The 114,348-nt window shown below is 72.0% G+C and carries 96 protein-coding genes, 3 rRNA genes and 2 riboswitches (2 of these 101 cut by a window edge); of the genes, 65 read left to right on the top strand and 34 right to left on the bottom strand.

Going from position 1 to position 114,348, the window contains the following annotated elements; genetic code table 11:
• The 4 genes from fmt to OHS17_RS05280 all read left to right on the top strand — a co-directional run.
• Positions 1–831: the 3' portion of a methionyl-tRNA formyltransferase gene (gene fmt, locus OHS17_RS05295; RefSeq protein ID WP_330311255.1), read on the top strand. Its footprint begins 102 nt before the window's first position; only the last 831 of its 933 coding nucleotides appear in the window; the start codon falls outside the window, past its left edge; it ends in the stop codon at positions 829–831.
• 65 nt (positions 832–896) lie between these two features.
• Entirely contained in the window at positions 897–2,330 is a 1,434-nt protein-coding gene (locus OHS17_RS05290; protein ID WP_330311254.1) for an RsmB/NOP family class I SAM-dependent RNA methyltransferase, read from the top strand.
• A gap of 114 nt (positions 2,331–2,444) precedes the next feature.
• On the top strand, positions 2,445–3,128 hold the full coding sequence (gene rpe, locus OHS17_RS05285) for a ribulose-phosphate 3-epimerase (RefSeq protein WP_330311253.1): 684 nt from the start codon (positions 2,445–2,447) through the stop codon (positions 3,126–3,128).
• A 147-nt stretch (positions 3,129–3,275) separates the two neighbouring features.
• Positions 3,276–4,292 (top strand): sugar-binding transcriptional regulator, encoded by a 1,017-nt coding sequence (locus OHS17_RS05280; protein ID WP_018103922.1) that lies wholly within the window; start codon positions 3,276–3,278, stop codon positions 4,290–4,292.
• A gap of 77 nt (positions 4,293–4,369) precedes the next feature.
• Here the strand turns inward: OHS17_RS05280 and OHS17_RS05275 are convergent, their stop codons facing one another.
• A complete protein-coding gene (locus OHS17_RS05275) occupies positions 4,370–5,392 on the bottom strand; it encodes a terpene synthase family protein (protein ID WP_330311252.1) in 1,023 nt (340 codons plus the stop codon).
• A 307-nt stretch (positions 5,393–5,699) separates the two neighbouring features.
• On the opposite strand from OHS17_RS05275, the gene OHS17_RS05270 reads away from it, so the two are divergent.
• The 4 genes from OHS17_RS05270 to OHS17_RS05255 all read left to right on the top strand — a co-directional run bounded on the left by OHS17_RS05270 (position 5,700) and on the right by OHS17_RS05255 (position 10,563).
• Positions 5,700–7,166 carry a GuaB1 family IMP dehydrogenase-related protein gene (locus OHS17_RS05270; RefSeq protein WP_018103924.1) on the top strand — a complete coding sequence of 489 codons (1,467 nt, stop codon included), beginning with the start codon at positions 5,700–5,702 and terminating at the stop codon, positions 7,164–7,166.
• Between the two features lie 131 nt (positions 7,167–7,297).
• Positions 7,298–7,753: an Lrp/AsnC family transcriptional regulator gene (locus OHS17_RS05265; protein WP_018103925.1), complete on the top strand. Its 456-nt coding sequence runs from the start codon at positions 7,298–7,300 to the stop codon at positions 7,751–7,753.
• A gap of 258 nt (positions 7,754–8,011) precedes the next feature.
• Positions 8,012–8,809 (top strand): carbon-nitrogen hydrolase family protein, encoded by a 798-nt coding sequence (locus tag OHS17_RS05260; RefSeq protein WP_018103926.1) that lies wholly within the window; start codon positions 8,012–8,014, stop codon positions 8,807–8,809.
• 53 nt (positions 8,810–8,862) lie between these two features.
• Positions 8,863–10,563, top strand: coding sequence for a flavin monoamine oxidase family protein (locus OHS17_RS05255; RefSeq protein ID WP_330311251.1), 1,701 nt, complete (start codon positions 8,863–8,865; stop codon positions 10,561–10,563).
• A 17-nt stretch (positions 10,564–10,580) separates the two neighbouring features.
• Here OHS17_RS05255 and OHS17_RS05250 read toward each other — a convergent pair whose 3' ends face one another.
• Together OHS17_RS05250 and OHS17_RS05245 are read right to left on the bottom strand one after the other, a co-directional pair.
• Positions 10,581–11,972: a uracil-xanthine permease family protein gene (locus OHS17_RS05250; RefSeq protein ID WP_330311250.1), complete on the bottom strand. Its 1,392-nt coding sequence runs from the start codon at positions 11,970–11,972 to the stop codon at positions 10,581–10,583.
• A 153-nt stretch (positions 11,973–12,125) separates the two neighbouring features.
• Positions 12,126–13,352 (bottom strand): MFS transporter, encoded by a 1,227-nt coding sequence (locus OHS17_RS05245; protein WP_330311249.1) that lies wholly within the window; start codon positions 13,350–13,352, stop codon positions 12,126–12,128.
• 122 nt (positions 13,353–13,474) lie between these two features.
• On the opposite strand from OHS17_RS05245, the gene OHS17_RS05240 reads away from it, so the two are divergent.
• Entirely contained in the window at positions 13,475–14,665 is a 1,191-nt protein-coding gene (locus OHS17_RS05240) for an ROK family transcriptional regulator (protein ID WP_330311248.1), read from the top strand.
• A 40-nt stretch (positions 14,666–14,705) separates the two neighbouring features.
• Here the strand turns inward: OHS17_RS05240 and OHS17_RS05235 are convergent, their stop codons facing one another.
• Positions 14,706–17,051, bottom strand: a complete 2,346-nt coding sequence (locus OHS17_RS05235) for a chitinase C-terminal domain-containing protein (RefSeq protein ID WP_330311247.1) — start codon at positions 17,049–17,051, stop codon at positions 14,706–14,708.
• A 277-nt stretch (positions 17,052–17,328) separates the two neighbouring features.
• Positions 17,329–17,459, top strand: a riboswitch (FMN riboswitch).
• 155 nt (positions 17,460–17,614) lie between these two features.
• Here OHS17_RS05235 and ribD point away from each other — a divergent pair.
• From ribD to OHS17_RS05185, 10 genes are all read left to right on the top strand, one after another.
• Positions 17,615–18,715 carry a bifunctional diaminohydroxyphosphoribosylaminopyrimidine deaminase/5-amino-6-(5-phosphoribosylamino)uracil reductase RibD gene (ribD, locus tag OHS17_RS05230; protein ID WP_330311246.1) on the top strand — a complete coding sequence of 367 codons (1,101 nt, stop codon included), beginning with the start codon at positions 17,615–17,617 and terminating at the stop codon, positions 18,713–18,715.
• On the top strand, positions 18,716–19,333 hold the full coding sequence (locus tag OHS17_RS05225; protein WP_161212274.1) for a riboflavin synthase: 618 nt from the start codon (positions 18,716–18,718) through the stop codon (positions 19,331–19,333).
• Complete coding sequence (locus OHS17_RS05220) at positions 19,330–19,974, top strand: nicotinamide mononucleotide transporter family protein (RefSeq protein ID WP_018103934.1); 645 nt, start codon at positions 19,330–19,332, stop codon at positions 19,972–19,974. The genes OHS17_RS05225 and OHS17_RS05220 overlap by 4 nt, the downstream gene beginning before the upstream one ends.
• Complete coding sequence (locus OHS17_RS05215; RefSeq protein ID WP_330311245.1) at positions 19,971–21,269, top strand: bifunctional 3,4-dihydroxy-2-butanone-4-phosphate synthase/GTP cyclohydrolase II; 1,299 nt, start codon at positions 19,971–19,973, stop codon at positions 21,267–21,269. Before OHS17_RS05220 ends, OHS17_RS05215 begins: the two co-directional genes overlap by 4 nt.
• Positions 21,270–21,298: 29 nt before the next feature.
• Positions 21,299–21,784 (top strand): 6,7-dimethyl-8-ribityllumazine synthase, encoded by a 486-nt coding sequence (ribH, locus tag OHS17_RS05210; protein ID WP_018524272.1) that lies wholly within the window; start codon positions 21,299–21,301, stop codon positions 21,782–21,784.
• 34 nt (positions 21,785–21,818) lie between these two features.
• Complete coding sequence (locus OHS17_RS05205; protein WP_018103937.1) at positions 21,819–22,091, top strand: phosphoribosyl-ATP diphosphatase; 273 nt, start codon at positions 21,819–21,821, stop codon at positions 22,089–22,091.
• A 63-nt stretch (positions 22,092–22,154) separates the two neighbouring features.
• The gene (gene hisG / locus OHS17_RS05200) at positions 22,155–23,003 is read left to right on the top strand and encodes an ATP phosphoribosyltransferase (RefSeq protein ID WP_073864302.1); all 849 of its coding nucleotides are present in this window, start codon (positions 22,155–22,157) and stop codon (positions 23,001–23,003) included.
• A gap of 25 nt (positions 23,004–23,028) precedes the next feature.
• A complete protein-coding gene (locus OHS17_RS05195) occupies positions 23,029–23,493 on the top strand; it encodes a PH domain-containing protein (RefSeq protein WP_330311244.1) in 465 nt (154 codons plus the stop codon).
• Positions 23,494–23,679: 186 nt separating this feature from the next.
• Complete coding sequence (locus OHS17_RS05190; RefSeq protein WP_073864298.1) at positions 23,680–25,041, top strand: hemolysin family protein; 1,362 nt, start codon at positions 23,680–23,682, stop codon at positions 25,039–25,041.
• Positions 25,038–26,135, top strand: a complete 1,098-nt coding sequence (locus OHS17_RS05185; RefSeq protein ID WP_161212270.1) for a hemolysin family protein — start codon at positions 25,038–25,040, stop codon at positions 26,133–26,135. The genes OHS17_RS05190 and OHS17_RS05185 overlap by 4 nt, the downstream gene beginning before the upstream one ends.
• Before the next feature lie 48 nt (positions 26,136–26,183).
• Here the strand turns inward: OHS17_RS05185 and OHS17_RS05180 are convergent, their stop codons facing one another.
• Both OHS17_RS05180 and OHS17_RS05175 read right to left on the bottom strand, forming a co-directional pair.
• A complete protein-coding gene (locus OHS17_RS05180) occupies positions 26,184–28,073 on the bottom strand; it encodes an AAA family ATPase (protein ID WP_330311243.1) in 1,890 nt (629 codons plus the stop codon).
• Between the two features lie 389 nt (positions 28,074–28,462).
• A complete protein-coding gene (locus tag OHS17_RS05175; RefSeq protein ID WP_330311242.1) occupies positions 28,463–29,047 on the bottom strand; it encodes a uridine kinase family protein in 585 nt (194 codons plus the stop codon).
• A 192-nt stretch (positions 29,048–29,239) separates the two neighbouring features.
• Here OHS17_RS05175 and OHS17_RS05170 point away from each other — a divergent pair, with 192 nt between their 5' ends.
• Both OHS17_RS05170 and OHS17_RS05165 read left to right on the top strand, forming a co-directional pair.
• Positions 29,240–30,589 carry a peptidase C39 family protein gene (locus OHS17_RS05170; RefSeq protein ID WP_330311241.1) on the top strand — a complete coding sequence of 450 codons (1,350 nt, stop codon included), beginning with the start codon at positions 29,240–29,242 and terminating at the stop codon, positions 30,587–30,589.
• A gap of 25 nt (positions 30,590–30,614) precedes the next feature.
• Positions 30,615–31,664 (top strand): glucose 1-dehydrogenase, encoded by a 1,050-nt coding sequence (locus OHS17_RS05165; protein WP_330311240.1) that lies wholly within the window; start codon positions 30,615–30,617, stop codon positions 31,662–31,664.
• A 40-nt stretch (positions 31,665–31,704) separates the two neighbouring features.
• On the opposite strand, the gene OHS17_RS05160 is transcribed toward OHS17_RS05165, so the two are convergent.
• A complete protein-coding gene (locus tag OHS17_RS05160; protein WP_330311239.1) occupies positions 31,705–32,355 on the bottom strand; it encodes a TetR/AcrR family transcriptional regulator C-terminal domain-containing protein in 651 nt (216 codons plus the stop codon).
• 72 nt (positions 32,356–32,427) lie between these two features.
• Between OHS17_RS05160 and OHS17_RS05155 the strand changes: the two genes are divergently transcribed.
• Positions 32,428–33,840 carry an FAD-dependent oxidoreductase gene (locus tag OHS17_RS05155; protein WP_330311238.1) on the top strand — a complete coding sequence of 471 codons (1,413 nt, stop codon included), beginning with the start codon at positions 32,428–32,430 and terminating at the stop codon, positions 33,838–33,840.
• A gap of 20 nt (positions 33,841–33,860) precedes the next feature.
• Here the strand turns inward: OHS17_RS05155 and OHS17_RS05150 are convergent, their stop codons facing one another.
• Positions 33,861–34,325: an MSMEG_6728 family protein gene (locus OHS17_RS05150; protein ID WP_330311237.1), complete on the bottom strand. Its 465-nt coding sequence runs from the start codon at positions 34,323–34,325 to the stop codon at positions 33,861–33,863.
• Between the two features lie 228 nt (positions 34,326–34,553).
• Here OHS17_RS05150 and OHS17_RS05145 point away from each other — a divergent pair, with 228 nt between their 5' ends.
• Entirely contained in the window at positions 34,554–34,703 is a 150-nt protein-coding gene (locus tag OHS17_RS05145) for an SCO1431 family membrane protein (protein ID WP_018103949.1), read from the top strand.
• Between the two features lie 64 nt (positions 34,704–34,767).
• Here the strand turns inward: OHS17_RS05145 and OHS17_RS05140 are convergent, their stop codons facing one another.
• Positions 34,768–36,042 (bottom strand): glycoside hydrolase family 18 protein, encoded by a 1,275-nt coding sequence (locus OHS17_RS05140; protein ID WP_330311236.1) that lies wholly within the window; start codon positions 36,040–36,042, stop codon positions 34,768–34,770.
• A 393-nt stretch (positions 36,043–36,435) separates the two neighbouring features.
• Between OHS17_RS05140 and OHS17_RS05135 the strand changes: the two genes are divergently transcribed.
• Positions 36,436–37,608 (top strand): acyl-CoA dehydrogenase family protein, encoded by a 1,173-nt coding sequence (locus OHS17_RS05135; protein WP_018103951.1) that lies wholly within the window; start codon positions 36,436–36,438, stop codon positions 37,606–37,608.
• A 397-nt stretch (positions 37,609–38,005) separates the two neighbouring features.
• On the opposite strand, the gene OHS17_RS05130 is transcribed toward OHS17_RS05135, so the two are convergent.
• Complete coding sequence (locus OHS17_RS05130; RefSeq protein ID WP_330311235.1) at positions 38,006–38,401, bottom strand: hypothetical protein; 396 nt, start codon at positions 38,399–38,401, stop codon at positions 38,006–38,008.
• A 202-nt stretch (positions 38,402–38,603) separates the two neighbouring features.
• Between OHS17_RS05130 and OHS17_RS05125 the strand changes: the two genes are divergently transcribed.
• The 4 genes from OHS17_RS05125 (at position 38,604) to fxsA (ending at position 42,672) form a co-directional block, all read left to right on the top strand.
• A complete protein-coding gene (locus OHS17_RS05125) occupies positions 38,604–39,044 on the top strand; it encodes an Lrp/AsnC family transcriptional regulator (RefSeq protein ID WP_018103953.1) in 441 nt (146 codons plus the stop codon).
• Positions 39,045–39,090: 46 nt separating this feature from the next.
• Positions 39,091–40,731, top strand: coding sequence for an amidohydrolase (locus tag OHS17_RS05120; RefSeq protein WP_330311234.1), 1,641 nt, complete (start codon positions 39,091–39,093; stop codon positions 40,729–40,731).
• A gap of 527 nt (positions 40,732–41,258) precedes the next feature.
• Positions 41,259–42,026 carry a polyprenol monophosphomannose synthase gene (locus tag OHS17_RS05115; RefSeq protein WP_018103955.1) on the top strand — a complete coding sequence of 256 codons (768 nt, stop codon included), beginning with the start codon at positions 41,259–41,261 and terminating at the stop codon, positions 42,024–42,026.
• 55 nt (positions 42,027–42,081) lie between these two features.
• Positions 42,082–42,672, top strand: coding sequence for an FxsA family membrane protein (gene fxsA / locus OHS17_RS05110; RefSeq protein ID WP_330311233.1), 591 nt, complete (start codon positions 42,082–42,084; stop codon positions 42,670–42,672).
• 55 nt (positions 42,673–42,727) lie between these two features.
• Here the strand turns inward: fxsA and OHS17_RS05105 are convergent, their stop codons facing one another.
• From OHS17_RS05105 to yczE, 4 genes are all read right to left on the bottom strand, one after another.
• The gene (locus OHS17_RS05105; RefSeq protein ID WP_003959706.1) at positions 42,728–43,102 is read right to left on the bottom strand and encodes an RNA polymerase-binding protein RbpA; all 375 of its coding nucleotides are present in this window, start codon (positions 43,100–43,102) and stop codon (positions 42,728–42,730) included.
• 274 nt (positions 43,103–43,376) lie between these two features.
• The gene (locus OHS17_RS05100; protein WP_330311232.1) at positions 43,377–44,753 is read right to left on the bottom strand and encodes an MFS transporter; all 1,377 of its coding nucleotides are present in this window, start codon (positions 44,751–44,753) and stop codon (positions 43,377–43,379) included.
• Between the two features lie 50 nt (positions 44,754–44,803).
• Positions 44,804–45,568 (bottom strand): glycerophosphodiester phosphodiesterase, encoded by a 765-nt coding sequence (locus tag OHS17_RS05095; RefSeq protein WP_018103958.1) that lies wholly within the window; start codon positions 45,566–45,568, stop codon positions 44,804–44,806.
• The gene (gene yczE / locus OHS17_RS05090; RefSeq protein ID WP_330311231.1) at positions 45,565–46,227 is read right to left on the bottom strand and encodes a membrane protein YczE; all 663 of its coding nucleotides are present in this window, start codon (positions 46,225–46,227) and stop codon (positions 45,565–45,567) included. Before yczE ends, OHS17_RS05095 begins: the two co-directional genes overlap by 4 nt.
• A gap of 102 nt (positions 46,228–46,329) precedes the next feature.
• On the opposite strand from yczE, the gene OHS17_RS05085 reads away from it, so the two are divergent.
• Positions 46,330–47,832, top strand: a complete 1,503-nt coding sequence (locus tag OHS17_RS05085) for an SCO1417 family MocR-like transcription factor (protein WP_330311230.1) — start codon at positions 46,330–46,332, stop codon at positions 47,830–47,832.
• Between the two features lie 51 nt (positions 47,833–47,883).
• Here the strand turns inward: OHS17_RS05085 and OHS17_RS05080 are convergent, their stop codons facing one another.
• Together OHS17_RS05080 and OHS17_RS05075 are read right to left on the bottom strand one after the other, a co-directional pair.
• Positions 47,884–49,473 (bottom strand): hypothetical protein, encoded by a 1,590-nt coding sequence (locus OHS17_RS05080; protein ID WP_330311229.1) that lies wholly within the window; start codon positions 49,471–49,473, stop codon positions 47,884–47,886.
• Positions 49,474–49,510: 37 nt separating this feature from the next.
• Entirely contained in the window at positions 49,511–49,705 is a 195-nt protein-coding gene (locus OHS17_RS05075; RefSeq protein ID WP_018103962.1) for a hypothetical protein, read from the bottom strand.
• A 242-nt stretch (positions 49,706–49,947) separates the two neighbouring features.
• On the opposite strand from OHS17_RS05075, the gene OHS17_RS05070 reads away from it, so the two are divergent.
• The 6 genes from OHS17_RS05070 to OHS17_RS05045 all read left to right on the top strand — a co-directional run bounded on the left by OHS17_RS05070 (position 49,948) and on the right by OHS17_RS05045 (position 63,252).
• The gene (locus OHS17_RS05070; RefSeq protein WP_330311228.1) at positions 49,948–50,340 is read left to right on the top strand and encodes an ankyrin repeat domain-containing protein; all 393 of its coding nucleotides are present in this window, start codon (positions 49,948–49,950) and stop codon (positions 50,338–50,340) included.
• Between the two features lie 399 nt (positions 50,341–50,739).
• Positions 50,740–52,161, top strand: a complete 1,422-nt coding sequence (locus OHS17_RS05065; protein WP_330311227.1) for a HEAT repeat domain-containing protein — start codon at positions 50,740–50,742, stop codon at positions 52,159–52,161.
• Positions 52,162–52,261: 100 nt separating this feature from the next.
• A complete protein-coding gene (locus tag OHS17_RS05060) occupies positions 52,262–55,891 on the top strand; it encodes a hydantoinase B/oxoprolinase family protein (protein WP_330311226.1) in 3,630 nt (1,209 codons plus the stop codon).
• Between the two features lie 70 nt (positions 55,892–55,961).
• Positions 55,962–57,488, top strand: coding sequence for a hypothetical protein (locus OHS17_RS05055; RefSeq protein ID WP_330311225.1), 1,527 nt, complete (start codon positions 55,962–55,964; stop codon positions 57,486–57,488).
• A gap of 58 nt (positions 57,489–57,546) precedes the next feature.
• The gene (locus OHS17_RS05050) at positions 57,547–58,467 is read left to right on the top strand and encodes a hypothetical protein (protein ID WP_018103967.1); all 921 of its coding nucleotides are present in this window, start codon (positions 57,547–57,549) and stop codon (positions 58,465–58,467) included.
• Between the two features lie 57 nt (positions 58,468–58,524).
• Complete coding sequence (locus OHS17_RS05045; RefSeq protein ID WP_330311224.1) at positions 58,525–63,252, top strand: hypothetical protein; 4,728 nt, start codon at positions 58,525–58,527, stop codon at positions 63,250–63,252.
• 15 nt (positions 63,253–63,267) lie between these two features.
• Here the strand turns inward: OHS17_RS05045 and OHS17_RS05040 are convergent, their stop codons facing one another.
• Positions 63,268–63,717, bottom strand: a complete 450-nt coding sequence (locus tag OHS17_RS05040) for a hypothetical protein (protein WP_383168185.1) — start codon at positions 63,715–63,717, stop codon at positions 63,268–63,270.
• Between the two features lie 399 nt (positions 63,718–64,116).
• On the opposite strand from OHS17_RS05040, the gene OHS17_RS05035 reads away from it, so the two are divergent.
• From OHS17_RS05035 to OHS17_RS05020, 4 genes are read left to right on the top strand one after another with little or no spacing between them, the layout of a single operon-like run.
• Positions 64,117–66,873: a sensor histidine kinase gene (locus tag OHS17_RS05035; protein ID WP_330311223.1), complete on the top strand. Its 2,757-nt coding sequence runs from the start codon at positions 64,117–64,119 to the stop codon at positions 66,871–66,873.
• Entirely contained in the window at positions 66,870–67,313 is a 444-nt protein-coding gene (locus tag OHS17_RS05030) for a roadblock/LC7 domain-containing protein (RefSeq protein ID WP_018103971.1), read from the top strand. The genes OHS17_RS05035 and OHS17_RS05030 overlap by 4 nt, the downstream gene beginning before the upstream one ends.
• A gap of 9 nt (positions 67,314–67,322) precedes the next feature.
• Complete coding sequence (locus OHS17_RS05025; RefSeq protein WP_073864252.1) at positions 67,323–67,745, top strand: DUF742 domain-containing protein; 423 nt, start codon at positions 67,323–67,325, stop codon at positions 67,743–67,745.
• Complete coding sequence (locus tag OHS17_RS05020; protein WP_073864250.1) at positions 67,726–68,331, top strand: GTP-binding protein; 606 nt, start codon at positions 67,726–67,728, stop codon at positions 68,329–68,331. Before OHS17_RS05025 ends, OHS17_RS05020 begins: the two co-directional genes overlap by 20 nt.
• Here the strand turns inward: OHS17_RS05020 and OHS17_RS05015 are convergent.
• Together OHS17_RS05015 and OHS17_RS05010 are read right to left on the bottom strand one after the other, a co-directional pair.
• The gene (locus OHS17_RS05015) at positions 68,328–68,681 is read right to left on the bottom strand and encodes a DUF962 domain-containing protein (RefSeq protein WP_330311222.1); all 354 of its coding nucleotides are present in this window, start codon (positions 68,679–68,681) and stop codon (positions 68,328–68,330) included. The genes OHS17_RS05020 and OHS17_RS05015 overlap by 4 nt on opposite strands.
• Before the next feature lie 117 nt (positions 68,682–68,798).
• The gene (locus OHS17_RS05010) at positions 68,799–69,605 is read right to left on the bottom strand and encodes a M15 family metallopeptidase (protein WP_330311221.1); all 807 of its coding nucleotides are present in this window, start codon (positions 69,603–69,605) and stop codon (positions 68,799–68,801) included.
• 56 nt (positions 69,606–69,661) lie between these two features.
• Between OHS17_RS05010 and OHS17_RS05005 the strand changes: the two genes are divergently transcribed.
• Positions 69,662–70,240: an NUDIX domain-containing protein gene (locus tag OHS17_RS05005; protein ID WP_330311220.1), complete on the top strand. Its 579-nt coding sequence runs from the start codon at positions 69,662–69,664 to the stop codon at positions 70,238–70,240.
• Here the strand turns inward: OHS17_RS05005 and OHS17_RS05000 are convergent.
• Positions 70,231–72,588, bottom strand: a complete 2,358-nt coding sequence (locus tag OHS17_RS05000; protein ID WP_330311219.1) for a glycoside hydrolase family 31 protein — start codon at positions 72,586–72,588, stop codon at positions 70,231–70,233. The genes OHS17_RS05005 and OHS17_RS05000 overlap by 10 nt on opposite strands.
• A 231-nt stretch (positions 72,589–72,819) precedes the next feature.
• Between OHS17_RS05000 and OHS17_RS04995 the strand changes: the two genes are divergently transcribed.
• Positions 72,820–74,796, top strand: coding sequence for an acetoacetate--CoA ligase (locus tag OHS17_RS04995; protein ID WP_330311218.1), 1,977 nt, complete (start codon positions 72,820–72,822; stop codon positions 74,794–74,796).
• A gap of 40 nt (positions 74,797–74,836) precedes the next feature.
• On the top strand, positions 74,837–75,784 hold the full coding sequence (locus OHS17_RS04990) for a hypothetical protein (RefSeq protein WP_330311217.1): 948 nt from the start codon (positions 74,837–74,839) through the stop codon (positions 75,782–75,784).
• Between the two features lie 68 nt (positions 75,785–75,852).
• Here OHS17_RS04990 and ptsP read toward each other — a convergent pair whose 3' ends face one another.
• Together ptsP and OHS17_RS04980 are read right to left on the bottom strand one after the other, a co-directional pair.
• Positions 75,853–77,523, bottom strand: coding sequence for a phosphoenolpyruvate--protein phosphotransferase (gene ptsP, locus OHS17_RS04985; RefSeq protein ID WP_330311216.1), 1,671 nt, complete (start codon positions 77,521–77,523; stop codon positions 75,853–75,855).
• Between the two features lie 79 nt (positions 77,524–77,602).
• Positions 77,603–78,052 carry a PTS sugar transporter subunit IIA gene (locus OHS17_RS04980; RefSeq protein ID WP_026171635.1) on the bottom strand — a complete coding sequence of 150 codons (450 nt, stop codon included), beginning with the start codon at positions 78,050–78,052 and terminating at the stop codon, positions 77,603–77,605.
• 684 nt (positions 78,053–78,736) lie between these two features.
• Between OHS17_RS04980 and OHS17_RS04975 the strand changes: the two genes are divergently transcribed.
• The 13 genes from OHS17_RS04975 to OHS17_RS04915 all read left to right on the top strand — a co-directional run bounded on the left by OHS17_RS04975 (position 78,737) and on the right by OHS17_RS04915 (position 93,980).
• Positions 78,737–80,262: ribosomal RNA gene (locus tag OHS17_RS04975) — 16S ribosomal RNA — on the top strand.
• Positions 80,263–80,567: 305 nt separating this feature from the next.
• Positions 80,568–83,693: ribosomal RNA gene (locus OHS17_RS04970) — 23S ribosomal RNA — on the top strand.
• A gap of 78 nt (positions 83,694–83,771) precedes the next feature.
• Positions 83,772–83,888 (top strand): 5S ribosomal RNA (gene rrf / locus OHS17_RS04965).
• The 16S, 23S and 5S rRNA genes sit together here, the layout of an rRNA operon.
• Positions 83,889–84,035: 147 nt before the next feature.
• A complete protein-coding gene (locus tag OHS17_RS04960; protein ID WP_018105069.1) occupies positions 84,036–84,644 on the top strand; it encodes a CDP-alcohol phosphatidyltransferase family protein in 609 nt (202 codons plus the stop codon).
• 112 nt (positions 84,645–84,756) lie between these two features.
• A complete protein-coding gene (locus OHS17_RS04955; protein WP_073865053.1) occupies positions 84,757–87,252 on the top strand; it encodes a mannose-1-phosphate guanyltransferase in 2,496 nt (831 codons plus the stop codon).
• A 105-nt stretch (positions 87,253–87,357) separates the two neighbouring features.
• Complete coding sequence (locus OHS17_RS04950) at positions 87,358–88,260, top strand: DUF881 domain-containing protein (protein ID WP_330311215.1); 903 nt, start codon at positions 87,358–87,360, stop codon at positions 88,258–88,260.
• Positions 88,257–88,589 (top strand): small basic family protein, encoded by a 333-nt coding sequence (locus OHS17_RS04945; protein WP_003970459.1) that lies wholly within the window; start codon positions 88,257–88,259, stop codon positions 88,587–88,589. Before OHS17_RS04950 ends, OHS17_RS04945 begins: the two co-directional genes overlap by 4 nt.
• 5 nt (positions 88,590–88,594) lie before the next feature.
• Positions 88,595–89,383: a DUF881 domain-containing protein gene (locus OHS17_RS04940; RefSeq protein WP_330311214.1), complete on the top strand. Its 789-nt coding sequence runs from the start codon at positions 88,595–88,597 to the stop codon at positions 89,381–89,383.
• Positions 89,384–89,465: 82 nt separating this feature from the next.
• On the top strand, positions 89,466–90,329 hold the full coding sequence (locus tag OHS17_RS04935; RefSeq protein ID WP_234011940.1) for an FHA domain-containing protein: 864 nt from the start codon (positions 89,466–89,468) through the stop codon (positions 90,327–90,329).
• A gap of 42 nt (positions 90,330–90,371) precedes the next feature.
• Positions 90,372–91,112 carry a transcriptional regulator FtsR gene (gene ftsR / locus OHS17_RS04930; RefSeq protein ID WP_330311213.1) on the top strand — a complete coding sequence of 247 codons (741 nt, stop codon included), beginning with the start codon at positions 90,372–90,374 and terminating at the stop codon, positions 91,110–91,112.
• A gap of 53 nt (positions 91,113–91,165) precedes the next feature.
• Positions 91,166–91,642: a bifunctional nuclease family protein gene (locus OHS17_RS04925; protein ID WP_026171779.1), complete on the top strand. Its 477-nt coding sequence runs from the start codon at positions 91,166–91,168 to the stop codon at positions 91,640–91,642.
• Between the two features lie 167 nt (positions 91,643–91,809).
• Positions 91,810–92,427 (top strand): MerR family transcriptional regulator, encoded by a 618-nt coding sequence (locus tag OHS17_RS04920; RefSeq protein ID WP_330311212.1) that lies wholly within the window; start codon positions 91,810–91,812, stop codon positions 92,425–92,427.
• Positions 92,428–92,519: 92 nt separating this feature from the next.
• Positions 92,520–93,980, top strand: coding sequence for a DNA polymerase IV (locus tag OHS17_RS04915; protein ID WP_330311211.1), 1,461 nt, complete (start codon positions 92,520–92,522; stop codon positions 93,978–93,980).
• Here the strand turns inward: OHS17_RS04915 and OHS17_RS04910 are convergent.
• On the bottom strand, positions 93,905–94,273 hold the full coding sequence (locus OHS17_RS04910) for a PRC-barrel domain-containing protein (RefSeq protein ID WP_018105078.1): 369 nt from the start codon (positions 94,271–94,273) through the stop codon (positions 93,905–93,907). The genes OHS17_RS04915 and OHS17_RS04910 overlap by 76 nt on opposite strands.
• A 116-nt stretch (positions 94,274–94,389) precedes the next feature.
• A riboswitch (glycine riboswitch) is annotated at positions 94,390–94,487 on the top strand.
• A gap of 193 nt (positions 94,488–94,680) precedes the next feature.
• On the opposite strand from OHS17_RS04910, the gene gcvP reads away from it, so the two are divergent.
• Entirely contained in the window at positions 94,681–97,566 is a 2,886-nt protein-coding gene (gene gcvP, locus OHS17_RS04905; RefSeq protein ID WP_330311210.1) for an aminomethyl-transferring glycine dehydrogenase, read from the top strand.
• 73 nt (positions 97,567–97,639) lie between these two features.
• On the opposite strand, the gene OHS17_RS04900 is transcribed toward gcvP, so the two are convergent.
• Positions 97,640–97,846, bottom strand: coding sequence for a DUF5999 family protein (locus OHS17_RS04900; RefSeq protein ID WP_026171781.1), 207 nt, complete (start codon positions 97,844–97,846; stop codon positions 97,640–97,642).
• A 321-nt stretch (positions 97,847–98,167) separates the two neighbouring features.
• A complete protein-coding gene (locus OHS17_RS04895) occupies positions 98,168–98,764 on the bottom strand; it encodes a hypothetical protein (protein ID WP_161212326.1) in 597 nt (198 codons plus the stop codon).
• A gap of 480 nt (positions 98,765–99,244) precedes the next feature.
• Here OHS17_RS04895 and OHS17_RS04890 point away from each other — a divergent pair, with 480 nt between their 5' ends.
• A complete protein-coding gene (locus OHS17_RS04890; protein WP_018105082.1) occupies positions 99,245–100,750 on the top strand; it encodes a glutamate-cysteine ligase family protein in 1,506 nt (501 codons plus the stop codon).
• A 67-nt stretch (positions 100,751–100,817) separates the two neighbouring features.
• Here the strand turns inward: OHS17_RS04890 and OHS17_RS04885 are convergent, their stop codons facing one another.
• Positions 100,818–102,602, bottom strand: a complete 1,785-nt coding sequence (locus OHS17_RS04885; protein WP_330311209.1) for a VWA domain-containing protein — start codon at positions 102,600–102,602, stop codon at positions 100,818–100,820.
• A 184-nt stretch (positions 102,603–102,786) separates the two neighbouring features.
• Between OHS17_RS04885 and OHS17_RS04880 the strand changes: the two genes are divergently transcribed.
• Positions 102,787–103,566: a CPBP family intramembrane glutamic endopeptidase gene (locus OHS17_RS04880; protein ID WP_330311208.1), complete on the top strand. Its 780-nt coding sequence runs from the start codon at positions 102,787–102,789 to the stop codon at positions 103,564–103,566.
• A gap of 24 nt (positions 103,567–103,590) precedes the next feature.
• Here OHS17_RS04880 and OHS17_RS04875 read toward each other — a convergent pair whose 3' ends face one another.
• Positions 103,591–104,409, bottom strand: a complete 819-nt coding sequence (locus OHS17_RS04875) for a PhzF family phenazine biosynthesis protein (protein WP_330311207.1) — start codon at positions 104,407–104,409, stop codon at positions 103,591–103,593.
• Positions 104,410–104,538: 129 nt separating this feature from the next.
• On the opposite strand from OHS17_RS04875, the gene OHS17_RS04870 reads away from it, so the two are divergent.
• Both OHS17_RS04870 and OHS17_RS04865 read left to right on the top strand, forming a co-directional pair.
• A complete protein-coding gene (locus tag OHS17_RS04870) occupies positions 104,539–105,207 on the top strand; it encodes a HEAT repeat domain-containing protein (protein ID WP_330311206.1) in 669 nt (222 codons plus the stop codon).
• 20 nt (positions 105,208–105,227) lie between these two features.
• Entirely contained in the window at positions 105,228–106,226 is a 999-nt protein-coding gene (locus OHS17_RS04865) for a HEAT repeat domain-containing protein (protein WP_330311205.1), read from the top strand.
• A 12-nt stretch (positions 106,227–106,238) separates the two neighbouring features.
• On the opposite strand, the gene OHS17_RS04860 is transcribed toward OHS17_RS04865, so the two are convergent.
• Complete coding sequence (locus OHS17_RS04860; RefSeq protein WP_330311204.1) at positions 106,239–106,664, bottom strand: nuclear transport factor 2 family protein; 426 nt, start codon at positions 106,662–106,664, stop codon at positions 106,239–106,241.
• Between the two features lie 84 nt (positions 106,665–106,748).
• On the opposite strand from OHS17_RS04860, the gene OHS17_RS04855 reads away from it, so the two are divergent.
• Complete coding sequence (locus OHS17_RS04855; RefSeq protein ID WP_330311203.1) at positions 106,749–107,318, top strand: TetR family transcriptional regulator; 570 nt, start codon at positions 106,749–106,751, stop codon at positions 107,316–107,318.
• Here OHS17_RS04855 and OHS17_RS04850 read toward each other — a convergent pair.
• Genes OHS17_RS04850 through OHS17_RS04840 form a run of 3 tightly spaced genes read right to left on the bottom strand, consistent with a single transcriptional unit; the run spans position 107,219 to position 108,843 of the window.
• A complete protein-coding gene (locus OHS17_RS04850; RefSeq protein ID WP_330311202.1) occupies positions 107,219–107,710 on the bottom strand; it encodes a hypothetical protein in 492 nt (163 codons plus the stop codon). The genes OHS17_RS04855 and OHS17_RS04850 overlap by 100 nt on opposite strands.
• Before the next feature lie 16 nt (positions 107,711–107,726).
• Positions 107,727–108,527: a phosphotransferase gene (locus OHS17_RS04845; protein ID WP_330311201.1), complete on the bottom strand. Its 801-nt coding sequence runs from the start codon at positions 108,525–108,527 to the stop codon at positions 107,727–107,729.
• Positions 108,528–108,576: 49 nt separating this feature from the next.
• Positions 108,577–108,843, bottom strand: a complete 267-nt coding sequence (locus OHS17_RS04840; protein ID WP_330311200.1) for a hypothetical protein — start codon at positions 108,841–108,843, stop codon at positions 108,577–108,579.
• Between the two features lie 131 nt (positions 108,844–108,974).
• Between OHS17_RS04840 and OHS17_RS04835 the strand changes: the two genes are divergently transcribed.
• Positions 108,975–109,589, top strand: coding sequence for a PadR family transcriptional regulator (locus OHS17_RS04835; RefSeq protein WP_026171785.1), 615 nt, complete (start codon positions 108,975–108,977; stop codon positions 109,587–109,589).
• A 29-nt stretch (positions 109,590–109,618) separates the two neighbouring features.
• On the opposite strand, the gene OHS17_RS04830 is transcribed toward OHS17_RS04835, so the two are convergent.
• Positions 109,619–109,807, bottom strand: a complete 189-nt coding sequence (locus OHS17_RS04830) for a hypothetical protein (RefSeq protein WP_330311199.1) — start codon at positions 109,805–109,807, stop codon at positions 109,619–109,621.
• A 148-nt stretch (positions 109,808–109,955) separates the two neighbouring features.
• On the opposite strand from OHS17_RS04830, the gene OHS17_RS04825 reads away from it, so the two are divergent.
• Positions 109,956–110,936 carry an EamA family transporter gene (locus tag OHS17_RS04825; protein ID WP_330311198.1) on the top strand — a complete coding sequence of 327 codons (981 nt, stop codon included), beginning with the start codon at positions 109,956–109,958 and terminating at the stop codon, positions 110,934–110,936.
• Here the strand turns inward: OHS17_RS04825 and OHS17_RS04820 are convergent.
• Positions 110,933–111,622, bottom strand: a complete 690-nt coding sequence (locus OHS17_RS04820) for a pyridoxamine 5'-phosphate oxidase family protein (protein ID WP_330311197.1) — start codon at positions 111,620–111,622, stop codon at positions 110,933–110,935. The two genes, OHS17_RS04825 and OHS17_RS04820, sit on opposite strands and share 4 nt — an antisense overlap.
• 35 nt (positions 111,623–111,657) lie before the next feature.
• On the opposite strand from OHS17_RS04820, the gene OHS17_RS04815 reads away from it, so the two are divergent.
• The gene (locus tag OHS17_RS04815) at positions 111,658–112,989 is read left to right on the top strand and encodes an aminotransferase class I/II-fold pyridoxal phosphate-dependent enzyme (protein WP_330311196.1); all 1,332 of its coding nucleotides are present in this window, start codon (positions 111,658–111,660) and stop codon (positions 112,987–112,989) included.
• Positions 112,990–113,040: 51 nt separating this feature from the next.
• On the opposite strand, the gene OHS17_RS04810 is transcribed toward OHS17_RS04815, so the two are convergent.
• Positions 113,041–114,012, bottom strand: coding sequence for a DMT family transporter (locus tag OHS17_RS04810; RefSeq protein WP_330311195.1), 972 nt, complete (start codon positions 114,010–114,012; stop codon positions 113,041–113,043).
• Between the two features lie 74 nt (positions 114,013–114,086).
• On the opposite strand from OHS17_RS04810, the gene OHS17_RS04805 reads away from it, so the two are divergent.
• On the top strand, positions 114,087–114,348 hold the beginning of the coding sequence (locus OHS17_RS04805; RefSeq protein WP_330311194.1) for a LysR family transcriptional regulator. The gene runs 662 nt beyond the window's last position; 262 of the gene's 924 nt are visible here — the first part of the coding sequence; its start codon is at positions 114,087–114,089; the stop codon falls past the right edge of the window.

Genomic DNA, 114,348 nt, shown 5'->3' with positions numbered 1-114,348 from the left:
GACGCGCCCGCGGGGCGTGGCCGGCGGCTGGTGGCCAGCCCGGTCGCCGAGCGCGCAGAGGAGGCCGGGATCGAGGTGCTGAAGCCCGCCAGGCCCCGGGACGAGGACTTCCTCGCGCGGCTGCGGGAGATCGCGCCGGACTGCTGCCCGGTCGTCGCGTACGGCGCGCTGCTGCCCAAGGCGGCGCTCGACATCCCGGCGAGGGGCTGGGTCAACCTGCACTTCTCGCTGCTGCCCGCCTGGCGCGGCGCGGCTCCCGTGCAGCACGCGGTGATGTCCGGCGACGAGGTCACCGGGGCGTCCACCTTCCTGATCGAGGAGGGGCTGGACTCCGGGCCGGTCTACGGCGTCCTGACCGAGGAGGTCCGCCCGACCGACACCAGCGGCGATCTGCTGACCCGGCTGGCGTTCGCCGGGTCCGGGCTGCTGGCCGCCACCATGGACGGCATCGAGGACGGCACCCTGCACGCCGTCCCGCAGCCCGCCGAGGGGGTCACCCTCGCGCCGAAGATCACCGTCGAGGACGCCCAGGTCCAGTGGTCCGCGCCCGCCCTCCGCGTCGACCGCGTCATCCGCGCCTGCACCCCCGCCCCCGGCGCCTGGACGCTGTTCCGGGGCGAGCGCCTGAAGCTCGTCCAGGCCACCCCCGCCGTGGACCGGTCCGAGCTGGCGCCCGGTGAGCTGTCGGTCGGTAAGAACAACGTGTTCGTCGGCACCGGGTCGCACGCGGTCGAGCTGCTGTGGGTGCAGCCGCAGGGCAAGAAGCCGATGCGCGCCGCCGACTGGGCGCGCGGGGTCCGCATCGCCGCCGGCGAGCTGGTCGGGAGCTGAGACCCGCGGGGCGGCACGTAGGCTGGGAGGGTTCGTCCTCTCACCTCCAGCGGAGCACCTTTCACGTGAACGACCAGCCGCGTCGCCGTCCCGCCAAGCCGCACCGCCGTCCCCAGAAGGACCCGGTCCGCTTCCTCGCCTTCGAGGTCCTGCGGGCCGTGGACGAGCGCGACGCGTACGCGAACCTCGTCCTGCCCCCGCTGCTGAAGAAGGCCCGGGCCAAGGGCGACTTCGACCACCGCGACGCCGCCCTTGCGACCGAGCTGGTCTACGGGACGCTGCGCCGCCAGGGGACGTACGACGCGATCGTCGCCGCCTGCATCGACCGGCCGCTGCGCGAGGTGGACCCGCCGGTCCTGGACGTGCTGAACATGGGCGTGCACCAGCTCCTCGGCACCCGTATCCCGACCCACGCGGCCGTCTCCGCGAGCGTGGAGCTGGCCCGGGTGGTGCTGGGGGAGGGGCGCGCCAAGTTCGTCAACGCCGTCCTGCGCAAAGTGTCCGCCGACGACCTCGACGGCTGGGTCGCGAAGGTGGCCCCCTCCTACGAGGACGACGCCGAGGACCACCTCGCGGTCGTCCACTCGCACCCGCGCTGGGTCGTCTCCGCGCTCTGGGACGCGCTCGGCGGCGGCCGCGCCGGGATCGAGGACCTGCTCGACGCCGACAACGAGCGCCCCGAGGTCACCCTCGTCGCCCGCCCCGGCCGCTCCACCACGGACGAGCTCATCGAGGAGCTGGGCGAGGACAACTCGCTCCCGGGCCGCTGGTCGCCCTACGCCGTGCGGATGGCCGAGGGAGGCGAGCCCGGCGCCCTGACCGCCGTGCGCGAGAGCCGGGCCGGGGTCCAGGACGAGGGCAGTCAGCTCGTCGCCGCCGCCCTGGCGGCCGCCCCGCTGGAGGGCAGCGACGCCCGCTGGCTCGACGGCTGCGCGGGCCCCGGCGGAAAGGCCGCCCTGCTGGCCGCCCTCGCCGCCGACCGCGGCGCCGCCCTGCTGGCCGCCGAGAAGCAGCCGCACCGCGCCCGCCTCGTGGAACGCGCGCTGGCCGGCAACCCCGGCCCGTACCAGGTGATCACCGCCGACGGCACCCGCCCGCCCTGGCGCCCCGGCAGCTTCGACCGGGTCCTGATGGACGTGCCGTGCTCCGGGCTCGGCGCGCTCCGCCGCCGCCCCGAGGCCCGCTGGCGCCGCCGCCCGGAGGACCTGGAGGGCTTCGCGCCCCTCCAGCGCGGGCTGCTGCGCGAGGCGCTGAAGGCCGTACGCGTCGGCGGTGTCGTCGGGTACGCGACCTGCTCGCCGCACCTCGCGGAGACCCGGGTCGTCGTGGAGGACGTGCTCAAGGGGCGCGGCGGGGCGCCCGTCGAGGCGGAGTGGATCGACGCCCGTCCGCTGCTGCCGGGCGTGCCCGCGCTGGGCGACGGACCCGACGTCCAGCTCTGGCCGCATCTGCACGGCACCGACGCGATGTATCTGGCGCTGCTCCGCCGTACCGCCTGACCGCGTGCCCCTCACCGGGGCGAAACGCCGGGAATGCGCGAACCGTAATGATCCCGTGAGCCTTTGGAGCGCACCGAGGCCGGGAAGTGACGCAGAACATGGCAGGCTTGGCCCATGGCCCAGATCAACCCGAGTATTCTCTCCGCCGATTTCGCGCGCCTCGCCGATGAGGCCAAGGCCGTCGAAGGTGCCGACTGGCTCCATGTCGATGTCATGGACAACCACTTCGTGCCCAATCTGACCCTCGGGGTTCCGATCGTGGAATCGCTCAGCAGGGCCACGGACACGCCGCTGGACTGCCATCTGATGATCGAGGACGCGGACCGCTGGGCACCGCAGTACGTCGAGGCGGGGGCCGGGTCGGTCACTTTCCACGTCGAGGCCGCCGCCGCCCCCGTGCGGCTGGCCCGCGAGATCCGCGCCAAGGGCGCCCGCGCCTCCATGGCGCTCAAGCCGGCGACGCCCATCGAGCCGTACGAGGACCTGCTCCCCGAGCTCGACATGCTGCTGATCATGACCGTGGAGCCGGGCTTCGGCGGCCAGGCGTTCCTGGACATCATGCTGCCGAAGATCCGCCGCACCCGTGAGCTGATCTCCAAGCACGGGCTCGATCTGTGGCTCCAGGTCGACGGAGGCGTCTCCGAGTCCACCATCGAGCGGTGTGCCGAGGCCGGCGCCGACGTCTTCGTCGCCGGTTCGGCGGTGTACGGGGCGGGCGACCCGGCCGCCGCGGTGCGGGCCCTGCGCGCCAAGGCCGACGGAGCGATCGGCGCGGCCGGCTGGGCCTGCGCGCACTGAGTCCGGGGCGGCCGGAGCGGGCGAGCGGCGCTCCGGCCAAGGGCAGATGAACGGGGTCCGACGGGACCGGTCAGGGATCGCCGTATCTGACAGGATGAACGGCGTATCAAGAGCGTGAACAGCAGTGAGGAGAACGCGGTGTCTGCAATGTCGGCGGGCCGGTCCGCCCTGCGGATGGGGCCCGCGGAGCTGGTGCAGGCGGCGGCCATGGCCCGCCGCTTCTACCTCGAGGGCAAGTCCAAGATTCAGATCGCCGAGGAGTTCGGCGTCAGCCGCTTCAAGGTCGCCCGGGTGCTGGAGACCGCCCTGGAGCGCGACCTCGTACGCATCGAGATCCGGGTCCCGGCCGAGCTGGACGCCGAGCGCTCCGACGCGCTCCGGGCCCGCTACGGGCTGCGCCACGCGGTCGTCGTGGAGTCCCCGGCGGAGGAGCAGGACGACGCGGCGGACCCGGAGAACCTGGGCGAGGTCGCGGCCGACCTCCTCGGCGAACTGGTGAACGAGGGCGATGTGCTCGGGCTCGCCTGGGGCCGCTCCACCATCCACATGGCCGCCGCCCTCGACCGGCTGCCCCCGTGCACGGTCGTGCAGCTCACCGGGGTGTACGACGCGGGCACCGCCGAGCGCGGTTCGGTGGAGGCCGTGCGGCGCGCCGCCCAGGTCTCCGGGGGCGAGGCGCACCCGATCTACGCGCCGATGCTGCTGCCCGACCCGGCGACGGCCGCCGCGCTGCGCCACCAGACGGGGATCGCCCGGGCCTTCGAGTACTTCGACAAGGTGACGGTCGCGGCCGTCTCCATCGGTTCCTGGGAGCCGGGCATCTCGACCGTGCACGACATGCTCTCCGACGAGGAGCGCCGGCACTACGCCTCGCTCGGCGTCGCCGCCGAGATGTCGGCCCACCTCTTCGACGCGGAGGGCCGCCGGGTCGGCCGGGACCTCGGCGAGCGGTGCATCACCGTCGAGGCGGACCGGCTGCGCCGGATCCCCGAGGTGGTGGCCATCGCGGGCGGGCAGCGCAAGGCCGCGGCGATCGGCGCGGTGCTGCGGTCCGGCCTGGTCACCAGCCTGGTGACGGACACGGCCGCCGCCGACTACCTCCTCACCGAGTCCGCCGCCCCGCGCCGCCCGGCCCTGGAGCGCGCGGACCCGGACGGCGACTGACACGGACGGGCACACGGTTACACGGGAGAGGGGCGAGCGGTCCGTGACCGCTCGCCCCTCTCCCGTGTTTCCGGTGCTCAGTCCTGGGAGACGCCCAGGACCGTGGACTCCAGATACTGCTCCGGCTGCTCGTACTGGCTGACGTCGGCCGGGTTGTAGCGGGGCGTCTGCCGGGACCAGTCGAGATTGCCGCGCATCCAGCTGCGCATGCCGTCGAGATACGGCTCCAGCATCGGAGTCAGCTGCGGATACGCCTCCAGCAGCTCGGTCTCGGCCGTCAGGAAGCGCTCCGTCTCGACGGCGATCTCCGCGCAGACGTGCTCCAGCGCCTCCTGCTTGCCGTAGCCGCGGTGGTGGCGGACCAGGTGGACGAGGTTGTGGATCTCGCCGAGCACCTGCTCCTTCTCGTACGAATACACGTCATTGGCCCAGCAGACGTGGTTGCAGGACGCTTCGAGCGCGGTGATGAACCGGGGGTCGTTGTGGATCGAGGAGGGTGCCTCGATGCCCGCGACGATCTCTATCAGGTCCATGCAGACGATGATCGCGCCGGTGTGGCGGCGCTTCTCTATGTACAGCTCCTCCGACGGCACCACGCCCGCCGCCCGGTTCCCGGCTTCCCAGGTGGTGGCGGTGGTGAGGTACTTCTTCAGGTGCCAGGCGAACCTGCGCCGCCAGTGCACCGCCGCGGTCGGCGTCGTACGTTGCCACAGGTCGATGAGGGCCACCACGGCGGCGGGCAGCTCCTCGTTCTCCAGCACACCGGTGCGGGTGCCCTCGACCACGGCCAGCATCAGGGCGACGACGTCCCGCACCCGCTCCGGGCTCCGGCCGAGATGGCCGTCGTCCAGCTGGTCGTCCACGAGGAAGAGCCAGACGAACCAGTCGGCGACCAGGTCCAGATTCTCACTGTCGGCGGTCGGGTAGACCATGCCGACGAACGCGCCGAAGTCCGCCTGCTCGAAGCGCTCTCTGGCTGAATCCCGGTGCACCAGACCGGTGTTGCGGGTCCAGGTGTCCAGATGCTCCCGTACGTGGCCGACGTGCGGGTTCGTCCGCTGGGGGAACGGGCAGTAGATGTCCGGCAGTTCGTTCTCCACGGGCGGGTCGTGATCCTCTCCGGTCGTACGGGTGACGGAAGTTGAGCACGATCCGTCCGTTCCTCCGGGGCGTTGTGGTGACCCACGGGACCTGCGGGTTTGAAGCTACCTGACCCCCTGTCACCAGGTCCAGGGCAGATGATCGGGAATGGTTGAAAGCTGTTCGGGTAAGGTCCGGGGGTAAGGCAGGTGGCACTTGCCCGGGACTCCCGCAGCGGTTCTTTCGTAGGAACATACGAGCGTGGGAGTCATTTGCTGTGTCTTCGTGGAAGCGACCTGCGCCATTTCGTATGAAAAAATGAGTGTTATGCGTTTTCTTGAGCCCGGCACCGGTCGCTATACAGAGTCCCCCTCGGTTCCGTACGACCTCACGTACGACGACGTCTTCATGGTCCCGGGCCGGTCGGCGGTCGGATCGCGCCAGGGTGTCGACCTGTCCTCGCCCGACGGCAGCGGCACCACCATCCCCCTCGTCGTCGCGAACATGACCGCGATCGCGGGCCGCCGGATGGCCGAGACCATCGCCCGCCGCGGCGGCCTCGTCGTCATCCCGCAGGACATCCCGATCGAGGTCGTCACCGAGGTCGTCGCCTGGGTGAAGACGCGCCACCTGGTGCTCGACACGCCCATCGAGCTGTCGCCCGGCCAGACCGTCGCGGACGCGCTGTCCCTGCTGCACAAGCGCGCGCACGGCGCCGGGGTCGTCGTGGACGCCGAACGCCGGCCCGTCGGCGTGGTCACCGACCACGACCTGTCCGGTGTGGACCGCTTCACCCAGCTCTCCGAGGTCATGTCCAAGGACCTGGTCGTCCTGGACGCGGACATCGACCCGCGCGACGCCTTCAACAAGCTGGACGGCGCCAACCGCAAGCTCGCCCCCGCCGTCGACGCGGACGGGCGCCTCGTCGGCATCCTCACCCGCAAGGGCGCCCTGCGCGCCACGCTCTACACCCCGGCCACCGACGCGGACGGCAAGCTGCGGATCGCCGCCGCCGTCGGCATCAACGGCGACGTGGCCGGCAAGGCGAAGCAGCTCCTCGACGCGGGTGTGGACACCCTCGTCGTGGACACCGCGCACGGTCACCAGGAGTCCATGATCAGCGCGGTGCGCGCGGTCCGGGCGCTGGACCCGCAGGTGCCGATCGTGGCGGGCAACATCGTCGCGGCCGAGGGCGTGCGCGACCTCATCGAGGCCGGCGCGGACATCATCAAGGTCGGCGTCGGACCCGGCGCCATGTGCACCACCCGCATGATGACCGGCGTGGGCCGCCCCCAGTTCTCGGCCGTGCTGGAGTGCGCCGCCGAGGCGAAGAAGTACGGCAAGCACGTCTGGGCCGACGGCGGGGTCCGCCACCCGCGCGACGTCGCCATGGCGCTCGCCGCGGGTGCGTCCAACGTGATGATCGGCTCCTGGTTCGCCGGGACCTACGAGTCCCCGGGCGACCTCCAGCAGAGTGCCGACGGCCGCTTCTACAAGGAGTCCTTCGGCATGGCGTCCGCGCGCGCCGTGAAGAACCGGACCTCCGACGAGTCCGCGTACGACCGCGCCCGCAAGGCGCTCTTCGAGGAGGGCATCTCCACCTCGCGGATGTTCCTGGACCCGGCGCGCCCCGGCGTCGAGGACCTGATCGACTCGATCATCGCGGGCGTCCGCTCCTCCTGCACGTACGCGGGCGCGGCCTCCCTCGCGGAGTTCGCCGAGAAGGCCGTCGTCGGGGTGCAGAGCGCCGCCGGCTACGCGGAGGGCAAGCCGCTGCACGCCAGCTGGAGCTAGGGCCCGTCCGGCCCGGATGCGCCGGGCCGGGTGTGCGCCGTGGTCTACTGCCGGGGGGTGGCATCTGCCGCTCCCCGGCACAGTCATGCCCGGCTCCGGCCGGGCCACCGCAGAGAAGTGACCCGTACGACGTGCGACTGAACGACCTCGACGAACGCATCGTCCACGCCCTGGCCGAGGACGCCCGCCGCTCCTACGCCGACATCGGCTCGATCATCGGCCTGTCCGCGCCCGCCGTGAAACGCCGGGTCGACCGGCTGCGCGCCGAGGGGGCCATCACCGGGTTCACCGTGCGCGTTGACCCGGCGGCGCTCGGCTGGGAGACCGAGGGGTACATCGAGATCTACTGCAGCCGCAACACGTCCCCGGAGTCCATCAAGCAGGGGCTCGCCCGCTATCCCGAGGTCGCCTCCGCGTCCACGGTCACCGGCGACGCGGATGCGCTGGTGCAGGTCTTCGCGGCGGACATGCGGCACTTTGAGCAGGTGCTCGAGCGGATTGCGGGGGAGCCGTACGTCGAACGGACGAAATCCGTGCTGGTGCTTTCGCCGTTGCTGCGGCGGTATTCGTCCGGGTCCCCGGGGTAGCGGCCCTCCGCTGGGTGGGCCGGGTCCTCCGGCGAGGGTTCCGTCCTCAAACGCCGGACGGGCCGAGGTGGGCGCGACGGGCGGGGGTGGCCGCGGCGGGCCGGGATGTCGCTGGTGTCGCGCAATAAATCTTCGCGTCCCGTGCGATCCGCGCAACGGATCGGTCGTCGGTGCGCAACGGTCGCGGCTTGTCCGTGCCGAACGGCTGAACGTACCGTTTCTACGTCCCCGCCCCGCCCGTATCGTCCGAGGTCAGCCATGCCGCCGTTGCGCACCGCCCTGCTCCAGAGCTCCGGGCGTCCCGGCTCGGTCGCCGGGTCCGTCGAGCTGCTGGCGGACGCCGCGCGCCGCGCCGCCGCCACCGGGGCCCGGCTCCTGGTCTGCCCCGAGCTGTACCTCACCGGGTACGCCATCGGCGACGACGTCCCCCGGCTGGCCGAGGCCGCCGACGGGCCCGCCGCCCGCGCCGTCGCCGAGATCGCCGTGCGGCACGGGATCGCCGTCCACTACGGCTACCCGGAGCGCGAGGGCGACACCCTGTACAACTCCGCGCAGCTCATCGGCCCCGACGGCATCACGCTCGCGAACTACCGCAAGACCCACCTCTTCGGGGACTTCGAGCAGCGCTGGTTCACCCCCGGCGGACAGCCCGTGGTCCAGGCCGAGCTGGACGGGGTCCGCATCGGCCTGCTGACCTGCTACGACGTCGAGTTCCCGGAGAACGTACGGGCGCACGCCCTGGCCGGTACCGATCTCCTGCTGGTCCCGACCGCGCTGATGCACCCCTTCTCGTTCGTCGCCGAATCCCTCGTCCCGGTCCGCGCCTTCGAGAGCCAGCTGTACCTCGCGTACGTCAACCGGACCGGCCCGGAAGGCGAGTTCGACTTCACCGGGCTGAGCTGCCTGGCCGGTCCGGACGGCACGGTCCGTGCCCGCGCGGGGCGCGGCGAGGAACTGGTCACCGGCGACGTCGACCTCGCCCTGCTGGCCGCCTCCCGCGCCGCCAACCCGTATCTGCGCGACCGCCGCCCCGGCCTGTACGGCTCCCTCGTCTGAGCCGGCCCGCCCCCCTTCACGTCTTCGCCCGTCCCGCAAGGAGCCCGTACCCCATGACCGCCGTGCCCCCCGCCGTCCAGCACACCGAGGAAGCGGCCCCGCCGATCACGATGTTCGGGCCGGACTTCCCGTACGCGTACGACGACTTCCTCGCCCACCCGGCGGGCCTCGGCCAGATACCGGCGACCGAGCACGGCACCGAGGTGGCCGTCATCGGCGGCGGGCTCTCCGGCATCATCACCGCGTACGAACTGATGAAGATGGGCCTCAAGCCGGTCGTCTACGAGGCCGACCGCATCGGCGGACGGCTGCGCACCGTCGAGTTCGAGGGCTGCGCCACCGACGGCGAACCGCTCACCGCCGAGATGGGCGCGATGCGCTTCCCGCCTTCTTCGACCGCCCTCCAGCACTACATCGACCTCGTCGGCCTGGAGACGAAGGCGTTCCCCAACCCGCTCTGCCCGGCCACCCCTTCGACCGTGGTCGACCTCAAGGGCGAGTCGCACTACGCCACGACCATCGATGAACTCCCGCAGGTCTACCGCGATGTGATGGACGCCTGGAACCGCTGTCTGGAGGAGGGCGCCGACTTCTCCGACATGAACCGGGCGATGCGCGAGCGCGACGTGCCCCGGATCAGGGAGATCTGGTCCCGGCTGGTCGAGAAGCTGGACAACCAGACCTTCTACGGCTTCCTCTGCGACTCCGACGCCTTCAAGTCCTTCCGGCACCGCGAGATCTTCGGCCAGGTCGGCTTCGGCACCGGCGGCTGGGACACCGACTTCCCCAACTCCATCCTGGAGATCCTGCGCGTCGTCTACACCGAGGCGGACGACCACCACCGCTCCATCGTCGGCGGCAGCCAGCAGCTCCCGCTGCGCCTGTGGGAACGCGAGCCGCAGAAGATCACGCACTGGCCGCTCGGCACCTCGCTGGCCTCGCTGCACGGCGGCGAGCCGCGCGGGGCCGTCACCCGGCTGAACCGTACGGCCGGCAACCGGATCACCGTGACCGACGCCTCCGGCGACATCCGCACCTTCCGGGCGGCCGTCTTCACCGGGCAGTCCTGGCTGCTGCTCTCCAAGATCGCCTGCGACGACGCGCTCTTCCCGATCGACCACTGGACGGCGATGGAGCGCACCCACTACATGGAGTCGTCCAAGCTGTTCGTGCCCGTGGACCGGCCGTTCTGGCTGGACAAGGACGAGACCACCGGCCGCGACACGATGTCGATGACGCTGACCGACCGGATGACCCGGGGCACGTACCTGCTGGACGACGGGCCGGACCGGCCGGCGAGCATCTGCCTCTCGTACACCTGGTGCGACGACAGCCTGAAGTGGCTGCCGCTCTCGGCGACCGAGCGGATGGACGTCATGCTGAAGTCCCTCGGCGAGATCTACCCGAACGTCGACATCCGCAGCCACATCACCGGCAACCCGGTCACCGTCTCCTGGGAGAACGAGCCCTGGTTCATGGGCGCGTTCAAGGCCAACCTGCCCGGCCACTACCGCTACCAGCGCCGCCTGTTCACCCACTTCATGCAGGACCGGCTGCCCGCCGACAAGCGGGGCCTGTTCCTGGCCGGTGACGACATCTCCTGGACCGCCGGGTGGGCCGAGGGGGCCGTGCAGACCGCGCTGAACGCCGTGTGGGGCGTGATGACCCACTTCGGCGGAGCGACCGACGCGACCAACCCCGGCCCCGGCGACCGCTTCGACGAGCTGGCCCCGGTGGAACTCCCGGAGGACTGAGGCCGTCGGGGCCCCGGTCAGGATTCCTTGGCCGGGGACTCCTCGTCGTACGCCGAGGTGCCCGAGTCGAGCAGCGGCTCCTGGGTCTTGAGGTGCGCCGGGGCGAAGGCGCGCAGCACGTGGTAGCCGGTGATCACGACGATGGTGCCGAGGGCGATCCCGCTCAGCTCGAAGTTGTCCGTGATCTTCAGGCTGACCCCGCCGACGCCGATGATGATGCCCGCCGCGGCCGGCACCAGGTTCAGCGGATTGCGCAGGTCCACCTTGGCGTTCAGCCAGATCTGGGCGCCGAGCAGGCCGATCATGCCGTACAGGATGACGGTGATGCCGCCGAGCACCCCGCCCGGGATCGCCGCCACGATCGCCCCGAACTTCGGGCAGAGGCCGAAGAGCAGGGCGAAGCAGGCGGCGGCCCAGTAGGCGGCGGTGGAGTACACCCGGGTCGCGGCCATCACGCCGATGTTCTCGGAGTACGTGGTGTTCGGCGGGCCGCCCACCGCCGTGGACAGCATCGAGGCGGCGCCGTCCGCCGCGATGGCCGTGCCCAGCTTGCCGTCCAGCGAGCGGCCGGTCATCTCGCCGACCGCCTTCACGTGTCCGGCGTTCTCCGCGATCAGGGCGATGACCACGGGCAGGGCGACCAGGATCGCCGACCACTCGAAGCTCGGCGCGTGGAAGGAGGGCAGCCCGATCCAGTCGGCCTTCCCGACGCCCGACAGGTCCAGCCGCCAGTGGTCCACCGACTCGGCGCCCCCGGCGGGGGAGTGGATCTTGCCGAAGACCAGGTCGAGCAGCCAGGACAGGACGTAACCGAAGACCAGCCCCAGGAAGATCGCGATCCGTGAGAAGAAGCCGCGCAGGCACACCACGGCCAGACCGGTGAACAGCATCACCAGGAGGGCCGTCCACTGGTCCTGCGGCCAGTACGTCGACGCCGTGACCGGCGCCAGGTTGAACCCGATGAGCATGACCACCGCGCCCGTCACCACCGGCGGCATCGCCGCGTGGATGATCCGCGCGCCGAACCGCTGCACCGCGAGACCGGCGAGGAAGAGCACCACGCCGACCACGAAGACCGCGCCGGTCACCACCGCGCTGTCGCCGCCGCTCGCCCGGATCGTCGCGGCGACCCCGACGAACGAGAGCGAACAGCCCAGATAGCTCGGCACCTGGCCGCGTGTGGCCAGCAGGAAGATGGCCGTCGCGACACCCGACATCATGATCGCGAGGTTCGGGTCGAGGCCCATCAGGACCGGCGACACGAACGAGGCGCCGAACATGGCGACCACGTGCTGCGCGCCGAGCCCGAAGGTGCGGGGCCAGGAGAGCCGCTCGTCGGGGCGGACCACCGCTCCCGGTGCGGGCGTCTTCCCGTCGCCGTGCAAGGTCCAGCGCACGCCGAGGCCCATGGTTGCTCCCTGTGTGTAGGTGCGTGAGCCCGTGCCGGCCGGGCATGGCGCTCATCGCGGAAAAGATCAGCGCCATGGTAGTGGTGCCCGGCCCGCGCGCCCCGGCCGGACCCACCCGTTCCGGTTTCCCGTTGTCGCGGGCCCTGGGAGGGGTCAGGCGCCGGGCTTCGCCGCAGCGTCCCGGACCGCCGCACCCTGCGACGCCGGCTTGCGGTCACCGGCCCGCAGCACCCCGGCCCCCAGGACCAGGCCGAACGCCAGCACCGACACCAGGCCGAACGACACGACCAGCGAGGTCGCCTCGGCCAGCGAACCGATCGCCGACGGGGCGATGAGGCCCGAGGTGTACGTGATCGTCGCGACGCCCGCGATGGCCTGGGCCGGCTTGGGCCCGCTGCGCCCGGCCGCCGCGAAGGCGAGCGGGACCACCACGGCGATGCCGAGCCCCATCAGCCCGAAGCCGCACATCGCGAGGGCCACGTGCGGGGCGGTGACCACCAGGACCCCGCCCAGCGTCGCCAGGACGCCCCCGGCCCGTACGGTGCGCACCGCGCCGAAGCGGTCGACCACCCGGTCCCCGGCGATCCGCGCGACCGCCATTGTCAGCGCGAACGCGGTGGTGGCCACGGCCGCGAGACCGGCCGAGCTGTCCAGCGTGTCGCGGAGGTAGACCGCCGACCAGTCGAGACTGGCCCCCTCGGCGAAGACCGCGCAGAAGCCCACCGCACCGATGATCAGGGCCGACTTCGGAGGCAGCGCGAAACGCGGCGGCGGCTCCTCGTCCGGCTCGCTGCGCAGGTCGAACACCCACTGACAGGCGGTCAGGCCGAGCAGGGTAAGCACCACGGCGGCTATCACGTGGTGCAGCCGGGCGTCCGTGCCCGAGTGGGCGGCCACCGTGCCCGCTGCCGAGCCCAGCAGGGCGCCCACGCTCCACATGCCGTGCAGCCCGGACATGATCGACTTGTCGAGGCGGTTCTCCACCTCGACCCCGAGCGCGTTCATCGCCACGTCGGACATGCCGGACGAGGCCCCGTACACGAACAGCGCCGCGCAGAGCGTGAGCAGGTTGGGCGCCAGGGCGGGCAGGATCAGCGCCAGCGTCCACAGCGACAGCAGCCCGCGCAGGGCGGTCCGCGCGCCGAAGCGGTGGCTCACCGCGCCGGCCAGCGGCATCGCGACCGAGGCACCGATCGCGGGGAAGGCCAGCGCGAGGCCCAGCTGGCCCGCGCTCACGCCCGCGTGGTCCTGGATCCAGGGGACCCGGGTGGCGAAACTGCCGGTCACCGCCCCGTGCACGGTGAAGACCGCCGCGATGGCGTACCTGGCCCGCCGCACCTCCTTGGTGCCGAAGACCGTAGCCGTGGATGTGGTTGTCATACCGCCGTGCCCTCCCCTGAAGTCCTGTGCCACGATGCGGGCGATAAACTATCAGGAACCCTGCCTGATAAATAGACCGCCCGTACGACTCCGGTCCGGCGGTGATCTGGAAGGATTCCGGCATGCCCGCATCACCGAGCACCGCCCGGGCCATCAACGACCGGCTCGCCCTGCGGCTCCTTCAGCAGGACGGCCCCCTGACGGCCACACAGCTGAAGACCCTGACCGGGCTCTCCCGGCCCACCGTCGCGGACCTGGTCGACCGCCTCCAGGGCGCGGGCCTCATCCATGTCGTCGGCGAGACCGGGGCCGACCGCCGGGGGCCCAACGCCCGGCTCTACGGCATCGTCGCGGACCGCGCTCTGCTGGCCGGGCTCGACGTGCGCACCGACAGCGTCGCCGTCGTCATCGCCGATCTGCTGGGCGCGACGCTGGCCGAGGCGACGCTGCCGGTCGGCGAGACGGAGGGCGACGACGCCGTGGAGCGGGCCGTCGCGCTGCTCGCGGCCACCGTCCGCAACGCGGGAAGCGCACCCCTGCACAGCGTCGGCATCGGCGCGCCCGGACTGATCGACCCGGTCACGGGCGAACTGCGGGACAGCAGCGGGCTGCCGGCCTGGCACCGCAGCCTGGTCCGGGCGCTCCAGGAGCGGCTGCCGGCGACGGTGCTGGTCGAGAACGAGACGAACCTCGCCGCCATCGCCGAGCACCGCGTCGGCGCGGCCCGCGACCACGACACGTTCGTCCTGCTCTGGCTGGGCCACGGGGTGGGGGCGGCGGTCATGCTCGACGGGAAGGTGCGCCGGGGGGCCTCCGGCGGCGCGGGCGAGCTCGGCTTCCTGCCGGTCCCCGGCACGGCGGGCACGCCCTCGGCCGTCAACTGCGACGGGGGCTTCCACTCACTGGTCGGCTCGGCGCCGCTCTGCGAACTGGCCGCGCGGTACGGGATCGCCGTGACGCAGAAGGGTCAGGAGCCCGGTGCGGCGGCGGCCGTCCGGGCGGCGCTCGCGGGGGAGGGCGACAGCGAGGGCTTCCTCGGCGCCCTGGCCGACCGGATCGCGGTGGGCGCCGCGGCGGTGGCCTCGGTCCTCGACCCCGGGCTCGTCCTGCTCTCCGGCGAGGTGGGCCACGCGGGGGGCGGCGCGCTGGCCGCCCGGGTGTCGGAGCGCCTGGAGTCGATGTCCCCCCTGCGGACGGAGGCCCGGGCGGGGCTGCTGGGCGGCACGGCGGTCCGCCGGGGGGCGCTGCTCGCGGCGCGCGATGCGGCGCAGGAGGCGATCTTCGCGCCGCGGTCAAGCCCGTCCGGCGTGTGAGGACGGAACCGGTTCGCCGGACGGGCTTGACGGGCGGGGTTCAGCAGGCGCCGAGGTCCTGCCAGACGCCCCATTCACCGGTGGAGCCGGGCTTCTCGCCCTTCGTCCACCACTTCGCCTTCCACTGGTGGCCGTCCTGGCTCACCGTCGTACCGGCGCCGTACTCCGCGCTCGCGCTCCACGCCGCCGCCGCGCAGGTGCCGCCCGACGGGTCGGGGCTCGGGCCGGTGGAGCCGGACGGGTCGGGCGTCGGGGTCGAGCCCGTGCCCGGCTGGACCACGGTCGTGCCCCGGGCCAGGTCCGCCGCCAGCGCGTAGGACTTCCCGCCGAAGGTCACCGTCCAGTTGGACGGCGTGGACGTCGGCAGGTAGTACACGAAGTCGACCTGGACCGACGCGCCGGGCGCCAGGCTCTGCCAGGACGGCAGCTTCAGCGAGACGCGGTTGTAGTCGCCCTTCAGCCCGCCGACGTTGTTCGCGGCGGTGTGGTCGCTGCGCACGATCGTCGTGCCGAAGCCCGACTGGTCCTTGGCGTTGGCGGGCGCCGAGGTGGAGTAGTCGAACTGGAACTCCGTACCGCCGGGCAGCGTCGCCTCGGTGTTGTTGGTGATCGTCAGCTTGGGGCTGATCGGGTAGTTGGAGTCGCCCAGCGGGAACTGGCCGAACGACACGTCGATGTCCAGCGCCTGGGTGGGCAGGTCGATCGTGGAGCGCTTCGCCCCGTACGGCGCCGCCGTCTTGAAGGTGTCGTACATGGTCGAGGTGAGCGTGGAGCCGGGCTCGTACTGCCCCTTGGCCGCGTTCCAGCCGTAGTCCCCGGCCAGCTCCCAGATCATCGTGCCGCCGATGCCCTTGTCGGCCACGTAGTCCGCCTTGGCCTGCACGGACTGCTCGTCCTCGGTGGAGAGGAAGACCTTCTTGTCGGCGTTCCACAGCCACGGCGCGACGAGCGTCGAGTCGTAGTTGCGGACATAGGCGCCGGTCAGCTTCGTGTCCGCGGGGAACCCGTAGTCCGTGACGTAGTCGCCGACGATGCCCTTCTCCAGGTTCTTCGCGTGCCACATCGGGTTGGACCCGGCCGGCGCCTCCTTGCCGTTGGTGTCCAGGTCGTGCCAGAGGTTGTCGATGCCGACGGCACCGTCACCGCACTTGGTCAGCCCCGCACCGGCCGGGCAGTCGGCCGAAGCCGCCTTGCCCCACAGGCCGTTGGTGCCGCCCTGCACGTTCTTGAAGCCGCGGGTGTAGTACGGCAGGCCGATGTTGATACGGCCGGACGGCATCGAACCGCGGAAGTAGTGGTACGCCCAGTCCGTGTTGAGGTAGCCGGTGCCGCCGTACTGCGAGGTCGAGTAGACGCTCGCCTGGGCGAGCTCCGCGTCCTTGCCGTCGTCGTAGAGCGCGGCGTTGGGGCCGACGTACTCGTTCCAGGCGCCGTGCAGGTCGTACGACATGATGTTGACGTAGTCCAGGTACTTCTGGACCTGGAACGTCTCCATGCCGCGCAGCAGGTAGCCCGACGAGGGGGCGGCGACGCTGAGCAGGTAGTGGTGACCGTCGGCGGCGGAGGCCCGGTCCAGCCTCTCGCGCAGGGTCTTCATCAGCGCGGCGTAGCCCTTGACCAGACCGGCGCGGCGGGCGTTGGACAGCGTCCAGTCCAGCGGGTTGCCCGCGTCCTTCATGGTCGTCGGGTACTCGTAGTCGATGTCGACGCCGTTGAAGCCGTACTTCCGGATGAAGTCGACCGCCGAGTCGGCGAAGGTGTTGATCCCGGCCTGGTTGACCGAGCCGTCGGCGTTGGTGGCCATGGAGTAGAAGCCGCCCGAGTTGACCCGCTCGCCGTCGTCGCCGAAGTAGCCGCCGGTCTCGGCCCAGCCGCCGACGGAGACCATCGTCTTCACGTTCGGGTACTGCTTCTTGAACTTGCTGAGCAGGTTGAAATGGCCCTTGTAGGGGAGGCCCGGGTCCATCTCGGCGCCCTTGACGCCCGGCCAGGTCATCCCGGTGGAGGCGTTTTCCGGCCCATCCGCGCCCACCGAGAGCTTGTTGGCCCCGTCGACGTGGGCGAAGGCGTAGTTGAGGTGGGTGACCTTGTCCCAGGGGATGTCGGAGGCCAGGTAGGCGGGCTTGCCGTCCTTGCCGGTCCGCCAGTTGGTGAAGTAGCCGATGACGCGCCGGGGGTGGTCGGCGCCCATCTTCTCGCGGCCCTCGGAGTCGTACACGGAGCAGTAGGGGACGGAGACGCCCGGCGTCTCGTAGAGCCCGTCGGGGCGACAGGACTCCTGGTCGGCGGCCTGTGAGGGCGTCGCGGCGAGCGAGCCGATCAGCAGCGCGGCGATGCCTGCGCCGGCGGCGAGGAGCGTGGCTCTCGCACGGGTGGGGGACAGCACGTTCGGTTCCTCCTGGGGAGGTCGGCAGAACACAACTGAACAAGGGGGGGTGGGTCGTGCCTGGTCCCGGGCGTGCGCACGCCGCGGAACCGCTCCTCGGAGGTGACGCAGAGATTAAGAGGACTAGACCAGTGCGTCAATAGGTCTGGACCAATCGCGATACATTCCTGTACGGATGTCCGAAAGAGTTCTTGTCACGTGCTGTCTGTGAGCCACTCCACAGCGTTCACCCGGTTGGCCCCTGCCGGGTCGTGGCACACTGATCGTGTACCAGCAGCAGCGCACTCCGGGGTCGGTGCAATTCCGAACCGGCGGTTACAGTCCGCGACCCGTCCGCATCCAGCGGCCGGTTGACCAGGTGAAATTCCTGGACCGACGGTTAAAGTCCGGATGGGAGGCAGTGCGCGGCGGGCCGTTTCGCGGGTACGCCGCCGTCGGCGGAGGTTCCGGATCACCGGATTCCTCCGTGTTTTCCGGCTTGAGGCGTCCCTGTCGTGCGTTCCGCTTCTTCTGTCGTCATCGACAGGCCCCGGAGTCCGTGCCCGAAGAGGCAGGAGGACCCGGTGGACACCGCAGCCGACATCACCGCCATGCGCCGAGCCATCACGCTCGCCGCCCGCGGCCTCGGCTCCACCAGCCCCAACCCGGTCGTGGGATGCGTCGTCCTCGACGCCGCCGGCGCGACCGCGGGCGAGGGCTTCCACCAGCGCGCCGGAGGCCCGCACGCCGAGATCCACGCCCTGCGCGCGGCCGGCGACCGGGCCCGGGGCGGCACCGCCTACGTCACCCTCGAACCGTGTAACCACACCGGCCGCACCGGCCCCTGCGCCCAGGCGCTCATCGAGGCCGGGATCGCCCGTGTCGTGTACGCGGTCGGCGACCCGAACCCGCAGGCCACCGGCGGCGCCGACACCCTCCGCGCCGCCGGAGTCCGGGCCGAGGCGGGCCTCCTCGCCGACGAGGCCGAGGCGGGCAACGCGGCCTGGCTCACCTCCGTCCGCCGCGGCCGCCCGCACGTCACCTGGAAGTACGCGGCGAGCCTGGACGGCCGGGTCGCCGCCGCCGACGGCACCAGCCGCTGGATCAGCTCCGCCGAGTCCCGCGCCGACGTGCACCGGCTGCGCGCCGAGGCCGACGCGGTCCTCGTCGGCTCCGGCACCGCCCGCGCCGACGACCCCCAGCTCGGGGCGCGCGGCGTCGAGGGCGCGGTCCAGCCCCTGCGCGTCGTCATGGACACCCGCGCCACCGCCGTACGGCCCGGCGCCCGGGTCCTCGACGCCACCGCGCCCACCCTGGTCGCGGTCGCCGAGGACGCGGAGACCGGCCACCTGCCCGACGAGGTGGTCCTGCGCCTGCCCCGCGCGGCCCAGGGGCCCGGACTCGACCCGGCCGCCCTGCTCGCCGCCCTCCACGAGCGCGGCGTCCGCTCCGTACTCCTCGAAGGCGGCCCGGTCCTGGCCGGTGCCTTCGTCGCCGCGGGACTCGTCGACAAGGTCGTCGGCTATCTCGCCCCCGTCCTCATCGGCGCGGGCCCCGCCGCCCTCGCCGACGCCGGAATCTCCACGCTCACCGAGGCGTTGCGCCTCGACGTGACGGAGACCGTCCGCATCGGCCCCGATCTGCGCGTCACCGCCGTCCCCGGCCCCGCCCGGAAGGAGAACTGAATGTTCACCGGAATCGTCGAAGAACTGGGCGAGGTCACCGCCGTCGAGCAACTGGACGACGCCTCCCGCTTCCGCCTGCGCGGACCCGTCGTCACCGAGGGCGCCAAGCACGGGGACTCCATCGCCGTGAACGGCGTCTGCCTGACCGTCGTGGACCTCGGCGAGCACGAGTTCACCGCCGACGTGATGGCCGAGACGCTGAACCGCTCCAGCCTCGGCGCCCTGACGACCGGCTCCCGCGTCAACCTCGAACGCCCCATGGCGCTCGGCGGGCGGCTCGGCGGCCACATCGTCCAGGGCCACGTCGACGGCACCGGCCGCATCCTGGAGCGCCGGCCCTCCGAGAACTGGGAGATCGTCAAGATCTCGCTCCCGGCCGCCCTCACCCGGTACGTGGTGGAGAAGGGCTCGATCACCGTCGACGGCGTCAGCCTGACCGTGGTGGACGCCGCACCCGACTACTTCACCATCAGCCTCATCCCCACCACCCTGGCGCTGACCACCCTCGGCATCAAGGGCCCCGGCGACCCGGTCAACCTCGAAGTGGACGTCATCGCGAAGTACGTCGAGCGGCTGCTCGGCCACGAGGCGCCGGAGACCGGGGAGGACGCGAAGTGAGCGCCCTGCACTGGCTGAACTCCGAGGCGTTCACCGTCCTCGACCAGCACATCATCTGGTCCGACATGATCGGCAACACCGTCGGCCTGATCGCCCTCGCGCTCGGCTGGCTGCGCTCGATCTGGACCTGGCCCGCCCAGCTCCTGTCCGGCGTCGTACTGGTCGCCGCCAACGTCTCCGTCCAGCAGGCGGGCAGCGTCGGCAAGCAGGTCATCGTCATCGCGGTCGCCGTCTGGGGCTGGCAGCAGTGGACCCGGGGCCGTCAGCAGGCCCAGGACGGTTCCATAGCGGTCCGGTTCGCCACCTGGCGCGAACGCGGCTACCTGGTCGGCGGCGCGGCCCTCGGCACCCTCGCGGTCGGCGGCCTGTTCACCGCCTTCCCCTCGCTCTCCTGGAGCCCCTGGGCGGACGCCTACATCTTCGCGGGCACGCTCGTCGCGATGCTCGCCCAGGCGCGCGGCATGGTCGAGTTCTGGTTCGCCTGGCTCCTGGTCGACCTCGTCGGCGTCCCGCTGAACTTCCACAGCGGGCTCGCCTTCTCCGGTCTCATCTACGTCGTCTACGGCGCCCTCGTCCTGTGGGGCATGCGCGACTGGTGGCTGCGTACGCGGACACCCGCTCTGGAAGGAGCCACGGCATGACTGCCCAGCCCACCTGGTTGCACCGGGAGTACGAAGTGCCCGTCGAGGACCTGGCCCTGGACCCCGTCGAGCAGGCGATCCGCGACATCGCGGCCGGCCGGCCCGTCGTGGTCGTGGACGACGAGGACCGCGAGAACGAGGGCGACCTCGTCATCGCCGCCGAGAAGGCCACGCCCGAGATCGTCGCCTTCATGATGAGCGAGTGCCGCGGACTGATCTGCGCGCCCATGGAGAGCGACGAGCTGGAACGGCTCGAACTGCCCCAGATGGTGGACCACAACACCGAGTCGATGAAGACCGCCTTCACCGTCTCCGTCGACGCCACGGCCGCCCACGGCGTGTCCACCGGCATCTCCGCCGCCGACCGCGCCGCCACGCTCCGGCTGCTCGCCGACGGGGTGGCCGGCCCCGGCGACTTCGTCCGCCCCGGCCACGTCTTCCCGCTGCGCGCCCGCTCCGGCGGGGTCCTCGTGCGCAACGGCCACACCGAGGCCGCCGTCGACCTGGCCCGGCTCGCCGGACTCCGGCCCGCCGGGGCGATCGTCGAGATCGCCGGCGAGGACGGCGTGATGCTGCGGCTGCCCCAGCTGGTGCCGTTCGCCCGCAAGCACGGCCTCACGATCATCTCCATCGAGGACCTGATCGCGTACCGCCGCAGCAACGAGCCCACCGTCCGCCGCGAGGCCGAGGTCCGGCTCCCCACCCGCTTCGGCGCGTTCACCGCGTACGGCTACCGCTCCACCGTGGACGGCGTCGAACACGTCGCGCTGGTCCACGGCGACATCGGGGACGGCGAGGACGTCCTGGTCCGGGTCCACTCCGAGTGCCTGACCGGTGACATCTTCGCCTCCGAGCGCTGCGACTGCGGCCCCCAGCTGCACGCCTCCATGGAGCGGATCACGGACGAGGGACGCGGTGTCGTCGTCTATCTCCGCGGCCACGAGGGCCGGGGCATCGGCCTGCTCTCCAAGCTCCGCGCGTACGAGCTCCAGGAGCGCGGCGTCGACACGCTCGACGCCAACCTGGAGCTCGGCCTGCCCGCCGACGCCCGGGACTACGCGGCGGGCGCCCAGATCCTCGCGGACCTCGGCGTGCGCAGCCTGCGCCTGATGACGAACAACCCGGACAAGACCGCCGCGCTCACCCGGCACGGCCTGACCGTCACCGGGCGCGAGCCGATGCCCGTCCAGGCCGGCGAGCACAACCTGCGGTACCTGCGCACCAAGCGCGACCGCATGGGACACGACCTGCCCTGGCTCGACGCGGTCCCCGCGTCCGCCTGCGGCAACCAGTAGCACACCCGTACAGAGAACCCAGGAGAGACATGAGCGGCAAGGGCGCACCCGAACTGTCCGTACGCAACTGCGGTGACCTGCGTGTGGCGGTCGTCGCCGCGCAGTGGCACGAGAAGGTCATGGACGGCCTGGTCGACGGCGCCCTGCGCGCCCTGCACGAGCTGGGCATCGACGAGCCCACCCTGCTGCGGGTCCCGGGCAGCTTCGAGCTCCCCGTCGTGGCGAAGGTGCTGGCCGGGCGCGGGTACGACGCGATCGTCGCCCTCGGCGTGATCATCCGCGGCGGCACCCCGCACTTCGAATACGTGTCCCACGGCGTCACCAACGGCCTGACCCAGGTCGCCGTGGACACCGGCGTCCCGGTCGGCTTCGGCGTACTCACGTGCGACACCGAGGAGCAGGCACTCGACCGCGCGGGCATCGAAGGGTCCAACGAGGACAAGGGGCACGAAGCGGTCACCGCCGCGGTCGCCACCGCCGCCACACTGCGCTCGGTCAGCGAACCCTGGCGCTGAGTGCGGGCGCGGCACCCCGTATTCTGAGCACATCATGGCGAACAAAACCTTCGAAGAGCTCTTCGCCGAGCTGCAGCTCAAGGCCGCCAACGGCGACCCCTCCACCTCCCGCACCGCCGAACTGGTGGAGAAGGGGGTCCATGCCATCGGCAAGAAGGTCGTCGAGGAGGCCGCCGAAGTCTGGATGGCCGCCGAGCACGAGAGCAAGGACGCCGCCGCCGAGGAGATCTCGCAGCTGCTGTACCACGTCCAGGTGATGATGGTCGCGCGCGGGATCTCCCTGGACGACGTCTACGCCCACCTCTGAGCCAGGCCCCGCACCCTCCCGTACGTCATCCCGCCACACCTTTCGCAAAGGAAACCCGACCTCATGCTGCGCATCGCCGTCCCCAACAAGGGTGCTATCTCCGGGCCTGCGATGGCGATGCTCCATGAGGCGGGCTACAAGCAGCGCAAGGAGTCGAAGGAACTCGTCCTGGTGGACCCGGCCAACGAGGTCGAGTTCTTCTACCTGCGCCCCCGCGACATCGCGATCTACGTCAGCTCGGGCCGCCTCGACATCGGCATCACCGGCCGTGACCTGCTGCTGGACTCCGGTGCCGAGGCCGAGGAGATCCTCCAGCTCGGCTTCGCCCGCTCCACCTTCCGCTACGCCACCAAGCCCGGGACCGTCGCGGGCCCCGAGGGCTTCGACGGCCTGACGATCGCCACCTCCTACGAGGGCATCGTCGCCAAGCACCTCGCCGAGGCCGGGGTCAACGCCTCCGTCGTCCACCTCGACGGCGCCGTCGAGACCGCGATCGAACTCGGCGTCGCCCAGGTCATCGCGGACGTCGTGGAGACCGGCACCAGCCTGCGCAACGCGGGCCTCGACGTCATCGGCGAGCCCATCATGACCTCCGAGGCCGTCGTCATCCGGCGCACCGGCGCCCCCGCCGACGAACCCAAGGTCCAGCAGTTCCTGCGCCGCCTCCAGGGCGTCCTGGTGGCCCGCAGCTACGTGATGATGGACTACGACTGCCGCGTCGAGCACCTGGAGCGCGCTGTCGCCCTCACCCCGGGCCTGGAGTCGCCGACCATCTCCCCGCTGCACCACGAGGGCTGGGTCGCCGTCCGCTCCATGGTCGCCGCCGCCGAGGCGCAGCGGATCATGGACGACCTGTACGACCTCGGCGCCCGCGCCATCCTCACCACCGCGATCCACGCCTGCCGTCTCTGACGGCGGGGGACGGAAGAAGAGCACGATGTCAGCCCCCACACCGCCGCCCGGCCCGCCGGCCCTGCCGGTCACCTTCCGGCCGACCCGCACCCGGGTGGTCCTGCTGACCGTCGGCGCGGTGATGTTCGCCGTCATCACCGTCGTCGCCTTCACCCTCGAACAGCTCAGCGGGGGGGAGCGGGTCAGCTTCGTCTTCACCGCGCTGCTCTTCTTCGGCGTCCTGGCGCTGCTGAGCCGCCCCAAGGTCGTCGCGGACGAGGAGGGCGTGACGGTGGTCAACCTCACGCGCAGCCGCCGTCTCTCCTGGGCCGAGATCGTCCGCGTCAACCTGCGGGTGGGCGACCCGTGGGTCTTCCTCGACCTCAGCGACGGCACCAGCATGCCCGCCCTCGGCATCCAGCCCGGCATCGCCAAACAGCGCGCCATCCAGGACGCCCGGGCCCTGCGCGCCCTCGCCGAGAACCACGGCATCGGCACGGACAACGGCTGAGCCCCTTGCCCCGTACGGCCTCCCGTTGATTACTCTGGAGGGCGGTGGCGCCCCGTGCGCGCCCCGCCCCGCCCGAAGGCCCCTGCGGCCGGCGGGGATTTTCCTGCGACCCGAGGAGTGACTCCCTCCAGCAATGGACGGATCGTCCGGTAGTACCTGCGCCGCCCCCTCCGCGGAGGCGGCGGCATGACAACCCCCCTCTTGCTGCTCAGCGCGGCATTCCTTCTCATCCTCGCCAACGGCTTCTTCGTGGCGGCCGAATTCGGTCTCGTCACCGTGGAACGCGCGGACGCCGAGCGCGCCGCCGCCGAGGGCGACCGGCGGGCCCGCACCGTCACCGACGCCCTGCGCGAGCTCTCCTTCCAGCTCTCCGGCACCCAGCTCGGCATCACCATCACCTCCCTGGTGGTCGGCATGCTCGCCGAACCGGCGCTCGCCCAGCTGCTGGACGGACCCTTCGCCCTGACCGGGCTGCCCGACGGCGCCGTGCCCACCGTCAGCGTGGTCACCGGCATGCTGCTCGCGGCGGCCGTCCAGATGGTCATCGGCGAGCTCGTCCCGAAGAACTGGGCGGTCTCCCGCCCGCTGACCGTCGCCCGGTTCGTCGCCGGACCGCAGGCCCGCTTCACCCGGCTCTTCCGGCCGGTCATCGGCGCCCTGAACACCGCGGCCAACCGTCTCGTACGCCTGCTCGGCGTCGAGCCCACCGAGGAACTGGCCTCCGCCCGCACCCCGGGCGAGCTGGTCTCCCTCGCCCGGCACTCCGCCGAGGCGGGCACCCTCGAACAGGACACCGCCGACCTCTTCGTCCGGACCCTGTCGCTCGCCGGGCTCACCGCCCAGCACGTCATGACCCCGCGCGTGAAGGTCAGCGCCCTGCAGACCTCCGCCACCGCGGAGGACGTCCTCAACCTCACCCGGGCCACCGGCCTGTCCCGCTTCCCTGTCTACCGGGAACGCATCGACGAGGTCGTCGGCATGATCCACCTCAAGGACGCCCTGGCCGTCCCGGCCCCCGACCGGCTGCGCACCACGGCCGGCCGGATCGCCGTGCCGCCGCTCCTGGTGCCCGAGACGCTGCCCGTCGAACAGCTCCTCCAGCGGCTCCGCAAGGAGCAGCCGATCGCCGTCGTGGTCGACGAGTACGGCGGCACCGCCGGGGTCGTCACCCTGGAGGACATCATCGAGGAGCTGGTCGGCGAGGTCCGCGACGAGCACGACGCGGAGGGCGCCGACCGGCCCGAGCTGGCCCCCGCCCCGCCCGAGGACGGCAGCCCCGCCTGGGACGCCGAGGGCAGCTGCCGGGTCCTCACCCTGCGCCGCATAGGACTCGACGTGCCCGACGGCCCGTACGAGACGGTCGCCGGGCTCGTCGCCGATCTGCTGGGCCGCATCCCCGCGCCCGGCGACCGGGCCGAGCTCCCCGGCTGGCGGATCGCGGTCCGCCAGGTCGGCCACTACCGGGCCGAGAAGGTCCGCTTCGTCCGGGTGGCGGCCGCCGCCGGTGCGGACGCCTCGGAGCCGGCGGTCCTGGAGGCGGCGCGATGAGCCTCGTCCAGCTGGTCTTCGCCGGACTCCTGGTCCTCGCGAACGGCTTCTTCGTCGGCGCGGAGTTCTCGCTCGTCTCCGTCCGCCGCAGCCAGATCGACCCCCTCGCCGCCGCCGGTTCCGGCCGCGCCCGCCAGGTGCTGTACGGCCTGGAGAACCTGCCGCAGATGATGGCGGCGGCCCAGTTCGGCATCACCGTCTGCTCCCTGACCCTCGGAGCCGTCGCCGAACCCACCGTCGCCCACCTCCTGGAGCCGGTGTTCGCCGCCGTGCACCTGCCCGAGGGGCTGATCCACCCGCTCGGTTACGTCCTCGCGCTCGTCCTCGTCGTCTTCCTCCACCTCGTCATCGGCGAGATGGTCCCGAAGAACCTGGCGATGGCCGCGCCCGAGAAGACCGCGCTCTGGCTGAGCCCCGGCCTCGTCGGCTTCGCCCGGCTCTGCCGCCCGGTCACCGCGGCGCTCGGCGCCTGCGCCCGGCTGGTGCTCCGCCTCTTCGGCGTCGAACCGAAGGACGAGGTGGAGGCCGTCTTCACGAGCGAGCAGCTCAACCGCCTCGTGGAGGACTCCGGGCAGGCCGGCCTCATCGAGCCCGAGGCGCAGGAACGCCTGGAGGACGCCCTGGAGCTGGGCAGCCGCCCCGTCACCGACGTCCTGCTGCGCCGGGCGTCCCTGGTGACCGTGGACCCCTCGGTCACCCCGCGCCGCATCGAGGAGCTGACGGTCCGCACGGGCTTCTCGCGCTTCCCGGTCTGCGCCGAGGGCGGCGGCCCCTTCATGGGCTACCTGCACGTCAAGGACGTCCTCGACCTGGAGGACGGCGACCGAGCGGTGCCGCAGCAGCTGTGGCGCCCGATGGCCACCGTCCGGGCCGAACTCCCGCTGGACGACGCCCTCACCGTGATGCGCCGCGCCGCCACGCACCTCGCCCAGGTCGCGGACGCCTCCGGCCGGGTGCTCGGCCTGGTCGCGATGGAGGACGTCCTGGAGACGCTGGTCGGCGAGGTCCGCGACCCGGCGCACCGGGTGGCGGAGCCGCGCCGCACGGAGGAGCGGACGACGGACCCGGACGGGGCGACGGCCCTGGTGGGCTGAGGCGGGCTCCGGCCGCCGGAGGTTTCCCGGCGGCCGGAGCGCCGTTCCTCACAGGCCCGGCGGCTCCTGCTGCCCCCGGCCCACCGGTCCGCGCCCCGACAGGACCTCGCCGTACGCCTGCATCAGGTCCGGCAGCCGCAGCGTGGCGAGGTCGTCCCGGGTGGGCAGGGTCGTACAGCCGGAGAGCCGGAGGTCGCGGTAGGCGCAGCTCTTCTCGTACAGCGTCCGCAGGAAGCGGCCGTTGCCCAGCTCGTCCAGCCAGCCCTGGTCCACCACGTGGCCGCTGATCGAGCGCAGTTCGTCCAGCGACTCCTCGTCCCACACGTCGCCGTTCTCGGCGGCCAGCACCTCGCCGATCGCGGTGAGTTCGAGGGGCCGGTAGCTGGGGAAGTCCACCCGGGTCGTGAAGCGCGAGGAGAGCCCGGGGTTGGTGGACAGCAGCCGGTCCATGCCCTCCGGATAGCCGGCCAGGATGACGACCAGGTGGTCCCGGTTGTCCTCCGCCCGCTTGAGCAGTACCTGAAGCGCCTCGTCGCCGTACGCGTCGCCCTTGCTGTACCCGGTGTTGGACAGGCTGTACGCCTCGTCCACGAACAGCACCCCGCCCAGCGCCGAATCGATCAGCTCGTTCGCCTTCACGGCGGTCTGGCCCAGGAACTCGCCGACCAGGTCCGCCCGTTGCGCCTCCACGAGGTGGTCGCCGCCGAGCAGGCCCAGCGCGTAGAAGACCCGGCCCAGGATGCGGGCCACGGTCGTCTTGCCGGTGCCGGACGGCCCGGAGAACACGAAGTGCCGCTTCGGCGGCTGTACGGGCAGCCCCTGGTTCGCCCGGAGGCGCGCCATGTTGAGCTGTGCCGAGAGGGCCTTGACCTGGCGCTTCACCGGTTCCAGACCGACCATCCGCTCCAGCTCGGCCAGCGCCTCGGCCAGCAGCGCCGGGTCGCTGGGCCCGGCCGGGAACGGCCGCGGCGCCCGGGACTTCGCCCGCACCCCGCCGGGCAGCGGGGCGCCCCCGGCACCGGGCACGTCCTGCGGCTCACCGCCGGGCGGCAGCTCCCGCCCGTCCGCCTGGTCGGCGCCCGGCGGCGGGGCGCCCTCCGCGTAGAACGCGTCCGCCTCCACGCCGGTCAGGGAGACGGACGCGAGCCCCGGCACGTCCTCGGAGCCGTCGAGTCCGTCGTAGTCCGCGATGGCCGCGAGGCGCGCGGAGGTGTCCATGAAGGCCGGGTCGATGCGGTGCACGGCGCGGTAGAGGGGGAGGGCGGCCGCGCTGCGGCCGGTGCCCTCGTGGGCGCGGGCCAGCCAGTAGCGCAGCTCCTTGCGCTGCGGCTGCTCGCTGCGGCAGCGCATCAGGGCCGTCGCGAGCATCGGTTCCGCCTGCCCGTACATCTCCAGGCGCACCCGGGCCATCCCGCCGAACAGCCCCGCCTCGATGCCCAGCAGGGGGTCCTCGATCAGCTGCTCGGTGTGGCGCACGAGCTGTTCCCAGTCCTTGACCAGGTAGGAGCGGCAGGCGTGCAGGAAGCGGACCTGGGGGTCGGTCTCCACCGGCGGCAGGGCGGCCAGCGCCCGGTCCAGCTCGGCGACATGGCGGCCGTCCAGCCAGTGCGAGGCGTGCGCGAGCAGCAGGTCGCGCGGGCTCTCCAGCACCGGCTGCACCCACCAGCCCAGCCAGTACCAGGAGTTGAGCGTGCGCCGGTAGCGGGTGCGCTGCTCGCCGAAGCGGTCGCGGTGGCGGTGCATGTGCAGCAGCGCCGACGCGGTGTCGACGCGCAGCGCGTGCAGTCCGAGCCAGGCGTCCGCCATGCCGGGGTCCTGGCCCACGGCCGCCCGGAACTCCTCCTCGGCCTGCGGATACGCGCCCATCGTGTAGGCGTCCACGCCCCGCAGCCAGGCGAGGTCGGCCGGGGCCTGCGCGCCCTGCGTACCGAAGTCCATCAGGTCCCCCACAAACGTGCCCCCAGGATGTCCCGCCCGAAAGCCCGCCGAGGCGCGCCGAATCGCTGTGCCGTGGACGGGAATTGACCGCACCGAGAGGCATCGTACCTGTGCGGTGCGTATCCGACGAAGGGCGCCGCAGGCCGAAGAGGAGCCGTGACCCAGGGTGAGGAAGAGGGCACCGGAAGGGTGCCGGGAGCGCAGAACGAAGCCCCCGGTCACGGGGGAACAACCGGGGGCTTCGTGTCTGTGGGGGCTCCGAAAAGCCGCACATTGAGAACGTAAGACCTGTACCGCCCCCGGGTCAAGCGGAGTTGAGGTACTTCCGAGCCGTTTTCCGGTGGCGCGAGAGGGCGGCGCGAGCCGGTCACACGGGGTGACGGAACGGTTCAGCGCCGCTGCCGCAAGGGTCCCTCCAGCCACGCGTACCCCTCGGGCGACTGCCGTACCAGAACGTCCGCCCAGGGGCGCGACGGGTCGGCCGCGAAGTGCGCGGTCTCGGCCGCCGTCCAGCCGTCCCAGAAGGAGCGCAGCGCCGGTCCGTCGCGCCGTCGGCCGCGCGCCCAGGACTCCCCGGCGGGCAGGTCCATCCACAACAGCCGCGCCAGCAGGGGCCGCAGGGCGCCGCGTCCCGCGCCGACGCCCTCGATCAGGACGACGGGCTCGGGCTCCAGGGTCCTGACCGGCCCGAAGGTCCGTGCCGTCCAGTCGTACGGCGCGTAGCGCGCGGGTTCGCCGCGCGACAGCGGCCCCGTCACCTGCTCGCGCAGCCGGCCGGTCCAGGCGAACAACTCCTGGTGCGTGGCCAGATCGTCCAGGTGCAGCACGGGTGCCCCGCCGAGCGCCGCCGCGAGCCGTCCGGCGAAGGTGCTCTTGCCCGATCCCGCGTGCCCGTCGACGGCGACCAGCCGCACCGGTCCGCAGGACGGCGGGAGGGCGGAGAGCCGCGCGGCGTGGTGCGCGAGATCGTTCATGCGCCCAGCCTACGAGCCGGGGCGGGCGGTAGCCCGTTCGGCCCAGCCGCAGGTCACGCCAGTGGTGCAGACCAATATTGGTTGATCGGCACGGGTCGAATCGCTGGCCGAACCGGGACGCGACCCGCGATAGTTGGCCCACTGTCGTGCACCGCAGCCCCATTCCGCAGACGACGACCGGGGGTCTCGCCCATGCCCAGTCCCACCTCACGCCGCACCGTGCTCGCCGCCGCCGTCGTGGCGGCCGCCGGGGCCGGAACGCTCTCGTCCGCCGCCGCGGCGGCGGCCCCGCGCCGCGCCCGGCCCGCTCCGCCCGCGGTGGACCACCACGCCTGGACCACGTACACCGACTGGCGCTGCGGCGACCGCGCCGGGACCCGCGCGGTCGCCGGCCGCCGTGCCGGTCTGGTCATCGCCCACCCGCTGGGCAGCACGGACTACACCGACCCGCACACCGGGACCACCGCCGCCTGGGAGTACGCGACCTGGACCTCGCCCGTCCACCGCTCCCGCGTGCCCGCGACCGAGGTGATCGCCTCCTGGAACGTACAGACCCCGGCCGGCACCTGGATCCAGGTCGAGCTGTGCGGCCGCTACTCGGACGGCACCGAGACCCCGTGGTACGTGATGGGCCGCTGGGCCGCCGGTGACGCGGACATCCGCCGCACCTCGGTGGACGACCAGAGCGACGGCAAGAGCTCCATCTGGACGGACACCTTCTCGGTGGACGACGCGGCGAGCGGGCTGCGCCTGCTCACGTACCGCCTCCGGCTGACCCTGTACCGCACCCCGGGCAGCCGCCTCACGCCGACGGTGTGGCGGGTGGGCGCGATGGCCTCGGACATCCCGGACCGCTTCACGGTGCCCGCGAGTACCCCGGGCCTGGTCCGCGAGCTGCCGGTGCCGCGCTACTCGCAGAACGTCCACGTCGGCCAGTATCCGGAGTACGACAACGGCGGCGAGGCGTGGTGCAGCCCCACTTCCTCGCAGATGATCATCGAGTACTGGGGCCGCAAGCCCTCCGCCGCCGACCTGGCCTGGGTGGAGCCCGGCATACAGGATCCCTCGGTCTGCCACGCCGCCCGCTTCACGTACGACAACCAGTACGAGGGCTGCGGCAACTGGCCGTTCAACGCCGCCTACGCGGCCACGTACCCCGACATGAGCTCCGCCGTGACCCGGCTCGGCTCCCTCAACGACGTGGAGACGCTGGTCCGCGCGGGCATCCCCGTCATCACCTCCCAGTCCTTCCTCAAGGAGGAGCTGACCGGCGCGGGCTACGGCACCTCGGGCCACCTGATGACGGTCATCGGCTTCACCGCCGACGGCGACGTCATCGCCAACGACCCCGCGTCCCCGAATGACGACGCGGTCCGCCACGTCTACAAGCGCCACGAGTGGGAGACCATCTGGCTGCGCACCAAGCGGTACGACGCGAGCGGCAACGTCAAGAGCGGGACGGGCGGGGTCTGTTACGTCTACTGGCCGGCCCACCCGACCCCGGCGCAGCGGTGGGCGCTGCGGTCGTTCGGGCTGATCTGAGCCCGGCGCTCCGGGAAGGGGACCCATGCGTGCCGTGACCGTCCGGCCCTCCGCCGGCAACAGCCTCGCCGTCCGCGAGGTCCCCGACCCGGTGCCGGGCGCGGGGGAGCTCCTGGTCGACGGGATCTCCGTCGGGGTCTGCGGCACGGACCGGGAGATCCTGGCCGGAGGGCTCGGGCGCGCGCCGCGGGGCGAGGACCGGCTGATCCTCGGCCATGAGTCGCTGGGCCGGGTGCGGCAGGCGCCCGCGGGGAGCGGCTTCGCCGCCGGGGACCTGGTCGTGGGCGTCGTGCGGCGCCCCGATCCGGAACCGTGCGGCGCCTGCGCCCGGGGCGAGTTCGACATGTGCCGCAACGGGCGCTACACGGAGCGCGGGATCAGGGAACGGCACGGGTACGCCAGCCGGTTCTGGACCGTCGAGAGCGATTACGCGGTCCGGCTCGACCCGTCCCTGGAGCGCGTCGGCGTCCTGCTCGAACCGGCCACCGTGCTCGCCAAGGCGTGGGAGCAGGTCGAACGCATCGGCGCGCGCTCCTGGTTCGCGCCGGAGCGGGTACTGGTCACCGGCGCCGGGCCGATCGGCCTGCTCGCCGCGCTGCTGGGCGCGCAGCGCGGGCTCGACGTCCACGTCCTCGACCGGGTGACCTCGGGGCCGAAGCCCGGTCTGGTGGCCGCCCTGGGCGCCACGTACCACAGCGGCTCCATCGAGGACGTCGCCTCCGCCCTCCGGCCCGACCTCGTGATCGAGGGGACGGGCGCCGGAGACGTGGTCCTGGGCGCGATGCGGGGGACCGCGAGCTACGGGATCGTCTGCCTGATCGGTGTGTCGCCCGAGGCCCAGCGGCTGCCGGTGGCGGCGGGCGCGCTCAACAACGAGCTGGTGCGGGGAAACATCGCGGTGGTGGGCTCCGTCAACGCCAATCTGCGCCACTACCACGCGGGCGCCGAGGCCCTCCGCCGCGCCGATCCGGCCTGGCTGGAGCGGATGATCACCCGGCGGGTGCCGCTGCGGGACGCCGCCGACGCGTTCACGCCGCAGGAGGGCGACATCAAGGTCGTCATCGATCTCGACTGACGCCCAGGGCGCCTGGAGCGCCGGGGCGCCGTGCCCGCCGTCAGTCCACGCCGTAGGCCGCCGCGACGCCCGCGATCACCAGGTCGAGCGCTTCCTCGTAGTGCCGCTCGTAGTCCGCGAAGATCTCCGCGCCCGCCGCGGCGGTCAGCGGATAGGCGGCCAGCATCCGCGCGCGCTCGGCCACGTCGAAGCCCTCCCGGCGCAGGCCCGGCAGGGGCTCGACGCCCTGCTGCTCGATGACGAAGCCGAGCGTGAACATGTACGTCGTCGTGGCCGCCCGCACCGCCTGGGCCAGGGTGAACCCGGCGGCGGTGAGCAGCCGCAGGCTCTCCTCCATCTGTTCGGCGTGCACCGCGCCCGTGAAGCGCGAACCGCTGAACACCCTGGCGCCGTCCCGGTAGCCGAGCAGCGACGTCCGCAGCGCGTGGTTGGTCTTCCGCAGCCGCTCCCGCCAGGTGTCGTCCGGGTCGAGCGGGGTCCCGGCGACCATGCGCCGGTACATCTCCGTCGCCATCTCGTCCAGCAGCGCCTGCTTGTCCTTGAAGTGCCAGTACAGGGCGGGCGCCTTGACGTCCAGCTCCTTCGCGATGGCGCGCAGGGTCAGCCCGTCCAGGCCCACCTCGTTCAGCAGGCTCAACGCCGTGTCCGCGACCCGTCGGCGGTCGAGGGGGGCGCGTCGGTCGGTACTCACGCTTGACAGCTTAACGCCGTTAAGGACATCCTCGGAACCAACGAGCACTTAACAGCGTTAAGGAGAATCGTCATGGACGCGGATGTCGTGATCGTCGGCGCGGGCCCCACCGGTCTCGCCCTCGGAGTGGACCTGGCCCGGCGCGGCGTGCACGCGCGCGTCCTGGAGCGCGCGGACGAGCTGTTTCCCGGCTCCCGGGGCAAGGGCCTCCAGCCCCGGACCATGGAGGTCTTCGACGACCTCGGGGTCATCGACGCGATCCACGCGGCGGGCGGTACCTACCCGGTCGGCATGGTCTGGCGCGACGGGGAGCGGGTCGGCGAGCACCACCTGTTCGACCCGGTCGAGCCGACCGAGGACTCTCCGTACAACAGGCCGTGGATGGTGCCGCAGTGGCGCACCCAGGAGATCCTGGCCGCGCGGCTCGCGGAACTGGGCGGCGAGGTCGCCTTCGGCCGGGAGGCGGCCGGCCTCACGCAGGACGCGGAGGGCGTCACCCTGCGGCTCTCCGGTGGCGGTACGGTGCGCGGCCGCTATCTGGTCGCCGCCGACGGTGGCCGGTCGGCGGTGCGCCGCGCGCTGGGCATCGGGATGACGGGGGAGACCGTCGACCCGAACCCGATGCTGGTCGCGGACGTCCGGATCACCGGCCTGGACCGCGACAACTGGCACATCTTCCCGCCCCGCGACGGCGACGACCACCTCGCGATCTGGCCGCTGGCCGGCACGGAGGACTTCCAGGTGACCGCCCGGTTCGCGGAGGGCACCGGCGTCGACCTCACCCCGGACGGCATCCGCAAGGTCGTCGCCGAGCGCTCGCACCTCCCCGCCGAGGCCGTGACCGAGGTGCGCTGGGCCTCGGACTTCCGCCCCCGCGCCGCCCTGGCCGACCGCTTCCGGGCGGGCCGGGTCTTCCTCGCCGGGGACGCCGCGCACGTGCACTCCCCGGCGGGCGGCCAGGGCCTGAACACCAGCGTCCAGGACGCCTACAACCTGGGCTGGAAGCTGGGCGCGGTCCTGACGGGCGGCGCCCCGGCCGCGCTCCTGGACAGCTACGAGGAGGAGCGGCGCCCGGTCGCCGCCCAGATGCTCGACCTGTCCACCGGCGTCCACCGCGGCGAGGTCCGCCGAGGCGGTGCCACCCGCCAACTGGGCCTCGGATACCGCGAGTCGCCGCTCACCGAGGAGACGCGAGAGGCGGTCCCGGAGGGCGCGCTCCGGGCCGGCGACCGCGCCCCCGACGCGACCGTGGACGGCGTCAGGCTCTTCGACGCCTTCCGGGGTCCGCACTGGACGCTGCTCGCGCTCGGGACCGACGCACCCGGCGCTCCTGGCGGACCGGTCGCCCGGGTGGTGAGCGGGAGTGCGCCCGGCGCGTACGGCACCGGGCTCTTCCTCGTACGGCCGGACGGGTACATCGGCTGGACCGGCACCACACCGGACGGCCTCGACGCCTACCTGCGGCGGTTCGGCCCGACCGGCTGAGGCTGCTGACGTCCTGGGCCCTAAGCCCGGTCCGACGACGGCCATACGTACGGCAGGTCGTCCGGCACGCCGGGGAAGCGGCCCCGGTAGTGCTCCGGGTCCTTGCGGACCAGCGCCGACTGATGGCTCCGGTGGAAATCCGGGTCGCCCAGCCACGGTGGAAGCTCCCTCTCCGCCGCCAGCTCGGACTGGGGGCGGACCGGCGCGCCGTCCGTGTGGGCCCGGTAGTCGTCGACGAGGGTGCCCGCGCAGGTGTCGGCGCGCCCCTCGGCCGTCCAGACCGCGCAGACGTCGAGCCCGTACCGGACGAGCGCCTCCTCGTACCCGGCCCACATCCGCACCGCCGGATGCCTGCGCCACCCGTATCCCGGCACGGTCAGGCCGCGGAACACCTGAAGAGCCTCCACCCGCTGCTTGCCGAGCCGCCTGGCGTCCAGGACGGCGGCCGACTCCGTGAAGCCGGAATAGGGGAGGAAGGTCTGCATACGCCCTGTCTACCCGCGCGCTGTGGTCTGCGGCACATGCCTCGCCGCCCGGGCCTCCCCGTTCGTACGGTTTGCGCACGTCGCGGGGGTGGCGGCCGGGGTGGCACGCGGGGACGCCCCGGGGGCAGTGACGGACGTCTCTACCCCCGGACCCGCCGGGCTGGCACTGTGGTCGGGTCCCGGCCGGGTGCTGGGTACACCTTCTGCCGGCCGACCGAACGAGATGCCATGAGCGCGACTGCCGCCACCCTCACCGCCGCCCGCCGCCGCGCCCGCACCGGCGGCCCCGACGACGGCCCCCAGCTGCTGGAGCACATCGTGGGCTGGACCCTCGTGGTCGTGGTCGCCATGCTCGTCACGCAGCTCGGCCTGCTCTAGTACGAGCGTCGGGGGCGGGGAGTCCGAAAGGCTCCCCGCCCCCGACGTTCACCGCGCTACCGGGTCAGTTGATCGCCTTGATCAGCTCGCCGTCGGTGGTGTCACCGCTCAGCTCCCAGAAGAAGGTGCCACCCAGGCCCTGCTGGTTCTTGTACGCCATCTTGGTGCCGATGGTCTCCGGGGTGTCGTAGCTCCACCAGTTGCTGCCGCAGTGCGCGTACGCCGTGCCCGCGACGGTGCCCGTGGCGGGGCACGTGTTCTTGAGGACCTTGTAGTCCTCGATGCCCGCCTCGTACGTGCCCGCGGCCGCGCCGGTTGCCGTTCCGCCCGGCTCGTCCTGCGTGACGCCGGTCCAGCCGCGCCCGTAGAAGCCGATGCCGAGCAGCAGCTTCGAGGCCGGGACGCCCTGCGCCTTCAGCTTCTCGATGGCCGCCTCGCTGTTGAAGCCGTCCTTCGGGATGCCCTCGTAGGAGGTCAGCGGGGAGTGCGGGGCCGTCGGGCCCTTCGCGTCCCAGGCGCCGAAGAAGTCGTACGTCATCGGGTTGTACCAGTCGACGTACTGCGCCGCGCCCCCGTAGTCGGCGGCGTCCAGCTTGCCGCCCTCCGAACCGTCCGCGCTGATCGCCGAGGTGACCAGGTTGTCGCCGCCGAACTTCGTACGCAGCGCCGACAGCAGGTTGCCGTAGGCCTCCCGGCCGCTGGTGTCACAGGTCAGGCCGCAGTCGTTGGGGTACTCCCAGTCGATGTCGATGCCGTCGAACACATCGGCCCAGCGCGGGTCCTCGACCAGGTTGTAGCAGGAGTCGGCGAACGCGGCCGGGTTCTGCGCGGCCTCACCGAAGCCGCCGGACCAGGTCCAGCCGCCGAACGACCAGAGCACCTTCAGGTCCGGGTGCAGCTTCTTCAGCTTGCGCAGCTGGTTGAAGTTGCCCCGCAGCTCCTGGTCCCAGGTGTCCGCGACGCCGTCGACGGACTGGTCGGCGGTGTACGCCTTCTCGTAGTCCGCGTACGAGTCACCGACCGTGCACTTGCCTCCCTGGACGTTGCCGAAGGCGTAGTTGATGTGCGTGAGCTTGTCGGCCGAGCCCGAGGTCTCGATGTTCTTGACATGGTAATTGCGGTCGTAGACACCCCATTCGGTGAAGTATCCGACCACCTTGTCACCGGCCGCTGTGGGGGCGGCGGGTGCTGCTGCCGGTGCGGCGGCCCGGGGCGCGGCGGGGGCCGCGCCGGCGGAACCGGTGCCGGCGACGCCGAGCAGGGCTGCGCCCAGAGCTGCGGTACACGCGGCAGCGGCGAGGGCCCGCAGACGGGCTCCCGGGCGATGCAGTCCGGTCATGGTTGCTCCTCGTGGGGGAGGGGACGTGCCAATGGACTACCGGCTTCCGGCGCTCAGATTTGGCATGAACGCGGAAAGCCGGTTCGCCGGGAACGGTAGAAGGACTAGACCAGTTGGGTCAATGGTTCGGACCAATATCGATGATCTCCGGGCGCCCGGAGCCGGGTTCCGGACACCCGGTCATCCACATGTTCGGTCAACCGGTGACGGATGCCATCCGATCGGGCATACTCGTCCCGCCACAGCCGCCTGCCTGCGCCTCTCGTAATCCGGGAGGGCAACATCGGCTGGGCAGCAGTGATTTCGGGCATCGCCCGGAGATCCCCCCGGCGGCGCCGCTCACACCCCGCGCGTGCGACCGCCGCAACGCCCGACAGGGAGGAGAGCGCCGTCATGTCCGACCGTGCCCCGCAGTGGGTCGAACGCCGTCTGCCCACCGAGGAATCCAGCCAGCTGATCGACCTCGTACGGGACATCGCCCAGCGGGAGATCGTCCCGGGGGCGGCCGAGGAGGAGGAAGCGGGCCGCTTCCCCCGCGAGGTCTTCACCCTGCTCTCCGAGTCCGGCCTGCTCGGCCTGCCCTACGACTCCGAACACGGCGGCGGCGACCAGCCGTACGAGGTCTACCTCCAGGTCCTCGAAGAGCTCAGCGCCGCCCGGCTCACCGTCGGCCTCGGCGTCAGCGTGCACTCCCTCGCCTGCCACGGACTCGCCGGCTACGGCACCAAGGAGCAGCGCGCCGAACACCTCCCGTCGATGCTCTCCGGTGGCCTGCTCGGCGCCTACTGCCTCTCCGAACCGGCCTCCGGCTCCGACGCCGCCTCGCTGCGCACCAAGGCCGTACGGGACGGCGACGACTGGGTGATCACCGGCACCAAGGCCTGGATCACGCACGGCGGCATCGCCGACTTCTACACCGTGCTGGCCCGCACCGGCGCCGAGGGCGCCCGGGGCATCACCGCCTTCCTCGTCCCCGGTGACGCCGCCGGGCTGAGCGCGGCCGTCCCCGAGAAGAAGATGGGCATGAAGGGCTCGCCCACCGCCCAGCTCCACTTCGACGGCGTCCGCATCCCCGACGCCCGCCGGATCGGCGAGGAGGGCCAGGGCTTCGCGATCGCCCTGTCCGCCCTCGACTCCGGCCGCCTCGGCATCGCCGCCTGCGCCATCGGCGTCGCCCAGGCCGCGCTGGGCGCGGCCCTCGACTACGCCACCGGCCGCAAGCAGTTCGGCCGCCCCATCGCGGACTTCCAGGGCCTGCGCTTCATGCTCGCCGACATGGCGACCCGCATCGAGGCCGGCCGCGCGCTCTACCTGGAGGCCGCCCGGCTGAGGGACGCGGGCCGCCCCTTCTCGCGCCAGGCCGCCATGGCCAAGCTCTTCTGCACGGACGCCGCGATGCAGGTGACCATCGACGCCGTCCAGGTGCTCGGCGGCTACGGCTACACGCAGGACTTCCCCGTCGAACGCCTCATGCGCGAGGCCAAGGTGCTCCAGATCGTGGAGGGCACCAACCAGATTCAGCGGATGGTCATCGCGCGCCACCTCGCGGGCCCTGAGTCCCGCTGACCCGCAGCGGCCGCTCGGACCACACGGGCGTCGTCATGATCCGGTTCCAGTCCTGGTCATGACGGCCCGGCAGGGTCCGGCCCGTGCTCTCCCAGTGCCGCAGCAGCGCCCGGTAGATCGGCGGATCGCTCGAATGGGGCACCGCGCGCGGCGCGGACCGGGGCGGTTCGGACCGGGACGCCGGTACGGAACCGGACTGCGGAACCGATTCTTCGGAGGGGGGAGCGGCGAGACGGCGTCGCCCGGGGCCGGCCGTGGAATGCAGCGGGGTCATACCGGGGCAACGCCGTGGGGCGCGGCGGGGTCACTGGCTGTTCGATTCGGGCGAATGTTCACCCGGTTCCCCCCGGCTGCCGGGTTGCTCCCGCACCCCGGCCGCGCGTTCGGGAAGGGAAGCTCAGGCGGCCTCGCGCCGGACCGGGGAGGTCACCCGGATCGGGCGGGAACCGGCACCGCCGGCGTGTGAGAAGGGCTGCGTCCGCCAGTCCAGCCCCTGCGGGAGCGTCAGCAGCAGCGCCGTCTCCTGCTCCTGCACCCCGTCCGCCTCGGCCGGCGGGTCCCCGGCGGCACGGCCCGTACCGGGGCAGACGGTGAGCACGAACGGGTTCCACGGGGACGGGCACAGCGCGTGCTCCGGGAGCACGTCCTCGTCCGCCAGGAGCGCGATGGGCTGCGCGCAGTCCGGGCACATGACCCGGTACATCTCGAAGGTGTCGTACGCGTCGGGAGCGGAGTCCTCGAACGGATCAACGGGCTCCGGTTCGGTACGTCCGGTGAGCTTCAGGTGTGGCATGGGAAATCCCCCCTCGGATGGGCCGGCATGACGCTGTGGCCTCGGCCACAGCAAGCACTTCCCGCCACCGATCGGCCGTAACCGTTCCGTGTCCCCCTACTGTCGCGTAAACATGTGGCGTTGGTCACATGCCCGGCGCAGGTGCCGTCCCAAGGGCTGGGCAGCTGTGCCGGGAACGACTCATGGCCATAGATTGATCCATATGGAGGAGCTGGACCGTCACATCGTGGAGTTGCTCGTCAAGGACGGGCGGATGAGCTACACCGACCTGGGCAAGGCCACCGGCCTGTCCACCTCGGCGGTTCATCAGCGCGTCCGCAGGCTGGAGCAGCGCGGGGTGATCCGCGGCTACGCCGCGGTCGTGGACCCGGAGGCGGTCGGCCTGCCGCTGACCGCGTTCATCTCCGTCAAGCCGTTCGACCCCAGCGCCCCGGACGACATCGCCGAACGGCTCGCCGGCGTCCCGGAGCTGGAGGCGTGCCACAGCGTCGCCGGCGACGAGAACTACATCCTCAAGGTCCGCGTGGCGACCCCGCTGGAGCTGGAGAACCTGCTCACCCGCATCCGCTCGCTCGCCGGCGTCTCCACCCGCACCACGGTCGTCCTGTCCACCCCGTACGAGGCGCGCCCGCCGCAGATCTGAGGGGGCGCGCACGGGGTGCGCGCGCCCAGGCGGGAGACTGGTGCTCATGACCGAGAGCACCGCCCCCCAGAGCGAACACCGCACCGTGCTGCTGCGCGGTGGAGACGTCCACAGCCCCGCCGACCCCTTCGCCACCGCCATGGTGGTCGAACGGGGCCATGTCGCCTGGGTGGGCTCCGAAGGCGCCGCCGACGCCTTCGCGAGCGGCGTCGACGAGGTGATCGACCTCGAAGGGGCCCTGGTCACCCCCGCGTTCACCGACGCCCACGTCCACACCACCTCGACCGGTCTGGCCCTCACCGGACTCGACCTCTCCGGCGCCCGCACCCTCGGCGACGCCCTCGCCCGCGTCCGCGCCCACGTCACCGCCCACCCCGCCGACCGGGTCGTCCTCGGACACGGCTGGGACGCCACCCGCTGGCCCGAGCAGCGCCCGCCCTCCCGCGCCGAGCTGGACGAGGCGGCGGCCGGCCGGCCCGTCTACCTGCCCCGGGTCGACGTGCACTCCGCGGTCGTGAGCACCGCCCTGCTCGACCTCGTCCCCGGCGTCACCACGATGCCCGGATACGACCCCGAGGGACCGCTGACCGCCGCCGCCCACCACGCCGTGCGCGCGGCCGCCCACGACGCCGTCACGCCCGCCCAGCGCGCCGAGGCGCAGCGTGCCGCGCTGCGCCACGCCGCCTCCCTCGGTATCGGCTCGCTCCACGAGTGCGGCGGCCCCGACATCTCCGACGAGGAGGACTTCACCGGGCTGCTGAAGGTGGCCGCCGAGCAGCCCGGGCCCCGGGTCTTCGGCTACTGGGCCCAGGAGGTGGCCGACGAGAAGGACGCCCGGCGGATCCGCGAGCTCGGTGCCGTCGGCGCGGCCGGTGACCTCTTCGTGGACGGCTCGCTCGGCTCGCACACGGCCTGTCTGCACGAGCCGTACGCCGACGCCCCGCACACCGGCACCGCCCACCTGGACGCCGCCCGGATCGCCGCCCACGTCGCCGCCTGCACCGAGGCGGGGCTCCAGGCGGGCTTCCACGCCATCGGGGACGCGGCGCTCTCGTCGGTCGTCGAGGGCGTCAGGGCCGCCGCCGAGAAGGTGGGCCTGCCCCGGGTGCGGGCCGCCCGGCACCGCGTCGAGCACGCGGAGATGCTCACCCCGGAGACCGTCGCGGCCTTCGCGGAGCTGGGCCTCACCGCCTCCGTCCAGCCCGCCTTCGACGCCGCGTGGGGCGGCGAGGAGGGCATGTACGCCCAGCGCCTCGGCGCCGGACGGGCCGCCACGCTCAACCCGTACGCGGCGCTGCTGCGGGCCGGTGTGCCGCTCGCCTTCGGCTCGGACAGCCCGGTGACCCCGCTGGACCCGTGGGGGACCGTACGGGCCGCCGCCTTCCACCGGACGCTGGAGCACCGCGTCTCGGTCCGGGCGGCCTTCACCGCGCACACCCGGGGCGGCTGGCGGGCCCTGGGGCGGGACGACGCGGGGACCCTGGTGCCCGGCGCCCCGGCCGACTACGCGGTGTGGCGCACCGATCAGCTGGTGGTCCAGGCGCCGGACGACCGGGTGGCGCGCTGGTCGACCGACCCCCGGTCCGGGACGCCGGGACTGCCCGACCTCGGCCCCGGTGCCGACCTGCCGGTCTGCCTGCGCACTGTGGTCCTCGGACAAACTGTCTACGTAAGGCCGAACGAGTGACGTGCGGACATTCCGGTCCGCCGATCGAAGGCCGGTCTGCTCTTCCGCCACCTGGGGATCTTCGGGACTGACCAGGCAATTTCGGTAATCGACGCAGGTCAGGCAAGTATTGACAGAATGCGGCCATCGGCCGGTAGGTTCGGCCGAGTCCACCACAGGACGTCCGACCGGTAAAACCTCCACGCAGTCGTCGAACGCCGCTGGGTCACGGGGTGGTGTGCCGCACCGGCGCACCGCCACTGACAGCCAGGTTCAGCGCCCGCGCCTCGGGGGCGAGGGAAGGTTTCAGCCGGACGGAGGGTGCGACCCGGGTGGGGCCCGGACGTTCAGTAGACAACGGCTCTAGGTCGACCCGCAGCCAGCGGGTCCCAGGTCGGCCCGAAGGACACCGGGCCCCGATCCGCACTTCTGTCCCCGATTCCGCTCTTCTGTCCGCCGCGGCTCCGGCGCCACCCCGACCGGGTCGGCGTCCCGCCCCGCCGCGCTCGATATGGTGTGCACCTGCGTACGGACGTGAGGGGCAGTAAGTGAACGACGGCGGTCAGCGGCAATTCGGTCCGCTCGGCAGTGTCTTGGTGATCATCCCGACCTACAACGAGGCCGAGAACATCAAGCCGATCGTGAGCCGGGTGCGCGCCGCCGTGCCGGAGGCCCACATCCTCGTCGCCGACGACAACAGCCCCGACGGCACGGGCAAGCTGGCCGACGAGCTGGCCGCGGACGACGACCACGTCCACGTCCTGCACCGCAAGGGCAAGGAAGGGCTCGGCGCGGCCTACCTCGCCGGCTTCCGCTGGGGCATGGACCACGACTACGGCGTCCTGGTCGAGATGGACGCCGACGGCTCCCACCAGCCCGAGGAGCTGCCCCGGCTGCTCACCGCGCTCAAGGGCGCGGACCTGGTCCTCGGCTCCCGCTGGGTGCCCGGCGGCCGGGTGGTGAACTGGCCCAAGTCCCGCGAGTTCATCTCGCGCGGCGGCAGCACGTACTCCCGGCTGATGCTGGGCCTGCGGACCCGGGACGTCACCGGCGGCTACCGCGCCTTCCGCACCGAGACCCTGAAGGGCATCGGCCTGGACGCGGTCGCCTCGCAGGGCTACTGCTTCCAGGTCGACCTGGCTCGCCGCGCGATCGAGGCCGGTTTCCATGTGGTGGAGGTGCCGATCACCTTCGTGGACCGCGAGGTCGGCGACTCCAAGATGAGCAAGGACATCCTGGTCGAGGCGCTGTGGCGGGTGACCGCCTGGGGCGTCACCAGCCGGACGAACAAGGTGCTCGGCCGCCGTACCCCTTGATCCGGCCGGTCACCCCCTTACGGCGTACGGACGCGTGGCCAGGCACACTGGGGGCATGACGACCGGCACACCGCCTCCGACCGCCCGCAAGCGCTCGCGCGCCCGGACCTTCGTACCTCTCGCCGTCGCCGCCTGGGCGGTGCTGGAGATCTGGCTGCTGATCCTGGTGGCCGATGTCGCGGGCGGGCTGACCGTCGTGATCCTGCTGGCCGCCGGGATCGTGCTCGGCGCCGCGGTGATCAAGGGCGCGGGCCGCCGGGCCTTCCGCAACCTCACGGAGACGCTTCAGCGGATGCCGGGGCAGCCGGGCGCGGACGGCTCCTCGCCCGCCGACCCCGAGAGCGGCCGGGGCAACGGCTTCCTGATGCTCGGCGGGCTGCTGATCATGATCCCCGGCCTGCTCTCGGACGTGGCCGGGCTGCTGCTCCTGATCCCGCCGGTGCGCACGGCACTCAGCCGTTACGCGGAACGCTCGCTGGACCGCCGCATGCGGAGGGCCGCCCCGGGCGGCTTCTCGGACGCCTTCCAGCAGGCCCGCATCCACCGCCCGGACGGCAAGGTGGTCCAGGGCGAGGTCATCCGCGACGAACCGCCCCGCGACCACCCGGGCCCGAGCGACGACCCGCGCCCGCCGCTTACGCCGTGAAAAAACCGCGGGCCCCGACACAGAATCTGTGTCGGGGCCCGCGGTTCTTGCTCGGTCAAGCAGACTTCCTGCTGTCCCGAGGGTGCACAGCAATGTTCATCGCCCCGGAGCGCAGGACGGCCAGCCGTTCGGCCAGCACCTCCTCCAGCTCCTCGCGCGTGCGCCGCTCCATGAGCATGTCCCAGTGCGTACGCGCGGGCTTGCCCTTCTTCTCCTCGGGGCCATCCCCGTCCACCAGGAGTGCCTGGGCGCCACACGCCTTGCACTCCCACTCCGGCGGAATTTCGGCCTCTACCGAGAACGGCATCTCGAATCGATGTCCGTTCTGGCATGCGTACTCCACCGCCTGGCGCGGGGCCAGATCGATGCCGCGGTCCGTCTCGTAGCTGGTAACCACGAGTCGCGTGCCGCGGAGAGCTCGCTCACTCATGAATCGTGCCTCCCGGGCTTGTCGCCCACAGGACAGGTGTCGCTGTCGTCGTCAATCGGTCAACGTCCGGTCGGCGGCAAAGATTCCCGTTGCCGGTCATGCGTCGCCCGTCGAACCGCTGATTTTCAGGTTTCCCAGGGTTCAAGTACCCGCCCATACCCGGTTTGTCACCTTTGACGGAAGTTGTCACCCAACGGTTCGCGAAGTTCCACTCGCCGTAACGGTCACCCGGGGCAGGCCAAAGGCGTACACTACCGGCCTTTTACTTCAACGTCTAAATCCGCTCCGGTACGGGGTTTCCCGCCGCCGCCACCGCCTGCCTGAGCGGGACCCGCGCGAGCAGCACCGAACCCACGACGAAGAAGACCACCAGCGAGATGATCGCGTCCCGGTAGCTGCCGGTCAGCTGGTAGGCCAGGCCGAAGACCAGGGGCCCCAGCCAGCTCAGACCGCGGTCGCTCATCTCGTACGCCGAGAAGTACTCGGCCTCCTTGCCGCGCGGCACCAGATGCGAGAACAGCGAGCGGGACAGCGCCTGGCTGCCGCCCAGCACCAGGCCGATCGCCGCCGCCAGCACGTAGAAGAAGACGGGCGACCCGGCGGGCAGGAAGTACCCGGCGACCAGGATCAGCGTCCACACCACCAGCGAACCCAGGATCGTGCGCTTCGCGCCGTACACCCGGGCCATCCGGCCCATCGCCAGCGCCCCGGCCACCGCGAGCACCTGCACCAGCAGCACCGCCGTGATCAGCGTCGACTGGCCGAGGCCCAGCTCCTCGGAGCCGTACACCGACGCCTGCGAGATCACGGTCTGGACGCCGTCGTTGTAGACCAGGTAGGCGAGCAGGAAGGACAGGGTCAGCGGATGGCGCCGCATGTCCGCCAGCGTGGCCCGCAGCTGCCGCCACCCCGAGCCCGTCGCCGGGCCCCGCCCGCCCGGCGCCACCCGGCGGTCGCGCAGCCGGCGCAGCGGGATGACGGTGAAGACGCCCCACCAGAGGCCCGCCGACGCCAGGCAGATCCGCACGGCCTGGGACTCGGAGAGGCCGAAGGAGTCGTGGCCCGAGTACAGGATCAGATTCAGTACGAGGACGAGCGCCCCGGAGGTGTAGCCGAAGGCCCAGCCCCGCGAGGAGACGTCGTCGCGCTCCTCGGGCTCCGCGATCTGCGGCAGGTAGGAGTTGTAGACCATCATCGCCACCGCCGTCGCGGCGTTCGCCACGATGAGCAGGAAGGCGCCGAGCAGATAGCGGTCCCCGTCCAGGAAGAACATGGCGGTCGTCGCCGCGGCCCCGGTGTAGGCCGTCACCGCGAGGAGCGGCTTCTTGCGGCCCGTACGGTCGGCGGCCGCGCCCACCACGGGCATCAGGACGATCGCCAGGACGAGCGAGGCCGACACCGCGTACGCGAACAGCGACCCGGCGCGCACCGGGATGCCGAGCGGGTGGACGAAGCCGTCCGGGTCCGCGGCGGACTTGGCGACCGAGGTCAGATACGGGCCGAGGAAGACCGTGACGACGCTCGTGGAGTAGACGGAGCACGCGAAGTCGTAGAAGTACCAGCCGCGCTGTTCCCTGCGCCGCGCGGCCGGGCCGTCCGGGCCCGCCGCGCCGTCGGCCGGCCCGGCGGTGTCTGCGGTCTCGGCCGTCATGGCGCCCCCCTGGAATCTCCCCGTGAAGACACCGGCCGGGCGGCGGCGGGTCAGGCCCAGGCCCCCCGCTCGCTCAGCACCGTGCGCAGCGTCTCGATGTGATCGGTCATGATGCCATCCACCCCCAGGTCCAGGAGAGCGGCCATCCGCTCCGGTTCGTTCACCGTCCACACATGCACCTGGAGCCCGCGCGCATGGGCCTCGCGCACGAAGCGGCGGTCGACCACCCGGATGCCGTTCTGGCTCTCCGGCACCTGCGCGCACACCGCTCCGGCGCGCAGCGCGGCCGGGATGCCGTACGAGCGCAGCCGCAGGCCGAGCACCCCGCGCACGCCGTACGAAGTCGCCAGGCGCGGGCCGCCCAGCCGGTGCGCCCTGGCCACCCGGGCCTCGGAGAACGAGCCGACGCACACCCGGTCCCAGGCGTCCGTCGCGCGGATCAGCTCCAGGAGCGGCAGGAGGGCGGCCTCCGCCTTCACGTCCACGTTCCACCGGGCCTCGGGGAACGTCTCCAGCAGCTCCTCGAACAGCGGCAGCGGCTCGCGCCCGGCGACCCGGGCCCGGCCTATCTCGCTCCACGGAAGCTCCGCCAGGCGGCCCCGGGCGTCCGTCACCCGGTCCAGCGTGGCGTCGTGGAAGGCGACGAGCCGGCCGTCCGCCGACGCGTGCACATCGGTCTCGAAGTAGCGGTACCCGGCGTCGGCGGCCCGGCGGAAGGCGGCGGCCGTGTTCTCGATGCCGTCCGCCGCCCCGCCCCGGTGGGCGAACGCGAGCGGAACGGGGTGGTCGAGATAGGGGTGGCGTTCGGAGGTCACCGCCGCAGTATGGACCGCCGGGGCGCGGACGTCCCGGCCGAGGGGGCGCTTTCCCCGGGGATCGCGAAGACCCGCAGGAAGACCTGGGCGAGCGGGCCGATGGCCACGGCGTACAGCACCGTGCCGACGCCGAGGGACCCGCCGAGCAGGAACCCCGTGACCACGACGGCGATCTCGATCGCGGTGCGCACCAGCCGGATCGACCGGCCGGTCCGCCGGTGCAGCCCGGTCATCAGGCCGTCCCGGGGGCCGGGGCCGAACCGGGCGCTGATGTACAGCCCCGTCGCCACACCGTTCAGCACGATCCCCGCCGCCATCACCCCGGCCCGCGCCACCAGGCCGTGCACCTCGGGGACCAGGGCGAGCGTGCCGTCCATCGCGATCCCCACGGCGAACACGTTGGACACCGTGCCCAGGCCCGGCCGCTGCCGCAGCGGGATCCACAGCAGCAGCACGATCGCCCCGATGATGATCGACACCACCCCGATGCTGATCCCGGTGCGCTCGGCGAGGCCCTGGTGCAGCACGCCCCACGGCTCCAGGCCGAGACCGGCGACGACCAGGAGGGCCGAGCTCGCCCCGTACAGCGCGAGCCCCGCGTACAGCTGGACCAGCCGACGGGTGAGGTGCGCCCCCTGCGGGACGAGGGTGTTGGACAAGGGGTGCCCCCTGGTGTGGTGGTGTTGGACCGCTCCGTGTCACTCTGTGGCAGGGGATTGGCCGCCAACCATGGCCAATCCGAGGAAGGTGGACTGATTCTCATGGCGCAGTGGACTTCGGCGGTCGGCGCGGCGCAGCTGGCCCGGCAGCTCCAGGCCCAGCAGCAGCAGCGGCCGGCCGGACCCGGCAGCCGCCGCCCGCCCGCCTACCGCGCCCTCGCCGACGGTATCCGGCTCCTCGTCCTGGAGGGCCGGGTCGCGGTCGCCGCCCGCCTCCCCGCCGAACGCGAGCTCGCCCTCGCCCTCGCCGTCAGCCGCACCACGGTCGCCGCCGCCTACGAGGCGCTGCGGGCCGAGGGCTTCCTGGAGTCCCGGCGCGGGGCGGGCAGCTGGACGGCGGTCCCGGCGGGCAACCCGCTGCCCGCCCGCGGCCTGGAGCCCCTGCCGCCCGAGGCCCTGGGCTCCATGATCGACCTGGGCTGCGCCTCGCTGCCGGCCCCCGAGCCCTGGCTCACCCGGGCCGTCCAGGGCGCCCTGGAGGAACTGCCCCCGTACGCCCACACCCACGGCGACTACCCCGCCGGGCTGCCCACCCTGCGCCAGATGATCGCCGACCGCTACACCGCCGACGGCATCCCGACCATGCCCGAGCAGATCATGGTCACCACCGGCGCGATGGGCGCCATCGACGCCATCTGCCACCTCTTCGCCGGACGCGGCGAACGCATCGCGGTGGAGTCCCCGAGCTACGCCAACATCCTCCAGCTGATGCGCGAGGCGGGCGCCCGGCTGGTCCCCGTCGCCATGGAGGAGGGGCTCGGCGGCTGGGACCTGAACCGGTGGCGCCAGGTCCTGCGGGACGCCGCGCCCCGGCTCGGCTACGTCGTCGCGGACTTCCACAACCCGACCGGGGCGCTGGCCGACGAGGAGCGCCGCCGGGCGCTGGTGGACGCCGCCCGCTCGGCGGGCACGGTGCTCGTCGTGGACGAGACGATGCGGGAGCTGCACCTCGACGAGGACGTGGCGATGCCGCGCCCGGTCTGCGCGTTCGACCCGGCGGGCAGCACGGTCCTGACCGTGGGCTCGGCCAGCAAGGCGTTCTGGGCGGGCATGCGGATCGGCTGGGTACGGGCCGCGCCCGACGTGATCCGCAGCCTGGTCGCCGCCCGCGCGTACGCCGACATGGGCACCCCCGTCCTCGAACAGCTCGCGGTGAACTGGCTGATGCGCACCGGCGGCTGGCAGGAGGCCGTGCGGCTGCGCCGGGAACAGGCCCGGGAGAACCGCGACGCGCTGGTCGCGGCCGTGCGCCGGGAGCTGCCGGAGTGGGAGTTCTCCGTGCCCGCGGGCGGGCTCACGCTCTGGGTGCGCACCGGCGGCCTCTCCGGCTCCCGGCTCGCGGTCGCCGGGGAAGGCGTCGGGGTGCGGGTGCCGTCCGGCCCCCGGTTCGGGGTCGACGGCGCCTTCGAGGGCTACGTGCGGCTGCCGTTCACGGTCGGCGGCCCGGTCGCGGACGAGGCGGCCCAGCGTCTCGCCCAGGCGGCCCGGCTGGTCGGCGCGGGCGGCGGGGCGGGCGTGGAGGCACCGCGCACGTTCGTGGCGTGAACGGAGGAGGGCCGGCACGCTGCCGGGCCCTCCTCCGTCGCCGTCACGCGTTCAGTCGCCGACGGCCACGGCCTCCAGCGCGACCGGCGCCTCCACGGCCTCGGCCGGCGCCGGTTCCGGTGCCCCCGCCTCGACCGCCGTGCGCCGCTCCGGCAGCAGGCTCAGCACCGCCGCGCGCTGCGCCTCGCTCGTGGCGTCGTCGTACGGGTCGGGCGTGGCCGGGACCTGGATGCGCAGCACCGGACCGGCGCCGAACCGGGCGTAGCCGCGGCCGGCCGGGGCGTCCGGCGGCGGGGTGGTGTGCGGTCCGGTGCCGAGCACCGACTCGACCTGTGCGGCGGTGCACTCGCCGAGCACCACCCGGGCCCTGGTGTGCGTCCGGACGGTCTCACCGAGGCCGTCGAGGTGGTCGAACGCCTCGGCGAGGACCACGACGACGTTGGCGGCCCGGCCGTGCCGCAGCGGGATCTGGAGCAGTTCCTGCGCGTCGGGCGTGCCGTCGCCGGACGGGCGGGCGAGCGCGCTCGGCCGGTCCAGGAGGATCCAGAGCGGCCGCGTCAGGTCCTCGGGGACCGGGTCCCCGGCCTGCCGGGCGCGGTTCGCCTCGATCAGCCGGCGTTCCGTCTCGTTGGCCGCCCACTCCAGCGTGGAGAGCGCGCCGGCGGGCCCGCACTCGACGGCCAGGACGCCTTCGCGCCCGGTGAAGCAGGCGTACTCGCCGGTGCCGCTGCCCTCCACGACGAGGATGTCGCCCTGCTGGAGCGCCTGGAGGGCGATGGACCGCAGCAGGCTGGTGGTGCCGCTGCCGGGCTGCCCGGCGACGAGCAGGTGGGGTTCGGTGGAGCGGGGGCCGGTGCGCCAGACGACGCCGGGCGCGTCCCGGGTGCCGGCGTCGTCGCTCACCGGGAGGGTGCGCGGCACGGCGTCCTCGTCCGTGAAGCCGAGGACGGTCTCGCCGGGGGCGGTGACGAAGCGCTGGGCGGTGAGCGAGGTCGGCAGGGCGTCCAGGACGCTCATCACGAGCCGGTTGCCCTCCTCGTCCCAGCTGAACCGGTACTCCCGGCCGCGGCCCGACTTGGCGTGCAGCAGCTGTTCGATCCGGGCCCGGGACTCGGGCTCGCTGTCGGTGAAGTACGCGGGATACGCGACCTGGAGGCGCGAGACGCGGCCGTCGCCGTCGAACGCGTAACCGCTGAAGACCTGCTCCCAGTCGCCGCCGTGGCTGAACAGCGGGCTCGGGTCGTCGGCCGTGGAGAAGTACGGCACGAGGGCTTCGTACAGGGCCCGCAGCCGGGCGGTCTCCGCCTCGTCGGGGCCGGTCCTGACGGGGGTGCGGTCGCGCCCCTTCCATGCGGCTGCGCCCATCACCGTGACGAGGGCCAGCACCGGCCCGTACGGGATGAGCGCGACCACGAGTACGCAGGCCGCGACGAGGAACAGCGTGGGGCCACGCCGGTCCTTGGGCGTCGCGGCCCACTTCTGCCGTCCTGCGCCGGCCAGCAGCCGCAGACCACGCGTGAGCGTGATCAGCGGATGGAGCACATCGGTGGCGCTGTCGGCGGCCGTGCGCGCGAACTCTCGACTGCGAGTGATCGAAGCGCTGCCGCTGCTCAGAATGCGGGGGAGTGGTCGCCTGGCCACGTCTGTCTCCTGAAGGGGTCGGTGCGGAGGCGGAGGGTCAGAACTTGATCCCGCCCAGGAGTCCGGCCAGGCTCGCTCCGCCCGCGGTGATGCTCGGTGCGATGGCGGTCCCGGCCAGGTAGAAGCCGAACAGGGCGGTGACAAGGGCGTGCGACGCCTTGAGGCCGTCCTTCCTGAAGAACAGGAAGACGATGATGCCGAGGATGACGACGCCGGACATGGAAAGGATCATGAGTGTTCTCCTGGTTGGAGGGGACGGTCACCATGAGTCCTTCCAGGCTCACCCCAAGTATCCGTAAGATAAAAGGCGTAATCGGGTGAAAAGGGTGATTATCCACCCGATCGGCGGAGGGGAAGCCCGGGCCTGATCATGGACCCGCCCGGGCAGTACCCTGTCGGTTCACTCGCACGGCCCCCGCCGTGCACGGGCCGCCGCCGGCGGCGGCCCGGACGGTCAAGGAAGGCGGTACCCCGATGAGCGACGTCCCCGATCCCGAGGTCGTGGAGCTGGCCTCCAAGGTGTTCGACCTGGCACGCGCCGGCGACGCCGACGCCCTCGCCGCCTACGTGGACGCCGGGGTGCCCGCCAACCTCACCAACGACCGGGGCGACTCGCTGCTGATGCTCGCCGCCTACCACGGGCACGCCCCCGCGGTCACCGCCCTCGCCGCCCGCGGCGCCGACCCGGGCCGGGCCAACGACCGGGGCCAGACCCCCCTCGCCGGAGCCGTCTTCAAGGGCGAGGAAGCGGTGATCCGCGCCCTCCTCGACGCGGGCGCCGATCCGGCCGCCGGAACCCCCTCCGCGGTCGACACCGCACGCATGTTCGGCAAGGACGACCTGCTGGAACTCTTCGGCGCCCGCTGAACGGGTACGTCGTAAATGTGGTCGCGGTGGCGAAATGGCTGGGTCATCATGACGTCGCGGGCCCGATCAGGGCCACCCGACGAGAGGCAGAGGAAGATGGTCTACACCAGGCGGAAGACGGCGGTCGGCGAATCATGTTGCTGTGCGGGCTAGGGCGTGTCCGGCGGATCAGGGTCGGGTAGGGCGCGGCGTCTGGTGCGGTGCATCGCAAGGCGCCGGGGCGTCCTCATCGCGGAGCGATTAGGGCGTTTCGGCAACGCGGCGAGGTGCCGTGCCAGGCGCCGCGACCCCGGCCCTGATCCGCCGGACACGCCCTAGGGCTCGCCCCAGTGCTCGTCCCGGAGCACGTGGAACTGCACAGTCCCGGTTGTGTCGACAGCTTGATGTGAGGCTTTCCCCATGTTCGATCCGTTCATAGCGCCGAGCGGCACCCTGCTCGGCCTGCTCCAGAGAGGCCGCGGCGACGGCACGCTCCACGCGCTCGCCGCACCGCGCTCCGAGGCCCTGGCGGCTCTCCACCACTGCGTCCTGAGCGACCCGCGCCACGACTGGCAGGTGGAGAACCGCTCCCTCTACTACGCGCGGCTCTACCTCGACCTCGACGGCGGCGTCGAGGAGATCGAGCGGCACCTGACCGACCCCGAGGACCACCTCGACACCGAGGACTCGCGGACCGGCCTCGCCCTGTCCGTCCTCGGCCACCTCGCCTCCTACGGGCGCGGCGACGCCCTCGCCCTGCTGCGGCGCTACGCCGCGACCGGCTCCAACTGGGCCTGGGCCCTGGACGAGCTGGCCCTGCGCGACGACGACGCCGGACTCCGCTCCCTCGCCGAGCCCGTGCTCGCCCGCTTCCCCGACGACCCCGAGGGCCGCGCCGAGCTGGCCGCGACCGTACGGGACGCCTACGAGCCGCGCCCCTGGCGCCTATGGGCCGACGACCCGCGCGAGGCCGTCGGCGCCCGCGTCCGGGCCGCGTCCGAGCAGGGCTCCTTCGACCGCTGGCAGCGCCAGATGCGCCCCGGCGGCCCCCGGCCCGGCTGGAGCGTCCAGGCGGTCTTCGACTGGGCCCAGCAGGGCCTGGAGCGCGGCAGCGTGCTCCACGTGCCCGCCGCCCGCTGCCTCGCCGCCGTCGCGGGCCCCGAGGACCGGTCCGACATCGTCGCGGCCGCCCACGGCGGACCCGACGCCGCCCGCTGCGCCGCCCTCCACTACCTGGCCGCCGAGGTCCGCGACCCCGTCGTGCTCGACCTGATCGAGACCGCGGCCGCCGACCCCCGGGGCACCGTCGCCGACGCCGCCGTCGCCGCCTTCGAGCGCATGTGCGGCGAGGACGCCGTGGAGCGCGCCCGCCGCTGGGCCCGCAGGCCCGACGCGCTCGGAGCGTCCGCCGCCGGAGTGCTGGCCGGACGCGGCGGACCGCAGGACGCCCCGGCGGTGCTCGGCGCGCTGCGCGACGCCGTACGCGGCGACGGACCCGACGCGCCACGGCTGTGGGCGCTCGTGGACGGCGCCGGACGCCTCGGCATCGCCTGCGCCGCACCCGTACTGCGTCACATCTACCGGGAGACGTCCTCCTCGCAGCTGCGCGGCCGGGCCGCCCGGGCCCTCGCCGCCACCGACCCGTCCTTCGCCACCGGGTTCGCCGTCGAATGCCTGTGGGACTGCGAGGAGACGACCCGCGAGGTCGCCGCCCGCCACGCCGAGACCGGTGACCTGCGCGTCGCCGAGCGGCTGCGCCGCCTGGCCGCCGACCCCGCCGAGGAGGCCGAGGTCCAGTCGGCGGTACGCAGCAGGATCGGCCCGGACGCCCCGGCGGTCTGACCGGCCGAACACCCCGTAGTACCCCAGGAGTGCAGCGCGTCGGGGGCGCGCCGCTCCCGCCCTGTTCCGCGATCACCGGACGGCGGGCCAGTATGGGGGTATGACCGGGCGCTGGGAGTTCTGGATCGACCGTGGCGGCACCTTCACCGACGTGGTGGGGAGGCGCCCCGACGGAGAGCTCGTCACCCGCAAACTCCTCTCGCACGACCCGGACCGCTACCGCGACGCCGCCGTCGCCGGCATCCGGCTGATGCTCGGGCTCGGACCCGGTGAGCCGGTCCCCGCCGACCGGGTCGCCGCCGTCAAGATGGGCACCACCGTCGCCACCAACGCCCTGCTGGAACGGCGCGGCGAACCGACCGTCCTGGTCATCACCGAAGGCTTCCGGGACGCCCTGCGCATCGCATACCAGAACCGCCCCCGCCTCTTCGACCGCCGCATCCTCCTCCCGGAAGCCGTCTACGACCGGGTCATCGAGGTCCCCGAGCGCATCGACGCCCACGGCCGCACCCTCACCCCGCTCGACCGCGACGAAGTCGCCCGCCTGCTCCGCGAGGCCCGCGCCGACGGGCTCAGCAGCGCGGCCGTCGTCCTGATGCACGGCTACCGCCACCCGGCCCACGAACAGGCGGTCGCCGCCGAGGCCAGGGCCGCCGGGTTCACCCAGATCAGCTGCTCGCACGAGGTCAGCCCGCTGATCAAGCTCGTCCCGCGCGGCGACACCACCGTCGTGGACGCCTACCTCTCGCCGATCCTGCGCCGGTACGTCGACTCGGTCGCCGCCGAACTCCCCGGCATCCGGCTCATGTTCATGCAGTCCAACGGCGGGCTGCGCGAGGCCGCCCACTTCCGCGGCAAGGACGCGGTGCTCTCCGGACCGGCCGGCGGCGTCGTCGGCATGGTCCGCACCTCCGCCCAGGCCGGCCACGACCGGGTCATCGGCTTCGACATGGGCGGCACCTCCACCGACGTCTCGCACTACGCGGGCGAGTTCGAACGCGAACTGGGCACGGAGGTCGCCGGTGCCCGGATGCGCGTCCCCATGATGAACATCCACACCGTCGCGGCCGGCGGCGGCTCGGTCCTCCACTTCGACGGCCGGCGCTACCGGGTCGGCCCCGACTCCGCGGGCGCGGTCCCCGGCCCCGCCTGCTACCGCCGGGGCGGGCCGCTGACCGTCACCGACGCCCAGGTCATGCTGGGCCGCATCCGCCCCGCCCACTTCCCCGCCGTCTTCGGGCCGGACGGCGACCAGCCGCTCGACGCGGACCTCGTGCGCGAACGCTTCGAGGAACTGGCCGAGGAGGTCGCCCGGGCCACCGGCACCAAGCGGACGGCGGCCGAGACCGCGGCCGGTTTCCTGGAGATCGCGGTCCTCTCCATGGCCAACGCCGTCAAGAAGATCTCCGTACAGCGCGGCCACGACATCACCCGCTACGCCCTCACCGGCTTCGGCGGCGCCGGGGGCCAGGCCGTCTGCGCCGTGGCCGACGCCCTCGGCATCGACACCGTCCTCGTCCCGCCGCTCGCCGGGGTGCTGTCCGCGTACGGCATCGGGCTCGCCGACGCCACCGCCATGCGCGAGCAGTCCTTCGAAGCCGCCCTGGACGCGGAATCCGAGACCCGGGTCCGGGCGCTGTGCGACGAGCTGGCCGCCCGTACCAGCGCCGACCTGCGCGCCGACGGCGTGCCCGCCGACGCCATCACCACCCGCGCCCGGGTTCTGCTGCGGTACGAGGGCACCGACGCGAGCCTGCCCGTCGCCCTGGACACGGCCGCCGCCATGACCGACTCCTTCACCCGCGAGCACCGCGCCCGCTACGGCTTCACGGCCGACCGGCGGCTCGTCGTGGAGACGGTCTCGGTCGAGGCCACCGGAACCGCCGGCGGCCACGCCGAGATCCGGCCGCCCGCACGCGACGAGGGCGCCCCCACCACACCCCGTCCCCACGACACCGCCCGCATGTTCGCGGAGGGGCACTGGCAGGAGGCCCCGCTCCACCGCCGGGACGACCTCAGGGCCACCGACGTCGTCACCGGCCCCGCCGTCATCGCGGAGGCCGACGCCACCACCGTCGTGGACCCCGGCTGGCAGGCCGAACTCGCCGCCACCGGCCACCTCGTCCTCACCCGCGCCCGCCCGCGCCCCGCCCGGCAGGCCGTCGGCACCCAGGTCGACCCGGTGATGCTGGAGGTCTTCAACAACCTCTTCATGTCCATCGCCGAGCAGATGGGCGTGACCCTGGAGAACACCGCCCGCTCCGTCAACATCAAGGAGCGCCTCGACTTCTCCTGCGCCCTGTTCGACGCCGACGGCAACCTGATCGCCAACGCGCCCCACATCCCCGTCCACCTCGGCTCCATGGGCGAGTCGATCAAGGAAGTGCTCCGGCGCAACGCCGCCACCCTGCGCCCCGGCGACGTCTACGCCATCAACGACCCGTACCACGGCGGCACCCACCTGCCCGACGTCACCGTCGTGACCCCTGTGTTCGACACGACCGGCGACGGACCGGTGCTGCGCTTCCTGGTGGCCTCGCGCGGCCACCACGCCGAGATCGGCGGCATCACCCCCGGCTCCATGCCCGCCTTCAGCCGGACCGTGGACGAGGAGGGCGTCCTCTTCGACAACTGGCTCCTGGTCCGGGACGGCGTCTTCCGCGAGGACGCCACCCGCGACCACCTCACCACCGCCCCGTACCCCTCCCGCGACCCCGGGACCAACCTCGCCGACCTGCGCGCCCAGATCGCCGCCAACGAGAAGGGCATCGCCGAACTGCGCGCCGTGACCGACCAGTTCGGCACCGAGGTCGTGGACGCCTACATGGGCCACGTGCAGGACAACGCCGAGGAGTCGGTGCGCCGCATCATCGCCGGGCTCGACGACGGCCACTACCGGTACGAGACCGACAACGGCGCCGTCATCGAGGTGACCGTCACCGTCGACCGCGAGGCCCGTGCCGCCGTCATCGACTTCACCGGTACGTCCCCGCAGCAGCCGGGCAACTTCAACGCCCCGAAATCCGTGGTCATGGCCGCCGTGCTGTACGTCTTCCGCACCCTGGTCGCCGACGACATCCCGCTCAACAGCGGCTGCCTGAACCCGCTGGAGATCCGCATCCCGGAGGGCTCCATGCTGGCGCCCGTCCCGCCCGCCGCCACCGTCGCCGGCAACGTCGAGACCTCGCAGGCGGTGACCGGCGCCCTGTACGCGGCCCTCGGCGTCCAGGCCGAGGGCTCCGGCACCATGAACAACCTGACCTTCGGCAACGACCGCGTCCAGTACTACGAGACCGTCGCCAGCGGCTCCGGAGCGGGCGAGGACTTCGACGGCACCGACGCCGTCCAGACCCACATGACCAACTCCCGGCTCACCGACCCCGAGATCCTGGAATGGCGCTACCCGGTCCTGCTGGAGAGCTTCCGGGTGCGCGAGGGCAGCGGGGGAGCGGGCCGCCACCGGGGCGGCTGCGGCGTCGAGCGCCGCATCCGCTTCCTCGAACCGGTCACCCTCGCCCTGCTCACCGGACACCGCCGGGTGCCCCCGTACGGCATGGCGGGCGGCGAACCCGGCGCCCTCGGCAGCCAGCACATCGAACGCGCCGACGGCGGCCGCACCGAGCTGGCCGCGTGCGACAGCGCGGACGCGGGGCCGGGCGACGTGCTGGTGCTGCGTACGCCCGGGGGCGGGGGCCACGGGGAGCGGGGCGGGGAGAACGCGGGGGCCTGACCGGTCCGCCGGGAGCGGCCCTTCTGCGCCGTTTCGACCGTTGTCGGTGCGAGGACCTAATCTGTGCACCGTGACTTCGCCTGCCTACACGGACAACGCTGCGCCCCAGCTCAGCGCGGGGCCGCGGCCCGCACCGGGCCCGGCCGCCGACGAGGGGCTGTCCCGGCGGCTGCGCGCGCTCGCCTGCACCGCGCCGCTGCACGACCTGGACGTGCGCAAGGCGAACCTCGCCGGTGAGTACAGCGGCTACGCGATGGCCGAGGTCGCCCTCGCCGCGATCGACCACGTCACGCTGAACATGGACTTCGACACGGGCGCGGACCACGACCAGATAGTGACCAGGCTCCTCCCGCGCGTCGCCGCCCAGGCCCCCGCCCGCCCCGCCGCCGAGCACGAACGGGTCGCCCGCTGGGTCCTGGAGAACCTGATCAACGTCGGCAGCGTCGACCGCGGATTCCGCGCGGTCTACGGCACTTTCGGGCCCGACGGCGTCTACGTCCGCCGCGACTACGACTTCAAGCTGATCGAGGAGGTCCCCGGGCACGGCGGCAGCGTCTACCTCAGGGCCACCGACGAGGCGGTCAACGTCCTGGTCGGCGCCCTCGACACCGACGTCACCAGCGCCCAGATCGCCGCCGAGGTCAAGCTGGAGGTCCTGATCAGCCGGGGCCGCCTCGCCGACGCCCAGCTCGCCGCCGAACAGGCCCGCTACCGGACCGTGCAGTACGCGGAGACGCTGCGCAAGACGCTCGACGCCACCCGGCGCAACGTCCGCGCGGTCGACTGGCTCAACGCCGTGCCCGACATGATCGCCGAGGCCCTGGACCACGTCGCCGACCGCTACCGCCACGAGAACGCGATCCTGACCAACATCCGCAAGGCCCGCGACGAGGCGGAGGACCCCGAGCACAAGCGCCGCGCCGCCGAGCTGGTCGACATCGTCAAGGACTGCATCCGCCGCCACACCCAGCTCCAGTCCCGGCTCCTGGAGGCCGGACCGCTCTTCCGGGCCGAGCAGGACCGCCAGGCCTTCGCCGCCCCCGCCGCCCGCACCGGACTCGACCTCTACGGGCAGCTCCTCGCCCCGCTGCTGCCGCTCCCGGTCGAGCAGGCCGGCCGCGCCACCGACGCCTTCTTCGCCCACGGCACCGGCCTGCGCACCCCGGTCTCCGTACGGGTGGGCGACCTGGTCGACCTGCTCCTCAGCCCGCCCCCGGCCCGCGAACACCTCGGCGCGGAGATGCCCGAGCCGGACCTGATCGCCACCCCGGACGACAGCCGCTTCAGCGAGGAGCAGCTGGCCGCCGCGATGGAGCTGCTCGACCTGGAGCACGACGCGCCGCGCCGCCTCTCCGGCCTCCTCGCCGACGCCCGCCGCCGCGACCCCGACCTGCCCTATCTGGTCGCCCTGCTCGCCGTGCACGCCGCGAGCCCTCCGGTCGGCACCGCCTACCGCCAGGGCGAGCGCCGCCTGCTGTTCTCCGTGGACGACGGCACCCCGCTGGACGACGAGGAGTTCGGCGGGGCCGACCTGATCGTCGGCACGGCCCTGCTCGACGCCGCCGGCATGGCGGCCGACCGTACGGAGGCGCCGTGACCGCCCCCGGTCCCCGTACCCCCTTCCGCAAGACATCCCGCACCGAGGAGCCAGTGTCGTGAGCGACCACCGCGCAGAGCACGCCGACGCGTGGAGCGAGCCCGCCGACCGGCCCGCCCCCGGCTACGAGCCCGACCGCCCGGCGCCCGCACCCGCCGCCGTCACCCCGGCGGACGCGGCCGACGCCGCCCGGCTCGTCGCCTTCGGCCTCCAGCCCAAGCTGCTCCCCGCCCGCGACGCGGAGTACGCCGAACTGCTGCGCCGCTACCGGGACGACCCCGCCTTCGCCCGGCTCGCCGACGCCGTCGCCACCGGCCTCGGCCTCATCGTCCTGGAGGTCTCGCCCCGGGCCGGGATGGCCGTCACGGCGGGCGAGGACTCCGTCTTCGCCGTCCGCATGGGCGACTACGCGCGCCGCGCCTCCTCGGACAGCGCCGACCGCTTCCTGCACGGCCTCGCCCACCTCGCCGTCGCCGCGATGGCCTTCCCGCGCCCCGAGGACCTGGCCGACGACGCCTACATCGGCCGGATCACGGTCAACGGCGTGGACGCCTTCGTACGCCAGGCGTGCGACCGCCTGGAGCAGCGCGCCGAGGAGCAGGGCGACAACACCGACCCGGCCAGCGACGCCCCGGGCCTGGAGGCCGGCTGGCGCGTCTACGCCCGGCGCAGCGCCACCGGCGCCACCAAGGACGCCCGACGGCTCGCCGGGTCCACCACCGGCATCATCGGCAAGGCCGTCGCCTTCCTCACCGACTCCGGCTTCCTCCAGCGCACCGGCGACGACGCCGGAGGCACGTACCGCACCACCGCCCGCTACCAGCTCCAGGTCCGCGACATGGCCGGAACCGCCGCCATGGCCGAGCTCCTCGACCTGGGCGTCGTCCCCGTCACCGACGGGAGCGCCACGCTGCTGCCGCCCCCGGACCCCGACGACCTGGAACTGGTGGCCGACGCGGGCCTGCCGTTCCACGGCTGACCGCCGCCCGTCACCGACGCCTTCCCTCCGCTCCCAGAACGACGAGAGTCCGCCGCCATGTACGAGCTGTCCCGGGTCCGCCTCTACTCCATCGGACCGGCCGGCGCACGCTACGCCGACACCGTGCTCGACCTGCGCGGAGTCGGCGAGCCCGTGCCCCGCCCCGCCCCGGCGCAGGCGGAGTTCTTCGAGGACGAGCCGGTCGGCCCGCCGCGCCGCCCCGCCCCCGCGGGCGTCCTCTTCCTGGAGAACGGCGGCGGCAAGTCCGTCCTGCTGAAGCTGATCTTCTCGGTGATGCTCCCGGGCCACCGCAACACCCTCGGCGGCGCCAGCTCCGGCGTGCTCCGCAAGTTCCTGCTCGCCGACGACTGCGGCCATGTCGCCCTGGAGTGGCAGCACACCCTGACCGGCGAGTGCGTGGTCGTCGGCAAGGTCAGCGAGTGGCGCGGACGCCAGGTCTCCAACGACCCCCGGAAGTTCGCCGAGGCGTGGTACTCGTTCCGGCCCGGCCCCGGGCTCGGCCTCGACTCGCTGCCCGTCGCGGAGTCCACCGCCGTCGGCCGCCCCGCCGAAGGCGTCTCCGGCGCGCGCGGCCGCCGCCGCACCATGAAGGGCTTCCGCGACGCGCTCACCGAGGCCGGGAAGTTCTACCAGCACCTCGACGTGCACTGGGAGGAGATCCACGACCGCTGGAACGAGCACCTGGGCGACCTGGGCCTCGACCCCGAACTCTTCCGCTACCAGCGCGAGATGAACGCCGACGAGGGCGAGGCGGCCGGACTCTTCGCGGTCAAGAAGGACTCCGACTTCACCGACCTGCTGCTGCGCGCCGTCACCGACACCCGCGACACGGACGGCCTCGCCGACCTCGTCAGCGGCTTCGGCAACAAGCTCGGCCGCCGCGCCGAGCTCACCGCCGAACGCGACTTCACCGCCGGCTCCGTCGACCTCCTCGGCCGCATCGTCGAGGCCGCCGGGACCCGCGCCCGCGCCCGCGACATCCACGCCGGATCCGAGCGCCGCACCCGCACCCTGGCCCGCCGCCTCTCCGCCCGCGCCGGGGAGGAACGCGGCCGGGCCGCTGAGCTCGCCCAGCAGGTCACCTCCGCCGCCCACACCGTCACCGGCGCCGAGGAGACCCGCGGGCGCAGCGCCCTGATCGCCGCCGAACTCGCCTACCGGCACGCCTCGCTGGCGCTCACCGCCGCCGAGAAGGGCGCCGCCGCCCAGCGCCGCGAACTCGGCGACGCGCGCACCCTGCACGCCGCCTGGCAGGCCGCCGAGGCCGTCCTGCGCCACCGCGCCGCCGCCGACCGCTCCGCCCGCGTCGCCGCCGCGATCCGGGAGGCCGAGCGCGACGCCGCCCCCGCCCTCGCCGCCCGCGCGAGCGCCGCCGCCGACCTCGTACGGGCCCTGCACACCGCCGCCGAGGCGGGCGAGAGCCGGGCCAACGAGGAGGAGGAGCGCTCCGACACCCTGCAGAGCGCCGGCGAGGCCGCCCACCGGGACGCCACCACCGCCGCCACCGAGGCCCAGCGCGCCCGCAGCGAGGCGGGCCACCTGCGCCAGCGCCTCGCCGAGGTCGAGCAGGAGACCGCCGAAGCCGTCCGGGCCGGGTGGCTGGACGACACCGCGCCGCACGCCGACCCGGCGAGGGCCGCTCTCGCCGCCAACGACGCCGAACAGGCCGCCGTGGCCGCCTGGGACACCGCCCGCGAGGCCGCCGGAGCCGCCGCCGACCGGGCCCGCCAGGCCACCGCCGACGAGTCCCGCGCCGAACTGGCCGCCGCCCGCGCCGCCGACGCCGCCCGCGCCGCCGAGCAGGCGTACGAGGCGGAGCTGAGGGCCGCCGACTCGATCGCCGCCGAACCCCGCCTCGCCGAACTGCTCGGCCTGCCCGGCGCCCTTCCCCGGCCCCGCCAGGCCGTGCGGGGGGCCGAAGCGGCCGGAGACGACCCGCACCGCACCGACGAGGCCGCGGAAGGCACTCCCGCCGACCGCCCCCAGCCTCTCACCGCCGACGAGTTCGACCGCGGCGCCGACGAACTGCGTGACCTGCTCGACCAGAGCGTCGCCACCGCCGAACGGCGCCTGTTCGAACTGCGCACCGCGGCCGCCGACGACTCCCGCATCCTGGGCGCGCTCGGCGACGGCGGCCTCCTCCCGCCGAGCCCCGACGTCCTGGCCACCGTGGAATACCTCGGTGAACAGGGCATCCCCGCCCTCCCCGGCTGGCGCTACCTCGCCCAGGCCGTCGACCCCGCCGACCACGCCGCCGTCCTCGCCGCCCGGCCCGAGCTCGTGGACGGCGTCGTCATCACCGACCCCGACGCGCATGCCCGCGCCCGTGACGTCCTCGGCGCCGCCGCCCTGCTGCCCCGGTCCGCCGTCGCCGTCGGCACCGCCGCCGCCCTCCTCGCCCCCGTGCCCGACCCCGGCACCGGCGCGTCCGGCACCGGCGAGGGCGTCTTCCTCGTACCGCCGAACCCGGCCATGCACGACGAGCACGCCGCCGACGAGGAGCGCCAGGCGCTGCGCAGCCGGGCCGCCGCCCGCGACGAGGACATCCGCGTGCTCGCCGCCCGCCTCGGCGCCGACCGCGCCCTCGCCGCCCGCATCGGTTCCTGGCGCGCCGACTGCCCGCCCGGCATGCTCGCCGAGCTCGCCGAAGCCGCCGGTACCGCCCGCACCGCCGCCGAGACCGCCGAAGCCGTCCTCGCCGAGGCCCGCACGGTCCGCGCCGAGGCCGACGAGGCCGCCGCCGACACCGCCCGGGTCCGCGAGGAGCGCCAGGAGGCCGCCCAGCGCGCCCGCCGGGCTGCCGACGCGCTCGCCGGACTCGCCTTCCGGCTGCGGGAACGGGCCGGCTGGCAGGCCCAGCTGCGCGAGCTGACCGACGAGGCGGCGGAGAGCGAGGCCCGCGCCACCGTCTTCCTGGAGCGAGCCCGGGCCGCCGACGAGGACCGCCGCGCCGCCCAGCGCGCCGCCGACGACGCCCGCCGCACCGCCCGCGCCCTGCGCGCCGAACGCGCCGAGATCGCCGGAGCGCCCGAACACCTCCCGGACCCCGGCGAGGACGCCCCGCGCCAGGCCCTGCCCGCCCTGCGCGAGGCGTACCGGGCGGCGTCCCAGCTGTACGAGAAGGTGGGCGTCGGCGCCGACCTGCGCGCCGAGCAGGCCCGCGCCGAGAGCGACGAGAGCGCCGCCCTCGCCGAGCTGGACCGCCTCACCAACAAGGTCCGCACCCGGGCCGCCCAGCTCCTGGAGGGCACCGACGGCGCCGACGGCCCGTCCCGGCAGGCGGCGGCCGCCCGCGCCGAATCCCTCGTCCAGCTCCTGGAGACCCGCGCCTCCGCCGCCAGCGAGCAGCTGGGCCGGCTGCGCGGCGAGGCCGAACGCCTGGCGCCCGCCGACGGCGAGAGCCTGCACACCGAGCTGCCCGACGACCGGGTGCCCGCCGACGCCGAGCAGGCCCAGGCCCTCCTGCGGACCGCCACCGGCGAGCTGGCCGCCGCCACCGCCGCGCTGGACACCGCCCGGGCCGCCCACGCCGAGCTGCTGCACGCCCACCGCGCCGCCGAGGACGCGGCGGGCGGCTTCGACGAGACGGCCGCCCTGCTGCGCGACCTGCTCAGGGACCACGGCGCCGAGGACGACCCGGAGGAGCCCGAGCCGTACCCGGGCAGCCTGGAGGAGGCCCGGCAGTCCGCCGCCGAGGCCCGCCGCTCGCTGCGCGGCTGCGCCGCCGACCTCTCCGCCGCCGAAGCGGCCGTCCGGGAGGCGAGCGACGTCCTCGTACGGCATGCCAACTCCACCCGCTACGAGCAGGTCCGCACCCCGGCCCGGCAGCAGATCCGCGAACTGCCCGCCGCCGCGCTCCCCGAGCACGCCGAGAAGTGGGCCGCCGCGTTCGCGCCCCGGCTCCGCGTCCTCACCGACGAGCTGGCCCAGCTGGAGCGCAACCGCGACTCCATCGTGGACCGGCTGCGCGGCCTGGTGGAGTCCGCGCTCACCACGCTCCGCTCCGCTCAGCGGCTCTCCCGGCTCCCCGAGGGCCTGGGGGAGTGGTCCGGGCAGGAATTCCTCCGCATCCGCTTCGAGGAGCCCGACCAGGCGACCCTCACCGAACGGCTCGGCGAGGTCATCGACGAGGCGACCAAGGCCGCCCTCCGGAAGAACTCCGACCTGCGCCGCGACGGCATGTCGCTGCTCCTGCGCGGGGTCGGGGCGGCACTGGAACCCAAGGGCGTCGCCGTCGAGATCCTGAAGCCGGACGCCGTGCTGCGCGCCGAGCGCGTGCCGGTCGGGCAGATGGGCGACGTCTTCTCCGGCGGCCAGCTGCTCACCGCCGCCATCGCCCTGTACTGCACGATGGCCGCCCTGCGCAGCAACGACCGGGGGCGCGACCGCGCGGAGCACCGGCACGCGGGCACGCTGTTCCTGGACAACCCGATCGGCCGGGCCAACGCCACCTATCTGCTGGAGCTCCAGCGCGCGGTGGCCGACGCGCTCGGCGTACAACTGCTGTACACGACCGGCCTGTTCGACACGACGGCCCTGGCGGAATTCCCGCTCGTCATCCGGCTCCGCAACGACGCGGACCTGCGCGCCGGGCTGAAGTACATCAGCGTCGAGGAGCACCTGCGCCCCGGGCTGCCGCAGCAGGACCCCGGCAGCGAGACGGTGCACGGCGAGATCACCGCGACCCGCATGTTCAAGCGCGGCGCCCCGGCGCCCCGGACCCCGGACGCGTCCGAGACGATCGAGGAGACCAGGACCCCCTGAGGCTGCCGGGCGCGGTCAGGCCCGCGAGAGCCGGTCCGCGCCGCCCCGGTGCCCTATCCGCGCCGCGTCCCGCTGCGCGGCGCGGGCCTCGCGCCGCGCCCGGCGCCGCTCGCGCCGCAGAGCGCGGGCCGAGCTGCTGGGCTCGGAGACCACGCCGTTGCGCTGGTTCCACACCTGGCGGGTGACCCACACGTCCAGCACCGCCCAGGTCGCGACCACCGTGCTCGCCACCCCGCTCAGCACCATGGGGAAGGAGAGCCAGGACCCGGCCAGCGCGGTGAGGAACGCCACCATCGCCAGAATCATCGTCAGCGACATGACGATCACCGCCCGCACCGCCGCCGTCCGTACAGGGTCGGGCATGCGCCTGCGCGTCGCCGGCTCCTCCACCCACAGAGGCTGCCGCCCCGGCTCGCTCACATCCCCCGCAGACTCCACCGCGCCCTCACGCTCCTGTGTGTCCAAGGCCGTTCACTCCCACCACTGTCCGACTTCAGGGTTGCTGCCCGGCATACACCCTTTCTACGCGGACGGTCCGTCCCGTCCGCCCGAGCGTGCCCCGTTGGTCCCCCTACCCCCGTACAGACAGACGAGTGGTCAGCCGTGAAGATTCCTCCCAGGCGTCACGAAACGAAGAATTCCAGCCAACCGGGACGTGAAGGAACCTGCCATGCCCCGGGGCCTCTTCTGTCGCTTTCGTGAATTTCATCTCCCGGAATACCGGGACAAGCCATGGTCAACTCCCGGTAAGGCGGCCGAAAATCGTCCGGACATGCCTTCGAGTTGTCTGTGTGTCGGTAGTAGGCTCGCGCCGTTTGTTGACGAAACCCGTCCCCGGTCCCGCGGGGATGACCTGGGGGAGGCATGCGCTTTCGCGGAAAGTCCATCCGCAGGAAGATCGTGGCGTTGCTCGTGGTGCCTCTCGTATCGCTCACCGCCCTCTGGGGATTCGCCACCTATCTCACCGGGCGCGAGGCAGGGAAACTGCTCGGCGCGAGCACCGTCGTGGAGAAGGTCGGCCACCCGCTGGAGGACACCGTCCGGGTCATCCAGAGCGAGCGCCGCCAGACCCTGGTCTTCCTCGCCGACCCGCGCGCCTCCGACGCCCTGCCCGTACTGCGCCGACAGCGCGCCGCCACCGACCGGGTCGTGGCCGAGGTCCGCGAGAGCGCCGGGCAGAAGGACATCCGCGACGCACTCGGCGCCACCGCGGAAACGCAGCTCGGCTCAATACTCGGCGCCGTCGAAGGACTCGACGCCCTGCGCGACTCCGTCGACAAACGCACCATCGGCCGGCTCAAGGCGATGACCTACTACAACCGCCTGATCGACCCCTGCTACCGATTCCTCACCGGCCTGCACACCATGGAGAACGTCTCCATGGACCGGCAGGTCCGCGCACTGACCGGCCTGTCCCGCGCCCGCGAAATGCTCTCCCGGGAAGACGCCCTGGTCGCCTCCGGACTCCTCGCCGGCCGCCTCACCGCCCCCGAACTGCGCCAGATATCCGACCTCGTCGCCCAGCGCGGCCTGCTCTACGAGACCAACCTCGACCTCCTCCCCGCCTCCGAACGCCGCCGCGTCCAGGAGTACTGGCAGGGACCGGACAGCGAACCGCTGCGCTCCGCCGAGGACGGGATCATCTCCCGCGGCCCCACCAGCAGTCCGCGCACCGCCGACGCCGCCCGCTGGCAGGAGGTCGCCCCGGCCGCCCTGGAACGGCTGGCCAACGACTCGACGGAGATGAACAACCGCTTCAACGACCGGGGCAAGCCCGCCGGCTACGGCATCCTGATCAAGGCGGGCATCGCCGGCGTCCTCGGCTTCCTCGCCCTCGTCGTCTCCGTCTTCGTCTCCGTACGCATCGGCCGCGAGCTCGTACGTGACCTCACCCGGCTCCGCAAGGACGCCCACGAGGTCGCCGGCGTCCGGCTGCCGAGCGTGATGCGCCGCCTCGCCTCGGGCGAACAGGTCGACGTGGAGACCGAGTCCCCGCACCTGAGTTACGAGCGCGACGAGATCGGCCAGGTCGGCCAGGCCCTCAACACCCTGCAACGCGCCGCCGTCGAGGCCGCCGTCAAACAGGCCGACATGCGCCGCGGCGTCTCCGAGGTCTTCGTCAACCTCGCCCGCCGCAACCAGGTCCTGCTCCACCGCCAGCTCACGCTCCTGGACACCATGGAGCGCCGCACCGAGAACACCGACGAACTCGCCGACCTCTTCCGCCTCGACCACCTCACCACCCGCATGCGCCGGCACGCCGAGGGCCTGGTGATCCTCTCCGGCGCCGCCCCCTCCCGGCAGTGGCGCAAGCCGATCCAGCTGATGGACGTGGTCCGGGCCGCCGTCGCCGAGGTCGAGGACTACGAACGCATCGAGGTCCGACGGCTGCCCCGGATCGGCGTCGGCGGCCCGGCCGTCGCCGACCTCACCCACCTGATCGCCGAACTCCTGGAGAACGCCACGGTGTTCTCGCCCCCGCACACCGCGGTCCAGGTGCACGGCGAGCGCGTCGCCAACGGCTTCACCCTGGAGATCCACGACCGGGGCCTCGGCATGCCCCCCGACGTCCTGCTCGACGCCAACCTCCGGCTCGCCGAGACCCCCGAGTTCGAGCTGTCCGACACGGACCGCCTCGGCCTCTTCGTGGTCAGCCGGCTCGCCCAGCGGCAGAACGTCCGGGTCTCCCTCCAGACCTCCCCGTACGGCGGCACCACCGCCGTCGTCTTCCTCCCCGCCGCCCTCCTCACCGACGCCCCCGAATCGCACGGCACCGGCTTCCGCCTCGACCGCCGGGCCGAGAAGGCCCTCGCCGGCAGCACGCCGGACGGCGACACCCGGCGCCCGGAGGCCGACGACTCGGTGCCGGGGCGGCCGAGCGGCCTCTCCCCGGTCCCCACCGGCCTGGTCGACCCGGCCCTGCTCAACGGCCCCGTCGAGCTGGAGGGCGACGAACCGCTGGACTTCACCCGCGACCCGGTCCTCGAAGCGGTGGCCGGCCCCGGGCTCGACTCCGTGCTCGACGGGGTCGCCGACCTGGAAGACACCGAGAGCGAACGCGGCGGCATCTTCCGCGCCCGCGCCCTGCGCCGCGAGGGCGAGCGCGAGCAGCACCAGCAGGCCCCCGACGACGGGGTGCGCGCCCTGCACCCCGAGGGCGTCCGGCCGCTGCCCCGCAGGCGCCGCCCGCCGACGCTGGTCACCGACCGCGGCCGCCGGGTCGACGGGGGAGGCCGCGCCCACCCCGCACCCGAGGACCGCGAGCCCGCCCGCCCGGTGGACCGCGAGCCGGGCCGCGAGCCCGCCCGCCCGGTGGACCGCAGCCCCGCCGTCCCCGCGCCCCGTGCGCCCGAGCCCGCCTCCGAAACCGTCGGCGGCCTGCCCCGCCGCGTCCGGCAGGCCAGCCTCGCCCCGCAGCTGCGCGAGGGACCGGACGCCCGTACGGCGCGGCCCGCTCCGGTGGAGAGCGCCGACGACATCGAACGGGACGCCGAAGAGGTACGCAGCCGTATGGCTTCGCTCCAGCGTGGCTGGCAGCGCGGCCGCCAGGAGAACGCCGAGGACCCGACGGGCCCCGGCGACACCGCACCAGGAACCACTCCGGGAGGGGACGGTCCATGACCGCACCGAACGCCGCCGAAGCCGACACCGCACGCCAGGGGTCCGGCGAACTCAACTGGCTCCTCGACGAACTCGTCGCGCGCGTCGCCAGCATCCGCAAGGCGCTGGTGCTCTCCAGCGACGGCCTGCCCACCGGCGCGTCCAAGGACCTGACGCGGGAGGACAGCGAGCACCTGGCCGCCGTCGCCTCCGGTTTCCACAGCCTGGCCAAGGGCGTCGGCCGCCACTTCGACGCGGGCAGGGTCCGCCAGACCGTCGTGGAGCTGGACGAGGCGTTCCTCTTCGTCACGGCGGCCGGCGACGGCAGCTGCCTCGCCGTCCTGGCCGAATCCGAGTCGGACGTGGGGCAGGTGGCGTACGAGATGACGCTCATGGTCAAGCGCGTGGGCAGCCACCTGGCCAACGCGCCCCGGACGGCCGGTCAGCCCTCCGGGGGGTGAGCGGACGCCATGAGCGCCGCATCGCCCGGCTCCCCGGAGACCCCGGAAAGGCCGCGGACCCCGCGCTGGTACGACGACGACGCGGGGCCCGTCGTCCGCCCCTACGCGATGACCCGCGGGCGCACCAGCAGCGCGTCCCGCCACCGCCTCGACCTGATCGCGATCGTCGTGCCCGAACCCGCGGCCGACGACCCGGACAACGACCAGCTGCTCACCCCGGAACACGTCGAGATCCTCGGACTCTGCGGTGAGCTGCCCCAGTCGATCGCCGAGCTCGCCTCGTCCCTGGACCTGCCCGTGGGCGTGGTACGGGTGCTGGTCGGCGATCTCGTGGACGACGAGCTGGTCCACGTGACCCGTCCCGTTCCGCCGGCCGAGCTGCCGGACGTGAACATTCTCCGTGAGGTGATCAATGGCCTTCGGGCGCTCTAGCCGCAGCAGGCGGCCCGTGGAGCCCGTCACCCTCAAGATCCTGGTGGCGGGCGGCTTCGGCGTCGGCAAGACGACGCTGGTGGGCGCGGTCAGCGAGATCAGGCCGCTGCGCACGGAGGAACGGCTGACCGAGGCGGGCCGTCCGGTGGACGACCTGGACGGCGTCGAGGGGAAGACCACGACGACCGTGGCCATGGACTTCGGGCGGATCACGCTCCGCGAGGACCTGGTGCTGTACCTCTTCGGCACGCCGGGACAGGACCGGTTCTGGTTCCTCTGGGACGAGCTGGCGCAGGGCGCGCTGGGCGCGGTCGTGCTCGCGGACACCCGGCGCCTGGCCGACTGCTTCGCGGCCGTCGACTACTTCGAGCGCCGCGAGATCCCGTTCGCCGTCGCCGTCAACTGCTTCGAGGGCGCGGACCTGTTCCCGGAGGCGACGGTACGGGCCGCACTCGACCTGGACCCGCAGGTGCCGCTCCTGATGTGCGACGCGCGGGACCGGGCCTCGGCCCGGGACGTGCTGGTGGCCGTGGTCGAACACGCCCTGGCCCGCGCGGACCGTCCACGCGAGCCCGTCACCACCTAGAGCCTGTCGTTCTCCGCGAGCCACTTCTCAGCGGTCTGCGCCAGCTCGTGGTCGCGCCCGGCCAGCATCATCCGGATCATCTGCGCGTCACCGCGCAGCGACCAGGCCGGGTGGCCGAAGGTGGCCGGGTTGTTCTTCTCGATGAGGAAGTGCGCGGGCCAGGCCGTGCCGTAGCCGATGAGCGGCAGCGCGGCCAGATACCGCTTCCGGCCGCGCGCCAGCCCGTACGCGCTGAGGGCGAGCCCGGTCAGGGTGCCGGTGAGATGCACCCACCGGGTCGCGGCCCGCGAGTGCATCGCGACGTAGTACGGCCAGAACTCTTCGTACGAATCGAACGTCTGCTGTGACATACGGGCACCGTAATGGCTGATCCGGCAACCGGAAACGGCTGCGCCGCGTCCGAAAAGGAGAACGGGCGGCCGGAACCCACGGGGGTGGTCCCGGCCGCCCGTTCCCGTGCGTCCGCCTCAGTGCCCGGCGACCGGCCCGCGGGCCACCGGGAAGTCGAAATAGGTGTCGGGGAACGTCTCGGGCTGGAAGGTGTAGTGCCACCATTCCTCGGCGAGATTCACGAAGCCGGCCTCGGTGAGCGTCTTCTTCAGGAACTGCCGGTTGGCGCGCTGCACCCCCTGGATCCGGGGATCATCGGTGTGCGAGAGCGTGTCGAAGCAGTCGAACCCGGTGCCCATGTCCACGGAGTTGTCGGGGAAACGGTCGGCCCGCGGCGCGTAGCACGGCACCAGCTTCTCGCTCGGGCGGTACGGCCTGGTCGGCGCTGCAGGAAGCCGTACGAGCGTCAGGTCCACGGTGCTGCCCCGGCTGTGCCCGGACTTCTCCGCGATGTAACCGTCCGCGAAGAGCCGGGACTTGTCGACGCGGGGATAGAACTCACCTTTCATCGTCTCGTCGTTCAGGTCCTTCGCCCACCGCACGAAGTGGTCGACGGCCCGCTGCGGGCGGTAACAGTCGTACACCTTCAGCGAATAGCCCTGCCGCAGCAGCCGGAGCTGCGCGCGGTGCAGGGCCTCGGCGGCCGGCCGGGTCAGGATGCAGAGCGGCTGCCGGTAGCCGTCCACGGGCTCGCCCATGAAGTCGTGGGCGGTCGGGTAGCGCATCTCCTGGAGGATCGTGGGGTCCACCGAACGCAGCGAGACGAACTCCCGGGGCGCCTTCGGCTCGGGCCTCGCCTGCGCCACCGGGGCGGTGACGGTCACGGCGAGCAGGGCGGCGGCGGTGGCCGCCAGGGCACGGAAAGCGGTCGCGATGGCTGTCATGAGCACATCCTCCACGGTCCCGGGCCGCCGGAAAGGAGATCCGGTACAGTCCGCGCGTGTCCGCCACCGGTCCCACGCCCGGTCACCACGAGCGCGGTCCGGCCCCCGAGGAAACGGAGCAGCCCGTGACGTACTCCCACTGCCCCGCCTGCGGAGCCGCGTACACCGGCCTCCCGTCCCCCGACACCTGGCCCCGCACCTGCGCCGCCTGCGGCGAGACCGCCTACCGCAACCCGCTCCCGGTCGCCGTCGCCCTGCTCCCCGTCACCGACGGCGACACCACCGGCCTCGTCGTCATCACGCGCACCATCGAACCCGCACGCGGCGGCCTCGCCCTGCCCGGCGGCTTCATCGACCACGCCGAGGACTGGCAGCACGCCGTCGTACGCGAACTGCGCGAGGAGACCCGCATCGAGGCACGCCCCGAGGACGTCCGCCTCGCCGACGCCCTCAGCTCACCCGCCGGACACCTGCTCCTCTTCGGACTCCTCCCCGAACGGCCCGCCGCCGCGCTCCCGCCGTCCGCCCCCACCGACGAGACGTCCGGCCACACCCTGCTCACCGCCCCCGCCCCGCTCGCCTTCCCCCTCCACAACGAGGCCGTCCACCGCTGGTTCGCCGGCCGCTACCGCTGAGCCCCGGCACCCCGCACCCGCACCGGGCGATCCACCGCCCCGCCGTCCCGCTCCACCACGACGCGCCCGCCCTCCAGCCGGGACGTGTACCGCTCGGCCTCCACCGGCTCCCAGCCGTCACCCGCGTCCGGGACCACCGTCCCGCCACCCGGACGCCCCGCCACCGGCGCCCACACCTCGAGCTCCACGGCGCCGTCCGCACCCCGCACCGGAATGACCGCCCCCGCCCGGGCCAGCACCGGCACCCGGGACAGCGGCGCCTCCACCACCACCCGCCCCGGCCCCTCGTACACCGCCCCGCTCACCGTGTCGTACCAGCGCCCCGGCGGCAGCCGCACCGCCCGCCGCACCACCCCCGGCTCCAGCACGGGCGCCACCAGCAGGGCGTCACCCAGCAGAAACGCGTCCTCGCAGTCCCGCAGCCCCCGGTCCCCGGGCGCCGACCACCACAGCGGGCGCACGTACGGCGCACCCGTCAGCGCCGCCAGCCGCGCCAGGGTCACCCAGTACGGCCGCAACCGCTCCCGCTCCACCAGCACCCCCCGCGCCCCGGCCAGCACCTCAGGACCGAACTCCCAGGGCTCCCGGCGCCCCGCGTCGATCGCCGCGTGCGTACGGAACAGCGGCAGATACGCGCCCAGCTGGAACCACCGCAGATACAGCTCCGGCGACGGCGACCCGTCGAACCCGCCCACATCCGGACCCGAGTACGGCACCCCGCACAGCCCGAGCCCCAGAACCAGCGCCAACGACGCCCGCAGCCCCGGCCACCCCGTCGCCACATCACCGGACCAGGTGCCCCCGTACCGCTGCATCCCCGCCCAGCCGGAACGCGAGAACAGGAACGGCCGCTCCTCGGGGCGCAGCCGGGCCAGCCCCTCGTACCCGGCCCGCGCCATCGCCAGCCCGTAGACGTTGTGCGCCTCCCGGTGGTCACCGCCGCGCCCCTCCAGCGCGTGGAGCGCCGAACGCGGCAACGACGGATCACCGAACGCCGCGAAGGACACCGGCTCGTTCATGTCGTGCCACACCCCGGAGAACCCCTGCGCCAGCCGCTCCGCGTACAGCCCGCCCCACCACTCCCGTACCCCCGGATCCGTGAAGTCCGGATACACGCACGCACCCGGCCACACCTCTCCGCGCACCTCCCGCCCCCGGGCGTCCCGGACGAACGCCCCCGAAGGGCCCACCGCCCGGCCGGAGTCGTAGACCGCGTTGCCCCGGACCGCGGCGACCGCCGGGTCCACGATCGACACCAGCCGCACCCCGGCCTCCCGCAACTCCCCGGCGAGCCCCGGCAGATCCGGGAACCGCCCGCGGTCCACGGTGAACACCCGGTGCGCGTCGTAGTGGTCGATGTCCAGGTGCAGCACCGACAACGGCAGCCCCTGCTCCCGGTACCCCGCCACGATCCGCCGGACCTCCCGCTCCGACCCGAACCCCCACCGGGCGTGCTGCGGACCCAGCGCCCAGGACGGCGGCACCGCGGCCGCCCCCGTCAGCACCGACCACCCCGCCAGCACCCGGGCCGGCGTACCCGCCACCGCCCAGCAGCGCAACGGCCCGCCGTCCACCCGCACCTCCGAAGCGCCGGGCCGGTCGTGCCCCGACCCCGCACCCTCCTTCCCCTCCCGCAACGACACCCGGCCCGACCAGGAGTTGTCGTAGAACACCAGGTGCGTCCCCGCGTCCGCCACCACCAGCTGCACCGGCATCGTCAGATACAGCGGATCGTCCCCCGGCCCGAACCGCCCACCCGGGTCCGTGTTCCACAGCGCGTACGCCCCGTTCCGCAGCCGGGGCCCCGCCGCCCTCCCGCCAAGACCGAAGAACCGCGCGTCCGCCGGAACCTCCGAACGCTGCACCCACCGCGCCTCCCCGCCCGCCACCGGCTCCCACCAGCGCGGCGGCAGCTCCCGGCGCAGCACCACCCCGCCCGGCGTCCGCAGCTCCACCGCCCCGTGCCGGGACACCGCGACCGTCAGCCGCTCCGCCACCACCTGCCAGCCGCCGTCCGTACCCGGCTCCAGCACCGCCCGCGGATCGGCGGCGGGCGCCTCCCCGTCCAGCGCGTACGACGGCCCGGGCTCCGCCCCGTCCCACCCCCAGAACACCGCCCCGCCCACCGCCACCCGGATCCGCAGCTCCGAACGGGCGAACCGCACCACACCGCCCCCGGGCCCCGGCTCCGCCCCCGTCACCGGACCCGGCACGCGCGCCCGCTCCGCCCCGCGCCCCGGCAGCGCCCGCGCGTCCGCACGCGCCCGCCGCCACGCCGAGCGCACCGTGCGCAGCCCCCGCTTCGAACCCACCAGCTTCACCGAGCGCACCAGGTCACGACCGTTCATGCCGCTCACCCTGCCACCCGCCCGGCCGCGAACAAGCGCCGTTCAACTTCCGTTCACCCCGCACCGGACGTGGCGGGAGCACATACCGGGACACGGAACCATGTACGGGCAACCCTGGTGCTGGGGACGATCACATGGCATCGTCCCTGACGTCGCCTCACGCGCACACCCCGCACGTGCGCGCGACCTGCGCACACACCGCGTACCCGCTACAGCCAGGGAGCCGCCCCCATGACCTCAGCAGCCGACGAAGCCCCCCTGTGGCAGCCCGGCCCCGACCGCGTCGCGGCCGCCGCCGTCACCCGGTTCCAGAGCTGGGCCGCCGAACACCACGGCGCCCCCGCCGAGGGCGGCTACGCCAGTCTGCACCGCTGGTCCGTCGACGAGCTCGCCACCTTCTGGAAGGCCGTCGCAGAGTGGTTCGACGTGCGGTTCTCCACCCCGTACGAAGAGGTCGTCGGCGACCGCTCGATGCCCGGCGCCACCTGGTTCACCGGCGCCACCCTCAACTACGCCGAGCACGCGCTGCGCGCCTCCGAGGACCCCCTGCGCGCCGACGCGCCCGCCCTGATCCACGTGGACGAGACCCACACCCAGGTCCCCACCTCCTGGTCCGAGCTCCGCCGCCAGGTCGGCTCGCTCGCCGCCGAACTCCGCGCCCTCGGCGTCACCCCCGGCGACCGCGTCAGCGGCTACCTGCCCAACATCCCGCAGGCCGTCGTCGCCTTCCTCGCCACCGCGGCCGTCGGCGGCGTCTGGACCTCCTGCGCCCCCGACTTCGGCGCCCGCAGCGTCCTCGACCGCTTCCAGCAGGTCGAACCCGTCGTCCTGTTCACCGTCGACGGCTACCGCTACGGCGGCAAGGAACACCACCGCGCCGACACCGTCGCCGAGCTCCGCCGCGAACTGCCCACCCTGCGCGCCGTCGTGCACATCCCGCTGCTGGGCACCGAGGCTCCGGAAGGCGCCCTCGACTGGGCCGCCCTCGTTGCGGCCGACACCGAGCCCGCCTTCGAGCAGGTCGCGTTCGACCACCCGCTCTGGGTCCTCTACTCCTCGGGCACCACCGGCCTGCCCAAGGCCATCGTCCAGTCCCAGGGCGGCATCGTGGTCGAACACCTCAAGCAGCTCGGCCTCCACTGCGACCTCGGCCCCGAGGACCGCTTCTTCTGGTACACCTCCACCGGCTGGATGATGTGGAACTTCCTCGTCTCCGGCCTCCTCACCGGCGCCACCGTCGTGCTGTACGACGGAAGCCCGGGGTACCCGGACGTCAGCGCCCAGTGGCGCGTCGCCGAACAGACCGGCGCCACCCTCTACGGCACCTCGGCCGCCTACGTCATGGCCTGCCGCAAGGCCGGTGTCCACCCGGGACGCGACTTCGACCTGTCCCGCGTCCAGTGCGTCGCCACCACCGGCTCCCCGCTCCCGCCGGACGGCTTCCGCTGGCTCCACGACGAGGTCGCCGACGACCTCTGGATCGCCTCCGTCAGCGGCGGCACCGACGTCTGCACCTGCTTCGCCGGCGCGGTGCCCACCCTCCCCGTCCACATCGGCGAGCTCCAGGCCGCCAGCCTCGGCGTGGACCTCCACTCCTGGGACCCGGCGGGCGAACCCCTCACCGGCGAGGTCGGCGAGCTCGTCGTCACCCAGCCGATGCCCTCCATGCCGGTCCGCTTCTGGAACGACCCCGACGGCAGCCGCTACCACGACAGCTACTTCGACGTGTACCCCGGCGTCTGGCGCCACGGCGACTGGATCACCCTCACCGACCGCGGCTCCGTCGTCATCCACGGCCGCTCCGACTCCACCCTCAACCGGCAGGGCGTCCGCATGGGCTCCGCCGACATCTACGAGGCCGTCGAACGCCTCCCCGAGATCCGCGAATCCCTCGTCATCGGCCTGGAGGAACCGAACGGCGGCTACTGGATGCCGCTCTTCGTCCACCTCGCCGAGGGCGCCACCCTGGACGACGCCCTCCGCGACAGCATCAAGCGCACCATCCGCGAGAACCTCTCGCCCCGCCACGTCCCCGACGAGGTCATCGAGGTCCCCGGCATCCCGCACACCCTCACCGGCAAACGCATCGAGGTTCCGGTCAAGCGCCTGCTCCAGGGAACAGCCCTGGAAAAGGCCGTCAACCCCGGCTCCATTGACAACCTGGAACTCCTCCACTTCTACGAGAAGCTGGCCCGCGAACGCCGCTGACCGACCCATTGTCAGTGCCCGTGATTACTCTGAGTGAGCAATGATCGGCAGCGCACTGGGGGACATCATGGCGCAGACAAGGAACAAGCGGACCACCGTCCACGGACGGACCGTGACGACCACTATGCGACGCACGCTGCGCCGCGAAGCACCCACCACCATCGGCCTGTTGACCGATGAGGAGGACTTCGCGGCGATGCGCCGCTTCCGCACCTTCACCTTCGACGACCACGGCGTCTATCTGGAACAGGTCGAGGCCCTGCTCAAGGCCCTCACCGCACAGGGCGTGCACACGACGGTCGCCCTCTTCGACCCCCTGGAGTACGCGCAGTACTGCGCGGAGGCCGGGATCGCCCCCGACACCCCGGCAGGCCGCAGCCGCTTCACCGCGGAGATCGCCGCCTGCGGAGCCACCGTCACCTATGAAGGGCAGCCCCTGGACGCCCTCATCCAGGTGCTCGTCGGCCGCGCGGTCCGCCGGGCCACCTGGGAGTACGCCACCATGCTCCTGGCCGGCCTCGGCGACTGCGCGGACTGCGGCCGGGACGTCGGCCAGGCCGCCTTCGACCGCGCCTCCCACCTCCTGGAACGCACCCTGGACGCGGCCGGACCCGGCACCCACCACCTGGTGTGCAGCACCCCCACGGAGAACGACCAACTGCTCGCCGCCCTGCACACCGACCGCCGCACCGCCGGGTCCGTCCTGCTCGACACCTCGGAGGGCGCCGAGTTCGTGAGCGTCCTCGCCGTCGCCATCGCCCTGGAGAGCCACGGCGGAGTCGTCCTGCGTACGAGCAACCCCGGCGCCCCGGACCGGGTGCACGGCTGGCGGCTGAGCCGGGGCAACCTCGACCCGCTCACCGCCGGCGAGGTCTTCAGCGCCTACTGCACCGACGCGGACACGGGCGAGCCCGTCGCCCCCGAGTCCGGTGTGGAGTACTGCGCGGGCTTCGACATCGGCGCGGACGAACCGGAGGAGCACCGCTGAGACGACGAAGGGGCTTTCCGCCGGTCCCCGGCGGAAAGCCCCTTCACCTCGCGTCGTCCGCTCCCGGACTACTCGCCCGACAGCACCGCCTGCGCCGCCCGGCGCGCTTCTTCGGCGGAGTCGGCCGCACGCGCGGCCGAAGCGGCCCGCTCGCACTGCGCCAGCGTGTACTTGGCCAGCGTGGCGCGGACGTAGGGAATGGACGCCGCACCCATCGACAGGGACGTCACACCCAGACCCGTCAGCACACAGGCGAGCAGCGGATCGGAGGCCGCCTCACCACAGACACCACAGCTCTTGCCCTCGGCCTTCGCGGCGTCGGCGGACAGCGCGACCAGATCCAGCAGCGCCGGCTGCCACGGGTCCTGGAGCCGGGAGACGGCACCCACCTGACGGTCGGCCGCGAAGGTGTACTGCGCCAGGTCGTTGGTGCCCAGCGACAGGAACTCCACCTCCTGCAGCACCGAGCGCGCTCGCAGCGCGGCGGACGGGATCTCGACCATCGCGCCGAACTTCGCGTTCAGCCCGGCCTCGCGGCAGGCGTCGGCGAAAGCCTTGGCGTCCGCGCGGTCGGCCACCATGGGCGCCATGACCTCGAGGTAGACGGGCAGCCCCTCGGCAGCCTTCGACAGCGCGGTCAGCTGCGTACGCAGCACATCCGGGTGGTCCAGCAGGCTCCGCAGCCCGCGCACACCCAGCGCCGGGTTCGGCTCGTCCGCCGGGGTCAGGAAGTCGAGCGGCTTGTCCGCGCCCGCGTCCAGTACGCGCACCACGACGCGGCCCTCAGGGAAGGCCTCGAGCACCGCGCGGTACGCGGCGATCTGCTTCTCCTCGGACGGCGCCTGCTTGCTGTCGTCCAGGAAGAGGAACTCCGTACGGAACAGGCCGACGCCCTCCGCACCCGCCTCCACGGCCGCCGGCACGTCGGCGGGACCGCCGACGTTGGCGAGCAGCGGCACCTTGTGACCGTCCGACGTGGCACCGGGGCCCGTCGCGGCGGTCAGCGCGGCCTTGCGCGCGGCGGCGGCGCTCTCCAGCTCCGCCCGCTTGGCGTCGCTCGGCTCGACGAAGATCTCGCCGGTGCTGCCGTCCACGGCGATGAGCGTGCCCTCGGCCAGCTCACCGGCCCCGGGCAGGGCCACCACGGCCGGGACACCGAGCGCCCGGGCCAGGATGGCGCTGTGGCTGGTCGGCCCGCCCTCCTCGGTGACGAAGCCGAGGACCAGCGCGGGGTCCAGCAGCGCCGTGTCGGCGGGGGCGAGGTCCCGGGCGATCAGGACGTAGGGCTCGTCGCTGTCCGGCACGCCGGGCATCGGCACACCGAGCAGCCGCGCCACGATGCGGTTCCGGACGTCGTCGAGGTCGGCGACCCGGCCCGCCAGGTACTCCCCGGCGCCGGCCAGGAGTGCGCGGTACGAGGCGAACGCGTCGTACACGCCGCGCTCGGCGGTGCTACCGACGGCGATGCGGCGTTCGACATCGGCCATGAGCTCGGGGTCCTGGGCCATCATGGCCTGGGCCTCCAGCACATGCTGGGCCTCGCCACCGGCCAGGTTGCCGCGCGCGATGAGGTCGGCGGCCACGGCCTCCACGGCCTGCCGGGCCCGCCCCTGCTCGCGCTCGGCCTCATCGGCGGGGATCTGCTTGGCCGGCGGTTCGAGCACCGCGGTGCCCATGTGCCGTACCTCGCCGATCGCCACACCGTGGCTCACGCCTACGCCTCGCAGCGTTGTCTCCATTTCACCCGTCTCCGGTCGTGCGGTGGCCGTTGCCTCCGCGGTGGTGGATATCCAGTCGGCTGTCACTGCGCCGATCGCGTTACTGCCAGCCGAACAGCGCGTCGCCGGCCGCGACGTCGCCGGACTCCACGAGGCCCGAGAGGGACTCGGCCGTCGCTTCCAGCGCCACGATCGGGCACACCGGGGACTTGCCGGCCTTCTCGACGGCGGAGGGGTCCCACCGGACGACGGCCTGACCTCGGGTGACGGTGTCGCCCTTGCTCACGAGCAGCTCGAAGCCCTCGCCGTTGAGCTGGACCGTGTCGATGCCCAGGTGCGTGAGCACACCGTGACCGTCGCTGTCGACCACCACGAAGGCGTGCGGGTGGAGGGAGACGATGACTCCGTCGACGGGGGAAACCGCCTCGGAGGGCTCGCGGACGGGGTCGATAGCGGTACCGGGACCGACCATCGCGCCGGCGAAGACGGGGTCGGGTACGGCAGCGAGCCCAACGGCACGTCCGGCAAGAGGGGACGTCACAGTGGTCATGGGGGGCCTCCCAGTGGAGCTTCGAAGGTGCCGCCGCGGCTGGACAGGAGGACGGCGTACTGCTCAGCAGCGTAAGTCATAAGAAGTCCCGGTTCCGCCCGAGTCCTGACGGTTCGAGGACCTAGGGGCGCACCGGAAACGATTTGCCTCGACTACCGGCTGCCTGTACTGTCGTACTCCTGCCTGGCCCCAACGCGACTTTGAGTCGGGGGTCGGCAACGGCTATTGAGCCCAAACCCTAACCCGAAATCGGGCACCCGCATGTCTGCGGGGGCCGGTCAGAGGGACCGGAAAGGTTTGATAGTGTCTGACCCGCCGGAAAGGGAAACGCGAAAGCGAAGAACTGGAAAGCGGAAATCGCTTGACCCGCTTCGACCGGGAATCGGACACGAAAGAGTCTGATAGAGTCGGAAACGCAAGACCGAAGGGAAGCGCCCGGAGGAAAGCCCGCAGGGGTGAGTACAAAGGAAGCGTCCGTTCCTTGAGAACTCAACAGCGTGCCAAAAGTCAACGCCAGATATGTTGATACCCCGGCCTGCTTCGGCAGGTTGGTGGTTCCTTTGAAAGCCCTGCCGAGTCATTGACTAGGTAGGCAAAACACAGCGAGGACGCAGTGGACGACGGGTCATATTCCGACCTTGTTCGTTCCGCTCTCGTGATGTGTCTCCCGATTACGGGAAAACATTCACGGAGAGTTTGATCCTGGCTCAGGACGAACGCTGGCGGCGTGCTTAACACATGCAAGTCGAACGATGAAGCCCTTCGGGGTGGATTAGTGGCGAACGGGTGAGTAACACGTGGGCAATCTGCCCTTCACTCTGGGACAAGCCCTGGAAACGGGGTCTAATACCGGATAATACTTTCTCCCTCCTGGGAGAAGGTTGAAAGCTCCGGCGGTGAAGGATGAGCCCGCGGCCTATCAGCTAGTTGGTGGGGTAATGGCCTACCAAGGCGACGACGGGTAGCCGGCCTGAGAGGGCGACCGGCCACACTGGGACTGAGACACGGCCCAGACTCCTACGGGAGGCAGCAGTGGGGAATATTGCACAATGGGCGAAAGCCTGATGCAGCGACGCCGCGTGAGGGATGACGGCCTTCGGGTTGTAAACCTCTTTCAGCAGGGAAGAAGCGAAAGTGACGGTACCTGCAGAAGAAGCGCCGGCTAACTACGTGCCAGCAGCCGCGGTAATACGTAGGGCGCAAGCGTTGTCCGGAATTATTGGGCGTAAAGAGCTCGTAGGCGGCTTGTCACGTCGGTTGTGAAAGCCCGGGGCTTAACCCCGGGTCTGCAGTCGATACGGGCAGGCTAGAGTGTGGTAGGGGAGATCGGAATTCCTGGTGTAGCGGTGAAATGCGCAGATATCAGGAGGAACACCGGTGGCGAAGGCGGATCTCTGGGCCATTACTGACGCTGAGGAGCGAAAGCGTGGGGAGCGAACAGGATTAGATACCCTGGTAGTCCACGCCGTAAACGTTGGGAACTAGGTGTTGGCGACATTCCACGTCGTCGGTGCCGCAGCTAACGCATTAAGTTCCCCGCCTGGGGAGTACGGCCGCAAGGCTAAAACTCAAAGGAATTGACGGGGGCCCGCACAAGCAGCGGAGCATGTGGCTTAATTCGACGCAACGCGAAGAACCTTACCAAGGCTTGACATACACCGGAAAGCATCAGAGATGGTGCCCCCCTTGTGGTCGGTGTACAGGTGGTGCATGGCTGTCGTCAGCTCGTGTCGTGAGATGTTGGGTTAAGTCCCGCAACGAGCGCAACCCTTGTTCTGTGTTGCCAGCATGCCCTTCGGGGTGATGGGGACTCACAGGAGACTGCCGGGGTCAACTCGGAGGAAGGTGGGGACGACGTCAAGTCATCATGCCCCTTATGTCTTGGGCTGCACACGTGCTACAATGGCCGGTACAATGAGCTGCGATGCCGCGAGGCGGAGCGAATCTCAAAAAGCCGGTCTCAGTTCGGATTGGGGTCTGCAACTCGACCCCATGAAGTCGGAGTTGCTAGTAATCGCAGATCAGCATTGCTGCGGTGAATACGTTCCCGGGCCTTGTACACACCGCCCGTCACGTCACGAAAGTCGGTAACACCCGAAGCCGGTGGCCCAACCCCTTGTGGGAGGGAGCTGTCGAAGGTGGGACTGGCGATTGGGACGAAGTCGTAACAAGGTAGCCGTACCGGAAGGTGCGGCTGGATCACCTCCTTTCTAAGGAGCACTTCTTACCAAGCTTTGCTTGGTCAGAGGCCAGAACACCGGCGAATGTTCGGTGCTGGTAGCTCATGGGTGGAACGTTGACTACTCGGCACGACAAGTTGTTTGTCACTAGTACTGCTTCGGCGTGGAACGTGTAGGAACAACTGGTCGGGTCGGGCACGCTGTTGGGTATCTGAAGGTACGGGCTCGTTTGAGTCTGTCCTTCGGTTGCCGGCCCCAGTGAACTCGCCCGTGAGGGTGGGGTGGTGGGTGGCTGGTCGTTGTTTGAGAACTGCACAGTGGACGCGAGCATCTGTGGCCAAGTTTTTAAGGGCGCACGGTGGATGCCTTGGCACCAGGAACCGATGAAGGACGTGGGAGGCCACGATAGGCCCCGGGGAGCTGTCAACCGAGCTTTGATCCGGGGGTGTCCGAATGGGGAAACCCGGCAGTCGTCATGGGCTGTCACCCGCTGCTGAACACATAGGCAGTGTGGAGGGAACGAGGGGAAGTGAAACATCTCAGTACCCTCAGGAAGAGAAAACAACCGTGATTCCGGGAGTAGTGGCGAGCGAAACTGGATGAGGCCAAACCGTATGCGTGTGATACCCGGCAGGGGTTGCGCATGCGGGGTTGTGGGATCTCTCTTTCATAGTCTGCCGGCTGTGAGACGAGTCAGAAACCGTTGGTGTAGGCGAAGGACATGCGAAAGGTCCGGCGTAGAGGGTAAGACCCCCGTAGCTGAAACATCAACGGCTCGTTTGAGAGACACCCAAGTAGCACGGGGCCCGAGAAATCCCGTGTGAATCTGGCGGGACCACCCGTTAAGCCTAAATATTCCCTGGTGACCGATAGCGGATAGTACCGTGAGGGAATGGTGAAAAGTACCGCGGGAGCGGAGTGAAATAGTACCTGAAACCGTGTGCCTACAAGCCGTGGGAGCGTCGCGCATCGAGCTTGCTCGGTGCGTCGTGACTGCGTGCCTTTTGAAGAATGAGCCTGCGAGTTAGCGGTGTGTAGCGAGGTTAACCCGTGTGGGGAAGCCGTAGCGAAAGCGAGTCCGAATAGGGCGTTTGAGTTGCACGCTCTAGACCCGAAGCGGAGTGATCTAGCCATGGGCAGGTTGAAGCGGAGGTAAGACTTCGTGGAGGACCGAACCCACCAGGGTTGAAAACCTGGGGGATGACCTGTGGTTAGGGGTGAAAGGCCAATCAAACTCCGTGATAGCTGGTTCTCCCCGAAATGCATTTAGGTGCAGCGTCGTGTGTTTCTTGCCGGAGGTAGAGCACTGGATAGGCGATGGGCCCTACCGGGTTACTGACCTTAGCCAAACTCCGAATGCCGGTAAGTGAGAGCGCGGCAGTGAGACTGTGGGGGATAAGCTCCATGGTCGAGAGGGAAACAGCCCAGAGCATCGACTAAGGCCCCTAAGCGTACGCTAAGTGGGAAAGGATGTGGAGTCGCAGAGACAACCAGGAGGTTGGCTTAGAAGCAGCCACCCTTGAAAGAGTGCGTAATAGCTCACTGGTCAAGTGATTCCGCGCCGACAATGTAGCGGGGCTCAAGCGTACCGCCGAAGTCGTGTCATTCCAGCATGAAGGGCTAACGCCTGTTGGGATGGGTAGGGGAGCGTCGTGTGCCGGGTGAAGCAGCCGCGGAAGCGAGTTGTGGACGGTTCACGAGTGAGAATGCAGGCATGAGTAGCGATACACACGTGAGAAACGTGTGCGCCGATTGACTAAGGGTTCCTGGGTCAAGCTGATCTGCCCAGGGTAAGTCGGGACCTAAGGCGAGGCCGACAGGCGTAGTCGATGGACAACCGGTTGATATTCCGGTACCCGCTTTGAAACGCCCAGTACTGAATCAGGCGATGCTAAGTCCGTGAAGCCGGCCCGATCTCTTCGGAGTTGAGGGTAGTGGTGGAGCCGACGAACCAGACTTGTAGTAGGTAAGCGATGGGGTGACGCAGGAAGGTAGTCCAGCCCGGGCGGTGGTTGTCCCGGGGTAAGGGTGTAGGACGCACGGTAGGCAAATCCGTCGTGCATATAAGTCTGAGACCTGATGCCGAGCCGATTGTGGTGAAGTGGATGATCCTATGCTGTCGAGAAAAGCCTCTAGCGAGTTTCATGGCGGCCCGTACCCTAAACCGACTCAGGTGGTCAGGTAGAGAATACCGAGGCGTTCGGGTGAACTATGGTTAAGGAACTCGGCAAAATGCCCCCGTAACTTCGGGAGAAGGGGGGCCATCACTGGTGATCCGATTTACTCGGTGAGCTGGGGGTGGCCGCAGAGACCAGCGAGAAGCGACTGTTTACTAAAAACACAGGTCCGTGCGAAGCCGTAAGGCGATGTATACGGACTGACGCCTGCCCGGTGCTGGAACGTTAAGGGGACCGGTTAGCTGCTCTTCGGGGTGGCGAAGCTGAGAACTTAAGCGCCAGTAAACGGCGGTGGTAACTATAACCATCCTAAGGTAGCGAAATTCCTTGTCGGGTAAGTTCCGACCTGCACGAATGGCGTAACGACTTCTCGACTGTCTCAACCATAGGCCCGGTGAAATTGCACTACGAGTAAAGATGCTCGTTTCGCGCAGCAGGACGGAAAGACCCCGGGACCTTTACTATAGTTTGATATTGGTGTTCGGTTCGGCTTGTGTAGGATAGGTGGGAGACTTTGAAGCGGCCACGCCAGTGGTTGTGGAGTCGTCGTTGAAATACCACTCTGGTCGTGCTGGATGTCTAACCTGGGTCCGTGATCCGGATCAGGGACAGTGTCTGATGGGTAGTTTAACTGGGGCGGTTGCCTCCTAAAGAGTAACGGAGGCGCCCAAAGGTTCCCTCAGCCTGGTTGGCAATCAGGTGTTGAGTGTAAGTGCACAAGGGAGCTTGACTGTGAGACCGACGGGTCGAGCAGGGACGAAAGTCGGGACTAGTGATCCGGCAGTGGCTTGTGGAAGCGCTGTCGCTCAACGGATAAAAGGTACCCCGGGGATAACAGGCTGATCTTCCCCAAGAGTCCATATCGACGGGATGGTTTGGCACCTCGATGTCGGCTCGTCGCATCCTGGGGCTGGAGTCGGTCCCAAGGGTTGGGCTGTTCGCCCATTAAAGCGGTACGCGAGCTGGGTTTAGAACGTCGTGAGACAGTTCGGTCCCTATCCGCTGTGCGCGTAGGAATATTGAGAAGGGCTGTCCCTAGTACGAGAGGACCGGGACGGACGAACCTCTGGTGTGCCAGTTGTTCTGCCAAGGGCATGGCTGGTTGGCTACGTTCGGAAAGGATAACCGCTGAAAGCATCTAAGCGGGAAGCCTGCTTCGAGATGAGTATTCCCACCCTCTTGAAGGGTTAAGGCTCCCAGTAGACGACTGGGTTGATAGGCCAGATGTGGAAGCCCGGTAACGGGTGGAGCTGACTGGTACTAATAGGCCGAGGGCTTGTCCTCAGTTGCTCGCGTCCACTGTGTTAGTTCTGAAATAACGAACAGCCGTGTTTTCATCCGGTTGGTTCAATTTCATAGTGTTTCGGTGGTCATTGCGTTAGGGAAACGCCCGGTTACATTCCGAACCCGGAAGCTAAGCCTTTCAGCGCCGATGGTACTGCAGGGGGGACCCTGTGGGAGAGTAGGACGCCGCCGAACTCCTTTTAGGAAGAGCCCCGTGCCCTTGTGGCACGGGGCTTTTTCGCGTTTGTGGGGGTGCCCGGCACCCCTCTGCACCCGCCGGCCCGGGCTGAGGGTAGGGTCAGGGGGCATCATTGGCACGTTCTTGACACAGGAGGCCCCCGGGTGGAGGTCCAGGAGACCCGCGTTCAGACGGACCGGGTACTCACCATCCCCAACATCCTCAGCATGTTGCGCCTGGTCGGCGTACCTGTCTTCCTGTGGCTGATTCTCCGCCCCGAGTTCGGCGGGCCCCAGAGCGACGGCTGGGCTTTGCTGGTCCTGATGTTCAGCGGGGTCAGTGACTACCTCGACGGCAAGCTCGCTCGCCGCTGGAACCAGATCAGCAGCCTCGGACGGCTTCTCGACCCCGCCGCCGACCGGCTCTACATTCTTTCCACCCTCGTCGGACTCACCTGGCGCGAGATCCTGCCGCTCTGGCTGACGATCGCCCTGCTCGCCCGCGAGCTCATGCTCCTCGTGATGGTGGGAATCCTGCGCCGGCACGGCTATCCGCCGCCCCAGGTGAACTTCCTGGGCAAGGCCGCGACGTTCAACCTCATGTACGCATTCCCCTTGTTGCTGCTCAGCGACGGGCATGGTTGGCTGGCAGAGGTGGCCACCGTTTTCGGATGGGCGTTCGCAGGGTGGGGTACAACCCTCTATTGGTGGGCAGGAATCTTGTACGTGGTTCAGGTCCGCCGCCTGGTCAAGGCGGATGCAGTAGCCGATTGAGCTCGCTGATGTGGTGCCGTGCAGCGTCGCCGGCCCGCGGCTGATGAAACAGAAGCTGCTCTGACGGGTGAAGTCGGCTCGACCGTCGTCTCTCAAGGAGGACGTTTCCGACATGAAGGCCGTCGTGATGGCTGGCGGCGAAGGCACTCGTCTTCGCCCCATGACCTCGAGCATGCCCAAACCGCTCCTGCCCGTGGCCAATCGGCCGATCATGGAGCATGTGCTCCGGCTGCTGAAACGGCACGGGCTCAATGAGACGGTCGTGACCGTCCAGTTCCTCGCCTCCCTGGTCAAGAATTACTTCGGGGACGGCGAAGAGCTCGGCATGGAGCTGAGCTATGCCAACGAGGAGAAGCCGCTCGGCACCGCCGGCAGCGTGAAGAACGCCGAAGAGGCGCTGAAGGACGACACCTTCCTCGTCATTTCCGGTGACGCGCTCACCGACTTCGACCTCACGGACCTCATTGCTTTCCACAAGGAGAAGGGCGGTCTGGTCACCGTCTGCCTCACCCGCGTCCCCAATCCCCTTGAATTCGGGATCACGATCGTGGACGAGCAAGGCCAGGTCGAACGCTTCCTGGAAAAGCCGACCTGGGGCCAGGTCTTCTCGGACACCGTGAACACGGGCATTTACGTCATGGAGCCCGAGGTCTTCAACTACGTCGAGGCCGACGCCTCCGTGGACTGGTCCGGGGATGTCTTCCCGCAGCTCATGAAGGAAGGCAAGCCCATCTACGGCTATGTCGCCGAGGGCTACTGGGAGGACGTGGGCACCCACGAGAGCTATGTGAAGGCCCAGGCCGACGTGCTGGAGCGCAAGGTCGACGTCGAGATCGACGGCTTCGAGATCTCGCCCGGGGTCTGGGTGGCCGAAGGCGCCGACGTGCACCCCGACGCCGTACTGCGGGGCCCGCTCTACATCGGGGACTACGCCAAGGTCGAAGCCGGCGTGGAGATCCGCGAGCACACGGTCATCGGGTCGAACGTGGTCGTCAAGAGCGGCGCCTTCCTGCACAAGGCCGTGGTCCACGACAACGTGTATGTCGGCGACCACAGCAACCTGCGCGGCTGCGTCGTCGGCAAGAACACCGACATCATGCGCGCCTCCCGGATCGAGGACGGCGCCGTCATCGGCGACGAATGCCTCGTCGGTGAGGAATCCATCATCCAGGGCAACGTCCGCGTGTACCCCTTCAAGACCATCGAGGCCGGCGCCTTCGTCAACACCTCGGTGATCTGGGAGTCCCGCGGTCAGGCCCATCTCTTCGGGGCGCGCGGCGTCTCCGGGATCCTGAACGTCGAGATCACCCCGGAACTCGCCGTCAGGCTGGCCGGTGCCTACGCGACGACGCTCAAGAAGGGCTCCACCGTCACCACCGCCCGGGACCACTCCCGAGGCGCCCGGGCGCTCAAGCGGGCCGTGATCTCCGCGCTCCAGGCCAGCGCCATCGACGTACGGGACCTGGAGAACGTACCGCTGCCCGTCGCGCGTCAGCAGACCGCGCGCGGCAGTGCCGGCGGGATCATGATCCGTACATCGCAGGGTGTGCCCGACTCCGTCGACATCATGTTCTTCGACGAACGCGGAGCGGACCTCTCCCAGGCGCGGCAGCGGAAGCTGGACCGCGTCTACGCCAGGCAGGAGTACCGGCGGGCCTTCCCCGGCGAGATCGGCGACATCTACTTCCCGTCCAGCGTCTTCGACTCGTACACCGGGTCCCTCCTGCGCAACGTGGACACCACCGGGATCGCCGATGCCCAGCTGAAGGTCGTGGTCGACGCGTCCAACGGCAGCGCGGGGCTCGTGCTGCCTAGCCTCCTGGGGCGGCTGGGCGTGGACGCGCTCACCATCAACCCCGGTCTTGACGAATCCCGGCCGACCGAAACGGCCGAGGCCCGGCGCAAGGGCCTCGTGCGCCTGGGCGAGATCGTCTCCTCGGCGCGGGCGGCCTTCGGCGTCCGCTTCGACCCCGTCGGCGAGCGGCTGTCCCTGGTGGACGAGCGCGGCCGGATCGTGGAGGACGACCGGGCCCTGCTGGTCATGCTCGACCTCGTCGCCGCCGAGCGGCGCAGCGGGCGGGTGGCGCTCCCGGTCACCACGACGAGGGTCGCCGAGCAGGTCGCCGCGTACCACGGCACGCAGGTCGAGTGGACGACCACGTCGCCGGACGACCTGACCCGGGTGGGGCGTGAGGAAGGCACCATCTTCGGAGGAGACGGACGCGGCGGCTTCATCGTTCCCGAATTCGCCAGTGTCTTCGACGGCACGGCCGCATTCGTGCGGCTCATCGGGCTCGTCGCCAGGACCCAGCTCACGCTGAGCCAGATCGACGCCCGTATCCCGCGCGCCCACGTCCTGCGCCGCGACCTGGCCACACCGTGGGCCGTGAAGGGTCTGGTCATGCGCCGGGTCGTGGAGGCGGCCGGCGACCGGGACGTCGACACGACGGACGGCGTACGGGTCGTGGAGGCGGACGGGCGCTGGGTCATGGTGCTGCCGGATCCGGCGGAAGCCGTCACCCACCTGTGGGCCGAGGGGCCCGACGACGCCTCCGCCGAGGCGCTGCTGGACGAGTGGGCGGCGGTCGTGGACAGCGCGGGCAACTGAGACGGGGTCGCGGGGACGGGCGGACGCACCGCCCGTCCCCGCGACCGCCCGTCCATCGGTGGGGCCATTCGGCGTAAGCCGCCGCGACATGCGACGATGTGCGGCATGTCGCAGCAGCCCCCCGGTCGGAGCACGGCCCCGCCGCCCAAGCGCCCCGACGCGTCCATGCTGCTGCTGACCAATGTGATGGAACACAGCCTGGACGACGGCTACGCCGAAGCGGCGGCGCGGCGGGCGGCCGAGGGGCGCACGGGCATGCCCCGTACGCTCAAGGCCAAGCTCGGTCTCGCCGCCTGTCTGGTCCTCGCGGCCCTGGTCGTCACGCTCGGCGCCGCCCAGGCGCGGGTGACCGCGCCGGTCCTGGCCAAGGAGAAGCAGGAGCTGATCGACCGCATCGACGCCGAGACGGCGGCGGCCGACACCCTGGAAACTCAGGTGGAGGAAGTCCGCGACGACGTCAGCAGCCGGCAGCGCAAGGCCCTCCAGGAACACGGGGGGGACCAGGCCGAGCTGGTGGCGCTGCTCTCCGGAGCGACGCCCGTGCACGGGCCGGGGCTCAAGGTCGTCGTGGACGACGCCGAGGACACCGACCAGGGCGGCGGCGGACCCCGCGAAACCAGCGGCTTCTCCGACACCGGGCGGGTCAGGGACCGGGACATGCAGCGCGTCGTGAACGGGTTGTGGGAGTCCGGCGCGGAGGCCATCGCCATCAACGGACAGCGGCTGACGGCCCTGTCGGCGATCCGGGCCGCGGGCGACGCCATACTGGTCGACAACAAACCGCTCGTGCCCCCGTACTCGGTGCTCGCGGTGGGGGACGGCAAGAAGCTGGGTGCGGCCTTCCGGAGCAGTGCCGACGGCCAGTACCTGCAGGCGCTGAAGGACACCTTCGACATCCGGACCAGCATCTCCGTCCAGGAGAAGCTGAGCCTTCCGGCCGCTCCGAGCCTGATCGTACGGACAGCAGAGCCATACAAGGCCGCAGACACTGAGAAGGACACATCGTGATCGCCGTACTGGGCCTCGTCGTGGGAGTCGTGGTCGGACTGTTGGTCCGGCCCGAAGTTCCGGCGGTGGTCGAGCCTTATCTCCCCATCGCCGTCGTCGCCGCGCTCGACGCGGTGTTCGGCGGGCTGAGGGCCATGCTCGACGGCATCTTCGTCGACAAGGTCTTCGTGGTCTCGTTCCTCTCGAACGTGGTCGTGGCGGCCCTCATCGTCTTCCTGGGCGACAAGCTGGGCGTCGGCGCCCAGCTCTCCACGGGTGTGGTGGTCGTGCTGGGCATCCGGATCTTCTCCAACGCCGCGGCGATCCGCCGGCACGTCTTCCGGGCCTGATGCCGATGAGCAACGACGACTTCAACGAGAGCCCCGACCACGGCGGGGAGCCCCGGCCGGATGCCCCGCAGGAGCTCACCGGGCGCCGCCGGCTGATCGCCGGTCTCTGGCCGCCCCGGGTGACCCGAGCCCAACTCATCGTCGCCGTCCTCCTGTTCGGCCTCGGCCTCGGGCTCGCCATCCAGGTGCGGTCCAACAGCGACAGCAACGCCCTGCGCGGCGCGCGCCAGGAGGACCTGGTGCGCATCCTGGACGAGGTGGACGACCGCACGCAGCGGCTGGAGGACGAGAAGCAGCGCCTCGACGCCCAGCGCACGGAGCTGGAGAACAGCTCCGACCAGGCCGAGGAGGCCCGGAAGCAGACGGTCGAGAAGGAGCGGCAACTCGGTGTGCTCGCCGGGACCGTGGCGGCCCACGGCCCCGGGATCACCATGACGGTCAACGACCCCGGCGGCGCCGTGCGGCCCGACATGCTGCTCGACGCCCTGCAGGAGCTCAGGGCGGCCGGCGCCGAGGCCGTCGAGGTCAACGGCATCCGGGTGGTGGCCAATACGTACTTCTCCGGTGACGCGGGCGCCGTCAAGGTCGACGGGCGCAAGATCACCGCCCCGTACGTCTTCAAGGTCATCGGCAAGCCGCAGGATCTGGAACCGGCGCTGAACATCCCCGGAGGTGTGGTGCAGACGCTGGAGAAGGAGCAGGCCACCGTGCATGTGCTGCGGGCCGACGACATTGTCGTGGACGCCTTGCGACCGGCGGAGCGGCCTGACTACGCTCGGTCGTCGGGCCAGTGATCCCCGGGCGCCCGGGCGTCGGGGAACACGAGCGGACGGTTGCGGGGGGTCGCCGCATCGTAATCGTGGCGCGTGGTGGAAACTGTCGAGTGGATACGGACGTTGTGAAGATGTCCGGGTCGGCAGGTGTGTTCATTCAGGGTTCGTCCTGCCCCACGGGCGGGTCTGTTTCGGTCAAGGGGAATCGCCCGTGAAGTTGTTTGGGAAGTTGTTCGGCAAGAGCGCCCGCGATGAGAACGCACGTCATCGCGCGCCGCGCCATGGTCAGCCCGACGAGCAGGGCGCGGAGCGCCCGCTCTTCCGCGACCAGGTGTCAGGCCAGGGGGGTGACTACCCGGGCGGTCCCGGCGCGTCGTCCGTTGACCCTGCCGGTCCCGGCCGCATAGGTTTCGGAGCCCCGAGCCAGGAGGCTTCGTCCATGCCGGTGTGTACGAGGTGCGGCCACCGCAACGCCGAGGCCAGCCGTTTCTGCTCCAACTGCGGTGCGCCGCTGCGGGGCGGGGCTCCGGAGCGCGCCTCGGAGACGACGTCGACCATCTCGATCTCGGGTCTTGAGGCGTACGAGGCGGAGGCCACCGGCCAGACCGCCGTGCCGTCGCTGTCGCCCGAGGCGCAGGCCGCCGTCGACGCCCTGCCGCTCGGCTCGGCGCTCCTGGTGGTCCGCCGCGGCCCGAACAGCGGCAGCCGCTTCCTGCTGGACGGCGAGCTGACCACGGCCGGCCGTCACCCGCAGAGCGACATCTTCCTGGACGACGTGACGGTCTCCCGCCGTCATGTGGAGTTCCGCCGGGGTGCCGACGGCAGCTTCACGGTCGGGGACGTCGGCAGCCTCAACGGCACCTATGTCAACCGTGAGCGGATCGACTCCGTCGCCCTGTCCAACGGTGACGAAGTGCAGATCGGCAAGTACCGGCTGGTCTTCTACGCGAGCCAGCGGGGCATCTGACCCGCCCCCGGACACCGTCCGGGGGGAACCCCAGGAAGGTCCATGCTGAGAACACCGAGCGGCGGTGCCCGACACGGCACCGCCGCCGACGGCCGGCCGATGAGCATCGGCACGGTGCTCCTGCAACTGCAGGAGGAGTTCCCCGAGGTCACCATCTCCAAGATCCGCTTCCTGGAGGCCGAAGGGCTGGTCGAACCGCAGCGGACCCCCTCCGGCTACCGGAAGTTCGTCGCCGCGGACGTCGAGCGGCTCGCCCAGGTGCTCCGGATGCAGCGGGACCACTACCTGCCGCTGAAGGTCATCCGCGAGCATCTGGACGCCCTCGCCCGCGGCGAGCAGGTGGCCCTGCCGTCCCCCGACGGCGAGCCGCAGCAGGCGGACGGTGAGCCGGCCGGGCTGCCGGGCCGGGCCACGGCCGCTCGCATCGGCCGCGCCGAGCTCCTGGTGGCCGCCGAGGTCACCGAGAGCGACCTGGACGACTGGGAGTCGTACGGCCTGGTCGTCCCCGCGGCGGACGGAGGATACGACGCCGACATGGTGACCGTCGCCAGGCTTGTGGCGGAACTGGGGCGATTCGGTCTGGAACCTCGTCACCTCAGGGCCGTACGGGCCGCCGCGGACCGGGAGGCCGGGCTCATCGAGCAGATGGTCGCGCCGCTGCGCCGGCACCGGAATCCGCAGACCAGAGCGCATGCGGAGGCGACCGCGAAGGAGCTGGCGGAGCTGTCCGTACGGCTGCACTCCGCGCTCGTACAGACCGCTCTGCAGGTGCGGCTCCGCTGAAGGCGGACCAGCCCGACTACCCAAACCTGCCGAGCACGTCCTAGGGTTGCTGTGTGAACGAGCTCGACGTTGTGGGTGTCCGGGTGGAAATGCCCTCCAACCAACCGATCGTGCTCCTGCGTGAAGTGGGAGGCGACCGGTACCTCCCCATTTGGATCGGTCCTGGTGAGGCGACCGCGATCGCCTTCGCTCAGCAGGGCATGGCTCCGGCCAGGCCGCTGACCCATGATCTCTTCAAGGATGTGCTCGAGGCCGTCGGCCAGGAGCTCACCGAGGTCCGGATCACGGACCTCCGCGAAGGGGTTTTCTACGCGGAGCTGGTCTTCGCCGGCGGTGTCGAGGTAAGCGCGCGGCCTTCCGACGCCATAGCCCTCGCTCTGCGCACCGGCACGCCGATCTACGGCAGTGACGGGGTGCTGGACGACGCGGGGATCGCGATCCCCGACGAGCAGGAGGACGAGGTGGAGAAGTTCCGCGAGTTCCTCGACCAGATCTCTCCGGAGGACTTCGGGACGAACAACAGCCAGTGACGTCTTTGGCGGCGGCCACCGGCACATCCGGTGAGCCTTTCCCCGTCAACGGTCACGCGAAACCACCCTCAGGGTGATTATCACTCGGCGTGCCGAGTGTGGCGATCGTTGACGCACCCCGGGTGACTGCCTACCTTCGAGTGGGCAGGTCAAGGACGGAGGTCGGCGTGAGAAGCAGCGGCGACGGTACGGCAGCGGGTGCGCCGTATTCGCAGCAGGGGAGTACGGCCGGCCGGACCATCCCGCAGTCGGCGTCGCCGGCTGCGGTGGCGGGGGACGGCGTGGCATCGACCGAGGACATCGGTTATCGCGGGCCCACGGCGTGCGCGGCGGCGGGGATCACGTACCGGCAACTGGACTACTGGGCGCGTACCGGCCTGGTGGAGCCGAGCGTCCGTCCGGCGTACGGGTCGGGCACGCAGCGGCTCTACAGCTTCCGGGACGTCGTCCTGCTGAAGATCGTGAAGCGCTTCCTCGACACGGGCGTGGCGCTCCAGAACATCCGGACCACCGTCCAGCATCTGCGGGCCCGCGGTTTCCAGGACCTGGAGCGGATGACGCTGATGAGCGACGGGGCCACGGTCTACGAGTGCTCCTCGCCCGCCGAGGTGGTCGATCTGCTCCAGGGCGGCCAGGGCGTCTTCGGCATCGCCGTCGGAGTCGTCTGGCGGGACGTGGACGCCGCCCTGTCGCAGCTGCACGGGGAGCGCGTGGACACCGGCGAGACGCTGATCGGGCACAACCCGGCCGACGAGCTCGCGCGGCGCCGCAACCGGGCCGTCTGAGCCCCTGAGGACGCCTCCCGGGGCGGGAATCGCGGGGGCCGGGGCCGTGATGACGCGGCGATTGTCAGTGCTGTAGGGCAACATCGGCTGGTGTGAGAGCCGCGCCCACCATCCTGCATCTGGACATGGATGCCTTCTACGCCTCCGCGGAGCAGGCGGCGAAGCCCAGCCTGCGCGGCAAACCCGTCGTGGTGGGCGGGCTCGGGACGCGCGGGGTCGTCGCGACCGCCTCGTACGAGGCACGGCGCTTCGGGGTGCATTCCGCGATGCCGATGGCGCAGGCCAGACGGCTCGCGCCGAACGCCGCCTATCTGGTCCCGCGCTTCACGCTGTACCGCGCGGTGAGCGACCAGGTCATGGAGCTGCTCGGCCGGCTCTCGCCGCTGGTGGAACCGCTCAGCCTGGACGAGGCCTTCGTGGACCTCGAAGCGGGCGGCACCGCCGACGACACCGCCTCCGCCCTGGAGATCGGCCGGGAGCTGCGCGAAGCCATCCTGGCGGTCACCGGACTGAGCGGATCCGTCGGGCTCGCCGGATCCAAGATGCTGGCCAAGATCGCCTCCGAGGAGGCCAAGCCCGACGGGATGCGCCTCATCGAGCCCGGCACCGAGCGGGCGCACCTGGCGCCCATGCCGGTGCGCACCCTGCCCGGCGTCGGCCCCGCCACGGCGGACCATCTGCGCCGCGCCGGCATGACGACCGTCAACGACCTCGCCGAGGCGGGCGAGGCGGAGCTCATACGGCTGCTGGGCAAGGCGCACGGCGCCGCGCTGCACCGGATGGCCTCCGGCCACGACGACCGGCCCGTGGTCGCGGAGCGGGACGCGAAGTCCGTCTCCGTCGAGGACACCTTCGAGGTGGACCTGCACGACCGCGTCCGGGTGCGCACCGAGGTGGAGCGGCTGGCCGACCGGTGCGTCCAGCGGCTGAGGGGTGCGGGGCGCTCCGGGCGCACGGTGGTGCTCAAGGTGCGCCGGTACGACTTCTCCACGCTGACCCGCTCCGAGACGCTGCGCGGCCCCACGGACGACCCCGCGGTCGTCCGGGAGGCCGCCGCCCGGCTCCTGGAGGCCGTGGACACCACGGGCGGGGTGCGGCTGCTGGGCGTCGGCGTCACGGGGCTCGCCGACTACACCCAGGAGGACCTGTTCGCCCAGGCCGCCGGTGAGCGGGCGGCGGCGGCCCTCCCGGACGACGACGGGGCGCGGCCGCAGGAGGACGCCGAGGGGGCCGTGGACGACGGGCCCGGGCCGGAGGAGGCCGCCGAGCAGCTCGCGGCGCGGCGCTGGCCGGCGGGGCACGACGTGCACCATGAGGTCCACGGACACGGGTGGGTGCAGGGGAGCGGGGTCGGGCGGGTGACCGTGCGGTTCGAGGAGCCGGGGGCGACGGCACCCGGCCGTGTGCGTACGTTCCGCGTGGACGATCCAGCGCTTCGGGCCGCCGACCCCCTGCCGCTCGTCCCGGACCCGCCGGACTACTCCTCCTGGCCCGCCAGCCGCCCGAAGTCGCGGTCGGGGGCCGGGGCGCCGGGGGCGGCGTCCAGGCCGTAGTGCCGGTAGAGCTGGAGCTCCTGCTCCGGGGAGAGGTGGCGGCCCACGCCGAAGTCGGGTGCGTCCTTGATCAGCGCCCGGTCGAAGGGGACGCGCAGGGTCTCGTCCACGAACTCGCTGGGCTCCAGCGGGACGAAGGCGTCACGGCTGAAGAGCCCGGTGCGCACGGCCGCCCATTCGGGGACCCCGGTCGCGTCGTCGAGGTACACCTCGTCCACGGTTCCGATCTTGGTGCCCTTGCGGTCGAAGGCCTTGCGGCCGATCAGGCTGCGCGGGTCGATGTCGGTCTGCACGGTCCCTCCCACACTGGTCGCGGCTGGTCCACAGGGACTACAGAAATGCAGTTCCGTGGTCTTGGCCACTCGAGAATTCTCGTCGTGTACCCCGCTGGTAGGCTGGTCATGGCTGCTGACCCCGTGCGGGAGAGTCGTCCGGAGCCCATCCGGAGGACGCCGAAGGAGCAAATCCTCCCCGGAATCTCTCAGGCCCCCGTACCGCACGGACGAGGTCACTCTGGAAAGCAGGGCGGGTTGCGCGCGGCCGATGGGCCGTACGGAACCTCTCCCTCACCGACGGTGAAAGCCGGCGCCCGCGTGGTGCCGGTGAAGCTCTCAGGTTGAGATGACAGAGGGGGAGGCCGTCAGGGCACCCGGCGCCGTGGTGCCCTTCGCAGGTCGTGACAGACCAGGAGGCCTCCACCATGACCCCCCGTCGCACCCCGCTCACGCAGCTGGAACAGGGCATTCCGTTCGAACAGCGCCACATCGGCCCCGACGCCGAGGCGCAGGCGAAGATGCTCGCCCAGGTCGGTTACGGCTCGCTGGACGAGCTGACCGCGGCCGCCGTGCCCGACGTGATCAAGAGCGCCGAGGCGCTGGCCCTGCCGGGGGCCCGGACCGAGGCCGAGGTGCTGGCCGAGCTCCGCCGGCTCGCCGACCGCAACCAGGTCCTCGCCCCGATGATCGGGCTCGGCTACTACGGCACGTTCACCCCGCCGGTGATCCTGCGCAACGTCATGGAGAACCCCGCCTGGTACACGGCCTACACGCCGTACCAGCCCGAGATCTCGCAGGGCCGCCTCGAAGCCCTGCTGAACTTCCAGACGATGGTGGCCGAGCTCACCGGCCTGCCCACCTCCGGCGCCTCGCTGCTCGACGAGGGCACCGCCGGCGCCGAGGCCATGGCGCTCGCCCGGCGCGTCGGCAAGGTCAAGAACGGCGTCTTCCTGGTCGACGCCGACACCCTGCCGCAGACCGTCGCCGTCATCGAGACCCGCGCCGAGCCGACCGGCGTCGAGGTCGTCGTCGCCGACCTCACCGACGGCATCCCGGCCGAGGTCGCCGAGCGCGGCGTCTTCGGCGTGCTCCTCCAGTACCCCGGCGCCTCCGGGGCCGTCCGGGACCTCAAGCCCGTCATCGACCAGGCGCACGAGCTGGGCGCGATCGTCACCGTCGCCGCCGACCTGCTGGCCCTCACGCTGCTCACCTCGCCCGGCGAGCTGGGCGCCGACATCGCCGTCGGCACCACGCAGCGCTTCGGCGTCCCGATGGGCTTCGGCGGCCCGCACGCCGGCTACATGGCGGTCCGCGACAAGTTCGCCCGCAGCCTCCCCGGCCGCCTGGTCGGCGTCTCCGTGGACGCCGACGGCAACAAGGCGTACCGCCTGGCCCTCCAGACCCGCGAGCAGCACATCCGCCGCGAGAAGGCCACCAGCAACATCTGCACCGCTCAGGTGCTGCTCGCCGTCATGGCCGGCATGTACGCCGTCTACCACGGCCCCGAGGGCCTGCGCACGATCGCCCGGCGCACCCACCGCTACGCCGCGATCCTCGCGGCGGGCCTGCGCGCCGCCGGGGTCGACGTGGTGACCGGCGCCCACTTCGACACGCTCACCGTCCGCGTCCCCGGCCGGGCGGGCGAGGTCCTCGCCGACGCCCGGGAGCGCGGGGTCAACCTGCGCCTGGTCGACGCCGACACCATCTCGCTGGCCTGCGACGAGACGACGACCCGCACCCAGGTCGCCGCCGTCTGGGCCGCCTTCGGTGCCGACGGGGACGTCGAGGCGCTGGACGCCACCACCGAGGACACGCTGCCCGAGGCGCTGCTGCGCACCGACACGATCCTCACCCACCCGGTCTTCCACCAGCACCGGTCCGAGACCGCGATGCTGCGCTACCTGCGTAAGCTCGCCGACCGCGACTACGCGCTGGACCGCGGCATGATCCCGCTCGGCTCCTGCACGATGAAGCTGAACGCGACCGCCGAGATGGAGTCGATCACCTGGCCCGAGTTCGGCGCGCTGCACCCGTTCGCGCCCGCCGAGCAGGCGCAGGGCTTCCTGACGCTGATCCGCGAGCTGGAGGAGCGGCTGGCCGAGGTCACCGGTTACGACGCGGTGTCCCTCCAGCCGAACGCCGGATCGCAGGGCGAGTTCGCGGGGCTGCTGGCCGTCCGCGCGTACCACCGCGCCAACGGCGACGAGAACCGGACCGTGTGTCTGATCCCGTCCTCCGCGCACGGCACCAACGCCGCGAGCGCCGTGATGGCCGGCATGAAGGTGGTCGTCGTCAAGACCGCCGACGACGGCGAGGTCGACATCGAGGACCTGCGCGCCAAGATCGCGCAGTACCGCGACGAGCTGGCCGTGCTCATGATCACCTACCCGTCGACGCACGGCGTCTTCGAGGAGCACGTCGCCGACATCTGCGCCGAGGTGCACGACGCCGGCGGTCAGGTCTACGTCGACGGCGCCAACCTCAACGCGCTGGTCGGCCTGGCCAAGCCCGGCCGGTTCGGCGGCGACGTCTCGCACCTCAACCTGCACAAGACCTTCTGCATCCCGCACGGCGGCGGCGGCCCCGGCGTCGGCCCGGTCGGGGTGCGCGCGCACCTGGCGCCGTACCTGCCCAACCACCCGCTCCAGCCCGCGGCGGGCCCGGAGACGGGCGTCGGTCCGATCTCGGCGGCCCCGTGGGGCTCCGCCGGCATCCTCCCCATCTCGTGGGCGTACGTACGCCTGATGGGCGGCGAGGGCCTGAAGCGCGCGACGCAGGTCGCCGTGCTCGCGGCCAACTACATCGCCAAGCGCCTGGAGCCGCACTACCCGATCCTGTACAACGGCCCGGCCGGTCTGGTCGCGCACGAGTGCATCGTGGACCTGCGCCCGATCTCCAAGGCGACCGGCGTCAGCATCGACGACGTCGCCAAGCGGCTCATCGACTACGGGTTCCACTCGCCGACCATGTCGTTCCCGGTCGCCGGGACGCTGATGATCGAGCCGACCGAGAGCGAGGACCTCGCGGAGCTGGACCGCTTCTGCGACACGATGATCGCGATCCGCGCCGAGATCGAGAAGGTCGCGTCGGGGGAGTGGAGCGCGGACGACAACCCGCTCGCCAACGCCCCGCACACCGCCGCCGCGCTCGGCGGGGAGTGGGAGCACGCGTACAGCCGCGAGGTCGCGGTCTTCCCGGCCGGTGTCTCGGCCGCCGACAAGTACTGGCCGCCGGTGCGCCGGATCGACGGTGCGTTCGGTGACCGCAACCTCGTCTGCTCGTGCCCGCCCCTGGACGAGTACGACAACTGACGCGGACATGCGTCGGGGCCGGTGCGGAGACTCTTCTCCGGGCCGGCCCCTTCTTCTTTTCCGTACGGTCCGCTCAGGCGGCTTTGACGACCCCGCTCGCCGCCAGGGGCCTGTGCGGGGCGATGATCTGCCCGTCCGGAAGCAGCTCACCGGTGTCCTCGAAGAGCAGGACGCCGTTGCACAGCAGGCTCCAGCCCTGCTCCGGGTGGTGGGCCACCTGGCGGGCGGCTTCCCGGTCGGCTGAGTCGGCTGTCGGGCAGGGTGGCTGATGCTGGCACATGGATGGGTTCTTTCGCTGCGTCGAGTTGAGTGACCTGCGGTGTGAAGAGGTGTTCATGACCGCCCCCGTATCGATCGGTCGAATCCCAGTGTTGCCCCACGGGCGACAATCCGCAGGGATTTCGCCGCAGCGCTTCCACTCCTCCCATGACGCGTCACCCGCCCGGACGGTTCAACTCAACTGCACTGTCACTTCGGGTGGTTCGGGGTGGCCGGATGGGACTAGTCCGGATGGGCGGGTGCCCTCCGCGCGACCGCGTGCTGTGCCCCGCCGCCGGACGGGGCGACGGGGCACAGCACGCGGAGAGGGCGGCCGCCGGCCTCAGGCCGGGGCGGGCGAGCCCAGCAGTGGACCGGGGCCGGGCGTGATGCGGGTGGTGATCACCGGCAGCAGGTCGGCGGCCCGGTGCGGCCGGTGGGCGGCGAAGCCGGGCGGCGCCGGGGACAGAGGCACGAGCACGTCGTCCGGACCCGGCGCGCCGCAGGAGGCGTCCGCCGTGGGGTCGCCGTGCAGCCACAGGGCCAGCATGTACAGGTCGGGGATGGACAGCAGCCGCGGCTGGTAGGGACCGCTCATCCCCTCGGCCTGGCGCAGTGCCAGCTCCGTCGAGGCGATGTACGGGCCCTCGAAGAAGTGCGAGAAGGCCCAGCCGTCCGCGGTGAGCATGGTGTCCGCCGCCGCCACCGCCCGCTCCGAGCTGCGGATCTGGAAGCGCCAGGCGGCGAGCCGGGTGGCGGGTCCGAGCCCGCCCGGGGCGACGCCCAGCACATGGACGGGGAGCGGGTGTTCGGGGCTCAGAGGTCCCTGTGCGGACCGCAGGGCGGGCGTGCGGGCCTCGCGGACCGCGGTCGGTGAACCGAGCGCCGCGAGGACGCTGCGCAGCGCGGGCGCGGGGGCCAAGGGAACATGCAGCGGCATAGTGGGTCGCCTCTCACTTCGGAGACACGGTGGTGCGCGGGCGGGTGCGGACGGCGTTGTCGGCGTGCGGGGCCAGAGGAGGCCGGTGACTGAGCCGGTGCGTCAACTCTCTGCCTCGTCCGCGGAGTTTATACGACACGTGTTCACGCGGTGTTTCCACTAGCCGCCACGGCTATTGCCGGCAAGGCGGTATCCGGACTTTATTATGCGGAGATCATGCTGATTCGGCGCGAGCGGCGCAGCCGCCGCCTCGGGTTTTTCCCGCGCCGCGGTCGGCCGAAACCCATCGGCGCTTTACGGGCCCGCCGTACGGGGAAACGACCCGGTGCGTCATGCCGAGTGAATGTGCCCGGGGCCCCGGCGCTCAGATTAGCGTGTGTGCGCCGTCCGCGGGGCGTTACGGATCACGTCCTGCGGGCATTATCGATCGTGATGCGGGCGGCGCGGGCCGCGTGCCGGCCACGTGAGGAGGACCCTTCGATGGGGGAGAAGGTCGTCGCGGGCGACTTTGACCTGTCCGACCGGCAGAGGTATCGGAGGAAGCTGCACCAGTGCGTGGAGGCGCTGTCCGGGCTCCTGGCCGAGCGGCGGTTCGACCGGCCGCGCAACCTCATGGGCATGGAGATCGAACTGAATCTCACGGGCGCCGACGCCATGCCGAAGATGTTGAATGGGCAGGTACTGGAGCGCATCGCGAGTCACGATTTCCAGACGGAACTGGGGATGTTCAATCTTGAGGTGAACATAGTCCCCCATCATCTGTCGGGGCGTGTTCTGGATCAGTTGGCAGAAGAGCTGCGGACCGGGCTCGGATATGCCGACCGGAAGGCCGGTGAAGTCGATGCCGGGATCATGATGATCGGAATCCTGCCGACGCTCGGCCGTGACGACATGGTCCGGTCCAATCTCTCCGACGTCGACCGCTACGCCCTCCTGAACGATCAAATGCTGGCGGCGCGCGGCGAGAGTTTCTCGCTCGATATCGAAGGCGTCGAGCGGCTGGTCGCCACCGCCGGATCGATCACCCCGGAGGCGGCCTGCACCTCGCTGCAACTGCATCTCCAGGTCACTCCGGAACGCTTTGCCGACGTGTGGAACGCGGCGCAGGCCGTCGCCGCCGTCCAGGTCGCCCTGGGAGCCAACTCGCCGTTCCTCTTCGGCCGCGAGGTGTGGCGGGAGTCGCGGCCGCCGCTGTTCGAGCAGGCCACGGACACCCGGCCGCCCGAATTGCGCAACCAGGGCGTGCGGCCCAGGACCTGGTTCGGGGAGAAGTGGATCGGGTCGGTCGAGGAGCTCTTCGAGGAGAACCTGCGGTACTTCCCGCCGCTCCTGCCCATCTGCGACGAGGAGGAGCCCCTGCGCGTCCTCGCCGACGGCGGGGTGCCCCAGCTGAAGGAGCTGGTCCTCCACAACGGCACGGTCTACCGCTGGAACCGCCCGGTGTACGGGATCGCCGACGGCGTCCCGCACCTGCGCGTGGAGAACCGGGTGCTGCCCGCGGGCCCGACCGTCGCCGACGTCATCGCCAACACCGCGCTGTATTACGGCCTGGTCCGGGCGCTGGCGGAGGAGTCGCGTCCGGTGTGGACCCGGATGCCGTTCTCCGCCGCCGCGGAGAACTTCGAGACCGCGTGCCGCCACGGCATCGAGGCCGAGCTGCTGTGGCCCCGACCCGGCCGCTCCGGCGGGCTGACCCGGGTGCCCGTGACCAAGCTGGTGCGCGACGAGCTGCTGCCGCTCGCCGCCGCCGGGCTCGACGGCTGGAACATCGAGCCGGCGGACCGGGAGCACTACCTCGGGATCATCGAGGAGCGCTGCAAGCGGCGGACGAACGGCGCGTCCTGGCAGGCGGACACCTACCACCGGGCGCGCGAGGCGGGCCTCGACCGGGGCGCCGCGCTCGCCGCGATGACCCGGCGCTACGGCGAGCTGATGCAGGGCGGCGACCCCGTGCACACCTGGCCGGCGGGCATCCCGGCACCGTGAGGGCGGGGCCGGTCCGTGCTGCGGACCGGCCCCCGGCCCCTGCTCACCGGCGACCGGCGCCGGCCCTCTACTCGCCGGCCGCGCGGGCGCCCTGGCCCGCCGTCATCACCGCCTGGAGGATCACCGCCTGGATCTCGGCCGGGTCGCTCACCTGGTAGCCGCCGCCCCCGGTGACCTTGGCGATCTCGTCCAGCTCCTCGCGGTCCGCCTCGGGCCCGACGGCGATGGCCAGCAGCGGGACCGGGCGCGTCGGGTCGGCGATGGACTTCAGCTCGTCCACGAGGGCGGAGCGCGAGATGGACCGCTCGTCCTGGTTCGACCCGTCCGTGAGGATCACCACCGCGTTGAACTTGCCCTTCACATAGGTGCGCTGCGCCTCCTTGTACGCGGCCAGGGCGGTGTCGTACAGCCCGGTCGCGCCGTCCGGCACCGGGCGCAGCGCGGCGAACGCGGCGGCCAGCTTCTCCCGGTGGGTGCCGCTGCCCTTCGCGGGGTCGCCGAGCCGGGCCGTCTTCACCAGCTGGCGGTAGTCCTTGTCCCCGTCGAGCGTGGTCGCGAACTCCCAGAGCCCGATCTCGTCGTTCGGGGTGAACTGGTTGAGCGCCTGGATCAGCGAGGCCTTGGTGACGTCCATCCGGGACTGGTTGCGGCCCGGCACCGTCGCGGCCATGGAGCCGGAGGCGTCTACGACGGTGGTGAGCCGCGCGCTCTGCACGGTGATCGTCCACATGCCGAGCGTCTCCTGGAGCGCCTCGTCCGTCGGGGCGGGCGGCTGCGTCGCGTCGTACGGCTGGGGCGACCGGCCGCCCGCCGCCGCGACCAGCTTGTCGTCCGCCGCGCCGTAGGTGGTCCGGAAGCCGTGCTCCCGGAGGGTGGTCAGGGAGCTCTCCTCGGAGAGCAGGATCATGAACCGCAGCGCGGCCCGGCTCTCGTCCGTGGACTGGCGGCGCTCGTCCACCATCGTGAGCGGGTAGTTGAGCAGCGGGGTGCCGTCCTCGGGATAGAACAGGTCCAGCTTGCCGTCGGCCGCCGACTCGGCGTTGTGGGCGAAGGCGGCCTGTTCGGAGAGGAGCACCGCCTGGTTGCGCGCCGGGTTGCCCTCCTCGGCGCCCGAGCCGTCCTGCGGCAGGGTCGCCACGACCTGGGTGTCCCCGTCGGACATCCGCTGGGCGAGCAGCTTCGCGGTGGCCGCGACCCGGGTGTCGCTGTCGCCGCCCTGCTTTCCGGCGGAGGTGCCGATGCTGTTGAGGGCCAGCAGACCGGTCGCCGAGCGCGCGGGGTCGGCGGAGCCGAGGCGTACCCGGTCGGACTCCATGGCCGCGCCCGTCAACTCGGCCCAGGTGTACGTCTTCTTCGGCCAGCCGAGGTGCTCGGCGGCCGCGGGGACCGTGGCGAGGGTGACCGGTGAGGTGGCGACGGAGCCGCCCGGGGTGATGGGGGTGCCGTCCCCGGCGCCCTTGGCCCTGGTCAGCCACAGGTCCGAGTCGGGCAGCCATATCTGGTAGTCGGGGCGGGTTCCGCTCGCGAGCGCGTCCGCCACCTTGTACGAGTCTCGGGCCACCACGTTCACGTCGACGCAGCGCCCGTCGGAGCGCACCTCGTCCGTACGTGCCCGGTCGGCGATGGCACGTACGGCGGGGGCGATGTCCGGGGAGGCCACCATCGACAGGTGGACCGCGCTCTCCTCGCACGACTTCGAGAACGGGAGCAGGCCGCCCTGGGCCGCGACCGCCGCTCCTCCCGCCACGGCGAGGACGAGCACGGTGGCGATGGCCACGGTCCGGCGGCGGCGCGGTGGACGGTCCCCGCCTCCGGCCGCCGCGCGGTCATCGGGCAAGCTGTGACGTCCCATGTCGGTGGTGCCCCTCCTTGAGGATGTACAAGGAAAAGGGGGACCACACCATCGGCAATGGCGCTCGTCCCCCGGCCAGTCGCGCATGATCTTCGTACCTGCATTCGAGACCCTAGCGGGGCGGCGAGGGACGTGGGACGCGAATGCACAACTGAGGGCAGGTGTACAGGTGGAGGCGGGGCGCGTGGCTGATTCTTATCCCCAGGAGGCCGTGTCACAACGGATTCTCCGGTCCGAGACGGTGCTGGTTCTGGCGCTCTCGCTGGGGGCGAGTGGCGTGTCCGCCCTTATCAGCTTTGTCGGATCGCTGACGAAACCAGGGGGTTTGAAGGATCAGGCGGCGACCCTCAACAGCTCGGCCGCCCCGGGCCGCCCTTGGCTGGATCTCGCCTGGCAGCTCTTCGGCATCACGACCGCGCTGGTGCCCGTCGCGCTTGTCGCGCATCTGCTCATCCGGGAAGGGACCGGGCTGCGGGTCCTCGGCTTCGACCGCACCCGGCCGCGCCAGGACGTGGCACGGGGCGCGGTCGTCGCGGCGGGCATCGGCAGCGCCGGGCTGGCCTTCTACCTCGTGGCCAGGGCCGCCGGCTTCAACCTCACCGTCGTGCCCGAGTCGCTGCCCGACGTGTGGTGGAAGTTCCCCGTGCTCATCCTGTCGGCCCTCCAGAACGCCGTACTGGAGGAGGTGATCGTCGTCGGCTATCTGCTGCGCAGGCTGGGGCAGCTGGGCTGGACGCCGATGGCGGCCCTCGTGGCGAGCTCGGTGCTGCGCGGTTCGTACCACCTCTACCAGGGCATCGGCGGCTTCGTCGGCAACATGGTGATGGGCGTCGTCTTCGTGCTGCTCTACCGGCGCTGGCAGCGGGTGGGCCCGCTCGTCGCGGCGCACGCCCTCCTGGACATCGGCGCGTTCGTCGGTTACGCGCTGCTCGCCGGGAAGGTGGGCTGGCTGCCCACCCCGTGAGCTCCGGGACTTTGCGGACACGCCCTACGGGCCGACGAGCAGTTCGCCGTCCAGCACCGTGACCGCGTGGCCCGTCAGCAGGGTGCGCGCGCCGCGCAGCGACGTCCGTACGAGGCCCGAGCGCGCGGAGGCCTGGAGGCCGGTCAGCTCGTCGCGGCCGAGCCGGGCCGACCAGAAGGGGGCCAGGGCGGTGTGCGCGCTGCCGGTCACCGGGTCCTCGTCGATGCCCACGGCCGGGAAGAAGCCGCGCGAGACGTAGTCGTACGCACCCAGCGGCGCAGCGGCGGCCGTGGCGATGACGCCGCGCCGCGAGAGGGCGGCCAGCGCCGCGAAGTCCGGGGCCAGCGCCCGTACGGCCGCCTCGTCCTTCAGTTCCACCAGCAGGTCCCCGACCTGCGCACCCGTGTCGTGCACGGACAGCGGCTCCGCCCCCAGGGCTTCCGCGAGGCCGTCCGGCGCGGGCTCGGGGGTCAGCGGGGCGGTCGGGAAGTCGAGCGTGAGCGAACCGTCCGGGTGCGCGGCAGACGTCAGCGTGCCGCACCGGGCGGCGAAGCGGACCGTGCCGGTGGCGGCGCCCGTGGTGTGCAGGACGTGGGCCGTGGCGAGGGTGGCGTGGCCACACATGTCCACCTCGGTGACCGGGGTGAACCACCGCAGCGCCCAGTCGGCGTCGCCGCCCGGCGGCAGCGGGTGGGCGAACGCGGTCTCGGAGAGGTTCAGCTCGGCGGCGACCCGCTGGAGGAAGGGGTCCTCGGGGAAGCCCTCGGGACCGAACAGCAGGACCCCTGCGGGGTTGCCGGAGAAGGGACGGTCGGTGAACGCGTCTACGGTGCGAATCCTCATGCGCCGACCGTAGGTCTCCGTCCCGGCGCGGAACCAAGGCCAATCGCGGACCGGTGGCCCCGAAATCGCGCCGGGCTTGACCTTGTCACGGTGACAACCGCTTCACTCGGCCGCGAGGAGGTGGTTCCGATGACCACGGCGAATGAGGACACGGCCCTCACGCGCGCGCTGCGCGGGCTGGAACACGCGGACGCGTCGGTGCGGCTGCGGACCGCGCTGGCGGTCGGATCGGCGCCGGACGCGCGGCTGGTGGACCGGCTCGTGGAGCGGTGCGCGGCCGAGCCGGACTTCTCCGTACGGGAGATGCTGACCTGGGCGCTCACCCGGCACCCGCAGGACCTGACGGTGCCCAGGCTCGTCGGCGAGCTCCGCTCGGAGCGCCCGCGGGCCCGCAGCCAGGCCCTGCACACGCTGTCCAAGACCGGGGACCGGCGGGCCTGGCCGGCGCTCACCCGGGCCCTGCTCACCGACCCTGACGAGGAGGTGGCGCGCACCGCCTGGCGGACCGCGGTCGTCCTCGTGCCCGAGGACGAGGCGCCCGCGCTCGCCGCGGTGCTGGCCGGGCAGCTCGGGCGCGGGGCCCGCGAGACGCGGCTGAGCCTCAGCCGGGCGCTGATCGCGCTCGGTGCGGCGGCCGGTGCGGTGCTGCACGACGCCGCCGCGCACCCCGAAACCCGGATCCGCGAGCACGCGCTCGCCACCGAGGAGCTGCGGCGCGACCCGGACGCCGGGTTCGACTTCGCGATCGAGGAGGCGAAGCGGAGGGTGGCCCTCGGGCCGTACGGTGATCCAGCCTGATCCAAAACGAAAGGCCCTACGTGTTGATCGGTGAGGTGGCGCGGCGGTCCGGGGTCAGTGCGCGCATGCTGCGGCACTACGAGTCGCTGGGGCTGGTGCGGCCGACGGGGCGCAACGACGTCGGGTACCGGGAGTACTCCGGCGAGGACGTCCGGCGCATCTTCCACATCGAGAGCCTGCGGTCCCTCGGCCTCTCGCTGCGCGAGGTGGGGCGCGCCCTGGACGATCCCGGCTTCAGCCCGGCCGGTCTCGTGGACGACCTCGTCCGGCGGACCCGGGAACGGATCGCGAGCGAGACGGAGCTGCTGAACCGGCTGAGCCGGATCGGTGCCGCCGAGCCGGGGGACTGGGAGGGCGTCCTGCGTACCGTCGCCCTTCTTCAGGCCCTGGGCTCCGCCAGCCCGGGCACCCGGCAGCGGGCGGCGCTGTCCTCGGCGGGCGGGGCGCCCGTGCCGGTGGAGGCCCTGGTCGAGGCGGTGCTGAGCGAGCCGGATGCGAGCGTGGCCGGTGCGCTGCGGTGGGCCCTGGCACGGTCCGGCGGCGGGCTCACCCTGCTGGCGGAGGGCCTGGACTCGCCCGACGCGGCGGTGCGCGCCCGTGCGGTCCGCGCGGTCGCCGGGATCCCGGGCGAGGCCGCGAGCGCGCTGCTGCGGGACGCCCTCGGGCACCCCGATGTCGCGGTGCGCCGGTACGCCGCGCCCGCGCTGGGTGCGCGCGGGGTGGCCGATGCGGTGCCGACGCTCATCGGCATGGTCGCGGAGGCGGTGCGGGACGTGGACGCGGCCGACGCGCTCGGTGTGCTGGCCGCTGATGCGGAGACGGCCGAGCGGATCGCCTCCGCGCTCGTCGGCCGCCTCGCCGACCCGGCCCTCGACGCGCCCGCCCGCCGCCGCCTCACCCAGGCGCTGGCGGACATCCCGGGCCCGACGGCGACGCGGGCGCTCGGGGAGCTGGCGGAGGACGGGGACCGGGGAGTGGCGGTGACGGCGGTGTATCTGCTGGGGCTGCGCGAGGGGTGAGCCCGGCCGGCCTCAGCCCCTGGCGGCGGCGAGGGCCGCGGTGTCCATGTAGTCGCGGACATGGGTGATCAGGCCGTCGCGGACCCGGAGCACGAGCAGGCCGGGGACGGTGAACGCGGCGCCCGTGGCCGGGAGCGTCCCCGCCACCACGTGTTCGGCGACGATCACCTCCGGGTCGTCCGTTCCGTACGCGGACACCGTCCTGACCTCGTCGATCCGTACGGGGCTCGCGCCCCAGACCGCCCGGTAGCCGGTGCGCACGGCCTCGCGGCCCTCGTAGCGCGGGGGAAAGCCGGGAGCGGTGAAGGGGAACTCGTGCACCGCGTCGGCCGCGTACAGGTCCGCGAGATCGTCCGCGGACTTGTCGAGCATGGCCCGGTGATAGGCGGCCAGGGCCTCGTGGGGGCTACGGGCACGGGAGGTTTCCGGTTGCGGCACGGCACGGCTCCATTCGCTCAACGCTTGTTGAGTGTGACCGTAGGGCGGGGCGAGGGGTTCGGTCAACGGCTGTAGAGTCGCGGCGTGACCACGCCCCGGGAGACCCGCGCCGACCGCCGCCGCGCCACGGAGGCGCGCATCCTGGAAAGCGCCCGGGAGGAGTTCGCCGCCAAGGGGTTCGACCGGACGACCATCCGCGCGGTGGCGGGCGCGGCCGGCGTGGACCCGGCCCTGGTCATGCAGTACTTCGGCTCGAAGCGGGAGCTGTTCGGCCGGGCGGTGCAGACGTTCACCGCGCCGCCTCCGGAGGACGCGGACGGTGACGCGTTCGCCGACCGGATGCTGGCCACGCTGGGCCTGAAGCTGGGCGGTCTGCCCGAGGGGACGCTCGCGGTGCTGCGGTCCATGCTCACCGATCCGGCGGCCGCCGATCATGTACGGACCGCGCTCGGCGGTCAGATCGCGGACGCGGGTGCCGCCGTCCCGGCGACCGACGATCGGGACCTCCGCGCCGCCCTGGCGGTCACCACCCTGCTCGGGGTGACCATCGGTCATCAGCTCCTGGGGCTGCCCGTGTTGCGCGAGGCGTCGCCCGAACGAATTGCCGCGTTGCTCAGGCCCGCGCTCAACGCGCTGGCCGAGCCCGCGCCGTGAACGTGATGCGGTGCTCTGCCGGCGTTCTGCTCCCGCAGGGCGGCGGCCGCGTCCAGCAGGGTCCAGCCGTCCAGCTCCGTTTGGCGCCCGTCCGACGGCTGCCATCCCTGGGCCTTCGCCGCATCGAGCAGCGCGCGGACGGCACCCGGTTCGTGCAGGTTGAGGGAGGCGCCCCCGACGTGGCCCACGTCTCCGGAGCCCAGGAGAGCGCCGCCCGGGACATAACGGTCCGGGCCCTCGGTGAAGACGATGCGGAGGGGTCCGCCCGGCTCGCGGTGGAGCGTGAGGATCTGGCGGCAGGGCCCGCCGTCGTCGTGCCGGTGGCGCAGCGTCCACCGATACGTGTGCCCGTCGGCGACCAGCCGCCGGGCCTTCTTCGCGTTGCGGGGCATGGGGCGAGCGTACGGCTCAGTCCAGCAGGGCGGCTGTGAACGTCCGGCGGTGGTCCACCAGCCAGGTCTGTACGCGGTCCCAGCGTTCCCATCCACCGCGCTCGGCCAACGCCCGGACGTAGACGGGGTCTCCGTCGGCCACGCGGCGCGCGACGAAGGCGCGGCAGACCTCCGTGGCCTGCTCGATGACGCCGGGCAGTCCGGCGCGTTCCCCCGCCGGGAGTCCGTAACCGTCGGCGAGGATCCGCAGCCGTGCGACCGGGTCCAGACCGGCGGGGTAGAGCGCGGCCGCGGATTCGGGATCGAGCATGGGCGCCCAGTAGCGGGCCGTCATGGCGACGTCCCAGAGGGCGCGGCCCGGGGCCGCCAGGTCGAAGTCGATCAGGGCCGCGGCGCGACCGTCGCGGAAGACGACGTTGTCCGGGCACATGTCGTTGTGGCATACGAGCGTCCCGCCCTCCGGGTCGGCGAGGTCCGTGGGCCACGCGGCGCGGGTATCGGCCGGGACGGCCGCACCCGCCTCGTGCAGCCGCCGCAGCAGGCGCCCCACCGACGCGAGGGCGGAAGGCGTCATCGCCCAGTCCGGGAACGGCGGCAGCGCCACGTCGCCGGGGATGAACGTCAGCCGCTCACGGCCGTCCGCGGTGAGGTCCACAGGGGTCGGCGCCGCGTCGAAGCCGTGCTCCTTCAGCACCCGGAGATGCGCGTGGAGTTCGCGCGCGTGGCGTGGTGCGGGCCGCTCCACCAGCTCACCTCGGCGGAAGACGGCCCCCGCATTCGCCATACCGCCGAGCAGCGGCTCTTCCCCGTCCGTCATGGGGTCACGCTATCGCCGGCGCTCAGGTCGCCCGAACCGGAGCGGCCGTCTACAGGCCGAACCAGCCGTACAGGCGCGGGTGTCGGGCCTGCGCGCACGGGTCGTAGTCCGGGTCGTGGTCCGGGTCGTAGGTGGATCCGTACGGGTCGGAGGACAGGGTCAGCCCCTCGTCGGTGCCGGAGGACAGGGTCAGACCCTTGTCGGGGCAGCTGCCGCCGGCGGGCTGTACGGCCCACCAGGCGAAGAGGCACAGGCCGGCGACGGTGCCGAAGGCGGCGAGCTTGCGGAGCGGAAGCGACAGGAGAGGCGAGGTCACGTCGGGATGATACGGACGCTCGCCCGGCCGCTCCGGGCAGGGGTTGTCATGCGATCGGTTCCGATATATCGTTGAGGCATCGCGACAGTACAGCGATAACCGAAAGATCAACGTAAGCAGAGGAGTACGTCATGCGTTCACATGGATTCGAGCATGGACATGCACATGGTCACGGGCGTGGCCCGTACGGCCCCGAGGGGCGACGTGGTGGTTTCGAGGGGCAGCGGGCGGCGTTCGGGCCGTTCGGGCCGCCGTTCGGCGGGGGGCCGTTCGGTGGCGGACGCGGCCGGGGCGGCGGTCGGGGGAGGGCGCGGCGCGGTGACGTGCGCGCTTCGATCCTGGCGCTGCTCAAGGACCGGCCGATGCACGGGTACGAGATGATCCAGGAGATCGGCGAGCGCAGCGGCGGGGCCTGGCGGCCCAGCCCCGGCTCGGTGTACCCGACCCTTCAGCTGCTGGAGGACGAGGGGCTGATCACCAGCGCGAGCGAGGGCGGCAAGAAGCTTTTCACGCTCACCGACACCGGCCGCACCGAGGCCGAGACCGGTCCCGAGGCGCCCTGGGAAGAGGCCGGGCGCGGAGTCGACTGGGAGAGCATGAACGAGGTCCGGCAGGCCGGGTTCGGTCTGATGGAGGCGTTCGGGCAGGTCTGGAAGACCGGCTCGTCCGACCAGCGCGACAAGGCGGTCGCCGTCATCAACGAGGCCCGCAAGAAGCTGTACCTCATTCTCGCCGACGAGCACTGAGCCCCGCCGTGGGCCGGGCTCCTCGCCGTTCACGTGTCCGCGGTGAGGGGCCAGATCCGCGCCGCGTCGAAGCGGTCGGACGCGCGGGGGTGCGGTCCGTCGTCGTGGCAGTGGAACGCGCACCAGAACAGATCCGCCGGCAGGGCGTCCAGGGGCGCGTGGACCCGGTAGACGTACTCGCGCCCGTCGAGCGCCGGCAGGGACACCAGCCAGCTCACCCCGGTCCCCCTCCCGCCGCGCCGCGAACAACCACTCCGCCCTGTGGGACGTGTGTGAACGGGGCGTCGGTTGCCCCTCCCGCCGAGCGCTGTACGAGTCAGGTGTCACCGGGGTGACGGTCCTGACCGCAGCTGTCATGATGTGCCGATGCACGCGTCTCAGGGGAGAAGCGCCGGCCTGGGACTCGCCCTTGCCTCGGCCTTCGCATTCGGTGGTTCCGGAGTGGCGGCCAAGCCGCTGATCGAGGCGGGGCTCGACCCGCTCCACGTCGTCTGGCTACGGGTGGCGGGCGCCGCGCTCGTCATGCTGCCGGTGGCCTGGCGCCACCGCGCGCTCGTGCGCAACCGCCCCGTGCTCCTGCTCGGCTTCGGGCTGCTCGCCGTCGCGGGCGTGCAGGCCTGCTACTTCGCCGCCATCTCCCGTATCCCGGTGGGCGTCGCGCTCCTGGTGGAATACCTCGCGCCCGCGCTCGTCCTCGGCTGGGTGCGCTTCGTGCAGCGGCGCCCGGTCACGCGGGCGGCGGCTCTCGGGGTCGTCCTCGCGGCCGGCGGACTCGCCTGCGTGGTCGAGGTCTGGGCCGGGCTGAGCTTCGACGTGATCGGGCTGGCCCTCGCGCTCGGCGCGGCCTGCTGCCAGGTCGGCTACTTCGTCCTCTCCGACCAGGGCGGCGGCGCCGAACCCCCGCACCCGGTCGGCGTCATCGCGTACGGACTGCTGATCGGCGCCCTCGTGCTCACCGCGATCGCCCGCCCCTGGGGCATGGACTGGTCGGTGCTCGGCGGCGACACGGTCATGGACGGCGCCGCGGTGCCGGCCTGGCTGCTGCTCGTCTGGATCGTGCTGCTGGCCACCGTCATCGCGTACGTCACCGGGGTGATCTCCGTACGCCTGCTCTCACCGGCCGTCGCGGGCGTCGTCGCCTGCCTCGAAGCGGTCATCGCGACCGTCCTCGCCTGGGTCCTCCTCGGCGAGCACCTGGCCGCGCCCCAGCTCATCGGCGGCGCGCTCGTCCTGGCCGGCGCCCTCATCGCGCAGTCCTCCACGCCCCGGCCGCCCTCCGGACCGGTGGCCTCGGGGGCGGCGGCGGGAGCGCCGGTCGCCGTGGATCGCGCCGACGCCCGCCGCTAGGGCAGGTACGCCGGTACGCCGATCGACGGGTCCAGGTCGTCCGCCGGGACCGGGGTGCCGTAGGCCGGGGCGACGGGGACGACACCGGACCAGTACGGCAGGCCGAGGTCCCGGGGGTCGTCGTTCGGGCCGCCCGTGCGGATCTTGGCGGAGACCTCCCGCAGATCCAGCCGGACGACGGCGGTGGCGGCCAGCTCCTTGGCGTCGGCGGGCCGCGAGTCCTTCGAGCGCCCCGGCACCACCTGGTCCACGATCGCGTCCAGGGCGACGCGCCGCTCCTCCGGGTCGGTCACGGTGTGCGCGGTGCCGTGCACGACCACCGACCGGTAGTTGAGCGAGTGGTGGAAGGCCGAACGGGCCAGCACCAGGCCGTCGACATGGGTCACCGTCAGACACACGGGCAGCCCCTCGTCGCCGCCCCCGGCCGCCCGCAGCGGCCGCGAACCGGTCGAGCCGTGCACGTACAGCCGCTCGCCCACCCGGCCGAAGAGCGTCGGCAGCACGACAGGCGCGCCGTCGCGGACGAAGCCGAAATGGCAGAGGTAGGCGGCGTCGAGTATCGAGTGGACCGTCTCCCGGTCGTAGGCGGCGCGCTCCCGCGACCGGGTGGGCACGGTGCGGTCCGTCGGCTCGTAGCCGGATGAGGCGTCCGGGGACATGGTCTGCTGGGAAGCGGTCTCCGGCATTGCGTACTCCATTGCACTAGTGCATACTGTGGTTTGTGCTAGGAGAGTATCGGATCAGTGGACGGCGCGCACAGGACATTGCCGCCAGCGTCGAGCGCGGAGTGGCCTCGGGCGAGCTGCCGCCCGGGCATGTGCTGCCCCCCATGCGGGAGCTGGCGGCGCGGCTGGAGGTGAATCCGAACACCGTCGCGGCGGCCTACCGCACCCTGCGCGAGCGCGGGGTGATCGAGACCGCCGGGCGCCGGGGCAGCCGGATCAGGCCGCGCCCCGCGAGCACCGCGCGCGGTTCGATGCGGGTCGAGGCACCGCCCGGGGTGCGGGATCTGGGCGACGGCAGCCCCGATCCGGCGCTGCTGCCGAGTCTGGGCGAGGCGTTCGCGTCGGTCGCCGGGGCGTACGACCGCGAGCCCGGGCTGTACGGAGAGGCGGCCGTGGACCCGGAGTTCGCCGCGCTCGCGCGCGCCGCGATGGACGCGGACGGGGTGCCGGACGGGCCGGTGGCCGCCGCCTCCGGCTCGCTGGACGCGATCGAGCGGGTGCTCTCCGCCCACCTCAGGCCCGGCGACCGGGTCGCGGTCGAGGACCCCGGCTGGGGCGGACTCCTGGACCTGGTGCCCGCACTCGGCATGCGGCCCGAACCGATGGCGCTGGACGACGACGGGCCGTTGCCGGACGCGCTCGAAGCCGCGCTCCGGGCGGGCGCGCGGGCGGTCGTGATCACGGACCGGGCGCAGAACCCGACCGGGGCCACGGTCTCCGAGGACCGGGCGGGGCGGCTGCGGGCGGTCCTCGCCCGGCATCCGGACGTCCTGCTCATCGAGGACGACCACGGCCACGCCATCGTGGACCAGCCGCTGTACCCGCTGGCCGGGTCCACGGGCCGGTGGGCGTTCGTCCGTTCGGTCGCCAAGGCGTACGGGCCGGACCTGCGGGTCGCGGTGCTGACCGGGGACGCGGTCACCGTCGACCGGGTGGCCGGCCGCCAGCGGCTCGGGCCCGGCTGGGTCAGCCGCCTGCTGCAACGGGCCGTGGTGCACCTGTGGAGCACCGGCGCCGTGGACGCGCGCGAGGTGGCCCGCTCCTACGCCCGCCGCCGGGACGCCCTCGTCCTGGCCCTGGCGGAGCGCGGTGTGGAGGCGTACGGCCGCAGCGGGATGAACGTGTGGGTGCCGGTGAGCGACGAGACGGGGGCGGTGGCCCGGCTGTTGCAGGCGGGCTGGGCGGTGGCGCCCGGGGCCCGGTTCCGTATCGCCGCACCCCAGGCCGTCCGGATCACCGTCTCCCCGCTCACCGACGCGGACCTCGGGCCGCTGGCCGACGCGGTGGCGCAGGCGGCGGGCCCGGCAAGGCCGCTGAGCTACGGGTGAGGTCATGACGACACGGATGAGGCACCGGCGTTACGGGTGAGCCCCGGCCCCTCAGGCGCGTCGTCTGCTCTGGGTGAGCGCGGCCCCGGCCAGGACGATGAGCGCGCCGACCGGGGTGTTCCAGCTGAGCCGCTCGCCGAGGACGGCCACTCCGGCCGCCGTGGCGATGACCGGGATGAAATAGGTGACCATCTGCGCGGTCGTCGGCCCGACCTCGTTGACCAGGCCGTACTGGAGCAGCACCGCAAGGCCCGTGCCAAGCGCCCCGAGCGCGACGACGGCCAGGGTGGGCACGATGGGGAAGCCGCCCGGAATGGTGGTGAACAGCGGGGTGACGACCGCGAGTTGCACGGTGCCCAGGAAGAGCTGGCTGCCGGTGAGCGCGAGGGTCGACGCGCCGCTGCCGGCCAGCGTCCGGCGCACGTAGATCCAGCCGACCGGGTAGCTCAGCGAGGCCAGGAGCGCCATCGCCGTGCCGCTGAAGTCCAGCCCGGAGAAGCCCTGCCAGGCACCGAGCACCGTCAGCACGCCGAGGAAGCCGAGGCCGAGACCGGCGACGCGGCGGCGGGTCGGCCGGTCCTCCGAGAGGGCGACGAGGGACAGCGCCATGCCCCAGAGCGGCGAGGTCGCGTTGCAGATGCCCGCCAGCGTGGACGGGATGGACAGCTCGGCGTACGCGAACAGGGAGAACGGCAGGGCGTTGAGGAAGAACGCCGCCACCGCGAGATGGCCCCAGGTCCTGGTCGAGCGCGGCAGCCGCTCCCGCTTCACCACCATGACCACCGCGAGGACCGCCGTGCCCGACAGGAGCCGCCCCAGGGTCACCTGGAACGGGGCGTACGCGTCGGTCCCCACCTTGATCAGGAGGAAGCTGAAGCCCCAGATCAGCGAGAGCGCCGCGAAACGCAGCCGCCAGTCCAGGGCCGGCCGCCGGGTGGGAGCGGGGGCGTTGGCGGAGGGCGGCGGTGCGGCCGGGGTCGGGCACGGCTCGGGGATGGCTCTCGGGGCGGTCGGGGCGCTCATGGTGACAACGATCGCCGCCTCCACCTCTTAGCACAAGTGAGATTTTGTGCGCTGCTTCGCGTAGCATCGCTTACATGTTGAACCTGGAGCGCCTGCGCACCCTGGACGCCCTGGCCAGGCTCGGCTCGGTCAGCGGCGCCGCCGAAGGGCTGCACGTCACGACGTCGGCCGTCTCGCAGCAGATGGCGAAGCTGGAGCGCGAGGTCGGCCAGCAGCTCCTCGCCAGGAACGGGCGCGGGGTGCGGCTCACCGACGCGGGGCGGCTGCTCGCCGACCACGCGGCGCGCATCCTCTCGCAGGTCGAGCTGGCCCAGTCCGACATCGAGGCCCAGCGCG

Source organism: Streptomyces sp. NBC_00523, assembly GCF_036346615.1.
Lineage (GTDB): Bacteria > Actinomycetota > Actinomycetes > Streptomycetales > Streptomycetaceae > Streptomyces.
Note: the sequence above shows the minus strand (reverse complement) of the source record. Positions and strands in the feature narration are given on the sequence as shown.

What these genes read in the sequence shown, in the direction of transcription:
- rpe (WP_330311253.1), top strand. Translation starts at nt 2,445, where the DNA reads ATGGCCCAGATCAACCCGAGTATTCTCTCCGCCGATTTCGCGCGCCTC.
- OHS17_RS05280 (WP_018103922.1), top strand. Translation starts at nt 3,276, where the DNA reads ATGTCGGCGGGCCGGTCCGCCCTGCGGATGGGGCCCGCGGAGCTGGTG.
- OHS17_RS05270 (WP_018103924.1), top strand. Translation starts at nt 5,700, where the DNA reads ATGCGTTTTCTTGAGCCCGGCACCGGTCGCTATACAGAGTCCCCCTCG.
- OHS17_RS05260 (WP_018103926.1), top strand. Translation starts at nt 8,012, where the DNA reads ATGCCGCCGTTGCGCACCGCCCTGCTCCAGAGCTCCGGGCGTCCCGGC.
- OHS17_RS05255 (WP_330311251.1), top strand. Translation starts at nt 8,863, where the DNA reads ATGACCGCCGTGCCCCCCGCCGTCCAGCACACCGAGGAAGCGGCCCCG.
- OHS17_RS05250 (WP_330311250.1), bottom strand. Translation starts at nt 11,972, where the DNA reads ATGGGCCTCGGCGTGCGCTGGACCTTGCACGGCGACGGGAAGACGCCC.
- OHS17_RS05245 (WP_330311249.1), bottom strand. Translation starts at nt 13,352, where the DNA reads ATGACAACCACATCCACGGCTACGGTCTTCGGCACCAAGGAGGTGCGG.
- OHS17_RS05240 (WP_330311248.1), top strand. Translation starts at nt 13,475, where the DNA reads ATGCCCGCATCACCGAGCACCGCCCGGGCCATCAACGACCGGCTCGCC.
- OHS17_RS05225 (WP_161212274.1), top strand. Translation starts at nt 18,716, where the DNA reads ATGTTCACCGGAATCGTCGAAGAACTGGGCGAGGTCACCGCCGTCGAG.
- OHS17_RS05215 (WP_330311245.1), top strand. Translation starts at nt 19,971, where the DNA reads ATGACTGCCCAGCCCACCTGGTTGCACCGGGAGTACGAAGTGCCCGTC.
- ribH (WP_018524272.1), top strand. Translation starts at nt 21,299, where the DNA reads ATGAGCGGCAAGGGCGCACCCGAACTGTCCGTACGCAACTGCGGTGAC.
- OHS17_RS05205 (WP_018103937.1), top strand. Translation starts at nt 21,819, where the DNA reads ATGGCGAACAAAACCTTCGAAGAGCTCTTCGCCGAGCTGCAGCTCAAG.
- hisG (WP_073864302.1), top strand. Translation starts at nt 22,155, where the DNA reads ATGCTGCGCATCGCCGTCCCCAACAAGGGTGCTATCTCCGGGCCTGCG.
- OHS17_RS05195 (WP_330311244.1), top strand. Translation starts at nt 23,029, where the DNA reads ATGTCAGCCCCCACACCGCCGCCCGGCCCGCCGGCCCTGCCGGTCACC.
- OHS17_RS05190 (WP_073864298.1), top strand. Translation starts at nt 23,680, where the DNA reads ATGACAACCCCCCTCTTGCTGCTCAGCGCGGCATTCCTTCTCATCCTC.
- OHS17_RS05185 (WP_161212270.1), top strand. Translation starts at nt 25,038, where the DNA reads ATGAGCCTCGTCCAGCTGGTCTTCGCCGGACTCCTGGTCCTCGCGAAC.
- OHS17_RS05180 (WP_330311243.1), bottom strand. Translation starts at nt 28,073, where the DNA reads ATGGACTTCGGTACGCAGGGCGCGCAGGCCCCGGCCGACCTCGCCTGG.
- OHS17_RS05175 (WP_330311242.1), bottom strand. Translation starts at nt 29,047, where the DNA reads ATGAACGATCTCGCGCACCACGCCGCGCGGCTCTCCGCCCTCCCGCCG.
- OHS17_RS05170 (WP_330311241.1), top strand. Translation starts at nt 29,240, where the DNA reads ATGCCCAGTCCCACCTCACGCCGCACCGTGCTCGCCGCCGCCGTCGTG.
- OHS17_RS05165 (WP_330311240.1), top strand. Translation starts at nt 30,615, where the DNA reads ATGCGTGCCGTGACCGTCCGGCCCTCCGCCGGCAACAGCCTCGCCGTC.
- OHS17_RS05155 (WP_330311238.1), top strand. Translation starts at nt 32,428, where the DNA reads ATGGACGCGGATGTCGTGATCGTCGGCGCGGGCCCCACCGGTCTCGCC.
- OHS17_RS05150 (WP_330311237.1), bottom strand. Translation starts at nt 34,325, where the DNA reads ATGCAGACCTTCCTCCCCTATTCCGGCTTCACGGAGTCGGCCGCCGTC.
- OHS17_RS05145 (WP_018103949.1), top strand. Translation starts at nt 34,554, where the DNA reads ATGAGCGCGACTGCCGCCACCCTCACCGCCGCCCGCCGCCGCGCCCGC.
- OHS17_RS05140 (WP_330311236.1), bottom strand. Translation starts at nt 36,042, where the DNA reads ATGACCGGACTGCATCGCCCGGGAGCCCGTCTGCGGGCCCTCGCCGCT.
- OHS17_RS05135 (WP_018103951.1), top strand. Translation starts at nt 36,436, where the DNA reads ATGTCCGACCGTGCCCCGCAGTGGGTCGAACGCCGTCTGCCCACCGAG.
- OHS17_RS05130 (WP_330311235.1), bottom strand. Translation starts at nt 38,401, where the DNA reads ATGCCACACCTGAAGCTCACCGGACGTACCGAACCGGAGCCCGTTGAT.
- OHS17_RS05125 (WP_018103953.1), top strand. Translation starts at nt 38,604, where the DNA reads ATGGAGGAGCTGGACCGTCACATCGTGGAGTTGCTCGTCAAGGACGGG.
- OHS17_RS05120 (WP_330311234.1), top strand. Translation starts at nt 39,091, where the DNA reads ATGACCGAGAGCACCGCCCCCCAGAGCGAACACCGCACCGTGCTGCTG.
- fxsA (WP_330311233.1), top strand. Translation starts at nt 42,082, where the DNA reads ATGACGACCGGCACACCGCCTCCGACCGCCCGCAAGCGCTCGCGCGCC.
- OHS17_RS05105 (WP_003959706.1), bottom strand. Translation starts at nt 43,102, where the DNA reads ATGAGTGAGCGAGCTCTCCGCGGCACGCGACTCGTGGTTACCAGCTAC.
- OHS17_RS05100 (WP_330311232.1), bottom strand. Translation starts at nt 44,753, where the DNA reads ATGACGGCCGAGACCGCAGACACCGCCGGGCCGGCCGACGGCGCGGCG.
- OHS17_RS05085 (WP_330311230.1), top strand. Translation starts at nt 46,330, where the DNA reads ATGGCGCAGTGGACTTCGGCGGTCGGCGCGGCGCAGCTGGCCCGGCAG.
- OHS17_RS05075 (WP_018103962.1), bottom strand. Translation starts at nt 49,705, where the DNA reads ATGATCCTTTCCATGTCCGGCGTCGTCATCCTCGGCATCATCGTCTTC.
- OHS17_RS05070 (WP_330311228.1), top strand. Translation starts at nt 49,948, where the DNA reads ATGAGCGACGTCCCCGATCCCGAGGTCGTGGAGCTGGCCTCCAAGGTG.
- OHS17_RS05065 (WP_330311227.1), top strand. Translation starts at nt 50,740, where the DNA reads ATGTTCGATCCGTTCATAGCGCCGAGCGGCACCCTGCTCGGCCTGCTC.
- OHS17_RS05060 (WP_330311226.1), top strand. Translation starts at nt 52,262, where the DNA reads ATGACCGGGCGCTGGGAGTTCTGGATCGACCGTGGCGGCACCTTCACC.
- OHS17_RS05045 (WP_330311224.1), top strand. Translation starts at nt 58,525, where the DNA reads ATGTACGAGCTGTCCCGGGTCCGCCTCTACTCCATCGGACCGGCCGGC.
- OHS17_RS05035 (WP_330311223.1), top strand. Translation starts at nt 64,117, where the DNA reads ATGCGCTTTCGCGGAAAGTCCATCCGCAGGAAGATCGTGGCGTTGCTC.
- OHS17_RS05030 (WP_018103971.1), top strand. Translation starts at nt 66,870, where the DNA reads ATGACCGCACCGAACGCCGCCGAAGCCGACACCGCACGCCAGGGGTCC.
- OHS17_RS05025 (WP_073864252.1), top strand. Translation starts at nt 67,323, where the DNA reads ATGAGCGCCGCATCGCCCGGCTCCCCGGAGACCCCGGAAAGGCCGCGG.
- OHS17_RS05020 (WP_073864250.1), top strand. Translation starts at nt 67,726, where the DNA reads ATGGCCTTCGGGCGCTCTAGCCGCAGCAGGCGGCCCGTGGAGCCCGTC.
- OHS17_RS05015 (WP_330311222.1), bottom strand. Translation starts at nt 68,681, where the DNA reads ATGTCACAGCAGACGTTCGATTCGTACGAAGAGTTCTGGCCGTACTAC.
- OHS17_RS05010 (WP_330311221.1), bottom strand. Translation starts at nt 69,605, where the DNA reads ATGACAGCCATCGCGACCGCTTTCCGTGCCCTGGCGGCCACCGCCGCC.
- OHS17_RS05000 (WP_330311219.1), bottom strand. Translation starts at nt 72,588, where the DNA reads ATGAACGGTCGTGACCTGGTGCGCTCGGTGAAGCTGGTGGGTTCGAAG.
- OHS17_RS04995 (WP_330311218.1), top strand. Translation starts at nt 72,820, where the DNA reads ATGACCTCAGCAGCCGACGAAGCCCCCCTGTGGCAGCCCGGCCCCGAC.
- OHS17_RS04990 (WP_330311217.1), top strand. Translation starts at nt 74,837, where the DNA reads ATGATCGGCAGCGCACTGGGGGACATCATGGCGCAGACAAGGAACAAG.
- ptsP (WP_330311216.1), bottom strand. Translation starts at nt 77,523, where the DNA reads ATGGAGACAACGCTGCGAGGCGTAGGCGTGAGCCACGGTGTGGCGATC.
- OHS17_RS04980 (WP_026171635.1), bottom strand. Translation starts at nt 78,052, where the DNA reads ATGACCACTGTGACGTCCCCTCTTGCCGGACGTGCCGTTGGGCTCGCT.
- OHS17_RS04955 (WP_073865053.1), top strand. Translation starts at nt 84,757, where the DNA reads ATGAAGGCCGTCGTGATGGCTGGCGGCGAAGGCACTCGTCTTCGCCCC.
- OHS17_RS04950 (WP_330311215.1), top strand. Translation starts at nt 87,358, where the DNA reads ATGTCGCAGCAGCCCCCCGGTCGGAGCACGGCCCCGCCGCCCAAGCGC.
- OHS17_RS04940 (WP_330311214.1), top strand. Translation starts at nt 88,595, where the DNA reads ATGAGCAACGACGACTTCAACGAGAGCCCCGACCACGGCGGGGAGCCC.
- ftsR (WP_330311213.1), top strand. Translation starts at nt 90,372, where the DNA reads ATGCTGAGAACACCGAGCGGCGGTGCCCGACACGGCACCGCCGCCGAC.
- gcvP (WP_330311210.1), top strand. Translation starts at nt 94,681, where the DNA reads ATGACCCCCCGTCGCACCCCGCTCACGCAGCTGGAACAGGGCATTCCG.
- OHS17_RS04900 (WP_026171781.1), bottom strand. Translation starts at nt 97,846, where the DNA reads ATGTGCCAGCATCAGCCACCCTGCCCGACAGCCGACTCAGCCGACCGG.
- OHS17_RS04895 (WP_161212326.1), bottom strand. Translation starts at nt 98,764, where the DNA reads ATGCCGCTGCATGTTCCCTTGGCCCCCGCGCCCGCGCTGCGCAGCGTC.
- OHS17_RS04890 (WP_018105082.1), top strand. Translation starts at nt 99,245, where the DNA reads ATGGGGGAGAAGGTCGTCGCGGGCGACTTTGACCTGTCCGACCGGCAG.
- OHS17_RS04885 (WP_330311209.1), bottom strand. Translation starts at nt 102,602, where the DNA reads ATGGGACGTCACAGCTTGCCCGATGACCGCGCGGCGGCCGGAGGCGGG.
- OHS17_RS04875 (WP_330311207.1), bottom strand. Translation starts at nt 104,409, where the DNA reads ATGAGGATTCGCACCGTAGACGCGTTCACCGACCGTCCCTTCTCCGGC.
- OHS17_RS04870 (WP_330311206.1), top strand. Translation starts at nt 104,539, where the DNA reads ATGACCACGGCGAATGAGGACACGGCCCTCACGCGCGCGCTGCGCGGG.
- OHS17_RS04850 (WP_330311202.1), bottom strand. Translation starts at nt 107,710, where the DNA reads ATGCCCCGCAACGCGAAGAAGGCCCGGCGGCTGGTCGCCGACGGGCAC.
- OHS17_RS04845 (WP_330311201.1), bottom strand. Translation starts at nt 108,527, where the DNA reads ATGACGGACGGGGAAGAGCCGCTGCTCGGCGGTATGGCGAATGCGGGG.
- OHS17_RS04835 (WP_026171785.1), top strand. Translation starts at nt 108,975, where the DNA reads ATGCGTTCACATGGATTCGAGCATGGACATGCACATGGTCACGGGCGT.
- OHS17_RS04825 (WP_330311198.1), top strand. Translation starts at nt 109,956, where the DNA reads ATGCACGCGTCTCAGGGGAGAAGCGCCGGCCTGGGACTCGCCCTTGCC.
- OHS17_RS04820 (WP_330311197.1), bottom strand. Translation starts at nt 111,622, where the DNA reads ATGCCGGAGACCGCTTCCCAGCAGACCATGTCCCCGGACGCCTCATCC.
- OHS17_RS04810 (WP_330311195.1), bottom strand. Translation starts at nt 114,012, where the DNA reads ATGAGCGCCCCGACCGCCCCGAGAGCCATCCCCGAGCCGTGCCCGACC.